This window comes from Novibacillus thermophilus, assembly GCF_002005165.1.
Taxonomy (GTDB): domain Bacteria; phylum Bacillota; class Bacilli; order Thermoactinomycetales; family Novibacillaceae; genus Novibacillus; species Novibacillus thermophilus.
Genome location: NZ_CP019699.1, coordinates 2,247,086 through 2,358,996 on the forward strand (window position 1 = coordinate 2,247,086; position 111,911 = coordinate 2,358,996).

Annotated in this window: 119 protein-coding genes, 6 pseudogenes and 1 other annotated feature (2 of these 126 running past the window's edge); of the genes and pseudogenes, 97 read left to right on the forward strand and 28 right to left on the reverse strand. The window is 53.6% G+C overall.

Annotation, left to right across the window (positions count from 1 at the left end):
• Window positions 1-1,344, forward strand: the 3' portion of a protein-coding gene (gene ptsP / locus B0W44_RS10980) for a phosphoenolpyruvate--protein phosphotransferase (RefSeq protein ID WP_077720069.1). Its footprint begins 378 nt before the window's first position; 1,344 of the gene's 1,722 nt are visible here — the last part of the coding sequence; its start codon lies beyond the left edge, outside the window; the stop codon is at window positions 1,342-1,344.
• Window positions 1,345-1,502: 158 nt separating this feature from the next.
• Window positions 1,503-1,700: a cold shock domain-containing protein gene (locus B0W44_RS10985; protein WP_077720070.1), complete on the forward strand. Its 198-nt coding sequence runs from the start codon at window positions 1,503-1,505 to the stop codon at window positions 1,698-1,700.
• Between the two features lie 178 nt (window positions 1,701-1,878).
• Here the strand turns inward: B0W44_RS10985 and B0W44_RS10990 are convergent, their stop codons facing one another.
• Window positions 1,879-2,301 carry a PGRP and LysM peptidoglycan-binding domain-containing protein gene (locus tag B0W44_RS10990; protein WP_077720071.1) on the reverse strand — a complete coding sequence of 141 codons (423 nt, stop codon included), beginning with the start codon at window positions 2,299-2,301 and terminating at the stop codon, window positions 1,879-1,881.
• 156 nt (window positions 2,302-2,457) lie between these two features.
• Between B0W44_RS10990 and B0W44_RS10995 the strand changes: the two genes are divergently transcribed.
• The 8 genes from B0W44_RS10995 (at window position 2,458) to B0W44_RS11030 (ending at window position 14,598) form a co-directional block, all read left to right on the forward strand.
• Complete coding sequence (locus tag B0W44_RS10995; protein WP_077720072.1) at window positions 2,458-4,026, forward strand: rhomboid family intramembrane serine protease; 1,569 nt, start codon at window positions 2,458-2,460, stop codon at window positions 4,024-4,026.
• 117 nt (window positions 4,027-4,143) lie between these two features.
• On the forward strand, window positions 4,144-5,055 hold the full coding sequence (glsA, locus tag B0W44_RS11000) for a glutaminase A (protein WP_077720073.1): 912 nt from the start codon (window positions 4,144-4,146) through the stop codon (window positions 5,053-5,055).
• Window positions 5,056-5,144: 89 nt separating this feature from the next.
• Window positions 5,145-5,444, forward strand: a complete 300-nt coding sequence (locus B0W44_RS11005) for an Fpa/YlaN family protein (protein ID WP_077720074.1) — start codon at window positions 5,145-5,147, stop codon at window positions 5,442-5,444.
• Window positions 5,445-5,647: 203 nt separating this feature from the next.
• Entirely contained in the window at window positions 5,648-6,274 is a 627-nt protein-coding gene (locus B0W44_RS11010) for a fumarylacetoacetate hydrolase family protein (RefSeq protein ID WP_077720075.1), read from the forward strand.
• A 155-nt stretch (window positions 6,275-6,429) separates the two neighbouring features.
• Complete coding sequence (locus tag B0W44_RS11015; protein WP_228441026.1) at window positions 6,430-7,950, forward strand: TIGR02677 family protein; 1,521 nt, start codon at window positions 6,430-6,432, stop codon at window positions 7,948-7,950.
• Window positions 7,950-9,131 carry a TIGR02678 family protein gene (locus B0W44_RS11020; RefSeq protein ID WP_077720076.1) on the forward strand — a complete coding sequence of 394 codons (1,182 nt, stop codon included), beginning with the start codon at window positions 7,950-7,952 and terminating at the stop codon, window positions 9,129-9,131. The genes B0W44_RS11015 and B0W44_RS11020 overlap by 1 nt, the downstream gene beginning before the upstream one ends.
• Window positions 9,115-13,275 (forward strand): TIGR02680 family protein, encoded by a 4,161-nt coding sequence (locus B0W44_RS11025; protein ID WP_077720077.1) that lies wholly within the window; start codon window positions 9,115-9,117, stop codon window positions 13,273-13,275. Before B0W44_RS11020 ends, B0W44_RS11025 begins: the two co-directional genes overlap by 17 nt.
• 21 nt (window positions 13,276-13,296) lie before the next feature.
• Window positions 13,297-14,598 carry a TIGR02679 family protein gene (locus B0W44_RS11030; RefSeq protein ID WP_077720078.1) on the forward strand — a complete coding sequence of 434 codons (1,302 nt, stop codon included), beginning with the start codon at window positions 13,297-13,299 and terminating at the stop codon, window positions 14,596-14,598.
• Window positions 14,599-14,600: 2 nt separating this feature from the next.
• On the opposite strand, the gene B0W44_RS11035 is transcribed toward B0W44_RS11030, so the two are convergent.
• Window positions 14,601-14,912 carry a hypothetical protein gene (locus tag B0W44_RS11035; RefSeq protein ID WP_077720079.1) on the reverse strand — a complete coding sequence of 104 codons (312 nt, stop codon included), beginning with the start codon at window positions 14,910-14,912 and terminating at the stop codon, window positions 14,601-14,603.
• Between the two features lie 182 nt (window positions 14,913-15,094).
• On the reverse strand, window positions 15,095-15,373 hold the full coding sequence (locus tag B0W44_RS11040; protein WP_077720080.1) for a hypothetical protein: 279 nt from the start codon (window positions 15,371-15,373) through the stop codon (window positions 15,095-15,097).
• 198 nt (window positions 15,374-15,571) lie between these two features.
• Here B0W44_RS11040 and B0W44_RS18920 point away from each other — a divergent pair, with 198 nt between their 5' ends.
• Both B0W44_RS18920 and B0W44_RS11045 read left to right on the forward strand, forming a co-directional pair.
• Window positions 15,572-15,706: a hypothetical protein gene (locus B0W44_RS18920; protein ID WP_257788047.1), complete on the forward strand. Its 135-nt coding sequence runs from the start codon at window positions 15,572-15,574 to the stop codon at window positions 15,704-15,706.
• Between the two features lie 28 nt (window positions 15,707-15,734).
• Complete coding sequence (locus B0W44_RS11045) at window positions 15,735-17,831, forward strand: thioredoxin domain-containing protein (RefSeq protein WP_077721359.1); 2,097 nt, start codon at window positions 15,735-15,737, stop codon at window positions 17,829-17,831.
• 28 nt (window positions 17,832-17,859) lie between these two features.
• Here B0W44_RS11045 and B0W44_RS17790 read toward each other — a convergent pair whose 3' ends face one another.
• Window positions 17,860-18,081 (reverse strand): hypothetical protein, encoded by a 222-nt coding sequence (locus B0W44_RS17790; protein ID WP_149026988.1) that lies wholly within the window; start codon window positions 18,079-18,081, stop codon window positions 17,860-17,862.
• Between the two features lie 106 nt (window positions 18,082-18,187).
• Between B0W44_RS17790 and B0W44_RS18595 the strand changes: the two genes are divergently transcribed.
• On the forward strand, window positions 18,188-18,442 hold the full coding sequence (locus B0W44_RS18595; protein ID WP_228441032.1) for a glutaredoxin family protein: 255 nt from the start codon (window positions 18,188-18,190) through the stop codon (window positions 18,440-18,442).
• A 110-nt stretch (window positions 18,443-18,552) separates the two neighbouring features.
• Window positions 18,553-19,194, forward strand: coding sequence for a competence protein ComK (locus B0W44_RS11055; protein ID WP_077720082.1), 642 nt, complete (start codon window positions 18,553-18,555; stop codon window positions 19,192-19,194).
• A 239-nt stretch (window positions 19,195-19,433) separates the two neighbouring features.
• Here the strand turns inward: B0W44_RS11055 and B0W44_RS11060 are convergent, their stop codons facing one another.
• Entirely contained in the window at window positions 19,434-20,282 is an 849-nt protein-coding gene (locus B0W44_RS11060; RefSeq protein WP_077720083.1) for a hypothetical protein, read from the reverse strand.
• Between the two features lie 194 nt (window positions 20,283-20,476).
• Here B0W44_RS11060 and B0W44_RS11065 point away from each other — a divergent pair, with 194 nt between their 5' ends.
• Entirely contained in the window at window positions 20,477-22,411 is a 1,935-nt protein-coding gene (locus tag B0W44_RS11065) for an electron transport protein (protein WP_077720084.1), read from the forward strand.
• 39 nt (window positions 22,412-22,450) lie between these two features.
• Window positions 22,451-22,624, forward strand: a complete 174-nt coding sequence (locus B0W44_RS18170) for a hypothetical protein (protein ID WP_169835343.1) — start codon at window positions 22,451-22,453, stop codon at window positions 22,622-22,624.
• A 125-nt stretch (window positions 22,625-22,749) separates the two neighbouring features.
• On the opposite strand, the gene B0W44_RS11070 is transcribed toward B0W44_RS18170, so the two are convergent.
• From B0W44_RS11070 to B0W44_RS11080, 3 genes are read right to left on the reverse strand one after another with little or no spacing between them, the layout of a single operon-like run.
• Complete coding sequence (locus tag B0W44_RS11070) at window positions 22,750-23,091, reverse strand: protein YmzB (RefSeq protein ID WP_149026989.1); 342 nt, start codon at window positions 23,089-23,091, stop codon at window positions 22,750-22,752.
• A 25-nt stretch (window positions 23,092-23,116) separates the two neighbouring features.
• Window positions 23,117-24,562 (reverse strand): FMN-binding glutamate synthase family protein, encoded by a 1,446-nt coding sequence (locus B0W44_RS11075; RefSeq protein WP_077720086.1) that lies wholly within the window; start codon window positions 24,560-24,562, stop codon window positions 23,117-23,119.
• Window positions 24,563-24,569: 7 nt separating this feature from the next.
• The gene (locus B0W44_RS11080) at window positions 24,570-24,830 is read right to left on the reverse strand and encodes a hypothetical protein (protein ID WP_077720087.1); all 261 of its coding nucleotides are present in this window, start codon (window positions 24,828-24,830) and stop codon (window positions 24,570-24,572) included.
• Window positions 24,831-25,259: 429 nt separating this feature from the next.
• On the opposite strand from B0W44_RS11080, the gene B0W44_RS11090 reads away from it, so the two are divergent.
• Window positions 25,260-25,820, forward strand: coding sequence for a spore coat protein (locus tag B0W44_RS11090; RefSeq protein WP_077720089.1), 561 nt, complete (start codon window positions 25,260-25,262; stop codon window positions 25,818-25,820).
• 40 nt (window positions 25,821-25,860) lie between these two features.
• Here B0W44_RS11090 and B0W44_RS19225 read toward each other — a convergent pair.
• Window positions 25,861-26,375: pseudogene (locus tag B0W44_RS19225) on the reverse strand (YndM family protein).
• On the opposite strand from B0W44_RS19225, the gene B0W44_RS11100 reads away from it, so the two are divergent.
• Window positions 26,374-27,465 carry a class II aldolase/adducin family protein gene (locus B0W44_RS11100; protein ID WP_077720090.1) on the forward strand — a complete coding sequence of 364 codons (1,092 nt, stop codon included), beginning with the start codon at window positions 26,374-26,376 and terminating at the stop codon, window positions 27,463-27,465. The pseudogene B0W44_RS19225 and the gene B0W44_RS11100 overlap by 2 nt on opposite strands.
• Before the next feature lie 14 nt (window positions 27,466-27,479).
• Window positions 27,480-28,310 (forward strand): SDR family NAD(P)-dependent oxidoreductase, encoded by an 831-nt coding sequence (locus B0W44_RS11105; RefSeq protein WP_077720091.1) that lies wholly within the window; start codon window positions 27,480-27,482, stop codon window positions 28,308-28,310.
• A gap of 206 nt (window positions 28,311-28,516) precedes the next feature.
• Here the strand turns inward: B0W44_RS11105 and B0W44_RS11110 are convergent, their stop codons facing one another.
• Window positions 28,517-29,407 carry an alpha/beta hydrolase gene (locus tag B0W44_RS11110; protein WP_077720092.1) on the reverse strand — a complete coding sequence of 297 codons (891 nt, stop codon included), beginning with the start codon at window positions 29,405-29,407 and terminating at the stop codon, window positions 28,517-28,519.
• Between the two features lie 161 nt (window positions 29,408-29,568).
• On the opposite strand from B0W44_RS11110, the gene B0W44_RS11115 reads away from it, so the two are divergent.
• The 7 genes from B0W44_RS11115 to B0W44_RS11145 all read left to right on the forward strand — a co-directional run bounded on the left by B0W44_RS11115 (window position 29,569) and on the right by B0W44_RS11145 (window position 38,920).
• The gene (locus B0W44_RS11115; protein WP_077720093.1) at window positions 29,569-30,456 is read left to right on the forward strand and encodes a diacylglycerol/lipid kinase family protein; all 888 of its coding nucleotides are present in this window, start codon (window positions 29,569-29,571) and stop codon (window positions 30,454-30,456) included.
• A 145-nt stretch (window positions 30,457-30,601) separates the two neighbouring features.
• Window positions 30,602-32,191 carry a malate synthase A gene (aceB, locus tag B0W44_RS11120; RefSeq protein ID WP_077721360.1) on the forward strand — a complete coding sequence of 530 codons (1,590 nt, stop codon included), beginning with the start codon at window positions 30,602-30,604 and terminating at the stop codon, window positions 32,189-32,191.
• An 18-nt stretch (window positions 32,192-32,209) separates the two neighbouring features.
• Complete coding sequence (locus B0W44_RS11125) at window positions 32,210-32,980, forward strand: IclR family transcriptional regulator (protein WP_149026990.1); 771 nt, start codon at window positions 32,210-32,212, stop codon at window positions 32,978-32,980.
• Between the two features lie 40 nt (window positions 32,981-33,020).
• Window positions 33,021-34,316 carry an FAD-binding oxidoreductase gene (locus B0W44_RS11130; RefSeq protein WP_077720095.1) on the forward strand — a complete coding sequence of 432 codons (1,296 nt, stop codon included), beginning with the start codon at window positions 33,021-33,023 and terminating at the stop codon, window positions 34,314-34,316.
• A 31-nt stretch (window positions 34,317-34,347) separates the two neighbouring features.
• On the forward strand, window positions 34,348-35,640 hold the full coding sequence (locus B0W44_RS11135; protein WP_077720096.1) for a (Fe-S)-binding protein: 1,293 nt from the start codon (window positions 34,348-34,350) through the stop codon (window positions 35,638-35,640).
• 85 nt (window positions 35,641-35,725) lie between these two features.
• Window positions 35,726-37,138 carry an FAD-binding oxidoreductase gene (locus B0W44_RS11140; RefSeq protein WP_077720097.1) on the forward strand — a complete coding sequence of 471 codons (1,413 nt, stop codon included), beginning with the start codon at window positions 35,726-35,728 and terminating at the stop codon, window positions 37,136-37,138.
• Window positions 37,139-37,165: 27 nt separating this feature from the next.
• The gene (locus tag B0W44_RS11145) at window positions 37,166-38,920 is read left to right on the forward strand and encodes an L-lactate permease (protein ID WP_077720098.1); all 1,755 of its coding nucleotides are present in this window, start codon (window positions 37,166-37,168) and stop codon (window positions 38,918-38,920) included.
• Between the two features lie 107 nt (window positions 38,921-39,027).
• On the opposite strand, the pseudogene B0W44_RS11150 reads toward B0W44_RS11145, so the two are convergent.
• Window positions 39,028-39,348, reverse strand: a pseudogene (locus tag B0W44_RS11150) (DUF2935 domain-containing protein); the annotation flags it as partial.
• Window positions 39,349-39,429: 81 nt separating this feature from the next.
• On the opposite strand from B0W44_RS11150, the gene B0W44_RS11155 reads away from it, so the two are divergent.
• The 5 genes from B0W44_RS11155 (at window position 39,430) to B0W44_RS11175 (ending at window position 43,750) form a co-directional block, all read left to right on the forward strand.
• Complete coding sequence (locus B0W44_RS11155; protein ID WP_077720099.1) at window positions 39,430-40,194, forward strand: gluconate 2-dehydrogenase subunit 3 family protein; 765 nt, start codon at window positions 39,430-39,432, stop codon at window positions 40,192-40,194.
• Between the two features lie 20 nt (window positions 40,195-40,214).
• The gene (locus B0W44_RS11160; RefSeq protein WP_077720100.1) at window positions 40,215-41,927 is read left to right on the forward strand and encodes a GMC family oxidoreductase; all 1,713 of its coding nucleotides are present in this window, start codon (window positions 40,215-40,217) and stop codon (window positions 41,925-41,927) included.
• A complete protein-coding gene (gene tatA / locus B0W44_RS11165) occupies window positions 41,927-42,109 on the forward strand; it encodes a twin-arginine translocase TatA/TatE family subunit (RefSeq protein WP_077720101.1) in 183 nt (60 codons plus the stop codon). Before B0W44_RS11160 ends, tatA begins: the two co-directional genes overlap by 1 nt.
• 156 nt (window positions 42,110-42,265) lie before the next feature.
• Window positions 42,266-42,859 (forward strand): twin-arginine translocase subunit TatC, encoded by a 594-nt coding sequence (gene tatC, locus B0W44_RS11170; RefSeq protein ID WP_149026991.1) that lies wholly within the window; start codon window positions 42,266-42,268, stop codon window positions 42,857-42,859.
• Window positions 42,860-42,886: 27 nt separating this feature from the next.
• On the forward strand, window positions 42,887-43,750 hold the full coding sequence (locus tag B0W44_RS11175; protein ID WP_077720102.1) for an MBL fold metallo-hydrolase: 864 nt from the start codon (window positions 42,887-42,889) through the stop codon (window positions 43,748-43,750).
• A 139-nt stretch (window positions 43,751-43,889) separates the two neighbouring features.
• Here the strand turns inward: B0W44_RS11175 and B0W44_RS11180 are convergent.
• Both B0W44_RS11180 and B0W44_RS17795 read right to left on the reverse strand, forming a co-directional pair.
• A pseudogene (locus B0W44_RS11180) lies at window positions 43,890-44,330 on the reverse strand (Dps family protein); the annotation flags it as partial.
• 329 nt (window positions 44,331-44,659) lie between these two features.
• Entirely contained in the window at window positions 44,660-44,779 is a 120-nt protein-coding gene (locus B0W44_RS17795; RefSeq protein WP_149026992.1) for a sporulation protein YjcZ, read from the reverse strand.
• 372 nt (window positions 44,780-45,151) lie between these two features.
• On the opposite strand from B0W44_RS17795, the gene B0W44_RS11185 reads away from it, so the two are divergent.
• From B0W44_RS11185 to ltrA, 7 genes and pseudogenes are all read left to right on the forward strand, one after another.
• Window positions 45,152-45,718 carry a sigma-70 family RNA polymerase sigma factor gene (locus tag B0W44_RS11185; protein ID WP_077720104.1) on the forward strand — a complete coding sequence of 189 codons (567 nt, stop codon included), beginning with the start codon at window positions 45,152-45,154 and terminating at the stop codon, window positions 45,716-45,718.
• Window positions 45,719-45,828: 110 nt separating this feature from the next.
• Complete coding sequence (locus B0W44_RS11190; protein ID WP_077720105.1) at window positions 45,829-46,059, forward strand: DUF1659 domain-containing protein; 231 nt, start codon at window positions 45,829-45,831, stop codon at window positions 46,057-46,059.
• 37 nt (window positions 46,060-46,096) lie between these two features.
• Window positions 46,097-46,324, forward strand: coding sequence for a DUF2922 domain-containing protein (locus B0W44_RS11195; RefSeq protein WP_077720106.1), 228 nt, complete (start codon window positions 46,097-46,099; stop codon window positions 46,322-46,324).
• A 144-nt stretch (window positions 46,325-46,468) separates the two neighbouring features.
• Entirely contained in the window at window positions 46,469-46,615 is a 147-nt protein-coding gene (locus tag B0W44_RS11200; RefSeq protein WP_077720107.1) for a YvrJ family protein, read from the forward strand.
• Window positions 46,616-46,703: 88 nt separating this feature from the next.
• Entirely contained in the window at window positions 46,704-47,489 is a 786-nt protein-coding gene (locus B0W44_RS11205) for an SDR family oxidoreductase (protein WP_077720108.1), read from the forward strand.
• Between the two features lie 31 nt (window positions 47,490-47,520).
• Complete coding sequence (locus tag B0W44_RS11210; protein WP_077720109.1) at window positions 47,521-47,907, forward strand: Asp23/Gls24 family envelope stress response protein; 387 nt, start codon at window positions 47,521-47,523, stop codon at window positions 47,905-47,907.
• A 464-nt stretch (window positions 47,908-48,371) separates the two neighbouring features.
• Window positions 48,372-49,782, forward strand: a pseudogene (gene ltrA / locus B0W44_RS11215) (group II intron reverse transcriptase/maturase).
• Window positions 49,783-49,842: 60 nt separating this feature from the next.
• On the opposite strand, the gene B0W44_RS11220 reads toward ltrA, so the two are convergent.
• Complete coding sequence (locus B0W44_RS11220) at window positions 49,843-50,217, reverse strand: YugN family protein (protein WP_169835539.1); 375 nt, start codon at window positions 50,215-50,217, stop codon at window positions 49,843-49,845.
• 178 nt (window positions 50,218-50,395) lie between these two features.
• Here B0W44_RS11220 and B0W44_RS11225 point away from each other — a divergent pair, with 178 nt between their 5' ends.
• The 9 genes from B0W44_RS11225 to B0W44_RS11265 all read left to right on the forward strand — a co-directional run bounded on the left by B0W44_RS11225 (window position 50,396) and on the right by B0W44_RS11265 (window position 58,332).
• Window positions 50,396-50,833 carry a CBS domain-containing protein gene (locus B0W44_RS11225; RefSeq protein WP_077720111.1) on the forward strand — a complete coding sequence of 146 codons (438 nt, stop codon included), beginning with the start codon at window positions 50,396-50,398 and terminating at the stop codon, window positions 50,831-50,833.
• Between the two features lie 146 nt (window positions 50,834-50,979).
• Window positions 50,980-51,618 carry a TVP38/TMEM64 family protein gene (locus tag B0W44_RS11230; RefSeq protein ID WP_077720112.1) on the forward strand — a complete coding sequence of 213 codons (639 nt, stop codon included), beginning with the start codon at window positions 50,980-50,982 and terminating at the stop codon, window positions 51,616-51,618.
• Window positions 51,619-51,864: 246 nt separating this feature from the next.
• A complete protein-coding gene (locus B0W44_RS11235) occupies window positions 51,865-52,332 on the forward strand; it encodes a PTS sugar transporter subunit IIA (protein WP_169835540.1) in 468 nt (155 codons plus the stop codon).
• Window positions 52,329-52,604 carry a PTS sugar transporter subunit IIB gene (locus tag B0W44_RS11240; RefSeq protein WP_077720114.1) on the forward strand — a complete coding sequence of 92 codons (276 nt, stop codon included), beginning with the start codon at window positions 52,329-52,331 and terminating at the stop codon, window positions 52,602-52,604. The genes B0W44_RS11235 and B0W44_RS11240 overlap by 4 nt, the downstream gene beginning before the upstream one ends.
• A gap of 26 nt (window positions 52,605-52,630) precedes the next feature.
• Window positions 52,631-53,899 (forward strand): PTS ascorbate transporter subunit IIC, encoded by a 1,269-nt coding sequence (locus B0W44_RS11245; protein WP_077720115.1) that lies wholly within the window; start codon window positions 52,631-52,633, stop codon window positions 53,897-53,899.
• 140 nt (window positions 53,900-54,039) lie between these two features.
• Entirely contained in the window at window positions 54,040-55,638 is a 1,599-nt protein-coding gene (locus B0W44_RS11250; RefSeq protein ID WP_077720116.1) for a spore germination protein, read from the forward strand.
• Entirely contained in the window at window positions 55,635-56,825 is a 1,191-nt protein-coding gene (locus B0W44_RS11255; RefSeq protein WP_077720117.1) for a GerAB/ArcD/ProY family transporter, read from the forward strand. The genes B0W44_RS11250 and B0W44_RS11255 overlap by 4 nt, the downstream gene beginning before the upstream one ends.
• Window positions 56,800-57,927, forward strand: coding sequence for a Ger(x)C family spore germination protein (locus B0W44_RS11260; protein ID WP_077720118.1), 1,128 nt, complete (start codon window positions 56,800-56,802; stop codon window positions 57,925-57,927). The genes B0W44_RS11255 and B0W44_RS11260 overlap by 26 nt, the downstream gene beginning before the upstream one ends.
• A 162-nt stretch (window positions 57,928-58,089) precedes the next feature.
• Entirely contained in the window at window positions 58,090-58,332 is a 243-nt protein-coding gene (locus B0W44_RS11265) for a hypothetical protein (RefSeq protein WP_077720119.1), read from the forward strand.
• 8 nt (window positions 58,333-58,340) lie between these two features.
• On the opposite strand, the gene B0W44_RS11270 is transcribed toward B0W44_RS11265, so the two are convergent.
• Genes B0W44_RS11270 through B0W44_RS18175 form a run of 3 tightly spaced genes read right to left on the reverse strand, consistent with a single transcriptional unit; the run spans window position 58,341 to window position 59,341 of the window.
• The gene (locus B0W44_RS11270; protein ID WP_237087408.1) at window positions 58,341-58,784 is read right to left on the reverse strand and encodes a YetF domain-containing protein; all 444 of its coding nucleotides are present in this window, start codon (window positions 58,782-58,784) and stop codon (window positions 58,341-58,343) included.
• Between the two features lie 2 nt (window positions 58,785-58,786).
• Entirely contained in the window at window positions 58,787-59,155 is a 369-nt protein-coding gene (locus tag B0W44_RS11275) for a DUF421 domain-containing protein (protein WP_077720121.1), read from the reverse strand.
• A gap of 45 nt (window positions 59,156-59,200) precedes the next feature.
• Window positions 59,201-59,341: a hypothetical protein gene (locus B0W44_RS18175; RefSeq protein WP_169835541.1), complete on the reverse strand. Its 141-nt coding sequence runs from the start codon at window positions 59,339-59,341 to the stop codon at window positions 59,201-59,203.
• Window positions 59,342-59,451: 110 nt separating this feature from the next.
• Between B0W44_RS18175 and spoVAC the strand changes: the two are divergent.
• The 4 genes and pseudogenes from spoVAC (at window position 59,452) to B0W44_RS11295 (ending at window position 62,800) form a co-directional block, all read left to right on the forward strand.
• Window positions 59,452-59,923 (forward strand): annotated as a pseudogene (gene spoVAC, locus B0W44_RS11280) (stage V sporulation protein AC).
• 66 nt (window positions 59,924-59,989) lie between these two features.
• Window positions 59,990-61,000: a stage V sporulation protein AD gene (spoVAD, locus tag B0W44_RS11285; protein ID WP_077720122.1), complete on the forward strand. Its 1,011-nt coding sequence runs from the start codon at window positions 59,990-59,992 to the stop codon at window positions 60,998-61,000.
• Window positions 61,001-61,091: 91 nt separating this feature from the next.
• Window positions 61,092-61,301 (forward strand) — a binding site (T-box leader).
• A 51-nt stretch (window positions 61,302-61,352) separates the two neighbouring features.
• Window positions 61,353-62,378, forward strand: a complete 1,026-nt coding sequence (gene aroF / locus B0W44_RS11290) for a 3-deoxy-7-phosphoheptulonate synthase (RefSeq protein WP_077720123.1) — start codon at window positions 61,353-61,355, stop codon at window positions 62,376-62,378.
• A gap of 92 nt (window positions 62,379-62,470) precedes the next feature.
• A complete protein-coding gene (locus tag B0W44_RS11295) occupies window positions 62,471-62,800 on the forward strand; it encodes a DUF2642 domain-containing protein (RefSeq protein ID WP_077720124.1) in 330 nt (109 codons plus the stop codon).
• A 79-nt stretch (window positions 62,801-62,879) separates the two neighbouring features.
• Here the strand turns inward: B0W44_RS11295 and B0W44_RS11300 are convergent, their stop codons facing one another.
• Window positions 62,880-64,193 carry a hemolysin family protein gene (locus B0W44_RS11300; protein ID WP_077721362.1) on the reverse strand — a complete coding sequence of 438 codons (1,314 nt, stop codon included), beginning with the start codon at window positions 64,191-64,193 and terminating at the stop codon, window positions 62,880-62,882.
• Between the two features lie 166 nt (window positions 64,194-64,359).
• Window positions 64,360-65,724: a magnesium transporter gene (gene mgtE, locus B0W44_RS11305; RefSeq protein ID WP_077720125.1), complete on the reverse strand. Its 1,365-nt coding sequence runs from the start codon at window positions 65,722-65,724 to the stop codon at window positions 64,360-64,362.
• Between the two features lie 333 nt (window positions 65,725-66,057).
• Between mgtE and B0W44_RS17800 the strand changes: the two genes are divergently transcribed.
• Both B0W44_RS17800 and B0W44_RS18180 read left to right on the forward strand, forming a co-directional pair.
• Entirely contained in the window at window positions 66,058-66,378 is a 321-nt protein-coding gene (locus tag B0W44_RS17800) for a hypothetical protein (protein WP_149026993.1), read from the forward strand.
• An 88-nt stretch (window positions 66,379-66,466) separates the two neighbouring features.
• Window positions 66,467-66,619, forward strand: a complete 153-nt coding sequence (locus tag B0W44_RS18180; protein ID WP_169835542.1) for a hypothetical protein — start codon at window positions 66,467-66,469, stop codon at window positions 66,617-66,619.
• 6 nt (window positions 66,620-66,625) lie between these two features.
• On the opposite strand, the gene B0W44_RS11315 is transcribed toward B0W44_RS18180, so the two are convergent.
• Window positions 66,626-66,985, reverse strand: coding sequence for a protease complex subunit PrcB family protein (locus tag B0W44_RS11315; protein WP_077720127.1), 360 nt, complete (start codon window positions 66,983-66,985; stop codon window positions 66,626-66,628).
• 207 nt (window positions 66,986-67,192) lie between these two features.
• On the opposite strand from B0W44_RS11315, the gene B0W44_RS11320 reads away from it, so the two are divergent.
• The 8 genes from B0W44_RS11320 (at window position 67,193) to B0W44_RS17805 (ending at window position 74,638) form a co-directional block, all read left to right on the forward strand.
• Entirely contained in the window at window positions 67,193-68,878 is a 1,686-nt protein-coding gene (locus tag B0W44_RS11320) for a DNA repair helicase XPB (RefSeq protein WP_077720128.1), read from the forward strand.
• Window positions 68,860-70,737, forward strand: a complete 1,878-nt coding sequence (locus B0W44_RS11325) for a helicase-associated domain-containing protein (RefSeq protein ID WP_077720129.1) — start codon at window positions 68,860-68,862, stop codon at window positions 70,735-70,737. The genes B0W44_RS11320 and B0W44_RS11325 overlap by 19 nt, the downstream gene beginning before the upstream one ends.
• An 81-nt stretch (window positions 70,738-70,818) precedes the next feature.
• Entirely contained in the window at window positions 70,819-71,235 is a 417-nt protein-coding gene (locus B0W44_RS11330; protein WP_228441036.1) for a YlbF/YmcA family competence regulator, read from the forward strand.
• Window positions 71,236-71,342: 107 nt separating this feature from the next.
• On the forward strand, window positions 71,343-72,032 hold the full coding sequence (locus tag B0W44_RS11335; protein WP_149026994.1) for a hypothetical protein: 690 nt from the start codon (window positions 71,343-71,345) through the stop codon (window positions 72,030-72,032).
• A gap of 80 nt (window positions 72,033-72,112) precedes the next feature.
• The gene (locus B0W44_RS11340) at window positions 72,113-72,373 is read left to right on the forward strand and encodes a YlbG family protein (protein WP_077720131.1); all 261 of its coding nucleotides are present in this window, start codon (window positions 72,113-72,115) and stop codon (window positions 72,371-72,373) included.
• Window positions 72,374-72,473: 100 nt separating this feature from the next.
• Window positions 72,474-73,712 (forward strand): MFS transporter, encoded by a 1,239-nt coding sequence (locus tag B0W44_RS11345; protein WP_077720132.1) that lies wholly within the window; start codon window positions 72,474-72,476, stop codon window positions 73,710-73,712.
• Between the two features lie 110 nt (window positions 73,713-73,822).
• Window positions 73,823-73,930 (forward strand): sporulation protein YjcZ, encoded by a 108-nt coding sequence (locus B0W44_RS18360; protein WP_194295042.1) that lies wholly within the window; start codon window positions 73,823-73,825, stop codon window positions 73,928-73,930.
• A gap of 168 nt (window positions 73,931-74,098) precedes the next feature.
• Window positions 74,099-74,638 carry a hypothetical protein gene (locus B0W44_RS17805; RefSeq protein ID WP_149026995.1) on the forward strand — a complete coding sequence of 180 codons (540 nt, stop codon included), beginning with the start codon at window positions 74,099-74,101 and terminating at the stop codon, window positions 74,636-74,638.
• An 81-nt stretch (window positions 74,639-74,719) separates the two neighbouring features.
• On the opposite strand, the gene B0W44_RS18185 is transcribed toward B0W44_RS17805, so the two are convergent.
• Window positions 74,720-74,893, reverse strand: a complete 174-nt coding sequence (locus B0W44_RS18185; RefSeq protein ID WP_169835543.1) for a hypothetical protein — start codon at window positions 74,891-74,893, stop codon at window positions 74,720-74,722.
• A gap of 259 nt (window positions 74,894-75,152) precedes the next feature.
• Here B0W44_RS18185 and nagB point away from each other — a divergent pair, with 259 nt between their 5' ends.
• The 9 genes from nagB (at window position 75,153) to B0W44_RS11385 (ending at window position 79,594) form a co-directional block, all read left to right on the forward strand.
• Window positions 75,153-75,878, forward strand: coding sequence for a glucosamine-6-phosphate deaminase (gene nagB, locus B0W44_RS11350; protein ID WP_077720133.1), 726 nt, complete (start codon window positions 75,153-75,155; stop codon window positions 75,876-75,878).
• A 40-nt stretch (window positions 75,879-75,918) separates the two neighbouring features.
• Window positions 75,919-76,341, forward strand: coding sequence for a YkvA family protein (locus B0W44_RS11355; RefSeq protein WP_077720134.1), 423 nt, complete (start codon window positions 75,919-75,921; stop codon window positions 76,339-76,341).
• Between the two features lie 31 nt (window positions 76,342-76,372).
• On the forward strand, window positions 76,373-77,197 hold the full coding sequence (minD, locus tag B0W44_RS11360) for a septum site-determining protein MinD (protein WP_228441039.1): 825 nt from the start codon (window positions 76,373-76,375) through the stop codon (window positions 77,195-77,197).
• Window positions 77,198-77,230: 33 nt separating this feature from the next.
• A complete protein-coding gene (locus B0W44_RS11365) occupies window positions 77,231-77,524 on the forward strand; it encodes a cell division topological specificity factor MinE (protein ID WP_077720135.1) in 294 nt (97 codons plus the stop codon).
• Between the two features lie 110 nt (window positions 77,525-77,634).
• Window positions 77,635-78,030, forward strand: coding sequence for a hypothetical protein (locus tag B0W44_RS11370; protein ID WP_149026996.1), 396 nt, complete (start codon window positions 77,635-77,637; stop codon window positions 78,028-78,030).
• 129 nt (window positions 78,031-78,159) lie between these two features.
• The gene (locus B0W44_RS18190) at window positions 78,160-78,327 is read left to right on the forward strand and encodes a hypothetical protein (RefSeq protein ID WP_169835544.1); all 168 of its coding nucleotides are present in this window, start codon (window positions 78,160-78,162) and stop codon (window positions 78,325-78,327) included.
• Window positions 78,328-78,460: 133 nt separating this feature from the next.
• Entirely contained in the window at window positions 78,461-78,700 is a 240-nt protein-coding gene (locus B0W44_RS11375) for a spore coat associated protein CotJA (RefSeq protein WP_077720137.1), read from the forward strand.
• The gene (locus B0W44_RS11380; RefSeq protein ID WP_077721365.1) at window positions 78,693-78,944 is read left to right on the forward strand and encodes a spore coat protein CotJB; all 252 of its coding nucleotides are present in this window, start codon (window positions 78,693-78,695) and stop codon (window positions 78,942-78,944) included. Before B0W44_RS11375 ends, B0W44_RS11380 begins: the two co-directional genes overlap by 8 nt.
• An 80-nt stretch (window positions 78,945-79,024) precedes the next feature.
• On the forward strand, window positions 79,025-79,594 hold the full coding sequence (locus B0W44_RS11385) for a manganese catalase family protein (RefSeq protein WP_077720138.1): 570 nt from the start codon (window positions 79,025-79,027) through the stop codon (window positions 79,592-79,594).
• A gap of 58 nt (window positions 79,595-79,652) precedes the next feature.
• On the opposite strand, the gene B0W44_RS11390 is transcribed toward B0W44_RS11385, so the two are convergent.
• Both B0W44_RS11390 and B0W44_RS11395 read right to left on the reverse strand, forming a co-directional pair.
• Window positions 79,653-80,372: an anti-sigma factor gene (locus tag B0W44_RS11390; RefSeq protein WP_077720139.1), complete on the reverse strand. Its 720-nt coding sequence runs from the start codon at window positions 80,370-80,372 to the stop codon at window positions 79,653-79,655.
• A complete protein-coding gene (locus B0W44_RS11395; RefSeq protein WP_169835545.1) occupies window positions 80,369-80,959 on the reverse strand; it encodes a sigma-70 family RNA polymerase sigma factor in 591 nt (196 codons plus the stop codon). The genes B0W44_RS11390 and B0W44_RS11395 overlap by 4 nt, the downstream gene beginning before the upstream one ends.
• Before the next feature lie 162 nt (window positions 80,960-81,121).
• Here B0W44_RS11395 and B0W44_RS11400 point away from each other — a divergent pair, with 162 nt between their 5' ends.
• The 7 genes from B0W44_RS11400 to B0W44_RS11430 all read left to right on the forward strand — a co-directional run bounded on the left by B0W44_RS11400 (window position 81,122) and on the right by B0W44_RS11430 (window position 86,299).
• Window positions 81,122-82,249, forward strand: coding sequence for a COG1470 family protein (locus B0W44_RS11400; RefSeq protein WP_228441042.1), 1,128 nt, complete (start codon window positions 81,122-81,124; stop codon window positions 82,247-82,249).
• A gap of 3 nt (window positions 82,250-82,252) precedes the next feature.
• Window positions 82,253-83,233: an ABC transporter ATP-binding protein gene (locus B0W44_RS11405; RefSeq protein ID WP_077720141.1), complete on the forward strand. Its 981-nt coding sequence runs from the start codon at window positions 82,253-82,255 to the stop codon at window positions 83,231-83,233.
• The gene (locus B0W44_RS11410) at window positions 83,196-84,263 is read left to right on the forward strand and encodes an ABC transporter permease (protein ID WP_418304046.1); all 1,068 of its coding nucleotides are present in this window, start codon (window positions 83,196-83,198) and stop codon (window positions 84,261-84,263) included. Before B0W44_RS11405 ends, B0W44_RS11410 begins: the two co-directional genes overlap by 38 nt.
• Before the next feature lie 57 nt (window positions 84,264-84,320).
• On the forward strand, window positions 84,321-84,722 hold the full coding sequence (locus B0W44_RS11415; RefSeq protein ID WP_169835546.1) for a hypothetical protein: 402 nt from the start codon (window positions 84,321-84,323) through the stop codon (window positions 84,720-84,722).
• A 111-nt stretch (window positions 84,723-84,833) separates the two neighbouring features.
• Window positions 84,834-85,052, forward strand: a complete 219-nt coding sequence (locus tag B0W44_RS11420) for an alpha/beta-type small acid-soluble spore protein (protein WP_077720144.1) — start codon at window positions 84,834-84,836, stop codon at window positions 85,050-85,052.
• Window positions 85,053-85,167: 115 nt separating this feature from the next.
• Entirely contained in the window at window positions 85,168-85,686 is a 519-nt protein-coding gene (locus B0W44_RS11425; protein WP_077720145.1) for a hypothetical protein, read from the forward strand.
• Window positions 85,687-85,957: 271 nt separating this feature from the next.
• Window positions 85,958-86,299 carry a hypothetical protein gene (locus tag B0W44_RS11430; protein WP_077720146.1) on the forward strand — a complete coding sequence of 114 codons (342 nt, stop codon included), beginning with the start codon at window positions 85,958-85,960 and terminating at the stop codon, window positions 86,297-86,299.
• A 58-nt stretch (window positions 86,300-86,357) separates the two neighbouring features.
• Here B0W44_RS11430 and B0W44_RS11435 read toward each other — a convergent pair whose 3' ends face one another.
• Window positions 86,358-86,540, reverse strand: coding sequence for a hypothetical protein (locus B0W44_RS11435; RefSeq protein WP_077720147.1), 183 nt, complete (start codon window positions 86,538-86,540; stop codon window positions 86,358-86,360).
• A gap of 235 nt (window positions 86,541-86,775) precedes the next feature.
• On the opposite strand from B0W44_RS11435, the gene B0W44_RS11440 reads away from it, so the two are divergent.
• Window positions 86,776-87,921 carry a S8 family peptidase gene (locus B0W44_RS11440; protein WP_077720148.1) on the forward strand — a complete coding sequence of 382 codons (1,146 nt, stop codon included), beginning with the start codon at window positions 86,776-86,778 and terminating at the stop codon, window positions 87,919-87,921.
• Between the two features lie 94 nt (window positions 87,922-88,015).
• Window positions 88,016-90,049: a peptidoglycan D,D-transpeptidase FtsI family protein gene (locus B0W44_RS11445; RefSeq protein WP_077720149.1), complete on the forward strand. Its 2,034-nt coding sequence runs from the start codon at window positions 88,016-88,018 to the stop codon at window positions 90,047-90,049.
• A 54-nt stretch (window positions 90,050-90,103) separates the two neighbouring features.
• On the opposite strand, the gene B0W44_RS11450 is transcribed toward B0W44_RS11445, so the two are convergent.
• Window positions 90,104-90,277 (reverse strand): gamma-type small acid-soluble spore protein, encoded by a 174-nt coding sequence (locus B0W44_RS11450; RefSeq protein ID WP_077720150.1) that lies wholly within the window; start codon window positions 90,275-90,277, stop codon window positions 90,104-90,106.
• Window positions 90,278-90,359: 82 nt separating this feature from the next.
• Here B0W44_RS11450 and asd point away from each other — a divergent pair, with 82 nt between their 5' ends.
• Genes asd through B0W44_RS11465 form a run of 3 tightly spaced genes read left to right on the forward strand, consistent with a single transcriptional unit; the run spans window position 90,360 to window position 93,121 of the window.
• Window positions 90,360-91,217, forward strand: a complete 858-nt coding sequence (asd, locus tag B0W44_RS11455; RefSeq protein ID WP_077720151.1) for an archaetidylserine decarboxylase — start codon at window positions 90,360-90,362, stop codon at window positions 91,215-91,217.
• Window positions 91,218-91,820: a rhomboid family intramembrane serine protease gene (locus B0W44_RS11460; protein WP_077720152.1), complete on the forward strand. Its 603-nt coding sequence runs from the start codon at window positions 91,218-91,220 to the stop codon at window positions 91,818-91,820.
• A gap of 59 nt (window positions 91,821-91,879) precedes the next feature.
• Window positions 91,880-93,121 (forward strand): MFS transporter, encoded by a 1,242-nt coding sequence (locus tag B0W44_RS11465; protein WP_077720153.1) that lies wholly within the window; start codon window positions 91,880-91,882, stop codon window positions 93,119-93,121.
• 20 nt (window positions 93,122-93,141) lie between these two features.
• Here the strand turns inward: B0W44_RS11465 and B0W44_RS11470 are convergent, their stop codons facing one another.
• Complete coding sequence (locus tag B0W44_RS11470) at window positions 93,142-93,480, reverse strand: DUF4870 domain-containing protein (RefSeq protein WP_077720154.1); 339 nt, start codon at window positions 93,478-93,480, stop codon at window positions 93,142-93,144.
• Window positions 93,481-93,661: 181 nt separating this feature from the next.
• Here B0W44_RS11470 and greA point away from each other — a divergent pair, with 181 nt between their 5' ends.
• From greA to odhB, 3 genes are all read left to right on the forward strand, one after another.
• Window positions 93,662-94,138, forward strand: coding sequence for a transcription elongation factor GreA (gene greA / locus B0W44_RS11475; RefSeq protein ID WP_077720155.1), 477 nt, complete (start codon window positions 93,662-93,664; stop codon window positions 94,136-94,138).
• 106 nt (window positions 94,139-94,244) lie between these two features.
• Window positions 94,245-97,124, forward strand: coding sequence for a 2-oxoglutarate dehydrogenase E1 component (locus B0W44_RS11480; RefSeq protein WP_077720156.1), 2,880 nt, complete (start codon window positions 94,245-94,247; stop codon window positions 97,122-97,124).
• Window positions 97,125-97,206: 82 nt separating this feature from the next.
• Entirely contained in the window at window positions 97,207-98,463 is a 1,257-nt protein-coding gene (odhB, locus tag B0W44_RS11485; RefSeq protein WP_077720157.1) for a 2-oxoglutarate dehydrogenase complex dihydrolipoyllysine-residue succinyltransferase, read from the forward strand.
• Window positions 98,464-98,575: 112 nt separating this feature from the next.
• Here odhB and B0W44_RS11490 read toward each other — a convergent pair whose 3' ends face one another.
• Complete coding sequence (locus tag B0W44_RS11490) at window positions 98,576-99,019, reverse strand: hypothetical protein (protein ID WP_077720158.1); 444 nt, start codon at window positions 99,017-99,019, stop codon at window positions 98,576-98,578.
• Between the two features lie 115 nt (window positions 99,020-99,134).
• Between B0W44_RS11490 and B0W44_RS11495 the strand changes: the two genes are divergently transcribed.
• Complete coding sequence (locus tag B0W44_RS11495; RefSeq protein WP_335582608.1) at window positions 99,135-99,797, forward strand: carbon-nitrogen family hydrolase; 663 nt, start codon at window positions 99,135-99,137, stop codon at window positions 99,795-99,797.
• A complete protein-coding gene (locus B0W44_RS19080; protein ID WP_335582609.1) occupies window positions 99,782-99,931 on the forward strand; it encodes a hypothetical protein in 150 nt (49 codons plus the stop codon). The genes B0W44_RS11495 and B0W44_RS19080 overlap by 16 nt, the downstream gene beginning before the upstream one ends.
• On the opposite strand, the gene B0W44_RS11500 is transcribed toward B0W44_RS19080, so the two are convergent.
• Window positions 99,928-101,244, reverse strand: coding sequence for a S8 family peptidase (locus tag B0W44_RS11500; RefSeq protein ID WP_077720159.1), 1,317 nt, complete (start codon window positions 101,242-101,244; stop codon window positions 99,928-99,930). The genes B0W44_RS19080 and B0W44_RS11500 overlap by 4 nt on opposite strands.
• A gap of 235 nt (window positions 101,245-101,479) precedes the next feature.
• Here B0W44_RS11500 and B0W44_RS11505 point away from each other — a divergent pair, with 235 nt between their 5' ends.
• The 10 genes and pseudogenes from B0W44_RS11505 to B0W44_RS11545 form a co-directional block, all read left to right on the forward strand.
• Window positions 101,480-102,124, forward strand: coding sequence for a GntR family transcriptional regulator (locus tag B0W44_RS11505; RefSeq protein WP_169835547.1), 645 nt, complete (start codon window positions 101,480-101,482; stop codon window positions 102,122-102,124).
• A 12-nt stretch (window positions 102,125-102,136) separates the two neighbouring features.
• Window positions 102,137-102,976 (forward strand): dimethylarginine dimethylaminohydrolase family protein, encoded by an 840-nt coding sequence (locus B0W44_RS11510; RefSeq protein WP_169835548.1) that lies wholly within the window; start codon window positions 102,137-102,139, stop codon window positions 102,974-102,976.
• Window positions 102,977-103,008: 32 nt separating this feature from the next.
• Window positions 103,009-104,346 (forward strand): YjiH family protein, encoded by a 1,338-nt coding sequence (locus tag B0W44_RS11515; RefSeq protein WP_077720162.1) that lies wholly within the window; start codon window positions 103,009-103,011, stop codon window positions 104,344-104,346.
• A 100-nt stretch (window positions 104,347-104,446) separates the two neighbouring features.
• Window positions 104,447-106,165, forward strand: coding sequence for a M20/M25/M40 family metallo-hydrolase (locus B0W44_RS11520; protein ID WP_077720163.1), 1,719 nt, complete (start codon window positions 104,447-104,449; stop codon window positions 106,163-106,165).
• A gap of 20 nt (window positions 106,166-106,185) precedes the next feature.
• On the forward strand, window positions 106,186-107,145 hold the full coding sequence (locus B0W44_RS11525) for an NAD(P)-dependent oxidoreductase (protein WP_077720164.1): 960 nt from the start codon (window positions 106,186-106,188) through the stop codon (window positions 107,143-107,145).
• Window positions 107,146-107,168: 23 nt separating this feature from the next.
• Entirely contained in the window at window positions 107,169-108,452 is a 1,284-nt protein-coding gene (locus B0W44_RS11530; protein ID WP_077720165.1) for an aspartate aminotransferase family protein, read from the forward strand.
• Between the two features lie 278 nt (window positions 108,453-108,730).
• Window positions 108,731-110,136: pseudogene (locus tag B0W44_RS11535) on the forward strand (FAD-binding oxidoreductase).
• Window positions 110,133-110,366: a 4Fe-4S dicluster domain-containing protein gene (locus tag B0W44_RS19085; protein ID WP_335582610.1), complete on the forward strand. Its 234-nt coding sequence runs from the start codon at window positions 110,133-110,135 to the stop codon at window positions 110,364-110,366. The pseudogene B0W44_RS11535 and the gene B0W44_RS19085 overlap by 4 nt, the downstream one beginning before the upstream one ends.
• On the forward strand, window positions 110,290-111,441 hold the full coding sequence (locus B0W44_RS11540; RefSeq protein WP_335582611.1) for a (Fe-S)-binding protein: 1,152 nt from the start codon (window positions 110,290-110,292) through the stop codon (window positions 111,439-111,441). The genes B0W44_RS19085 and B0W44_RS11540 overlap by 77 nt, the downstream gene beginning before the upstream one ends.
• A 183-nt stretch (window positions 111,442-111,624) precedes the next feature.
• Window positions 111,625-111,911 carry the 5' portion of a metal-sulfur cluster assembly factor gene (locus tag B0W44_RS11545; RefSeq protein ID WP_077721367.1) on the forward strand. It continues 13 nt past the right edge of the window, so only the first 287 of its 300 coding nucleotides appear in the window; it begins with the start codon at window positions 111,625-111,627; its stop codon lies beyond the right edge, outside the window.

Consider the following 111,911-nt stretch of genomic DNA (forward strand, 5'->3'; position numbering starts at 1 on the left):
GATATTCGAGATGTCGGTTCTCGCTTGGTACACATTCTGTTGGGAGTGGAGCCGCGGTCGCTGGCGGAGATGGACGATCCGTCCGTCGTCGTCGCCCACGATTTGACTCCCTCCGACACTGCGCAAATGGATAAAAGCAAGGTGCTCGGCTTTACGACGAACATTGGCGGTCGCACGTCCCATTCGGCAATCATGGCCCGAACGCTGGAAATTCCGGCGGTAGTCGGATTAAAGACGCTTGTTTCCGAAATACAGCAAGGAGAAACGGTCATTGTCGACGGTATCGAGGGAAAGGTCATTGTCAATCCGACCGAAGCGGAGTTAGACGACTACCGAAAGCGGCAGGAGCGGTACGAGGCGGAAAAAAAAGCGCTGAAACGCCTCGTGTCAGAGCCGAGTGTGACGGCCGATCACGCGCGAGTTGAACTGGCAGCGAATATCGGTTCCCCCCACGATGCGCAACTGGCGAAAGAGAACGGCGCCGAAGGGATCGGTCTGTTTCGCACGGAGTTCCTCTACATGGACCGAACGGATCTTCCCACCGAGGAAGAGCAGTTCGAGGCGTACAAACACGTGGCGGAGACATTCGGCGAACACCCTGTCGTCATCCGCACGTTGGACATCGGGGGAGACAAGGAGCTGCCGTATTTAGATTTACCCGATGAACTCAACCCGTTCCTCGGGTATCGCGCCATCCGGATGTGCCTGGACCGTCCAGAATTGTTTAAAACGCAGCTCAGGGCCGTACTGCGGGCGAGTGCGTTCGGCAACATCAAAATGATGTATCCAATGGTCGCCACGCTGGAGGAACTGCGGGCTGCGAACCGCCTGTTGGACGAAACGCGGGCGGAACTGCGGGAGAAGGGGGCGGACTTTAACGAAAATATGGAAGTCGGCATCATGATTGAAGTTCCCGCTGCAGCCGTGATGGCCGACGCCTTGGCCGAGGAGGCCGACTTCTTCAGCATCGGCACGAACGATCTCATCCAGTATACGATGGCCGCTGACCGCATGAACGAACGCGTCAGTCACTTGTACCAGCCGTTCCATCCGGCCCTTCTGCGCTTAATTAAACACGTGATCGACGCCGCCCACGCCAAGGGCAAATGGGCGGGCATGTGCGGCGAAATGGCGGGGGACCCTCTCGCCATTCCCCTCTTGCTCGGCCTCGGTTTGGACGAGTTCAGCATGAGCGCCATTTCGATTTTGCCGGCGCGCAAGCAGTTGAAACAGTTAAAACAGTCAGAGATGAAGCGCCTCGCTGAAAGAGCCCTTGAGCTGGGAACAGCCGAAGACGTTCGCGCGTACGTGGAAAACGAACTCAAAACTTTACAGCACAGTTGACTCCCGCCTGGCCGTTTGGTATAGTGAAGAAGCAAAAATTTTATGGCACGATCGTTTAAAAAGCACGTGAATGACGAATGCATGATCTTGTGGCTCCTGTGTCACATGGCTGATTCGTGTTCCGCTTTTTAATCAAGATGCCAGAGGAGGCGCAAGACATGAAAGGGACAGTCAAATGGTTTAACTCGGAGAAAGGCTACGGCTTTATCCAGAAAGAAGACGGCGGTGACGTTTTCGTCCACTACTCTGCCATCGAAGGCGAAGGTTTCAAGACGTTAGAAGAAAACGAAGAAGTGTCTTTCGATGTGGTTGAAGGAAACCGCGGACCGCAAGCGGCAAACGTCGTCCGTTTGTAAAAATGCCAGAGGCCAGATGCCGACACCCTCATGCGACGCATAGAGGGTGTTTTTAATTGGCCTGACGATTGAGCTGTCCTGATAAATGAAGTAAACAGGCGTCCTGTTCCTTCGAATGGCATTGGGAGATGGACCGTACTGCTGCGGCACTAGTATTGTTGTAAAAGCTGCCTTCTTTTTAATCCTGTTCCCTTCCTGGGGCATCGGGACTTAAGAGACGCGTCCACACTTGGGCGTCGACAATGCCGTTGACAGGCAAATCGGTTGCGCGTTGAAAACGGCGCACGGCACGCTCCGTCCTCGCACCGAAAATGCCGTCCAAATCCCCGCGGTAATAGCCTAACAGCTGGAGCCGCAATTGGAGGAGAACGACAGCAGCGTCGACGGACCCGCGGCGCAGGATGGGGATCGGCAACGGTCCGATCGGCCGGCGGGGAACACCGGGTTGCGGTTCTGCGACTGGTATGCGCAAGACTTGCCCTGGCAGTAGAAAGTTGAGATTGGTGAGGTTGTTGGCGTTCGCAATATCTTGAATGGAGACCCCGAACCTTTGAGCAATTGTGTACAGGGTGTCTCCGGGTTGCACGATGTACGTTCTCATATCGACAGACCCTCCGTATATACGTTAGTTGAACGGTTACCATTCAATATATGGCTAGGTATTTGTCCGTGTGCAGAAATGGCGACAAAAGGTGGTGTGGGGTTGATGCATTTGCTATGATTAGGAGGACAAAGGTCGCGATGAGGAGATTGGTTCATGCAGCCGTCATTACATACATCGACATGGTTGTTGGCTCGCAAGTTAGTGCGTGACTACCAGTTTTCGGTCTTTCACATCGAAACACCGGAGCAGCGTGAAAATGGAGGTCAAGCGCTGAAGACCGCGATCCACTTAATATTGGAGCGCCGTAAGCGCGTCTTGTACATGCGCTTAGTGCCGCTGGACATTTACTGGGCACAGGTTGTGGAACGCGACGTGCAGGAAAGTCAGCGGCGACTTCGCCAACTGACGAGACGTCTCGGGCCTCAACTGGACGTCATTAACGTGTACGTTCTGCCGGAAAGTCCGTCAGACGACATGGTAGAGCGTGCGGCCCTTGCCAGCGCGACGCCGCGTCACCACGGGTTTTCCCTCCACCCTCTGTTTTTGAGTGTGGCGCAGGAAGCGTGGTATGGATGGTTGGACGTGTTAGAGAAGTGGGACATGACACCTTCTGATTTGGCCCAGATTGCCCAAGAGTCGTCTGATTCTCTGGATGCAGAAGAGATCCGCAAGGACATTCAGGAACTGGAACGAAAGCGGGAAAAAGAGGTGCTGTCCGTCTTTCGCTATGGCAGGCCGATCTTGACGTACGCTTTTTTAATCGTCAGTACGATTGTCTATGGCGTCGTTTTGATGGACGGTGGCGTACAAAATCTGGATACTCTCCTTCGCTACGGTGCCAAAAGCAACGGATTGATCATCGAAGGGGAATGGTGGCGACTGATCACCCCGATATTTCTGCATTTGGGCAGTTGGCACTTCTTATTCAACATGATTGCTCTCTATTTTCTGGGAACAGCCGTGGAAAGGATCTTTGGCAGCAAGCGGTTTTTCCTCATCTTCATGCTGGCCGGCATCAGTGGAACTGTCGCCAGCTTCGCTTTTACAGACAATTTGTCTGCCGGCGCTTCCGGGGCCATTTTTGGATGTTTCGGAGCTCTGCTCGTGTTCGGCCAGCACTATCCGAAGTTGTTTTTCCGGACGATGGGGCGGGACATCCTGTTTTTCCTCGGTTTAAACCTGACCCTCGGATTCGTCATTCCGAACATTGACAACTACGGTCATATCGGCGGGTTAGTCGGCGGTTACTTTGCCGCAGCCTTGGTGAGTTTACCGCTGAAACGAATCCAGTGGGTGTGGCGGGCGGCAGCCGGAACGGTTCTGGCTGCACTGCTACTCTTCACGGCGTCTTACGGGTACGCAGAAGGGAGAGAGGGGACGGACTACCTCACTTGGAAGGGACAGCAGTACATCCAGGAAGACAACGTGACAGAAGCGCTCCCGATTTACGAGAAACTCGTGAAGATGGAGCCGGAAAACGCGTTCCACCACTTTTACCTCGGGTATGTGTACAGCAAAACAGGGCGGCTCAAGGACGCCGAATCTTCGTGGAAAACGGCGTTGGAGTTGGAACCCAACATGCCGGAAGCCCATTACAACCTGGCAGTTTTATACGCGGGAAGCGGTGAGACGGAACGGGCGAAGTCACATCTTTTGCAGGCGAGGGAATTAGATCCCGACAATGAAGAGGTCAAGGTCCTGTTAGAAGAGCTGCAAGGGTAGACGAACGCGTGGTCACGGATCAAAAGAAGTATTACGCTGCAGATTCTGGCCGTACGGTGCAACCTCACGCATGGTGATGACCCGACAAGGTCATGCTATTGAGTGAGGTGGGAAGGCATGCAGAAGACGTTACAACGGTACATTGAAAAAAACCGCGCCATTGCCGTACAAGGGGAGGTGGCTGACTACATACCCGAATTGCGAAAAGCATCAGTGAACACGCTCGGTGCTACCGTCGCGACAGCTGACGGTGACGTGGTGTCGGCAGGCGACTGCAGTACGCAGATGACGATGCAGAGCGTATCTAAAGTGATGACGCTCATACTGGCGTTAATGGATCTGGGGGAAGAGGCAGTCTTTAGCCGCGTCGGCATGGAGCCGACTGGCGATCCGTTCAATTCCATCTACAAGTTGGAGGTGCGCCGGGAGGCAAAGCCCCTCAATCCGATGATTAATGCAGGCGCCATTGCCGTCAGTTCCATGATTGTCGGAAAGAGTGTGGAAGACCGGTTGGAACGGATTATGGATCTCGTACGGGTGATGTCCGGAAATCCCGACATCTCGTACAGCCGAGAAGTGTACGAATCGGAAGCGGCGTACGGAGATCGCAATCGAGCGCTCGCCTACTTTCTAAAAGAACATGGCATGATAGAAGATGTGGAGGAAGTGCTGGATTTGTACTTTCGCCAGTGCGCCATTGTCGTGACGTGCGAAGATCTGGCGAAAATAGGCCTCTGTCTCGCTCAATTCGGGAGAAATGCAGAAGGGAGACAAGTTGTCCCCCCGGACATTGCCCGCCTGGTGAAGACGTTTATGGTGACTTGTGGCATGTACGATGAGTCGGGGGAGTTTGCCATTCGTGTCGGCATTCCGGCTAAAAGTGGTGTGTCCGGAGCGATCATGGCTTCCGTTCCAAACCGCATGGGCATCGGTGTGGTCGGACCTGCCCTGAACAAGCGGGGCAACAGCGTAGCCGGTGTGAAACTGCTGGAAGACATTGCGCGGGAATGGGAATTGAGTATTTTTTAATGTGGATTTTTTTGCAATACGCCTTTGTTCGTGGTACACTTGGGTTAACGAGTTGAACAGATAGGGCGTGTTGACGAGCGATCTGTGGGATGGGGGATTGTTCATTGGAAACAGCCGTTAAGACAGACGACCGATATCGGTTGGCGTTAAAACTTCTTCAAGAAGATGCCGACAAAATCCACCGACTGATCGCGGTACAGCTCGACAATTTGACCATTCCGTCGTGTCCGCTCTACGAAGAAGTGCTGGACACCCAGATGTTTGGGCTATCGCGTGAGATAGACTTCGCGGTACGGGCCGGTCTCATTACACGTGAAGACGGGCGCGAGATTTTAAGTGACTTGGAGCGGAAGCTGGCCTATCTCTACACGTTGACGGAATCGAAGTAGTCCATAGGGTACCAGTATCGGTTGAACATAAGGAAGACCATCCCGGCGACACGCAAAGGCTCCTTATCACAAGGGAGTCTCTTTTTAATGTGAGCGTTCATGCCGGGGACCGTGGAATGCCGATTAGATGCATATCGATCAACGTGCTCTAGTTCAGTCAAACGAGCTTAATCAAAGTTATCAACGAAAGAAAGAGGAAAAGCATGCAACCGATTCGCAACATTTACTGTGTCGGGAGAAATTACCGACTGCACGCGGAGGAACTGGGGAATGACGTTCCTGACACTCCGGTCATTTTTTCCAAACCGACCCATGCACTCGTCAAAGCCGACGGAAGGGAAATCACGCTGCCGGGAGATTGGGGGGACGTACACTTTGAAGTGGAATTCGTCGTTCACATCGGCCGCGCTTTTGAAACGGGAATGGCGGTCGACGATGTAGTGGACGGCATGGCCCTCGGTGTAGATTTCACACTGCGGGATGTGCAGAGGGAGTTGAAAAAGAAAGGACAGCCGTGGCTCCTGGCGAAAGGGTTTCCCCGTTCCGCTCTCATAACGGACTTCCGGCCTTTCCCCGGCACCGCTCAATGTCTGAAGACCGAATTTGTCTTGCTCAAGAACGGAAAAACCGTGCAGACTGGGCGTATAGGTGAGATGTTGTTCGACTTGCAGACGATCGTCGAATTTATCGCCGCACACGTCGGCTTGGGCGGGGGAGATGTCATCTATACGGGGACACCGGCAGGCGTGGGGCCTGTGTCAGACGGAGACCGCCTAACGTTGCGTTGGGGTGGAGAGACATGGGGCGACTGTGTTGTGAAGCTCATTTAAGATGACGGTTTCATTTTAGGGAATATTTAGAAAATACGTGAGCGTTTTATAAAACATTTTCTACGCCTGACATTATAGGAAAGTACAAATCAATTCTGATTTGTGATATCCGATAAAATAGTATGCCTGTTTGTGCTACTATAGGGTTGAGGTGAATGGACATGCGGTTGGAGTCGTCCCTGTTTAAGAGGGTGCAGGAAACGGCATACTTGAACGCCGAACGCACGTGGAGTTACCGGACAATTTTGCGCTATTTTTACATACAGCACGAGCGGATGCAGGAATTTTTGTTTCCGGAAGAAATTTACGCTTATTTAAAGCGCCTGCCGGAATTTTACGATTACACAGAGGAACAGCTGCACCAAGATTTGGCACAACTCGTCAACTGGAAAAATCTCGTGGCACGTCAGGAATTGAGCAACGCCAGGAGTATCGAGGAATTTAAGAAAAAACGTTTCCGCTATCAGTGTACCCCGTATACGGTCGAGATTGAGCGGATGCTTGAGAAGTTGGAGCGGATCGGAGACAGTTTCGGCGGTTCGTTGGAACGTACGCAGTTTGACCGGCTGTATCAGTCATTGCAAGAAGTGGAAGAACTCGTGCGCACTGAAGGAGGTATCCGGGAAAAAGACGAGGAGTGCGCGCAACTGTGGGACGACGTATTCAATTACTTTCGTTCTATCGTGCAAAACACGTCCGACTACATCGCCTACATTAACAGCGAGCAAGTGGAAGAACGCATGAAAACGGAAGCGTTTCTGGCCTACAAAGATCAGTTTACGGCCTATTTGCGCGACTTTATCATATCGCTGCAGCAGACGGCGCTGAAAATACAGGCGTTGCTCGAATCAGTGACAGTCTCCCAGCTTCACCCGTTCATCGTCAAAGTAGTCCGCCACCGCCTCTTTGTCCCCCGCTTTGAAGATATGTCCATAACAGAAGATGAGCTGATAACCGATCACATTGAAAAATGGGAAAGCTTGAAAAGATGGTTTCTCGGCAGCAGTCATCACGACAGTGAATTCCACCTGTTGCAGCTGAGGACGAATGAAACGATCCGGCGGGTGACACGGGTCGTACAGCGGCTGGGCGAGCGGTCGCACAACTTTCGCAGCCGCAAAAAGGACTATGTACACTTGGCCCGGTGGTTTTCAGAGCTGGAAGATGTGCGAGAAGCGCATGCGCTGTCGTCCGTCGTTTTCGGTGTATTCCACACTCGCCATCTGTTCAGCGACCACATTCCGTCGGAAGATCTGTACACCGACGTGTGGGAAGAACAGCCGGTAGACGTGCTCATTCGGCCGAGAATCCGCCATTACGCTGAAAAGACCCGTCCCGGTGCCGTGAAAGAGAACCGGGAGAAAAAAGAAGCGGCGCGTAAGGCCTATCTCGAAGAACGTGAACGGGAACGCGGCATCTTGGAACAGTATATCGACGGTGACGTCATCCGGCTCAAAATGCTGCCGGTCGTGGAGGTGCATGTCCGCAAACGTTTGTTGGGGTGGATCGGGAAATCTATGGCGAAAAAAGATGGAATTATTCAAACTGAGTTGGGACATAAAATCCAGGTGACGCTCCATCTCGATCAGCCGTCCATCCGGTTGCGGGCAAAAGACGGCGTGTTAGTCATGCCTGATGCGACGATCCGCTTTCTTGAAGAACGGGAGGTCGGTTAATGGAGCGCGATCTTTTTGACGAGAAAGCCCGGGAAGCGCTGAGCTTGCTGTTTGAACGTTTCTGGGTGTTGCGGGATCACGATCCGGAAGGATACCAGCTCATTCGGGAGCGGGAAAAAGTACTCACCCGCTACATCGAAGACAAATTCGGATTTCGTCTCATCGTGCACCGCTATTTTATAAAAATGGAGAAGACGCCTGTCGAACCGAAACCGTGGATGGGCATCAGCTCCTTTCAAAAACCGATGGATTACGCCATCCTTTGCTGTGCCCTCGCCTTTTTGGAAGAAAAAGCAGTAGATGAACAATTTTTGCTCTCAACGATTTGTGAAGACATTCAGGGCATGTATCCAGGAGAACTTGGAATCGACTGGACGAACTACGAGCATCGCAAGTCGCTAGTGCGCGTGATTCGCTTTCTGACGGACTATCACTTGCTGGAGACCATCGACGGGGAGACGGACCGATTTGCCCTGGACGAAGAACAGGAAGTTTTGTACGAAGTGACCGTCTATTCCCGCTACTTCATGCGTTCTTATCCGAAGGATTTGTTTCAATACGAAAGCGTGGAGGACATTTTGCAGGCCGAGTGGGATCAACAGCGGGATGGTGAGAGGCGCAAGCGGGTGTACCGGCAATTGATGTTCTCTCCAGTCGTTTACCGTAAAGGGAACGATGACCCGGACTTTTACTACATTCGCAACATGCAGCGGAGGCTGCGGGATGACCTCGAATCCCACACCCCGTTTCGCTTAGAGATCTTCAAAAACGCGGCGATGCTCACCATACCGGAGAATAAAAGTGTGTTTACACTGTTTCCCGGCCAGAGGGCGATTCACGACCTCGTGTTGCAGCTGGCGAAAGTGCTGCGCGAAAAGAGAAAGACACACCCGCCGAACGAAATGGGAGAGATTCACCTCACTCCCGGAGAATTTCACGACCGGGTGAGAGAGTTGAAAACCCGGTTTTCCCACGGCTGGAGCAAACAGTACCGCGAAGCGACGGAGGAGGCAATCGCCGACGAACTCATCGCCGTCATGGCCGAATGGGAAATGCTTCACACTGAAGGGGATACGGGCATGATTGTGATCCGGCCGTTAGCAGGACGCGTGACAGGCGATTACCCGTCCGACTATTACGATAAATGGCAGGAGGCCAAGCAGGATGACACACGTGAATAAGTGGATGCTAAACCGGGCAGGACTCCTCAACTTTTGGTATTACGACGAAGAAATTTTCCAATTCTCAAACGGCAAACTGCTGTTGCGCGGCAACAACGGTTCCGGGAAGTCGGTGACGATGCAAAGTTTTATTCCCGTGTTGCTAGACGGAAAAAAATCGCCGGACCGGCTCGATCCGTTCGGGTCCAAGGCAAGGAGAATGGAAGATTACTTGCTCGGAGAAAAAGATGTCGTCGACCGCGATGAACGCACCGGCTACCTTTTTATCGAATACAAGCGTACGAAGACGGATCAGTACGTGACGACGGGTATCGGTCTTCAGGCTAAACGGCACAAGAACATGGATTTTTGGGGGTTTGTCATATTCGACAACCGTCGCATCGGATACGACTTCAACCTTTACAAAACAGAACGCCACGGCGGGGAAACGCGCAAAGTCCCCCTTTCCCGCGTCGAACTGGTCAACCGGATTGCAGACGGCGGTGTTGTCGTTCGGACGCAAAGCGAGTACATGCAGCTCGTCAATAAACACATTTTCGGCTTCGCGTCACAGGAACATTACGAAGACCTGATCAAACTGTTGATTCAATTGCGCAGTCCAAAGCTCTCCAAAGATTTTAAACCGACCGTCATTTACGAAATTCTCGAAGCGGCTTTGCCGCCCCTTTCGGATGACGACTTGCGCCCCTTGTCGGACACAATTGAACATATGGATCAAACGAAACAGCAACTGGAACAGTTGGAACGCGAAGACCGGGCGCTCAAAAAACTGACGGACGCTTATCATACGTACAACCAATACATGTTGGCAGAAAAAGCGTCGGAAGCAGTCCACGCACGACACAAATGGGAACAAGCAGAAGGGCGCTACGAACAGTTGAAAGCAAAGCACGCTGAACTCTCGCAAACCATTGAACGGCTGAAAGGGGGCATTCAGGGGCTGGAGCAAGACAGGGAAGTGGCGGAACAAGAACAAACACGGCTGTACAATCACGACGTGTGGAATCTCGAAGGGGAAAGGGAAAACCTGGAAAGCCAATGGCGTACTCTACAACGGGACGTGGAAAAAAAAGAGAGGCAGCTGGACGAGCAAAGGCGCCGCGAGCTTAAATACCGCGACGAACAAGAGAGAAAAGAAAGCGAGCAGGACGAAATCGAACGCAGCATCGAGGAGAAACTGGAAGACCTGGCCGTCCATGCCGCAGACGCCGGGTTCGACCGACATGAAATGAACGTGGCGGACTACGCCCGCCGCGAGGAGGGGAGGGTATTTGACTTCTCGATTTGGAAGCAGGAGGCCAACCGTCATTACGATACACTCCGACACGTGTTAGACTTGCTGCAAGACTATGAAAGTGTAAAAGATCGCTACCGGGAATTAAGTAAAGATTACGCCGACGTGATGAAGGAGATTGACCAGCTGCGCCATGAAGAACAAGAGTGGCGGAACGTTTTTGAAGAGGAGCGGGGCACACTGGAGGATGCGATTCACCGTTGGGCCAAGACTCACGCTTTTTTGCCTTTATCCGACGAAGCGATGCAACAGGCGTTGCGGGCGCTTTACGGTTTGTACGAGTCCCACGCCTACGAAGACGTCCGTCGCCCCTTGTTTGACGAGGCCCAGTCGTACCGCGAAAGGCTGCACACGGACATCGCGCAGAAAAAGCACGAACGGAACGAGCTGGAGCGGCAAATCAAAGAGTGGGAAGAAACGTTACACGTCTGGCGTTCAATGAAAGATCCTGAGCCGGACGTCCATGAGGCGACGCGGCAATCCCGGGAAAAGCTGAAAGCGGCCGGGGTGGCGTTCCTGCCCTTTTACGCGGCGGTCGAGTTTCAGGAACACGTGAACGATGCTCAGAGAGAGCGCATTGAATCGGCTTTGAAACAAATGGGACTGCTTGACGCGTTAATCGCCGAGAATGAACTAAAGGTTATACACGACAAAGTCCTTCAGCCCGCACCGAATGTGATGGCCCATTCTCTGGCAGACTATTTGCAGCCCGACGTTGACGATGCGTCCCCGATCTCAGCCGAACGAGTCGATCAAGTGCTGCGCAGTGTACTCATAGCGGATGAAGCCGTTACTGACGGCATTTCCCTTGACGAAAACGGGGAGTATTCGCACGGGCTTATTAAAGGTCATGCACCGCCGGAGCAAAAGGTGCGTTTCATCGGGCGCACGGCGCGGGAGCGCTACCGCCGTGATAAAATACGTGAAGCCGAAGAAGCGATCGCTTCCTTACAAACAGAAAAAGCCGGTGTCGAGGGTGCGATTGACGCGTTGGAAGCGACTGTCGCAAACGTGAGGAAAGCGCTGGACTGTTTTCCCGAGGATTCCGATTTACACACGAGCTTTGAACACATACGCCAAACACAGTTGGCCGTTGAACAGAAAACGCGCCAGCGGGAGCAGATGGACGAGCGGTTAAAAGCGGTGGACCGGGAGTACAAGACGTTAAAGCGGGCGGTTGAGAAAGAGACGGCTGACATCCCCTTTCCACTCACGAGAGAAGCGTTTCACGATGCGCTGGCGGCCATGCGGCAATACGAAAAAATCCTCAGCGAGTTAGGCAACGAAGAGTTGCGGCGAGCAAACGTTGTGCAACATATCGAACATCTCAAGGAACTCATTGAACAGCAGGCGGAAGAAGTCGACGGGTTGAAGGGAGAGCTGAACGAACTCACTGACCGGAAACAGCGAACCGGCATGCACCTCGACAGTGTGCGCAAGCAGATCGAGCAGATGGGGGCGGACGACATCCGCAGGCAAATTAGCGAGGTTCAACAGCGCCTGGAAAGTATTAAATCAGAGTTGGAGTCGAAACGGCGCGAACTTCCGGAAGCGGAGGTCGCTTTGGAACAGACCGACAACAACTTGGCCACTTTGGACAGAGAACGGGACTTTTGGAAAAAATTGAGCTGTTCATGGCTAGACGCTTACAAGAAAGAAGTCTCGACGGGTTTCGTGGACGTTAAACCGGCTGAAGATGCGTGGGACCAGGCGGCAGCCGTGAAAAAGACGTTGGCTCCGTTTTACGCGCAACATGAACGGGCGAAAGTGAGCGAATGGCTGACGAAGGCTTTTTACAGCGAACAGCCGAGCTTGATGGAATACCGCTTATCCGAGTATGAAGAGCGGGTGAAACAGCCGGAGTGGATGGACAGAGACGACTGGAAAGACGAACACAAACATATGCTTGAACGGTGGAAGCAGTTGACTTCCCGCAATTACATTGAGTTAGACTACCAAGGGCAGCGGGTCAGTCCGTATTTTGTCAAACGGGCTGTTGAGGACGAAATGACCCGCAACAAGGAGTATTTAAAAGAACAGGATCGCGAGCTGTACGAAGAAATCATTTTGAACTCTGTCGGCAACATGTTGCGCAGCCGCATTCAGCGTGCCGAACGATGGGTGAAAGAGATGAACAGTTTAATGCTCAAGCGCGACAATTCCTCCGGGTTGACGTTTTCGATACAGTGGAAACCGCGGACGGCGGAGGCGGAGGAAGAATTGGACACGAAGGATTTAGTCGAGCTGTTGCGCATGAATCCCCGGCTGTTAAAAGACTCGGACTTGGACAGCGTTACCCGCCATTTCCGCTCCAAGATCGACCGGGCCAAGGCGTTGGCCGATGAAAGCAGGGTCGGCCATACATTGCACCAGGTGCTTAAAGATGTGCTCGATTACCGCAAGTGGTTTTCGTTCATTTTGCATTACAAGCGGGAGAATGAACCGAAGCGAGAGCTGACGAACAACGCGTTTTACAAGTTCAGCGGAGGGGAAAAGGCGATGGCGATGTACATTCCCCTTTTTGCCGCTGCTTACTCGCGTTACAGAGAAGCCGATGACGCGGCGCCTTACATTATTTCGTTGGATGAAGCGTTTGCCGGCGTAGACGAGAATAACATTCGGGATATGTTCAAAGTACTGGAGGAGCTCGACTTTAACTACATCATGAATTCCCAAGCGCTTTGGGGCGACTATGACACTGTGAGCGAACTCTCTATTTGCGAGCTCGTGCGGCCGAAAAATGCGGATTACGTTACCGTCATTCACTACTATTGGGACGGACGTGAGAGACAGTACGTGCCGCAGACCGAAATGGATGCGGCAAAAAGAGAAATAGCGGCAACACAGTAGGTGGACAGGCAGGTGTCTTGGATGACAGAGCTGTCTTCCGTTGAGGAAGCTGTTCGTTTTTTTCGTGAAGAACCAGGATTCGATCGGTTGTTTCGTCTGTTTAAAAAGAAATGCGAATCTCTTGGGCGTGTCGGCGGTTCCGTTAAACTGTCGCAGTTCACTGAAGCGGAATTGCGGTCCATCGCCAATTTTTACGGCACCTCTTACGACACGTTCGTCGAAAAGGACATGGTGCGTTTAAAAGGGTTTGAACAGCAGCTGCAAAAGACACGTTTCGAAGGTGTGGCATTGCACGAGCTGTTGGAGACGTATTTCGGCGAACGGCTCATGTCAAATAAAATGAAACGGGAACAAGAGCGAGCAGAGGTTCGCGCCTTTTTCGCCAAATGCGCTGACATGTATCCCGCCATTGTCGAGTGGATCGTTCATGTGTTACAAAAGCCTGCCGATGCACGATTTATTTACAATCTCGAACGGGAGAACCGCGACCGGTTGCAAAAGATGATCGCGTGTGTTGCCAAGGCCATGTCCCAATTGCCTGGGAAAGGAGAGGCCGAGCGGCTGCCGCTTTTTGCCCAACGCGTGACTGGTAACCCCCATGCATTTGATGTACAAGGGGAACAAGGAAGACTGTTCCTTCACGCCCTCGCCGTTCACCGGGCGCGGAAGGAAGGCGAAGCAGTGCGCATGCCGAACGGAAGTGAGGAAATGAACGATTTGTTACAGTACGCAGGGCTTTTGCGGGATGATTTGCACAACTTTGTCACGTGTGCGGGTCTGTTGGCAGAAACGGCCAGAGGGGTTCATCCGGTGTGGCGCGAAGCGGCATTGTCTTACACCGTTTGGCACGTTCCGGTGCGGGAACTAGTCAAAACCGTGAGCATTTACCCGTACAGGGGACGTCATGTGTGGATCGTGGAAAATTCCGGAGTGTATTCAGCCATACTCGATGCGTGTCCGGAAGCGCCGATTGTATGTACGCACGGGCAGTTTAAATTAGCGACTTGGTTACTGCTGGACCGGATAACGCGACATAATGTTGTACTTTATTATTCCGGTGATTACGATCCGGAAGGACTTAGAATGGCGCAAAACCTGAAAGACCGCTATCGGGAACACATTCAATTTTGGCGCATGGATGTGGAGAATTACAGAAGCACCAAGCCGCAAAAAAAGGTTGGCCAGGATCGTTTAAAAAAATTAGAGCGGATTACCCACCCGGAACTGTTACCCGTTGCCAGCGAGATGAAGCGGTTGCAAGCAGCCGGGTATCAAGAAGCTTTAACCGATAGCTTTATTCACGATATAAGGTGTTCACTCTAATTTCAGAAGACAATCCCCTGCCTTTCCATTTCCCGCTTAGTCTCCGGTGTGCCCAATTCGTATATCAGTTTGTAAATGGCGTACATGTTGGCGTCGTAGTCGTCGTTTTCTTTGTCCAGTTGGTGGTACGGCACAATCGGAATGTGGGAAAGGACAAACGTCCCCCAGTCGGCTTTATCTTTGTGGTTAAACATGTCTTGCAGTCTTTTAATGTCGTCCTCGCTCGCTTCGATTTCAAATTCGTAGGGAGAATCGGTTTTGTCGTTCAGAATGTCACCTGAGGCAACCGAAACGTAATACGTTTGCTTTTCCATCGTACAGAACCTCCGCATGTTCAATCACTCATAGGTTTTCCCAAAGCATACAGATTATGAGTCCAAGCAATTTAAGCACCATTCTGCATGACATATTACATAGCATACGGATAATGTGTGTCAGGCGAACGAATGGCCGATAAAAAGAGGAAAGTCTCAACGTCGACTTTCCTCTTTGAACACTACTGGAATTTGTTCTGTTGATTTTGGGCCTGCTGCAATTGTTGCTGGGCTTGTTGCAACTGCTGTTCGGCCTGTTGAATCTGTTGTTGTTGCTGCGTATTGGCTTGCGCCCCTTGCTGTGCTTGTTGCAGTTGCTGTTGCGCCTGTTGCAACTGCTGTTGGGCTTGTTGCAACTGTTGAGGGTTCGCACTTTGCTGTGCTTGTTGCACGGCCTGTTGGGCTTGTTGAGCCGCTTGAACTGCCTGCTGCAACTGCTGTTGATTCTGTTGTTGTGCCATAGAAGAAAACCTCCTTGAGTAGTCGCTTGTGGTGAGAGACGTGTCCTCTCTCCCTTTATACTTTGTAAACTTCGTTGGTTTATACATGTGACATCATATTTTTACTTTAAGGCTAAACTACTGGCGACAAGACGCTACTTTCTGCTGAAGGGATCGGCAGCTAGGTTATTCTGATGGTCACACGTTGCATGGCGTAAGATGGAAGGAGAGGACATCGAACTTGTCGAGCGGGATGTCATGCCCGTCCCGCTCAACAATCTCCTTTTAAAAGCTAGCGAAAGGTGTTGTCCCCCTGCCGGACGAAACCGGGACGGGTGGAAATATCGTGACTGATCATGTAAAAACGTCCTCTTGGGACAGCATGGGGTGCTTAACCTTACAAAGGAGTGATCGAGTGCGAGAACCGAATCGTTTAATCCATGAAAAATCTCCCTACCTTCTGCAACACGCCGACAACCCTGTCGATTGGTATCCGTGGGGTGAAGAAGCGTTCGAGAGAGCCGAAAACGAGGACAAGCTCATCTTCCTCTCCATCGGTTATTCCACTTGCCACTGGTGCCACGTCATGGAACGGGAGTCGTTTGAGGACGACGAAGTAGCGGAACGGCTGAACCGCGATTACATTGCGGTCAAAGTAGACCGGGAAGAGCGACCGGACATTGACCACGTGTATATGACGGTTTGCCAGTTGATGACAGGGCAGGGCGGCTGGCCGCTCACCGTCATCTTGACACCGGACCAAAAGCCGATTTTCGCCGGTACGTACTTTCCCAAAGAGAGCAAGTGGGGTCGGGCGGGCCTCTTGGACATTTTAGAACAGATCGCGGAGAAATGGCGTCAAGAGCGGGACAGCGTCCAACGGACCGGGAATCAAATAGCGAATGCGGTCGTTCCGCACTTTGACGTGCAGGCGTACGGCGACCTCGATCCAGAAGTGCTGCACGAGGCGTACCGGCAATACGACGCGCAGTTTGACGAAACGTACGGCGGGTTCGGACCGGAACCGAAGTTCCCCTCGCCGCACAACGTGATCTTTTTGCTTCGGTACTATAAGCAGACGGGCGAGAAACGAGCCCTCGACATGGCGGAAAAGACCCTCGACGGCATGTACCGCGGTGGGATGTACGACCATATCGGGTTCGGGTTCTCCCGCTATGCGACAGACGAGAAATGGCTCGTACCCCACTTTGAAAAAATGCTGTACGACAACGCCATGCTGGCGTACACATACTTGGAAGCGTACCAAGTGACACACAAACACCTGTACAGAGAAGTAGCGGAACAAATTTTCACGTACGTGCTTCGGGATATGACAGACTCAAAAGGCGGTTTTTTCTCAGCGGAAGACGCCGATTCTGAAGGGGTTGAGGGGAAATTTTACGTGTGGACGCCGGATGAGGTGAAGCAAGTGCTCGGCCCCGATACAGGAGAGCTCGTGTGTGACTACTACGGCATCACAGAAGGAGGAAATTTCGAAGGGAAGAGCATTCCGAATCTCATCGGGCGGTCGTTGGAGGCCTTTGCGACTTCCGCCGGAATGTCAGCAGAAATGTGGCAAAACCGGTTGCACGACGCCCGGGAGAAACTGTTCCGACACCGCGAGCAGCGCATCCATCCGCACAAGGACGACAAAATCCTCACCTCGTGGAACGGCCTGATGATTGCCGCGCTGGCGAAAGGGGCAAAAGTGTTACAGAACACGGCTTACAGGGAGGCCGCAGAAAAGGCGGCTCGCTTCTTGCTCACACGGCTGCGTCAGGACGACGGCCGACTGCTTGCCCGGTACCGGGACGGGGAAGCGGCTCACCCCGCTTACCTCGACGACTACGCTTTCCTCGTCTGGGGCTTGCACGAACTGTACGAAGCGACGTGGAACGTGACGTATCTGCGGGAAGCCGTTCGCTTGAATGAAGAGATGCTGCGCTTGTTCTGGGATGACGCACAAGGCGGCTGCTTTTTCACCGCTCGAGACAGTGAAGCGCTGCTGGCACGGCCGAAAGAGATACACGACGGCGCCATACCGTCGGGCAACTCTGTCGCCGCGTACAACCTAGTACGCCTGGCCCACTTGACCGGCAGTGCCACGCTGCAAAAAAAAGCGGAACAACAGGTGCAGGCGTTTGCCGAGGAGGTCCGACGCGTCCCCACTGCGACTGCCTTTTTCTTAACGGCTGTGCAGCTTGCTGCGGGGCCGATGCGAATGGTCGTCATTGCCGGAGAGCGGGGGTCCCCTGCCGCAGAAGACATGCTCACTGCAGCGCAACAGGCGTACGTACCGGGCGACCTGCTCGTGTTCCATCCCCCCGGTGAGGCTGGCAGAGCCATTGAAGCGATCGCGCCGAGTGTAAAAGGACAACGCATGCGACAAGGCCAGGCGACCGCTTACGTGTGTGAAAACTACGCCTGCCAGGAGCCGGTCACAGACGTCGGCTGGTTCAAACGACAACTGCAAATGTAAACATCGCCTTGTGACCGGCCGTTCACAATTAACGCCGCGATGGAGGGCGGGCTCGAAATGTCACGCGAATGGCCGGCCCTATGCGTCCAGTCTCGTCTTGATCAGGCACGCTTTCGCGCTGCGATTTTTCTTTTTGCGGCGGATACTGATACGTGAACCAATACCATTCACCCGGTTCCAGAATGCCGTAACTGTATGGGATGATGTCGTACAGATCCCGGTGGACTTCCGTTTCCCTCACTAGTCTCACGGTCACCATCACCTCGCAAACGTTTCTCTACAGCTTATGGGAGGCTGTTATTGTCCTATTCCCTTTTTGGTATAATGGGAATAAAATAAGGGAAGAAGGTGAATCATTGCACAAAGTCATCGTCTACTCCAGGCCGCACTGCATTGAGTGCAACGTCTTGAAAAAATTTTTGAAGGATTACCAGATAGAGTACGAAAACCGCAATTGCAGCACCAATCCCGAGTACCTCGAGGAAGTAAAGAAAATGGGTTTTCTCGGCGTCCCTGTGACTGTCGTGGACGGGGAAGCGGTACAAGGGCTACAACCGGAAAAAATTTTAGAACTGCTCAACATGTCGCCAAAAGAAAACCACCTGACGTAAGCCAACACTTGCCGAACTCAAGGCAAGCTATTTTTTTCTTGATAATAGAACATATGTTCGTATATAATTGAAATACGTCGCTACCAAAAAAAGGTACGGAGGGGTCAGCTATGCATCACGCAGTCGAACGCTTTCTTATGGACGGAAGTGCTTGTATTCCACGCAACTGTACAGATGTCGGGGATCAATTAATGCTCTTGTTGACTTCCGGAAAAAGAGAATGCATCAAAATGACGGTGCGGACGTTTTTGAAACAGTCAGTTGCCTATTTCGGTAATGACCTCGCCGCTTTGCGCAAAATTTACGGACAAGTGATCGGAAAGCGGTACCAAGTACCGCTGCCGCTGACAGAACAGCTGACACTTGTGCCGTTCAAGGTGCGGAAGCCCATTGGACGGCAAGGGGCACACGGTTGGTTTGTCGCCGAACACATCCGGGGCTTAAAGCGGAGGTCAAAGGTCAGCACAACGATTGATGTGGATGGAGGTCACGACATTCTCTGTCTGCAGTCATTGGAAAGCTGCGAACAACAACTGCGCCACGTCATGCTCGTCAAAAATCACTATATGGCATTACATCGTCATTCTGTCATCGTACGGGAAGCGGGGCCGAGCTTCTCTTATCCGTTTACCCGCCTCTTTCGGAAAGAAGGTGAGAACGGGTCAAGCATGAAGGGGTGGGCAGGCGTTAGCGACGATCCTTCCGAAATCTGTCGCCATGGACTAACGCATCGACCGCTAAAAATCAGATGAGGAAACTGGTTGAGATATTGATGTACGGTAGTAGAGCTGTCCACACGGCCGTCCCTTCTCGACTACAAGTTATTCCAACAGGCCAGTATGGGAATTTTTTTATATTTGTGTGAGACTGCTAAAAGATGCAGTCTGCCGATAACGAAGAAATGAAAGGACGGGCTGCCGTCAAGAGCGGTCAGCTTTTGAGACAGCCCGTTCAAACAATTGTGATGGGTAAATTCCTTGTTTTTTTCGGCTTAACTCACTGTGCTCGGCTGCTGCTGGGTCCGTTGCTTTAAGTTCTGGTAGATGTTGCTTTGTGGTTGTTGAATGGATTGTTGCTGTTGCGGCTGGAAGCCGACTTGGCTCACCTGATGCGGTTGCTGCTGGGTCCGTTGCTTTAAGTTCTGGTAGATGCTCCCTTGCGGTTGTTGAATGGATTGTTGCTGTTGCGGCTGGAAGCCGACTTGGCTCACCTGATGCGATTGCTGCTGGGTCCGTTGCTTTAAGTTCTGGTAGATGTTGCTTTGCGGTTGTTGAAAGGATTGCTGCTGTTGCGGCTGGAAGCCGACTTGGCTCACCTGATGCGATTGCTGCTGGGTCCGTTGCTTTAAGTTCTGGTAGATGTTGCTTTGCGGTTGTTGAAAGGATTGCTGCTGTTGCGGCTGGAAGCCGACTTGGCTCACCTGATGCGGTTGCTGCTGGGTCTGCTGCTTTAAGCTCTGGTAGATGTTCCCTTGCGGTTGCCCTGAAGCGGAGCTGTAGGGCGGGTTAGCAGCCAAGCTTTGTTGTGGTTGATACACCGGTTGGGTTTGTGAGATCTGTTGCTGCCTCTGTTGAAACTGCCCTTGGGATTGAATTTGATCCATTTCTTGGGAAATCTCCTGGATCAACTGATTCACCTGACGCAGCTTTTGCACCGCGTTCCCTTCCCGCTGAGCAAACGTCCCCATCTGCGCCGCACTGATGGCTTGCGGCTGCTGTTGACCCTGTCGGGCAAACTGCTGATTCTGGCTTTCCACTTGCTGCAACTGTCCAGCGATTTGCGAAGCCTGGTTCAGGTTTTGCCGAATGTGACCCATACTCGCATTGAGTGCTTGATTCATTCTATATGAACCTCCTTTGTATCGAAATGGGCGGGTACACCTTTAATGTAAGGTAATCCCGTTCCCATTATGTACCCGCTGTGTCCCAACGTGTCGGCCAATTTAAGGAAAAGGCGTTAAAGTCTGTGATGTTGAGCATATTTCATGTTCCGTATGAAAAAGCTAGTTAAAAAGCGACATCGGGAGTTCACCAAATGTCAATCAAACGGATCTCTGTATGGACCCTTTCCTTAAGTGGAATTGTCATCGTCGGCATCGCTTTGTACACGTTGATCCAGGAGCCGGAGTTCGGCTATACGCCTTCCCTCGATCAAGTGCTGAATGTTGACAGAAGGCCTGTAGAACGAACGTCCGGAAACGGCATCTCTCCCGTATCACACGAGGAACAGGAGATCGAGGTCACGCCCCGCCTGTTAGAAATGGGGCGAAAGGCGTTTTACGAAGAGACGTTTGGCAATGAAGTGTTTTTCACAGATATCATGGGACAAATGGACGGCCCGATCAATTTTGTCAGCATCGGAAAAGCAGTGGGGAAATTGCGGGGGAAAGGCACGTCCAACTTGCAGATCGAATTGTCGGACGACGTCACGGTTGGCGGCCAAACGTTCAAAAGAGGAACGCTCATCGACACAGGGATCGATGTGCCAAAAGGGTCTTACCGTCCACTCGGCATCGTGACGAAAGTGACGCGGGAAGGTTTGAAAGCAGGCATGACGTGTGCCGCTTGCCACGCCACCGTCGACAACAGGACGGGAAAGGTCATCGAAGGGGCACCGAACAGCGATTTGAACGCCGGCCTGTTGATGGCGTTCGCGACTAATTCGGCCGCCTACTTTCGCCATACGGACGTCAACCCGGAAGAGATAGCCCAGTTAAAAAAACACTTGGACCGGCTGGACGGCAGTGAGGCGAAGGAAAAGGTTTTGCCAGATGTGAAGCAGTTTGAGGACGCGGTCGACCGGACATTAATGTCGTGGCCGGCGGGAAACTTCGATTCGACCATCGACTTAGAGGCCAACCCGGCACAAATTCCGGATTCCTTTACATTCGGCGATTTTCCATACGGGTGGAGCGGGTTTGCTTCTGCCGGGCCGTTTCACGGCTTGAGTACATTTAACAACAATGTGCACGCCACCAACTCCGATACGCTGACGACGGCGGATCAGAGTGAGGCGCTGTTCGGGATTGACACGGACGTTTACTACGGGACGGTCTTGCAAAACGCGGCAAACAAACGGTACCGCTATACCGGCGGAAACCAGCGCCCGTCCGACTTCTTCAAAGCCATCGATCCTACCCCGGGGGTGCCGGGGGTCGTACAGGCAGTCCCCGCTCCCACATTTCCGAAAGGGTCTGTCGTCAGTCCCGACGCTCTCATCGTCAGCGACCCCGGCGATCAAATCAATGAGAAGAACAACGCCGAAGCCGCCTGGCAAAACAGTTTAAAACCGCCCCGGACCTGGAAAGATGCAGAACGCGTGCGACAGGGGCGAGATGTGTTCGCCCGGGCTGGGTGTATTCGCTGTCACGCCGGGGAAACGTTGACGAACAACACAGTCATCTCAGCTGTCGAGATCGGGACGCAGCCGTCTCGGGCCAAAGCGTTGCAAAAGTTGCCGAAAACGTTCGCCGACCCGAAAATGTGGGACAAAAACGCGCGAGCCCCGGTTGACAGCAAAGCCGAAGTACTGCGCGTCCCGACGGATCACATCCCCTCGGCCGAACGCCGTCTGGCGTACGCCCAGGACGGCGTAGGGGGTTACAAAGTCCCGAGTCTCGTCGGCCTTCACGTGACGGCTCCTTACTTACACGACGGGGGAGTGGCGGCAGGTCCGCAAGCTGTCGAGTGGACAGAGGACGAAGGGTACATCCCCCGAATAAGGGAAGAGCTCGGATTGACCGGGACGGTACTTAAAGGCAGGTCGCCCGATGTCGAAAACAGTCTGGCCGCACTCGTGGACCGGGGGATCAGGCGTGAGGTCGTGCGGAACAACCGGGCATCGGACCGCCTGGCGACCTCTAACGTCACCGGAGCAGGACACGCGTACTGGGTGGACAGTGAAGCCGGGTTTACGCCCGAGGAACAAAAGGCACTGGTGGAGTACTTGATGTCTCTGGACGGATCGTAAGCAGCTTAATGAATCACTTCAGAAGAAAGGGGGTCGGCAGTGACAGAGAGAAAAAAAGAGGAAGACAAGGAGATCATTGAAGATTCGGTCGACGAAGGTCGAAAAAAGGCGATGATGGACATCGACCGGATGGTGAATGAAGGGATGGCAGGAGGCCGCGTTCACCGCGACCAAATCGAGGAAGCGTCGGACATGCCTCGGGAAGAGAAGTGAGCAGTAGCGACCGTCCACGGTAACAATTTCGTGAAGGGTCTGAGAGATGAGGGGGTTTCACGAGACCCGCCAATCGCCCGCCTTTCCGCCAAGGCGGGTGATTGGCGGTCGCGCCTCTCTGCCCTTCAGATTGAGGTGCAGGGCGTCACAGTGTATTCAGCACGTTCCGTTTCTATCAAGACCGTGTTCTGATTGTGCTGGATGTGGCAGTTATCTGTCAGCGGAATGTCGTATCTGGCGAAGGGAAGAGGCTGTCGCTCCCCTCTTGCTGTCTGGACTGTTCCTTCTCCGCGCAGCTGCAACGTACGGGAAGCGACATAGCCGTCAATCGTCTCTCCTCGCTCTACATACGTGACGTGCTCAAGGGACATGACCGTCTGATCGATGTCACCGTCTTCCTGCTTCGTTAGCACGACGTCGCGGCCGACCCACTGATCCAGCACCTGTTTCAATTCCCGTTCGTGCATGGTGCCGCCCCCTTTCATGTCATCCTTAATGTAGCGGTTGCTGCCCATCATTACGTGTTTCCACTGCCGGTGTGACGTCGGCGTGCGGAGCCGGCGTGAACGTTCCTCCGAGTTCTCTAAAGTAGTCATTCTGCTCCTCGGAGGAGACGTAACCGAGCTCCACACCGGTGGCTCTGGCGAGAAACGGGTCGACGGCACATAAGTCGGACGGCGAGACGTCGGACAGGCTCGTTTTTCCGAGAGAATAACAGGCCAGCTCCATTTCCCGGACGGAGGCGTTAAGGAAATTGAACAAATTGTTGACACTCCGCTCTACATCCAGTTTTTCTGTCAGTTTTGCGTTGTAGACGACGAGGCTGGTGGGCGGTTCGAACGGAACCGCTTTCGTCATTTGATCCCCGACCAACGCCATCACCGCGATCGTCCCGATGTAGACGGCGTCTGCCCCGAGGGCCATCGCCTTCAAAAAGTGACCGGGTGTCACCAGTCCCCCGGTGGCGATGAGACTGACATCACCCGTGGCGCCTTTTTCGGCAAGGAATTTCGCCGCTCTGGTGACGGCAAACAGGGTCGGCAACCCCATATCGTCTTCCAAGATAGGCGCTGCGGCATGGGTTCCGCCTTCCGCCCCGTCGACCGTGATAAAGTCGACACCCGCCTCCAGGGCGACCTCAAGTTCTTTCTCCAGGTGGTGGGTGGCGGCAATTTTCAGCCCGACGGGGACGCCGGTTTCTTCCTGTAATTTGCGTACGAGCGCGATGAATTGCTCCTTCGTATCCACACCGGGGAGTCGGGAGTGGATAAGGGCGTCTTCTCCTTCAGGAATGTCGAACACCTCGCGGTACTCTGCCCCGATATTTTTGGCGGCGGTCCTCTGGGGAGAGGAGCCTTGGGCCCCCTGACCCAGCTGAACTTCGATGGCGTCTAAACGGGAGTACTTGTCCCGGGAGTTGAGCCACCCCCCGCGGTTGTACTGTCCGATGAGCAAATCGGCTGCTTCTCGTTCTTCCTCCATCAACCCCGCCTCCCCTGTATTTGTGGCCGTCCCGATTTTGGACGCGGCCTTCGCCAGGGCGATTTTCGTACTTTTACTTAAGGCGCCGCCGTACGACATAGCGGCTATCATGATCGGAATGGCCAGCTCCAGCGGTTTTTTGGCCCGTTTTCCGATGGTCACAGCAGTGGAAATTCCCACGTCTTCCGGTGTGGGAAAACGGTGTAGATGAACGGGGTTAAAGAATAACTTCTCCCACGGAGACCCGTGGATGTGGCTTCCGAGGGGTCGGGCGGGCGGGGTGCCCTGATCTGCCCGCATGACGGCCTCCATTAGATAGATCGGGCTCACCTTCTTGGTGATGGGCATCATTTCAAACAAGTTTTCCGTGTACTGATCCCGTGCGATGCGTTCGATCGCTTTGTCTACTGTTTCATTGACGATACTGCGCGTGAAATTGCTGAGAAATTTAAACATCGCGTGTTCACCTGGCTTCAGGGCGGCCGTTTTGCATGTCGTCTATTTTTTGTGTGAGAGCGAGACACATTTGTTTCACTTCCCCTAACTGCCTGGCGGCACTCTGTTCTTCGGTGGCGATGCGGTTTAATTTTTCATCTCCCACGTCCATTAAGCGTTTGTGGTGTTCGCTTTCCAATGTGGACAGTGTACCGGCGATAGTCTGAATTCGGTTTAATTCTGACTTAATGTAGTCTAGCGTCTTTTGATGCTGTTCCTGTTGTTCCATTCTCTGAAGCCCCTTTCGCCATTTTGTTCATATTATGGGATGCCGGGGCGGCAACTATGTATCCTTTTCCGAGAAACGCGACCAGTGCATCAAGGTCGTCCTGAAAACCGTAACAAAACAAAAATGGTCACCATCGGCGTGTGGCGTTCATACGATAAAAAGCCACTCCCTTTCAATTTTTGGTGCACGAGGAAGCCGTACAGCTTCCTTTTTTTTGTAAGTTTAAAGGAACACGCCAAACCGGCGACGAATGGTGACATCCAGAAGTTAATCGATTGTGTTTGCCGAGGGAAGAACCACTGCTCCATGAAATAGAAAGAAAACCTCCGCCTTCTTGAACGACACTCCTTAACGGGCGAGTAAATATGCCGTACAGGGGGATAATAGTCCTGGGTTCACACCCGAAATTTAAATCAGGAGGAATTCATCATGGCTGCCAACTACGGTGCACACGAAGTGATGGAACTGCACGAAGTGTTGACCGATACGATCGACGGGATTAACCAGTTCCAGCTTTACCGACCTCATATCACCGATTCGGAGTTGCGCTCTATTCTGGATCATCAAATCCAGTTTATGTCCCAAGATTACAATCAGATGGTACAGGCCATTAACCAGAAAGGTATGGGTCAAGCAACCCCGTACCGGGCACCGAAAACCCAACCTGTATACGGATTGAACAATCCCCAGCCCCAGTCCCCGAACACGGACATGAACGAAATGGATGACCGGGATGTCGCCAGCGGCATGTTAGGCTGTCATAAAGCGTCTGCCACCATGCGCATGCACGCCGCGTTAGAGTGTGCGGACCCCCAATTGCGGCGCATGATGCAACAGGGTGCGATAAATTGTTCCGAACAGGCGTATGAAGTGTGGCAGTATATGAACGACAAAGGTTATTACCAAGTCCCGACGATGAAACAGATGACGACTGACACGGTGATTCAGTCGTACAACAGTACGGCGACGGGTCAACAACAACTGTCGTAAAAAAAGGGCCTTGCGGCCCTTTTTTAGCGCCTGGCTAGGATTAGGCTCTTTGTGGGTCTCGCAACACCTGTTGATTCATGTAACGGTGGAAGAACCACTCACCGACCGCTATGACGAGTGAAGATAAGAACGCGGCTCCCACCACCGGCACGTACGGATCGAAAAAGTAAGCTCCGATTAACCAGATGGTTAAAAATGACAGGGCAAAATCCGAAATTGTTGCTGCCATATTGCCGCAAAAGGCAACACGAACAGGTCTCCCAGCGCGTAGGCGACAGCTGTCAAGACCAGGCTCGTCCCCACAATATGGGCGAACGACACCCCGTAAAACAACCCTAACACGACGAGAAGCACTGCCGCAATCATGACGAATTTGATCATGATACTCGTGACGTACTTCACGGCCTTCAGTCCTTTCCATTTTCGGTTCATCCTTACGTCCCTATTGTGAGCCCAGGGGTGAAAAATATGCGAAGGCAGCCCGCAGGTCATAAATACTACCCACAATGGAAAAACTGAGGGATAGGTGTGACAACAGCGGGAAGGTGATGACATGAACTCGTTTACGTTCGTCGGAAATACGTTGAAAACGGAGACATTGCACCGCTTTGCCAGCGGAATCAAACGGGTGATGGAAGCGAGCGGTTACCGTTACGTGCCGGAGCGGGAGCGGGATGTACAGCTCGTCGTCAACTTTGTCGATCCAGAGCATCCCAGGCACTACAGGAGGCAAGGGAAAGGCACGTTCGTCGTTGCTGTCACGGAGAACGACGTAGCGACAGACAACATCTTACATACAGCTTACCCGATCTTGATCCGTTCTCTCGGGAATATGATGATTTACTTGGACCGGTCGGCCCAACCGTTCCCGGATGCGTATTTTATCACCCTGGAACAGGGGTGTTATCCTGTTTTATACCGACAGGACGAGGCGGAGTTTTTCCGGCGTGTGTTCGAACGGCTCGAACCGCTTGCCTCTTCCCGACTCGTCATAGACAACACGTTTTATCCCGATCTTCCACAATCATTGTGGGAAGGGGATGACGTGACGAAAAGTATCCACGAGGCCGGTAAGAAACTGGAAGAAATGAACTTGTTGCCTGCTCCCTTCCCCATCGAGGAACTGCTCCCGGCGCGGGACTTGCGTCACATTAAGCGGCTGTACGGAATTGGCGGTCTCAGTTACGGCAACTTGAGTGCCCGAAGAGAGGGCAGTCAGTTTTGGATGAGCGCCAGCGGCGTGGATAAGGGGAACTTGCGGGAGATCGGACGGGATATTCTGCTCATCAAAGGATTTGACGAAAAAAAGCCGGCCATTGAAATCAGTGTGCCCGAACCGGTTGAGCCGCGGCGGGCTTCCGTTGACGCCATCGAACACTGGATGATTTATACGGAACACCCGGAAGTGGGGGCCATTGTCCACATTCACGCCTGGATGGACGGCGTACCCTCAACGGAGATCAACTATCCGTGCGGGACGGTGCAATTGGCGGAAGCGGTAGCAGAGCAAATTAGGCAGGCCGATGATCCAGCGCGGGCAGTCGTCGGATTGAAGAACCACGGTTTGACAATCACCGGAAGGAATCTCGATGACATTTTCGAACGGATTGAGGGGCGTGTCTTACCCCGAGTTCCTATGGAGTAGGAGGCGGTTCTGAAGTGGGACAGCGCATCATTTTGTTAACCGGTGCTTCGAGCGGTATCGGAGAGGCAGTGGCCCGCCTGCTCGTTCAGCAAGGGGACTTTCCGTTACTCGTTTCCAGGCGGAAAGACCGGCTCATCGCCTTACAACGGGAACTTGGCGGTGCGGACGCATTCCCTTGTGACGTGACGTCTGACGCACAAGTGCACCAACTGATGAAAAACGTGATCGCGCGGTACGGACGCGTCGACGTTTTAATTAACAATGCCGGGTATGGCCGTTTCGGCGGAGCTCTGGACATCTCGATGGCCGATTTTACCGGGATGGCGGAGACGAACTACCTGGGGGCTGTCCGTCTGACGCAAGCCGTGCTGCCGTACATGCTGCAGCGGGAAAAAGGAACCATTATTAACGTCGCATCCGTCGCCGGGTTGACAGGCATTCCCAATTTATCGGCCTACAGCGCTTCTAAATTCGCCTTGATCGGCTTTTCCGAAGCACTGAAAATGGAGTATGCGCCGCCCATCGAAGTCGGCGTGCTGTGCCCGGGGCCTGTACAGTCCCCTTTTTTTCGAGGAGTCGATGCGAGCCGTCTCTTCCCTCCACTCATCGTCGGACACATGCTGGACGTCGAGACGACAGCCCGTCACGTACTTCAGCTCATCGACCGGCCGACACTTTCCATCGTCCCTTCCGGGATGCGATGGGCGATGCGTTTGCGCCGTTTGGCTCCTGGGATTTACTTCCGGATCATGAAACGGTTGTACGACTCGTTCGAGGAAAAACAGCACGCCTACACGGACATGAAGTGCAACGGACGTGCAGGAACGAGGAGACATAACGGCTGAATGAGACGCTTCGAGAAGTGGGCCATCCATGACAGTCGGAAGTAAATTTGCAACAGACGATTGCCAGTGCAAATAAGTTACCGGTTGAACGCTCGCTGGCACGAGGTTCAACAAGTAGAGCCGTCGTACAAGCCATTGTAAAACATGTGGACAAGACCCCTGAAACCGAATCTGGGGTCTTTGATTTGAAAATGAACAAACTTACTTCAGAGACTTGGTGAGGCGCCGCGGTGCACACTTTTGTTTAACCAATGGATGACGGCATCAACGGCTGCAAGCTGCTCAGAGTGAAACAACACGTGTTGCGCACCGCGAATCAAAACCCAATGTTTTTCTTGAACGGCGAGGTTGTCGAAAAATGCCCGGACGACGTCTAGGGAGATGAGCGGATCTTCGTCGCCGTGCAAGCACAACACCGGTATCACAATGTCGGCGGCGTGCTGGACCGCTTTTTGTGCATGTTTGAGCAGTTCTTCCACCCAGCGAATCGAGTACACAGGGCACATTAACGGGTCTTTCAGCACGGGATCGACCTTTTCGGGGAAGAGGTGTTTGAAATAGGGGATCTCCTGTATTTTATTGGTCAAACGCCTGTGGTTCACACTGAGCGAAGGTGCCACATAACTAGCAAAGCGAACCATGCGCACGGCCAATGACGGAATTTTCAGGTTAAAGCCCAACGCCGGGGCGGACAAAATAATCCCATTGACTTGTTTTGACTTGTGTTGAACGTACCGCGTCACAATTAGCCCGCCGAGACTGTGGCCGGCGAGAAAAATTGGCATTCGTCCCAAGTGACGTTTGAAAAAATCGATCAGTTGTTCCAGATCACGTAAGTATTCATCAAAACAGGACACGTGGCCGCGCCTCCCGCCGGATTTTCCAAATCCGCGCAGGTCGTACACAGTACACGCGTGGCCCTCTCGGGAAAGGTGTTCCCCTATGTGCACGTATTTTTCAATGTGTTCGCCTGCCCCGTGGACGAAGATGACAATCGTGCGGGGTTCCCTCGGAAGCCACGAGCGATACCTGAGGTGAATCCCGTCTTTCGTGTAGAACAAGTCTTCGTAAACTGTTACGTCATTCCGCACTGTCACTCACCGCACCCATGTCGCCGGGATGAATTTACGTTTTCATTATGACCGTTTCATCGGGATTCATACTGCAGATTGAAATTGAATGATTTGCTAAAGACTGCCATATTTTGTACCATGTGTTCAAATGACTCAAAGCACGACGTTCAATCGAAGGGGACGACATGATCACATTTATCGTGAACCCTTTATCTGCGGGCGGACGAGGTCAGAAGGTCTGGTCCAAACTGGAACCGATATTAAACGAAAAGGGAATTCAGTACGCCGTGCATTTTACGGAGTACCCGGCGCACGCGCGCGAGCTGGTCAAAACAGTATTTCAAGCTGGGGAGGTCCAAGCTGTCGTCGCCGTTGGCGGTGACGGAACGGTCCACGAAGTGGCCCAAGACTTAGTGGGGACAGAGGTACCGTTAGGATTCATTCCGTGCGGTTCGGGTAACGACTTCGCCCGTGCCTTGAGAATTCCCGTCGACTGTGTGAAGGCGTTAGAACGAATTTTGACCCATCGCCCGCATAAAATAGATATGGCGAAAATAAACGGGCACTACTTTGTCAACGGTGCCGGGGTCGGTTTTGACGCGGCTGTCGCCAAGTTGTCGAATGCGTCCAAAATGAAGTGTTGGCTTAACTACGTGAAATTGGGACGGTTTGCCTATGCGGCTAACGCGTTGCGGATGCTCTCCTCTTTTCGTCCGACCGACGTCGTTTTGACGATCGATGGTGAACGCGTGCCCTTTTCCCACGTTTGGCTCGTCGCCGTGTGCAATGTGCCGTATTACGCGGGGGGAATGAAAATCTGTCCCCAAGCCGCGTGGGATGACGGCCGCTTGGATGTGTGCATCGTGCACAACATGAGACGCGTCACGCTGTTGAGCAATTTAACCAAAGTGTTTAGCGGGAGCCACGTTTCAGTACCGGGAGTCACGATGTTTCGGGCGCGGACGGTCAGTGTTGAGCCGGCTGAGAGGTTGTACGTTCACACGGACGGCGAATGTTATTTAACGACTCCTGTCACAATGACAATTCACTCCAACGCTCTCAATGTTTTGTAATGCGATTCCCCCTAAACTGTTGGGAATAGTGTTTGAATTTCAGTAAAATTGTGATACAATTTTTACTAGAGAAAAAAGAAACAATGTTTCTTAATGAGAAACGATTGGGAGAGTGAGTGTTTTGAATCAGAATCGGTTGGGTGTCATGGATGGCGTTCGCGTCACGGGTCGGATCACGCCTGAATTTGCCGACATTCTGTCTCCCGGAGCACTCGTCTTTATTCAAAAGTTGGCCAACCAATTTGAGGGTCGACGTCGAGAACTGCTGGCAAAGAGACAGGAGCGGCAAAAAGAAATTGATGCAGGGAAGTTGCCGGACTTTCTGCCGGATACAGAGCACATCCGCAACGGCGACTGGACGATTGCGCCTGTGCCGGACGATTTAAAGGACCGTCGGGTGGAAATCACCGGCCCCGTCGATCGGAAGATGATGATTAACGCCCTGAACTCCGGGGCCAAAGTCTTTATGGCCGATTTTGAAGACGCCAACGCCCCGACGTGGACGAACAACATTCAAGGTCAGATCAATTTGCGCGATGCAGTGTACGGCACCATCACTTACGAGAACCCGGAAACGGGAAAACTTTATCAACTGAATGACGAGACCGCGACACTTGTCGTGCGTCCCCGGGGATGGCACCTCGTGGAAAAACACGTACTCGTCGACGGGGAGCCGGTGTCGGCCAGCCTGTTTGATTTCGGCCTGTACATGTACCACAATGCAGAAAAACTGATCGCAAAAGGAACGGGTCCGTACTTTTATTTGCCCAAGCTAGAGAGTCACCTCGAAGCGAGACTCTGGAACGACGTGTTTGTGTTCGCCCAGGACGAATTGGGAATACCGCAGGGGACGATTAAAGCGACGGTCTTGATCGAGACGATTCTCGCCGCTTTTGAAATGGATGAGATTCTGTACGAACTGCGCGAGCACTCTGCCGGATTAAACTGCGGTCGCTGGGACTACATTTTCAGCTACATTAAGCGGTTTCGCAACCAGCCCCACGTCATTTTGCCGGACCGATCGCAAGTGACGATGACCGTTCCCTTCATGCGCGCTTACACCCTCTTGTGCGTCAAGACGTGCCACAGGCGCAAAGCGCCGGCCATCGGAGGAATGGCAGCGCAAATTCCGGTAAAAAACGATCCCCAGGCGAATGAAGAGGCGTTTAAAAAAGTGGCGGCTGACAAACGCCGCGAAGTGTTGGACGGATTTGACGGGTCGTGGGTCGCCCACCCTGGCCTCGTTCCCGTGTGCAAAGAGCAGTTCGACGAACACATGCCCCAGCCAAACCAGATAGACCGAGCGAGGGACGACGTCCGCGTGACGGCGGAAGACTTGCTGGAAGTGCCGGAGGGGACGATCACGCTTGAAGGTTTAAGGACGAATGTCAACGTCGGCGTACAGTACATTGCGTCCTGGTTGCGGGGAAACGGCGCCGCCCCTATCCACAACTTAATGGAGGACGCGGCGACGGCCGAAATTTCGCGGGCACAAGTGTGGCAGTGGATTCGGCACCCGAAGGGTGTTTTAGAAGACGGACGGAAGGTGACGTTTGCGCTGTTTGAGGAGATTTTGCAAGAAGAGTTAGAGAAAATGAAGGGAGAAGTCGGAGAAGATCTGTTCGAAGACGGAAAATTTCAGGAGGCGAGCGAGCTGTTTGCCGACTTGACGCAACGGGATGATTTTGTCGAATTTCTTACGCTCCCGGCTTACGACCTGTTGGAGGAGAACTAGATCGAAGAGGTGGGGGATTTGGTAGACGACTCAATCATCCAATCCGTCGACCGCGCGCTGCACATCCTCGACATGGTGAGCAGGAAGAGAGAAGGGTGCGGCGTTACTGAACTGTCCATCGCCCTTCCCTTGAACAAAACGTCTGTTTTCCGCATGTTGTCCACATTAAAGCGGCACGGCCTCGTAGAGCAGGACCCGGAGACAGAGCGGTACAAAATCGGGTACAAAGTATTGGAGTTGAGCGGGAGGCTCCTGGACTCCATCGATTTGCGGGCGGAGGCGAGGCCTTATTTGAGAGAACTGGAAAACTTGACGAACGAAGTGATTCACTTAGTCATTTACAACCGCGGAGAAGTGGTTTACATCGAAAAACTGGAAGGAAACGAAACGCTGCGCATGCACTCAAAAGTAGGGAACAGGGCGCCTATGCACTGCACTGGGGTGGGCAAAGTAATCCTCGCCCACCTCCCGCGGGAAGAAGCCCAGGACGTCATCGATCAGTGCGAGTTAACGCGGCACACGGGGAATACGATAACGGATAAAGACGCCCTTTGCGACCATTTGCGACGCGTGAGACAACAGGGCTACGCCCTCGATCTGGAAGAAAACGAAGCGGGCATTAACTGCATTGCCGCCCCTATTTTCGATCATGCGGGCCGGGTTGTCTCGGCTTTGAGCGTGTCGGGTCCGGCCATCCGCATGACAGAGGAGAGGATCGAAACACTGAAGGGCAAAGTGATGGAGACGAGTCGCAAAATTTCCCGTCGACTGGGATATACGGCACCGTGAGAACGGTTGGTCTCTGCGGTGTAAAGGGAGGTGTGGCACGATGGAAAAAACGTCTGCGGCCGGTTTGGACGCACTCGCTAGCGAACTGGAGAAAGTGACCGAAACCGCCGTGTGCGAAAGAGATGAAGTGTTTGGCAACACCGGCCGTTTGGTAGCTTATCCGCAAAATGAGCGAGAAGTGAGTGGGGCGCTGTCGTTGGCTGCACACACCGGCATCACAGTCATTCCCGAAGGAGGCGGAACGAAAAGGGGGTACGGTGGGACGCTGGAGGCGGCTGACGTCTTACTTTCCATGAAAAAAATCCGGGGCATCGTCGAACACGAGGCAGGCGATCTCATCCTGACCGTGAAAGCGGGAACGCCCCTCGCAGACATTCAACACGCCCTCGCCAAAAAGGGCCAGTTCCTCCCCTTAGACGCACCTGACAGCGAGAAAGGGACCATTGGAGGCATTTTGGCTGCCAATATGAGCGGGCCGAAGCGGTTGCGCTACGGGTCGGGGAGAGACCTCGTCGTCGGCATGCGCGTCGTCCACGCCGGCGGACAGGTGATGCGCGCCGGAGCGAAAGTGGTCAAGAACGTGGCCGGATACGACATGAACAAACTGTACGTCGGGTCGATGGGAACACTCGGCATTGTGACAGAAGTGACCCTCAAATGCCGGCCGCTGCCGGAACGCGAAAGCGTTGTGCTGCTGGAAAGCGAAGCGGGTGTAGACCCGTTAGCAGTTTTTTCTCGCCATTTGCTGGACACGCCGATGGAGCCGGTCGCAGTCGAGATCGTCAACCCTGCCTTGAGTGACAGGATGGGAGGGCGGCGGGCGTTCAGTTTGGCGTTGAGTTTTGAGGACGTCCCTAAGTCTGTCGAACGACAGGAGCAGTGGGTTCGGCGAAATGCCCAGCTTTTAACCGTGTCGGACACCTTGAGAAACGAGGAGGCAGCTGCGTGGTGGAAGCGCTTCCTGCAAACAGACAGACAGTGTGTGACGTTGAAGGTGGGCAGCTTGCTGACGGATGTCCCTGTTGTCTTGCATCATGCCGAACGCCTCTCTGAACAACTCGGCATCACATTGCTCTCCCACGGAAGTGTGGGAGTAGGCTTAAGTAAACTTCACGTACAGGCAGAAAAAGAAGCCGTCTGCACGTTCATACGCGGAATGCGGCAATTCATGTCAGGCCGAGAGGGGTACGTCACCGTTGAACACGCACCGCTCTCCGTTCGCCGCCAAGTGGGTGTATGGGGAGAGAATTCGCCAAATAGCCGGCTTTTTGCAGGTATTAAACGGGCGTTTGACCCCGAAGGCATTTTAAATCCAGGAAGGTTTGTCGTCGGGTAAGTGATATGGCCGTTCATAGAGGAGGGGTAGCATGTCAGGCCATTACGTGTGGGAAGATCCGCCCAATTCCGAGAAATTTTCCGCTTGCGTGCATTGCGGCATGTGTTTGGAAGCGTGTCCCACGTACCAGGAGACCGGTCTTGAGCAACATTCTCCCCGGGGAAGAGTTCACATGATCGCCGCCGTGGCGGAAGGCAAAATCGGCCTGAACGAAGCGTTTGCAGATCCCGTCTTTCAGTGCCTCGATTGCCGTGCCTGCGAGACGGCGTGTCCGTCAAACGTGCAGGTCGGGTCGTTGATCGAAGCCGCCCGGGGACAGGTGCGGCAAGCGATGCCGCTGAAAGGGTGGAAGGGGTGGCTCAACCGCCTGTTCCTGCGCGGCATCTTCCCGTATCCGCCGCGCCTTCGGGCATTAGGGGCGATGGTGAAGTGGTATCAGCGGATCGGCGTGCAGAAACTCGTGCGACGGGCCGGACTGCTGAACTTGTTGCCGGAGCACTTGCGCGGGATGGAAAGGGTCCTGCCGAAAGTGGACGATCCGGTTATGAAAAAGATGCCGGAAGTCGTTCAAGCGAAGGGACCCGTTCGGAAAAAAGTCGCCCTCTTGACTGGATGTGTCATGGACGTCGTGTACAGTGACGTAAACGCTGCAACTGTGCGGGTGTTGACAGAAAACGGCTATGAAGTCCATTTGCCGCGGGGGCAGCGGTGCTGTGGTGCACTGCACGTGCATGCTGGAGACCGGGAGCAGGCGAAGAAACTGGCGAAGCAAAACATTGATGCGTTTCTCGAGACCGGTGTTGACCACATTGTGGTGAACGCGGCTGGATGCGGCGCGGCCATGCAGGAATACGGAGAACTGCTCGAAAACGATCCCGAGTACCGGGAGAAAGCGGCTCAGTTTGCGGAAAATGTCGTCGACGTGTCCAAATTTTTGTACGACAACGGGTACCGCAAGCCGAGGGCACCGTTGAACACCCGTTTGACGTATCACGATCCGTGCCACTTGGCCCACGCCCAAAACGTGAGGTGTGAACCGCGGGAGCTGTTGAAAAGTGTGGACGGCGTGGAGCTCGTCGAGCTGTGTGACGCCGATCGCTGCTGTGGGAGTGCCGGCATTTACAACTTGACGCACCCGGAGATGGCGGGCCAATTGCTCGACCGCAAAATGGACGATGTGCCCGACGGAGTGGAAACGGTCGTCACGGGGAATCCGGGCTGCATGTTGCAACTGTCACTCGGAGTGCACAAACACCGTCGCGCGGAAAAAGTGCTCCACACGGTGGAAGTGCTGGACATGGCCTATCGACAGGAAGCCCATTAAACACCGTGTGAGGTCCTAGTACGTAACGGACAGACTCCCGTCCTTGCCCAGTCAACAACCCGCATCGAAAACGAGGAGGTGCAGAATGGAAGACGAACTCATCACCCAGTTGGCAGCGATTGTCGGGCCAGAGGCTGTGTTGTCCAAATACGAAGATTTAGTGACGTACGAGTGTGACGGATACGTCATCCAGCGAGGTGTGCCCCGCGCCGTCGTCTTCCCGTCGACGACTGAGGAAGTGTCCGCTGTCGTCAAATGTCTCTCCGCCCAAAACGTTCCCTTTATTCCGCGGGGAGCCGGTACGGGATTGAGCGGAGGAGCGATTCCGTTGGGAGGGGAGGTGATCATCAGTCTCGTCCGCATGCGGAAACTGCTCGAAGTGGATTTCGAAAACAGGAGAGCCGTCGTGCAGCCGGGCTTTGTCAACTTGAAACTGAGCAATGCCGTCGCCCACAGGGGTTATTACTACGCGCCCGATCCTTCCAGCCAACGGACGTGCACCATCGGGGGGAACGTCGCCGAAAATGCCGGCGGCGCCCACTGTTTGAAGTACGGTGTCACGACGAATCACGTGTTAGGACTGGAACTCGTCCTGCCCGACGGAGAGGTGGTCGACATCGGCGGCGTCCCCGATGTGCCGGGATACGACCTCGTCGGCATCTTGACCGGGTCAGAAGGCACGATGGGGATTGTGACCAAGATGACCGTGCGCCTTTTGAAAAAACCGGAGCAGGTGCAAACGGTGCTCGCCCAGTTCGACCGGGTGGAAGATGCCAGCCGCGCCGTTTCCGACATCATTGCCGCAGGCATTATCCCCGCCGCCCTGGAAATGATGGACGAGATCGCCATCGAAGGGGTGGAGGCGGGAAACTATCCCGTCGGCTATCCGAAAGGGCTAGGCGCCGTTTTACTGATTGAGGTGGACGGGATTGCGGCAGGGATCGAAGATCAAATTCGACAGATCATAGACGTGTGCAAAAGGCGGAACGTGCGGGAAGTGAAAGCGGCGTCTGACGAAGCGGAGCGCACCCGCTGGTGGAACAACCGCAAACAGGCCTTCGGGGCGATGGGGACCCTTTCGCCAGATTACCTCGTACAGGACGGTGTCATTCCGCGGAGCAGATTGCCTGAAGTGCTGGAACGGATTACAGCCATCAGCCGCAAATACGGCTTGCGCATCGCCAATGTGTTTCACGCCGGAGACGGCAACCTGCACCCCCTCATTCTGTTTGATTCTCGCGTTCCAGGAGAAACGGAGAAAGCCGTTCAGGCCGGTTCAGACGTGTTGCAAGTGTGTGCCGATGTCGGCGGGTCGATCACGGGTGAACACGGGGTCGGGATCGAAAAGCGCGAGGAGATGACGTACATTTTCTCGCGTGAAGAGATCGACCTTCAGTTAAAAGTGCGCGACGTGTTTAACCCGCACAACTTGTGCAACCCGGACAAGATTTTTCCGTCACCGAGTCGGTGTGTCGAAGTGAGGCGCGCTTCGGGTTGATTTAAAAGGTTAAAGGGGGAGAGTGGGATGAACATTGGCCTGTTGTCTACGCTGGCACTACTGCCAGTCTTGGTCGTCGCGCTGTTTTTAGTCGTCTTAAAGTGGCCTGCCAGCCGGGCGATGCCCCTTGCGTACTTGTCGGTCGTCGTTCTCGGACTGTGGGTGTGGAAACTGCCCGTTGCCCAAATTGGCGCCGCCACGGTGCGGGGGTTAGTGACGACACTGGAGCTGTTGTACATTATTTTCGGTGCGATTTTGATGCTGAACACGCTGCAGGAAAGCGGTGCGTTAAAGTCGATCCGCCAGGGCTTCACCGACATTACGCCCGACAGGAGAATTCAAGCGATTATCGTCGCTTGGCTATTCGGTTCGTTTATTGAAGGGGCGGCCGGGTTCGGCACCCCGGCCGCCGTAGCGGCCCCGCTTTTAGTCGGTTTGGGATTTCCGGCCATGGCTGCCGTCATGGTCGCCCTCATTATCCAGAGCACGCCGGTATCGTTCGGTGCCATCGGCACGCCGATGCTCGTCGGCGTCGGGACTGGACTGGAAACGCTGCAGGAATATACGGGCGACTGGGCGGGGTTCATTGCGGGGATCGGAGGAAAAACGGCGATCATCCACGCTATGTGCGGGATAGTCGTGCCGCTGTTTATGTCGTCGTTTCTCACCCGGTTTTTCGGTCGCAACCAGTCGTTTCGCGAAGGGCTGCGCGCGTGGAAGTTTGCCTTGTTTGCCGCAGTGGCCATGATTGTGCCGTACCTTATTGTCGCCAACACCCTCGGGCCTGAGTTTCCGGCGATGTTCGGCGGTCTGATCGGTCTCTTGATCGTCATACCTGCAGCAAGAAAAGGATTTCTCGTGCCGAAAGAGACGTGGGATTTTGACTGGCGCGAACAGTGGGACCCTGAATGGGTTGGCGCGGTGAAAATCGAGGAGGTCGCGCACCGTTCCGGAGGCATGAGTTTAACGAAGGCTTGGACGCCGTATGTGCTCATCGGTCTGTTTCTCGTCATCACTCGAATGGAAGCGCTTCCTGTAGGCGCCTGGCTGAAAGCGTTGACGATTGAATTTCCCAGTCTGTTTGGCACGGAGATTACAGTGTCGACTCAGCCGCTGTTTTTACCCGGGACGATATTCCTCGTCGTGACGGCATTGACGTATGTGATACACCAGATGGACGCCCCTTCATACGGCAGGGCGTGGAGAAACTCGTTTAAAGCGGCACTGTCTGCGTCTGTCGCATTGATCTGGACGGTTCCAATGGTCCAAGTGTTTATCAATTCGAGTGGCGGAGGAGCGGGTTATGAGAGCATGGCCGTGGTCCTGGCCGAAGGAGTCGCAGCTGTGACAGGCACGCTTTGGCCGCTCTTCGCCTCGTTTGTCGGGGCCTTCGGCGCCTTTATCGCCGGGAGCAACACTGTGAGCAACATGATGTTCTCCTTATTCCAGTACGGCGTCGGCGAACGGATCGGGGTCTTTGATCCGACGTGGGTGGTGGCCTTGCAAGCCGTCGGCGGAGCGGCCGGCAACATGATCGCTGTGCACAACGTCGTCGCTGCATCGGCAACTGTCGGCCTCGTGGGAAAAGAAGGACTGCTCATCCGCAAGACGATCTGGCCGATGGCGTATTACGCCCTGTTTGCCGGTTGTATCGGGTACACGATTTTGTTCGGGTTTGGCATCGGCGCGATTTTGGCGACAGCGATGGTGATCGGCATTGTGTACGCTGTCGCCACAAGCCGCCGCGGGGTGACGTTGGAAGACCAGAACGCGACGATGTGACCCCAAATCTCTGTCCGACCTCTCTTCTTTTAGGGAGGTCTTTTTATGCGGCGAGAATTGCGCAAGGTGCGTATTTGGTATGTCTTAACGTGGCGTTGCCCCTGGTGCTACTCTACCCTCGGTTGTGTCGGGTCGCACTCCGGCATCTTCACGTCGGACACTTGAGCGAGTTTCATCAAGTAGTAGCATTCCTCCCGGAACATGTGATCCGGCATGAGCGGGGATAACGTCCCCAGCACTTCGTCCTCCAGTTCCAGCTCTTCTATTTCACTTAAAAACGATTGAAACAGCGCCATCTCCAGTTCCACTTCCCGATTAAACCGGTTCAGGGCGGGAAACGTAAAGAGGTGTGTCCGCAAATACCCGGCCAGTTCAGGCGCTTTTAAGAAGTACTCCTCAAAGCGTTTCGTAAAGGTGCGGCTCTCCTGTATCAACAAAATGTGCATGAAAGGCAAACAAAGGGGGATACTATCAGCCAGAAAGCATCGTTTCGAAAAGGAGACTTTTCCATGAGTGAGAATGAGCAGGAAAAACAACAGAAAACGATGACACGGCGGGAGTTTCTCCGCAAAAGCGGCTATGTGGCCGGCGGGGCGGTCGGGGGAGGCATTTTGGGAGGACTGATCACCTCACAAGTGGCGAACCGTCCCGGTACGAAGCGGCCAGAACAGGCGCAGCAACAAGGTGAAGACTTCAACAGAGCGTTGATGTTCTTCTCCAAACAAGAAGACTTTCAAATCCTGTCGGATGCGGCGGAACGCATTTTCCCCGAAGACGATTTAGGACCGGGCGCCAAGAAGCTGGGCGTGCCCTATTTTATCGACCATCAGCTGGCCGGGGCCTGGGGTCACAATGCTCGGGAGTACATGCAGGGTCCGTTTTACGATGGAACCGAGACACAAGGTTATCAGTCCCACTTGGATCGGCGCGAAATCTTCGGGCAAGGCATCAGCAAAATTCAAGCGTACAGCAAGGAAACGTATGACAAACCGTTTACAGAGCTTTCGGCGGAAGAACAGGATGAAGTGTTGACCGCCTTTGAAGAAGGAAAAGTAGAGATGCAAGGCATTACGTCAAAGGAGTTTTTTGATCTGTTGCGCTCCTCCGTCATTGAGGGGGCGTATGCAGATCCTCTGTACGGAGGGAATGCCAACATGGACGGCTGGCGGATGAAAAAGTTCCCCGGGAACCAAATGAGCTACACCGACCGGATCGAATCGGAGTTTGAGGAGATCGAGCCGCGCAGCTTGCGTGCCCACATGCAACAAGAATAGGAAAAAGGAGGATGTTTACAGTGGCGAAAGAATTGGAGAAAGTGGACGTCGTCACCGTCGGGGTCGGATGGACCGGTGGCATCGTGGCGGCCGAGTGTGCCAAAGAAGGACTGAAAGTCGTCGGGTTGGAACGGGGCCGGGAACGGGGCGTCGATGATTACTTTATGATCCACGATGAGTTGCGTTACGCCATCCGCTACGACCTCATGCAGGATCTGTCCAAGGAGACGATCACGTTCCGCAACGAGCCGAAGCAGCGAGCCCTGCCGATGAGGAGGTTAGGTTCGTTCTTGCCGGGGGAAGGTCTCGGTGGCGCCGGCGTCCACTGGAACGGGATGACATTTCGCTTTTTGCCGTACGACTTTGAAATCTACAGCCAAACGGTGGACAAGTACGGCAAGGACAAAATTAAGAAGGATTACACAGTCCAGGATTGGGGCATTACGTACGACGAGTTGGAACCGTATTTCGACAAATTTGAAAAGACGTGTGGCATCTCCGGGGAGGAATGGAAGTACAGCGGAAAGCGGAGCAATCCGTACCCTACGCCGCCCATGAAAAATACGCCTTATTTAAATCGGTTTGCCGAAGCGGCGAAAGAACTTGGGTACGAACCGTTTATGGCCCCGTCGGCCAACCTCTCCGAAACATACGAAAACCCGGACGGCATGACGATAAACGCCTGTCAGTACTGCGGGTTTTGTGAACGCTTCGGGTGTGAGTACGGGGCAAAGTCAGACCCGACCATTACCGTCATTCCGACGGCCCAAAAAACCGGCAATTTCGAACTGAGACCCCACAGCAACGTGACAGACATTTTACACGACGGTGAAAAGGCGACCGGCGTGAAATACGTCGACGTGCTGAGCGGAGAAGAGTACATTCAACCGGCAGAAGTCGTCGTGTTGACCAGTTATACGATGAACAACACCCGCTTGCTGCTCCATTCTAAACTGGGACGCCCGTACGATCCCGACTCCGGCACAGGGGTCATCGGCAAAAACTACTGTTATCAGATTATGGTGGGCGTGACGGGGTTTTACGAAGACGAACAGTTTAACACGTTTATGGGCGCAGGGGCTCTGGCACAAGCGATCGATGATTTGAACGGGGACAACTTCGATCATTCCGATCTCGACTTCATCCACGGGGGTGTCCTGACGTGCGGCCAGTCGGGACGACGTCCCATCGCCTACAATCCCACACCTCCGGGAACGCCAGGGTGGGGGGCCGAGTTCAAAAAGAACTCCATTAAATATTATACACAGACGATCAGTATCGGTTTTCAAGGGGCGTCAATCCCTTACCGCTACAACTATTTGGACCTTGATCCCACCTACAAGGACGCTTACGGATCGCCCCTGCTGCGCATGACGTACAACTTTACCGACCAAGATCGCCAATTGTTCAAATATTTGTCTGAAAAGGGCGGCGAGATTATGGAAGCGATGGGGGCGGATACGGTGGCTCGGCAAGAAGAGTTGGGAGACTACGACATCCGGCCGTACCAGTCTACCCACAATACCGGCGGGGCCATCATGGGCGATGATCCAGACACGTCGGCGGTGAACAATTACTTGCAGATGTGGGATGCGGACAACGTATTCGTCGTTGGCGCGTCGGCGTTTGCCCACAACGGCGGCTACAATCCCACCGGGACTGTCGGCGCCCTCGCATACCGGGCGGCGGAAGGCATCGTCAAGTACAGCAAGAACGGGGGTCAGCTCGTCTAATGTTTCTGCAAAACATCGGGGTTCCAGGGTTAATTGTGATCTTGCTCATTACCCTCATTATCGTCGGCCCAAAAAAACTGCCCGAAATCGGGTCAGCCGTGGGGAAGACGCTGTCCGAATTTAAGAAGTCGACGCGAGAGATTATGAGCGCGGAAGATTCGTCTCCCGAAAGCAAGGAGTAGCGAGGGAATGGACGAGGAACGCACGCTCGTAGCGCACCTGGAAGATTTGAGGGGCGTCGTTTTGGCTTCGATATCGGTGTTCGGCTTCTGTTTCGTCGCCTTTCTTCTCAGCATTCAGCACACGATCCCTTTGATTACCCAGGGCGGCAGTTGGTCATGCTCAGCCCGCTGGACGTCGTCCGCTTTTACGCCAGCGTCGCGGGAGGATTGAGTCTCGGTGTGTCTGCTCCTTTCATCGGGTACCGACTCTGGCGCTTCGTCCGTCCAGCTTTGACAGCTCAAGAAAGCCGGGCCGCCCTGACTTACATTCCGGCCATGTTTTTGAGCTTTGCCCTCGGCATCGCCTTCGGATTTTTTGTCGTCTTTCCGTTTGCTTTCCGCTTTCTCACCGCTCTCGGGGCGTCCCACTTTACGGTGATGGTCACGACGCAGGAATATTTGTCTTTTTTGCTCATGACGACCCTGCCGATGGGATTTCTGTTTGAAGTGCCGTTCGTGCTCATGTTTTTAACGGCGACGGGGATGGTGACACCGGACAAGCTCAAGGCAGTTCGCAAGTACGCCTACTTGCTGTTCGCTGTCGTCTCGGCCATTGTCACCCCGCCGGAATTTGTTTCCCAACTCCTCGTGCTGTTCCCGCTGTTTGCCCTGTACGAACTGGGGCTGGTGCTGACGCGCTGGGTGTACCGCAAACAGCAGCGGGGGGAAGGGGACATGTTGGAGGGGGAGGCAGTGCCTGAGGGGGATTAGGGGATGAACAGATAAAGGAGGATCTGCATGGATCGGCAGATGGAAGACAGCATGGACAACACCTTCATCCCCGCCACGTCGGTGACGAGCGGGCAAGGTCAAGCGGTCAGGTCGGACCTGTACAGCCTCACCGTCCAAATTGTAAACGTCTGTTTCGTCGGCGATCCGGGTCGCACCTACCCCAAATGGGTACTGGTCGACACCGGTATGCCGCAATCGGCCAAAGCCATTGCAGCTGCAGCAGAAGAACGTTTCGGCCCAGACAGTCAACCTGAAGCGATCGTGCTGACGCACGGTCACTTTGATCACGTCGGCGCCGTCGTGGATTTGGTCGAACGGTGGGATGTACCCGTTTACGCCCACGAACGGGAAATGCCGTACCTGACAGGCCAAACCCCATACCCGGCACCTGACCCGTCGGTGGAAGGCGGGCTGGTGGCCAAAATGTCTCCGATCTTTCCGGTGGAGCCCGTTGATCTGGGTGATTGCGTTCATCCCCTTCCGCCTTTCGGTGCAGTACCAGGTATGCCCGGATGGCGTTGGATTCACACCCCTGGCCATACCCCAGGTCACGTGTCCTTCTTCCGCGATCGGGACCGAGCGCTCATCGCCGGCGACGCTTTTGTCACAGTGAAGCAAGATGAGCTTTACAAAGTGGTGAGCCAAGAGCAAGAGATTAACGGACCCCCAAGGTATTTGACGACCGACTGGCAGGCTGCCAAAGATTCTGTTGAGAAGCTAGAAGAACTCAAGCCGTCTGTCATCGTCACCGGTCACGGAAAGCCGATGGACGGAGACGCTCTGTCAAGCGGCTTACAAAAACTTGTACAACACTTTGACGAGATCGCCGTACCCGACTACGGCCGGTACGTGGACGGCACACAACATTGACGGATTGAAAAGAACCCGGCTCGATTGGATGCCGGGCTCTTTAAGGGGTATCTCTTTACTGTTGGGAACCGATGTTAGGTTTCCGCCCACCGTAATAGACGGGGCGCGGCGCGGGATTCGTACGGGATTGACCCTGTCCTTCTTCAAGGTAAGAGCGGAAAAACCAGGCTTGTTTCTCCATGTCCTTCACGATCCCGAGGAACATGTCAGCCGTTCCTTCATCGTCCTGCTGTTCTGCTTGTTTCATGGCATCTTTCGTCTCAGAAATGACGGTTTCCAAATCTTGCAGGAGAGATTGTACCATCTCCTGTGCCGTCTGTTCATTTCCGGCTTCCTTCACACTGGCGTTTTCCAGAAATGCTTGCATAGTGCTCAGCGGTTTTCCTTTTAAGGCTAAAGCCCGTTCTGCCAAATCGTCTATATAGTCCGCCGCTTTGTCGTACAAGTCCTCAAATTTTTCGTGAAGGACAAAGAAGCCCGTCCCTTTCACGTACCAATGAAAGTGATGCAGTTTGACGTACAGGACACTCCAGTTGGCTAATTGTTTGTTCAACAGTGAAACGACTTGTGAATTTGCCATGGTCGCATGCCACCACCTTTAGCTGCATTTTAGAGTTTGTTTTAAACTGCATTTTAGTTATGCGCCTGAAAATGTATCTTATACATCGGCATTCGACCTTTAGAAACGGTCATCGGAATGCGCTTACGGCTGGATGCACCTATGTACGTACAACGTCTGTTAGAAACGGACGTCCCCTGCACAAAACCCTCGGGAGATGCCGAGGGTTCAAGAGACTGAAAAACCGGTATGTGTCCCTTTGTCTCAAAGCTGTCTTCGACCGTCGTATTGGAGACCTTGTACAGACGCGGTGGGAGCGGACGGGAGCGAGTCCCTCCCTCCTACTTTCCTTAATAATAAGGGAATCCGTTCCAGATGAACCAGAAGAAAATAATGATCAACAAAATTAACAGCAACAGCGCGCGGTAGTTGTAAAATCCGTATCCGCCGTATCCTTTTCCACCTGACATGTGAAGTCCTCCTTTTGTGTTGTTCAGTGCATCATATGTCCAGCGACCACCGTGTGATTGGACGGTTGCCTTTAGACAATGCCTAATTCGGGCAACTTGTCTGTCTTTCGTTCGATTTTAAAGGCGAATACCCTTGATCGCGCCTCGTTGAATACTGCAAAAAATAAGCATCAATATCCGTTTTTCTCTCATTTTTGCCCTATTTTACCTTGTAAAAAATCAATCGACCTGTGCCACATTCGCGAGGCAACCGCGTCCGTTGAAGTTGGATCTTACGTGTGTGGCGGCGTGTTTTTGTTGTTACGGTAGTTTCAGCGCAGCGCGAGTACAACATGGAGTGAACCGGTTCCTCCCCTTTGGAGGAGCACGAAGGTGCAGGAAGGGAAAACGGTCGAACAGTGTCTCAAGGCGAAAAGCGGCGATCGGAAGGCGATGGAATGTTTAGTACGGCAATACCGACCTTTGATGGTCAGTCTCGCCAACAAATGGAGGGGGTACGGGTTTGACGATGCCCTGCAGGAAGCGCATGTGGCCGCTCTAGAGGCCGTCATGCAATATAGCCCGGACGTTGGGTGTCCCTTTGGTACGTTCTTAAAACAGCGCATGAGATCCCATTTGCGCACGTGGGGACGACGGCAAGTTCGCTGGGTCGACAGACACGTTGCCGCTTCCGCCAGCCATCACGGCGATGACGCAACACTGCTCCCCGTTGAAGAGTGGGCCGATGTGCAGACCGACTTCAGCCGACTGCCGGTGGAGTGGGCAGAATGGCTCGACGCGCTGTCGCCCCGGGAACAACTCGTGCTGAAGAAACAAGTCATCGAAGGGTACACGTTACAGGAAATTGCCGAAGAAGAATCGGTCTCCCGCCACACCGTTCACACGTGGAAAAAGCGGGCGATGAAGAAACTGCGAAGCCGTGTGGCCGAAGAGGAGTGATAAACGTTTTCCGGTTGTCCCCTGTTCGGTCCGTTGAGCGGCAGTGTATACAGTGAACCGCAAGACGCGGTGATCTCACTATTCCAGCGGAGAAAGGGGTGAGAAGAGCGATGGCGATCGTGCAAATGCCCGATGCTTCCCGCCTCGTGTTGACGTTAGACGATGGTGTCGACAACGAAGGCAACCCTCAGACGAAGACGAAGTCTTTCAACAACGTGAAGCCGGAAGCCAGTGATGAAGCGCTGTACCGTGTGGCGACGAGTTTAGCACAGCTCCAAACATTGCCGCTCGTCTCTGTCGACCGCCACGATCGAGCGGAACTAGTAGAGGACGGGCAGTAAAACACATGATGGATTCTCTGGGAGGAGGTGACATCCGGTGGACGAAAAAAATCTGGAGCTCATTTTTAAAAATGAGCAGGGGAGAACGGTGCGCATTACACTGCCATCTCCTGTCGAGCCGGTGGACAGTGCGGCAGTGGATGAGGCGATGGATCTCATTTTGGCCGAAAACATCTTTCTCTCGTCTGGCGGAGACTGGGTCGAGAAAGTGGGAGCGCGCGTCGTCTCTCGAACGGTTGAAGAGATTCCGATCAACGTGGAATGACAAGCGACTGAGGCGGGGGTCGAACACGAAAAGGCCCCCGCTTTTTAACACATTTGTGTGAAGTCTCTTAAGTAGGGGAAACGGTAGCGGCAGAGGCGTAAGTCTTACCATGTTTTCACACTAAAGGGAGGGGAGGAGAGGGTGATGGAGTACATCGCCGGATTCGTTTCTCAAGTGGGCTTTCCCATTGCAGTGAGCATATATTTACTCGTCCGCATCGAAGGAAAACTGGAATGGCTGACGGAAGCGATCCTCGATTTGTCCCGGTCCATCTCCAACATGAAGCATTAGAAAGTCTTATCGTGGACATAAATGGAAATGAGCTGTTATTTGTACTATCATTAGAAGTAACATCGTAAGGATGAAGGAGAGAAGTCGCATGGACTTACGTTTGGCGGGAAAAGTGGCGCTCGTAACCGCGGCGAGCCGCGGTCTGGGAAAGGCGATTGCGGCGGAACTCAGCCGGGAAGGGGCTGACGTTGTCATGTGCAGCCGGAACAAAGACAACATCGAGCGGGCGGCTCACGACATAGCCGAGGAGACAGGCGGACGGGTGATTCCGGTGACAGGGGATGTCAGCCGTCTGGATGACATTCAGTCGGTCGTCAGTCGCGTTCAGCAGGCGTACGGCAAACTCGATGTGTTGGTGTGCAATGCAGGCGGACCGCCTGGCGGTCCATTCGAATCGTTTGATGATGCGGCATGGCAATCTGCTTTTGAGACGAATTTACTCAGTGTTGTGCGTTTAGTCCGTGAGTGTCTTCCATTGATGAAAGACAATGGGGGCCGAATTCTCGCTGTCGCTTCATCGTCGGTGAAAGTCCCCATACCGGGGTTGATCCTGTCTAACGTAATGCGGTCCGGGGTGGCCGGCCTCATGAAAACACTGGCCAACGAACTGGCTCCGTACGACATTTTGGTCAATACGGTCTGCCCGGGGCGCATTGCGACAGATCGTGTGGCGGAACTGGATGCGGCAAAGGCGGAACAAAACGGGATGAGCCTAGAGAGCGTCAAACGAGAAATGGAAGGGCAAATCCCATTGAAGCGTTATGGAAAGCCAGAAGAGTTCGCCAAGGTGGTCGCTTTTCTCGCGTCCGAAGCGAACAGTTATATGACCGGTTCGACGCTCATGATCGACGGCGGCATGGTTCAGGCCCTTTAACATTAGAACAAAGAAACGGAGGCATACGACATTGGCAAATGAACAGGATGGTCAAGTACGCATAGCAGATGACGTCGTGGCCGTCATTGCTGGCATAGCGGCGACGGAGACGGATGGCATCGCCGGCATGTCCGGTGGAGTGACGGAAGGTTTTACGAGACGTGTCACCGGAAAGAATGTCACCCGGGGGGTTAGCGTCGAAGTCGGCGAGCTGGAGGCGGCCATCGACTTGCGCGTCATCGTGCAGTACGGGGCGAAAATTCACGAAGTGTCCCGCCAGCTGCAGCACAACGTGAAACAGGCCGTAGAATCGATGACAGGATTAAACGTTATTGAGGTGAATGTGAAAGTGGAAGGTGTCGTTTTGGCCGAAGAGGGAAAACATGCACCTGAAGAAGGCGAACAGCGGGTCAAATGACGGAAAAGCGGAGCAAAAAGCGCTTGAATATCCGAGGGGATTCAAGCGCCTTTTTCTGTACGCCCAGCATGGGCGTCATCTATAGGGTGAAAGTCCCGAACGGGGGCTGGCGAGCGCCTACCGTAGTCAAAGGCAAGGGTGTCCGTCGCGAGGCGGAATCTGAAGGAAGCCGGAGACAAACGCACGGGTCAAGGTACACGAACTGGATTTGAGGCAGGATTAGTTGGATGAGTTGCCAGAACACAACGAAATCCAAAGCCGCCAAGGGCTCATCCTGTAAACTCCAGTGATCGCGGGCGGAAAGATGACGCTCTTATCTGGGGAGGCCTGCGGAACACGCGAAGTAACATCGTAACCGCAGTCGAGAGGCTGCGCTGAATCCGCAGGAGTCAGCAGAGGCCATAGTACGCAAGTACGGGGCGCCGGAAAGCGGAAGGGCCGAACCGAAAGGAGAGAGGAAACCGATGCGTTCGAGAGAAGAGCGCAGACAGCAGAATATCCCGCAAGGGAGCTGCCAACAGAGAGCAGCGGTGAAGCCGCGAGGGTATGTTGGAGCGCCGAGCTCTTCTCCGGCACAAGTCGCCCCTTCCTCTCGCGAAGACCATAACGACTTGCTGGACAGGATGCTTGAGAGAGAAAATCTCTTGCTCGCATAACAAGCGAGTGGTCCGAAACGGAGGAGCGCCCGGAGTGGACGGAGTAACGGTAGCTGAACTGCAGGCTTACCTGAACACACACTGGGCACAGGTGAAAGCAGAGCTCCTAGCGGGAACCTACAAACCCGCGCCAGTCAAACGGGTGGAAATCCCCAAACCTGGAGGCGGCGTGAGGCTTCTAGGGATCCCGACCGCGATGGACCGGCTCCTCCAGCAAGCCCTGCTGCAAGTGATGCATCCGATCTTCGATGCTCACTTCTCATGGGACAGCTACGGCTTCCGACCAGGGAAGCGAGCCCATGATGCGGTCCTTCAAGCCCAGCGCTATATCCAGAGTGGATACAGATGGGTTGTGGACTTGGACTTAGAGAAGTGCTTTGACCGAGTAAACCACGACATGCTCATGGGGAGGGTAGCAAGAAGGGAGAAGAACAAGCGAGACCTGAAACTCATCCGGGCGTACCTCAACGCCGGAGTCATGGTCAACGGAGTATGCCAACGGACAGAGGAAGGGACGCCGCAAGGCGGACCGCTGAGTCCGCTTCTGGCCAACATCTTGTTGGACGACCTGGACAAAGAACGAAAGAAACGCGGGTTGCAATTCGCACGTTATGCGGACGATTGTAACATCTTTGTCGCTAGCAAGCGCGCAGGGGAACGCGTCATGGAATCGGTGATTCGCTTTGTAGAGGGAAAGCTGAAACTGAAAGTGAAGCGAGACAAAAGTGCGGTAGACCGCCCCTGGAACCGGAAATTCCTAGGGTTCAGTTTTCTGCCGGACAAACAAGCAACGATTCGGTTAGCCCCGAAGACCATCTCCCGATTCAAAGATAGAATACGTGAGATGACGAGTCGTTCACGGGCGATCTCCATGGAAGAGCGAATTAAACGGCTCAACCGCTACATCATCGGTTGGGTCAGGTACTTTCGACTGGCATCGATGAAGACGCACTGTGAAAGATTCGACCAATGGATTCGGCGCAGACTGAGGATGTGCCTATGGAAACAATGGAAACGGGTCAGAACCCGTCTTCGTGAACTTAGGGCCCTTGGCGTACCAGAATGGGCCTGCTTCATGATGGCCAATTCCCGCCGAGGACCATGGGAAATGTCCCGGAACACAAACAATGCCCTTCCGACTTCCTACTGGGAAGCGAAAGGGCTGAAGAGTATGCTTTTTCGTTATATGGAACTTCGTCAACCTTTTGGAACCGCCTAGTGCGGACCCGCATGCTAGGTGGTGTGAGAGGACGGGGGCTAGCCGCCCCCTCCTACTCGATTAATGCTGGTTGTGCGTTTCCAGTTCAGGCAAGGCCGAGAGCTTTTCTTTCACTTCTGACAAAAGTTGTTCCGCCTTTTTTAACAGGTCCTGCGGCACTTCTGCGTCGAAGTTCATCCCGTGGGGGTAGTAGTGTTTGAATGTCACGGGTGTCTTCAGTACGATCTCGCAACCTGGGTGCTCGACCGTGCCAGCCACGACTTTACAGGGGATGCGCAAGTAATAGTCGGGGGCGTGTCCGTTGTCCACCAGTTTGTAGTCGTAAGACACTTTATGGTAATCCCAGGCCGGATAAAAGCCTATTTTTTTCATAATCGGGTCGATTTTTTCGAATAAGTGATGGATGCCTTCCACTCCGCTGTCTTCAAAGATCACGGACCATTCCTCCTTCGTATCATTCGCGCTTCTTCTATTTTCCACTATATCATATTACGTATTCCTCCTGGACGCAATGAATTGTCGATCTTGTGGCAACACGCATAAGTTTTGTCAGAGTGGACACGTTAATCGATAGAGTTTAAGCACATTCGCAAAAGGAGGACGTTGACTGTCTATGCGAGAAGAAACTTTGCGAGACATTATGACGACAAACGTGACGTACAGCAACCCGCAAGATCCCGTGATGCAAGCTGCCCAAAAGATGAAACAGCTGAATGTCGGCTCCATTCCCGTCTGTGACGCAAACCAAAACGTCATCGGCATGATTACGGACCGGGACATTTGCTTGCGCTGTGTGGCGGACAACTTGCCGAACTCCACACCAGTTCAACAGGTGATGTCGCAAAACGTCGTAACGGCTTCTCCAGACATGACTGTGGACAAAGCCGCCCACCTCATGTCGGAACGGCAAATTCGCCGTTTGCCCGTCGTGGAGAACGGAAAAATGGTCGGGATTGTCGCCATCGGCGACCTGGCCACCCGTCACCCGTCCGCTGAAGAAGCCGGTCACGCGCTCAGTGACATTTCCTCCCCCAGTCAGCCGTTACAGTAACACCGCACACTTCACTCCTCTTTAACCGCCTGTCTCGTGTCAGGCGGTTGATTCGTGTAAAAACGTGTGTATTTTATCGTTTGACTGTGTTAATCTTGAAAAAAACAGTCGTCATTTTGTAGAGGTTATGCGGGAGACGCGGAATAATGGAATGGAACACAATTTGGGCGGTAGTTGAAGACTTTTTTTCTGCGGAACACTTGTTGTATCTGCTGGAGGAATACCGTGATCTCGGGCCTTTGCCGGGGATCCTCTTGCCTATGATCGAAGCCCTGATGCCTTTCCTGCCTTTGGTCGTCATTATAGCCGGAAACGCAGCTGCGTACGGGTTTTGGTTCGGTTTTCTGTTTTCGTGGATTGGGGCGGTTTTCGGATCGCTCATCGTCTTTCTCATTTTCAGGCGACTGGCTCGGCAACGGGTCATGGGGTTTATATCCCGGCACCCGAAAGTGTTGTCGATGCTTGACTGGTTTGAGCGGCACGGCTTTGGGATGATTTTTCTCCTCCTGTGCTTTCCGTTTACTCCGTCTTCCTTAATTAACGTCGTCGCCGGTCTGTCGAAAATCAACGTGCTGACGTTTTCCCTCGCCGTCATTCTCGGGAAGATGGTCATGATTTCAGTGGTGGCGTTTGTCGGACACGACATCGTGTCCCTCGTGAGACAGCCAGAGCAATTGGTCGTCCTGTTAGTAGCTATGGCTATACTGTGGATGATCGGCAAGTACATCGAAATGCGTTTGACAAAGAGAAGAGTGTCGCCGGACACAAGACAAGAAAACAGCTGAGATACATATGGAGATTTGTCCAATCCGCCAGTTAGGCGGATTTTTTACGTTTGAGTCTGTATAGACGCCGTGTTGGAGCTTCATACTACTGTTGAGGTGATGCATTGGCACTGTCGGAACGAATGGAACCGTTGGGAAGGTGGGAACTCATGGGACTGGACCCGGAACACATATACTGTAATGACTGTATGGCGATGGAGAACTATTTTAAATAGGCCGATTGGACAGGAGAAAGGGGTCTTCGCCATGCTGGATCAGTTGTTGAGCGAAGAAAACATCCGCGTACAAGAAGAGTGTCAAGACTGGCAAGCGGTTGTAGACAGGGGAGCCGGTATTTTACTTGCGCAAGGGTGTATCGAAGCGGGGTACGTTTCCCGCATTAAAGACTACTTAGAGGAGCACGGGCCGTACATGGTGATCGCGCCGGGCGTCGTCTTACTTCACGCCCGTCCGGAAGACGGAGCGAACGGCGTGTGCATGAGCCTGATGACGTTAGCTTCTCCCATTGCGTTCGGGCACGCACAAAACGATCCGGTCGACATCGTGATTACGTTTGCTACCCCGGACGACGAGCAGCACGTACAGGCCCTTTCGCAAATGACGGAACTGCTTTCCGACGAAACGAGCCTTAGAAAACTGAGAGAGGCGAAGGAGGCTGAGGAAGTGCTCAATGTTGTTCGGCCTTTCGTACAAAAGGGAGGTGAGAGGCGATGAAAAAAATTCTCGTCGTCTGCAGTAACGGTCTGGGCAGCAGTCTCATGCTCAAATCCGCTATCCAGCGGGCATGTGACGAACAGGGCATCGAGGCGGAAGTCGAGCACTGTGACTTGGGGTCTGCCCACTCCATGGCACACGGTCGCGATTTAATTGTGACGTCAGAAGCTCTGGCGGACGAGCTGGAAGGATTGGAGGTCCCCGTTGTCACGATTGTGAACTTTACCAGTCAGGAAGAAATCAAAGAGAAGGTGTTGAGCAAGTTGCAATGACACGCCATGTTTAGGAGGAGGCCATCATGCAGGGGTTTCTCGGGTTTATCGTCAACGAAGTGCTGAGCCAACCAGCGGTCATTGCCGGTCTGATGGCGCTCATCGGCTTGGTGGCGCTCAGAAAACCGGCTCGCACCGTTTTGACCGGCACTTTGAAAACGATTATCGGGTTTTTAATTCTCGGGGTCGGTGCCGATGTCATTACGAGTACACTCAATCCGTTGGGGACAGTGCTGCAGGAAGGGTTCGGGATAAACGGAGTGATCCCGAACAACGAAGCCATTGTCGCGCTTGCCGTGGACGATTTCGGGCGCCAGACGGCGATCATCATGAGTCTCGGCTTCGTGTTTAACTTGGTCTTCGCGCGGTTGACACCTTTAAAGTACGTGTTTTTAACCGGCCATCACACGTTTTTCATGGCCTGTTTAATCTCTGCCGTCTTGACGACTGCCGGTATGGGCGGAGGCCTACTCATCCTCGTCGGTTCTGTCATTCTCGGCTTTCTCATGGTGGCGATCCCGGCATTGGGACAGCCGTTTATGCGCCGCATTACCGGTGACGACAATATCGCCATCGGTCACTTCGGGACTGTCGGGTACGTTGCGTCTGCATTAGTCGGTAAGTGGTTCGGAAACCCGGAGAAGAGCACGGAAGAAGTGAAAGTGCCGAAAGGGTTCGGTTTTCTGAGAGATACGACTGTGTCCACCGCTTTGACGATGGTCGTCATTTATGTGTTCGTCGTCTTGTCGGCTGGACCGGATGCGTCAGCAGGTGTGGCCGGCGGACAGAATTACATCGCCTTTGCCGTGTTGCAAGGGTTGATGTTCGCCGTCGGTCTGTACGTCATCCTGGCCGGTGTGCGGATGATGCTCGCCGAGATCGTTCCCGCTTTTCAGGGGATCGCGGAAAAAATTGTGCCGGATGCCAAACCGGCTTTGGACTGTCCGGTGACGTTCAATTTCGCCCCGACAGCGGTGATCATCGGGTTCTTGTCCAGTTTTCTCGGCGGATTGATTGGGTTGGGCATTCTCGCCGCAGTGGGCGCGACGGTGATTATTCCAGGTCTCGTTCCGCACTTTTTCACCGGGGCCACCGCCGGAGTGTTCGGGAATGCCACCGGCGGGAGGCGCGGCGCATTCCTCGGTGCGCTGGCAAACGGCTTGCTCATCAGCTTTTTGCCTGCGTTGCTGTTACCCGTACTGGGCGACCTCGGGTTCCAGAACACGACGTTCGGGGATGCCGACTTCGCAGTGGTTGGCATTGTCATCGGCTTTTTCGCCAGTTTGTTTCAGTAAGTGACGTGTGAGATTGACCCGCCGCACTGGCGGGTTTTTTGCGTTTTTCCGCGCAGGCGCTAAGTCCCCGGCAGACAGCTGCATAATTTCTTCCGGATAATACACAATAAAGGCAGCTTAGAAAATGGTGGGTCGTTTCTATGAGGAAGGCGTTCATACGTCCCAAAAAAGTAAAGGAAATGCGGAAACAAGAACAACTGCATAAACAGTCGGAACGGAAATTGAAAGAGCGGACGGAGAACGTCAAAGTTTATCCAAACCTGCAAGACAATGTCACCTTTGTGGGCACAACACTGGGTGACAGCGGCGATCTCATCACCCGCAAGTTTAAAATCCCGTACAACCCAACGCGCGAAGCGGCGATCATGTACTTCGACGGTATGGCGGACTCTGCCATCGTTGACGAATTCATCCTCCACTCCCTCACGGTGGAACCGGAAAAGGTTGACGAAAAGTACAAAATCGTTCAATGGCTGGAAGACCGCTTGTTGCACATCGGGGAGACGAAACGCAGTCGCAATATGGAGGACATGTTGGCTGCCCTTTTGTACGGTGACACGATCCTCTATGTCGACGGCTGCGAGGAAGGATTTATATTGGGGACGAAAGGCTGGAAACACCGCGGCGTCGAAGAGCCGAACATTGAAGCGGTCGTGCGGGGTTCGCGGGAAGGTTTGACCGAAAACATACGCGTGAACTCGGCCCTCATTCGCCGGCGCCTGAAAGATCCCGATTTGCGCCTCATCAGCTATACGCTGGGAAAGCGTACGAAAACGAGTGTGGCCGTCCTGTACATCGAAGGCATTATGGATGAAAAAACGCTGGATGAAATCAAAAAGCGCATTGAAGGCATCAGTATCGACGGGGTGTTGGAAAGCGGGTATATCGAAGAATTTATTGAAGACAACACGTGGTCTCCTTTCCCGCAAGTTCAGGGAACTGAACGGCCAGACGCGTGTGTGGCGCACCTGTTAGAAGGGAAAGCCGTCATTCTCGTGGACGGCACCCCTTTTTCACTCATTGTGCCGGCTGTCTTCTCCCAGTTTTACTGCAGCCCTGAAGACTACTATTCCCGTTTTCTCATTTCCTCCCTCGTTCGGGGCATACGCTTCATTTCATTTTTTATCGCGTTACTGTTGCCGGCGTTCTACATTGCGTTTGTTTCATTTCACACTGAGATGATCCCGTCTAAACTGTCCATCGCCATTGCCGCGGGGCGTTCGACGGTGCCGTTTCCGTCGGTGATCGAAGCGCTCCTCATGGAGATCAGTGTGGAGATTTTGCGGGAAGCGAGCATCCGCCTCCCGGGTCCGATCGGTCCGACCATTGGGATTGTCGGTGCCCTTGTCATCGGAGAATCGGCTGTAGCCGCAGGCATTGTCAGTCCCCTGATGGTCATAGTCGTCGCCCTGACGACGATCGGGTCGTATGCCAATCCAAGTTATACGGCGGCGATTGCGATTCGCATTTTGCGCTTTCCGCTCATGATCGCCGCAGCTACAGTAGGACTGTACGGCGTGATGCTCGGATTGATCCTGATAGTGTTGCACCTGGTGAAATTGAAGTCATTTGGCGTGCCGTACTTGTCGCCCATAACCCCGTTTAAATTGCGCGATGCGAAAGATTCTTTGCTTCGCATGCCGTGGAAGTGGATGAACGAGCGCCCGCAAACGTTCAGCCCGGGAGATAACAAGCGGGAAGGCCAAATCAAGCCCCAGAAGTCGGGGGGACCGTCATGAGCAAAGCGAATGCGTCCACATCCGATCGGCAGCAGCAAACGACCCAGACGGCAGCCAGTGAACAAGTTTTTACTTTTTGGCAAGCGGCGGCCATTGTACCGAGCACGCTACTCGGCGCCGGGGTGTTGACACTCCCCCGGGAACTCGCTCTGGCGACAGACAGCAACAGTTTTTTGCCCATGCTGGTGAGCGGGGCGTTTTTCCTGTTTGTGGTGTGGATGATCACCAAACTCGGACAGCGGTTTTCAGGGTTGACGATCGTCGGTTATACGCAAAAATTGCTCACGTTTGCCGGCAACCAGCGGATCGGCCGCGTGTTGGCATTTCCGGTCCTGGCCGTTGTCGGCATCTGGTGGCTGTTGTCCGTCGCCGCCGCTCTCAGGATTTTCGGAGAGGCCCAGCGGTCCGTCGTGTTCCCGGACACCCCCTTGTGGTTCATAGTGGGAACGATGCTGTTTGTCAGCGCCCTCGTGGCGGCCAACCGGGCGGAAGTGATCGCCCGGCTCAATGAATTTTTACTTCCGATTATCGTCATTCCCCTCGTCCTGATCGTCATCTTAGCCCTCGACAATGCGGAGTGGACCAATTTGTTACCGCTTGTGAATATGAGTTGGGGTGAATTTTGGCGCGGAGTCCTGCAAAGTTTCTTTGCCTATCAGGGCGTTTCGGTTATCGCCGTCTTTATGGCGTCCTACCAGCAGCCGGAAAAAGCGGTACGGTCCCATTTTACCGGGATCGGGATTATGATCGTCGTTTACATCATGGTCACGATGACGACCATGGCCGCTTTTCCGCACAAGGAATTGGAACGGCTCATGTGGCCGACGTTGGAACTCGTCAAGTTGACCCAAATTCCCGGACTGATTTTCGAACGGCTGGAGTCGGGATTTTTGGCCATCTGGGTTGTAGCCGTCTTTACAACGTTAGCCAATCTGTTAACGGCAGCAGTCCACTTATTCAGTGAGTACTCCGGTATCAAACAGGAACAGCGCGTCTGGATCATGTTGCCCCTTGCCTTGCTGGTCTTTGTCGTGGCCTTGTGGCCACAAGACGTCTATCAGACGTTTGAGTTTGCAAAGAAAGTGCAAATGGCTGGATTTGTGATGGCGATCGCGATTCCCCCGCCGCTGTTAATACTCGCTTGGTTGAGGAGGATGGGCCGTGACCGTGAGAAGGAGAGTCGTTAAAGGGCTGCTGGTCGTGTGCTGCATCTTGATTTTGAGCGGATGCTGGGACCGCCGGGAGATAGAGGAGCGCACGTCTGTCGTGGCCCTTGCAGTGGACAAACACGAGCAAGGGATTCAAGTGACCATTCAAGTGCCGATTCCCATCAAAATCGTCGGTTCAGGTGGCGGCGGCGGTGGCGATGGCGGACAGGGGGCCGTGCAGCTGTTCACATCCAGCGGGCAAGATTTAACCGACGCGTTTAAAAATGTGCAAAAGCAGCTCAACAATGAGCTGGATCTCGGGCAAATGCAATTGGTCGTGATCAGTGAGGCGTTGGCCCGAGACGGCCTGGAAGACATCACCGACGCTCTGCAACGGATGCACCAAGTGCGCCGCCGTCTTTGGCCGGTCGTCGTGGAAGGGAAGGCGGAAAAGGCATTGGTCGTAGGACCCCAGTTAGAGCAGATTCCTGCCTTTTACTTAATCGATATGCTCCAAAACGATGTGAAACAGAAGCGCTTGTTTGACTTCAACCTGGGAGCTTTCCTCTCCAATCTGATGGACGAAGCGGAGAATCCAATACTCAACCTGTATCGCGTGACCGATCAGACGATTGACTGGAACGGATTAGCGTTGTTCCGGGGTGATCGCATGGTAGGGCAATTGGGTGAAGCCGAGAGCTGGACACTCGTCCAAATTCGAGACGGAAGGCCAGGTTTCCGAGAGAGCTTTCCTTGCCCTGACGGGGAAAAGGAGGAGTTGACGTTTGAACCGAGGCATGCCAAGCGGACGGTCGCATTTAGTGAACAACCGTTTAAATTACGCGTTCACATTCACATGGAAGGCGTCATCGTCGAAGAGACGTGTGGCACCGATTTGTCGAAGGAGAAAAACAGAGAAGCGGTGGAACGCGAATTAAAACAAGTGTTCGAACGGCGGGCGGACCGTACGATCCGCAACATCCAACAATCTAACACGGACGTGACAAAACTCGGCACGCACATCCGGGCGTATCACCCGGCTGTCTGGCATCACATCGACTGGCAGGAAAAGTTCCCGACGACGGACGTTGACGTGACGTACACTGTCCGTATCACCGGGACCGGTGCGAAATTTCGATGACAAGTAATTTAACCGAATCGAATTGAGGGAAATGACACGTTGACTCATGTGAAAGGGTTTCGCGAACAAAATTTAGGTGTTTAGTCTCCTTTTTTTTCCTTTAGTCAATGTGTTATAATTTGTCGAAAGAGTGACAGGCCCAATGGGGAAGGAGTGGAGGAGATGGTTGAGCCGTCAGAAGCTGAATTGTTGCAAGAGTACAGCGATTACTTGATAGATGAAAAAATTACGCTGAGGAAAGTGTCCTACTCGGACGGCGTACGCTACCAAGTGAAGTGGACGCGAAAAGTCGATCAAGCTTATCAAGTGGATTTTACGGAGTTTCAAACGGTAGACGATGCACGCAAGACGTTTTTGGATTACATACGAACATATGTTTTGAAGGACAATCGACTTGAAACGTAACAAACCCATCATTTGAACGGTCGCAAATAGTCGTCGGCAAATTCCGGCTCCTGTAAGGACCGGTCTTTTTTTAAACTTTGTTTGATTTGATTGCGTAAATTGTTCGCTTGCGGTTGGTGGGCACCTTGAGTTGGGTCGTTGTTCCAGTCGATGTGGATGTTGCCGTTTGCATCTAGCAGCGCGAGACTGACATTTGCGAGCAAATCTCTCGTAACGCCGCTTGCCGTCAGTTTCATCCACAACCACTCACGGTCAATTTTCAAGAGACGCAGGACGTTATCCTGGATCTCCCCGTCTTGGACGAGGATCGCCGGAATTCCCGCATACGGAGGGGTCAAATTCAGGTCGGATGGCCGCACTGCCCGATGACCAGGTTTTGGGATCACGCTGATCTGCCCCATTTCTTCGAGGAAAGCGAACTCGATGTCTTTCGGGTTGACATACCCTTTCACCCTCAACTCGCTGAGTAATTGGGGATCGTCATACGCGCTTTTTTCAAATTTTTTTCATTCATGTTGCCGTGGCGGATCAGTTCTAACGTGTCACCGACCACATACTTGCGGGTGGCGTTGTTATAGGAGAGAAAGTCCAGCATTAAGTGTGCCCCGACGAGAACTGTGGCAAGGAACAGACTGGGGAGCAGGCCTTCGTTGGAAATCGGTTCAGTCAAGGCGTTTCCCAAAAGGACGACAATGGCCAAATCGAACGTCGACAGTTCGGAAACAGCGCGCCGGCCCATGATGCGCAAAGACAACCAAAACGTCACAAAAATGACTAATGGCGTAATCATGTGTTCGTACAGTTCTGTGATCATCTTCAACATGGTTTAACCGCCTTCCTTATGTCACCACTCGCCGTTTTCTTGTTCCTAAGAGAACCGTACATTGGGCAGATCTTCACTTCTCTTCCTCGCCAACGCTAGGTACACCTTTTTAACAGGTTTTTCCGTCTCCAGGGCGAATTGCTCCAATTGTACGCCGCCATTTTCGTTTCGGTTAACGTTTCCCATTATGTGGCTAGACGATCATGCGGAGAAAATGCCTCCCTGTTTGACTGTATTTATAAAATCTGGAAAGACCGTTTAAAATATACATGTCGAGCAGCGTGAGGAGGAGGAAGATGACGCAGAAGGCGGAAGCCCAACAAGCTTCAGAGCAAGTGCAGCGCCAGTATTACCATAACGTTGTGAATCACTATACGCCGAAGATTCCCCTTGTCCGAAACTGTGTCCGGGCTTTTCTCGTGGGGGCACGGTATGTGTCATCGGACAGTGGGTACAGAGTTTCTTCGTCCACTACTTCAGTTTCAGTCCGGACGAAGCAGGGGAACCGACGGTGGCCACGTTGATCGCGTTCGCCTCCTGGCTGACCGGTTTAGGCGTGTACGATACACTGGCGCAGTGGGCAGGTGCCGGGGCAACGGTTCCGGTTACCGGGTTTGCCAATGCCATCGCGTCAGCGGCCATGGAACACAGGAAAGAGGGATGGGTGCTCGGTGTGGGGGACATTTGTTTAAAGTGGCGGGACCGGTCATCGTGATCGGAGTTGTGGCGGCGTTCTTGATCGGATTGGTCCGGGTGATTGTCACCTGACATTTTCACCAGGTGTCGGTGCCGTAAAGTGGCACGAGCGTCTATTCTGAACAGGAGAGGGTAGCTGTGTCGTTAAAGAAAATCGGGCAGCAGACGTGGGCGCTAGGGTCGGAAGTGCGCGTTCTCTCCAGCGCGGCTGTCGTCGGACCGAAAGAGGGGAAGGGGCTGTTAAAAGACGATTACGATGTCGTCTACCCTGACTTGTACGCCGGACAGGATACGTGGGAGCGCGCTGAGCGGAAGATGATGGAGGACGCCGTCGATTTCGCGATCCACAAAAGTGGCGTCGACCGACGGGATATCGAGTTATACATCGCAGGAGATTTACTTAATCAAAATATTACCGCTTCCTTTTCCGCCCGCACTAACCAATTGCCGTTTATAGGTGTGTTCGGGGCGTGTTCCACGTCGATGCAGAGTGTGACTCTGGCGGCTGCCCTCATTGACGGCGGGTTTATCGATCGAGCCCTTGTAGCCGTGAGCAGTCACAACGCCACAGCTGAAAAACAGTTTCGCTATCCGACGGAATACGGGAGTCAAAGGCCGGCGACGTCCGGTTGGACGACGACCGGTGCCGGTGCCGCCGTATTGGGCGAAGGAAAGATCGGGCCTCGCGTCACTTACTGTACCGTTGGCAAAGTCGTGGATTGGGGGATTCAAAATCCGGATGATTTGGGGAGCGCCATGGCGCCGGCCGCTGTGGATACGATCGTGACGCACTTTTCGGACACGGGGAGGACTCCAGACGATTACGACCTCGTCGTTACGGGCGACTTGCGCGTGTCGGGTTTCAATATTGCGAAAGGTCTGCTGCGACAAAAAAAGATCGCGGTAGACGAACGCTTTCAAGATTGTGGATTGATGATCTACAGCCCGGAGCAGAAAGATTACGGCGGTGGAAGCGGATGTGCCAGCAGTGCCGTCGTCACGTTCGGGCACTTGTTTCGCCAGATGGCGCGGGGCAAGTACCGCCGCATCCTGGTAGTGGCGACGGGAGCTTTGTACAACGCGGTCACGTGGCGGCAAGGGGAGTCGATCCCGTGTATTGCCCATGCTGTTTCGTTCGAAATGGGGTAAGCCTTAAATTAAAGATCCTCGGCCGTGAGAAATTGGTGGTTGACACGTCTCAAGAATCGTAGTATAGTAACGTTCAACATCACATATATGCTTAAACGCGTTGAAGGACTAAAGTAGAGCAGAATTCCCCCAATGGAGAGAGCCGGTGGCTGGTGCGAACCGGTTTGGGCTTCTGTTCGAATTACACTCTGGAGCAGTGGGTTGTCCACCGGCTGGCCCCGCCGTTAAAGGGGAGAGTGGATTCGGCCTGTCAGCCGGATCAACAAGGGTGGTACCGCGGGTTCAACTCCTCGTCCCTTCGTCGGATGAGGAGTTTTTTAGTTTCCAGCTTAAAGAAAGGAGTAGACGTTCGATGGTGATCGTGTTAGAACCGGATGCGCGGGAAGAAGACATTCAAAACATCGTCCGGGTAGTTGAGGAGAAGGGCATCAAAGTCCATCTGTCCAGAGGCGTGGACAAAACGTTAATCGGGCTTATCGGAGATAAGCGCTTGATGGCCGAGTTGCCCCTTGAGTCGTACCCGGGCGTGGCGAGAGTCGTCTCCATCAGCGAACCTTACAAACTGGCAAGCCGCCATTTTCACCCTGAAAGTACGAAAATCCGTGTAGGCGATGTCATGATCGGCGGCGATACGCCCGTGATGATGGCCGGGCCGTGCTCTGTTGAAAGCCGGGAGCAGCTTCTCACCACAGCTCACGCCGTGAAGAAAGCAGGTGGTCACCTTTTGCGTGGCGGTGCGTTTAAACCCCGTTCGTCGCCGTACTCCTTTCAGGGCTTAGGCGAAGAAGGGCTGAAACTGTTAGCCGAAGCGCGGGAAGAGACGGGGTTGCCGGTCGTGTCCGAAGTGATGGACCCGGAAAATCTTCCTCTCGTGGCCGAGTACGTCGACATTTTGCAGATCGGGGCCCGCAACATGCAAAACTTTCACTTGTTGAAACAGGTGGGCTGCCTCGACAAACCTGTGTTGTTAAAGCGGGGGTTGTCGGCGACGATAGAGGAGTGGCTCATGTCAGCAGAGTACATTTTAAACGAGGGGAATCCGAATGTCATTCTGTGCGAGCGAGGCATCCGCACGTTTGAGACGTACACGCGCAACACTCTCGATCTGAGCGCCGTACCGGTCGTGAAACATCTCAGCCACTTGCCTGTCATCGTCGATCCGAGTCACGGCGTTGGAAAGCGGCGCTACGTCGCGCCTTTGGCAAAAGCGGGAATCGTCGTGGGTGCAGACGGATTGATCGTCGAAGTACACCCCCGCCCGGAAAAAGCCTTATCCGACGGGCAACAGTCGCTCTCACTTCCGGAATTCTCGGATCTGATGCTTGGGCTCCGCCGCTTACAGCGCGCCCTGTCCCGGGAAGATACGATTTCGGTTTAAGGCGCGGTCTTCGGGTACTGCTGCCCAGGCAGACGGCACGGCTCTTGCATACGGTATAAGTGTTGAGACTACTTTGGAACGGAGGGATTCCGATGGGGGAAAAGCCAAGCATGCCGAAGGAGTCGAGCCGTCATGAATCGAAAAAGCCGTTTAAAATGCCGCCTATGCCCCACATGCCGATGAAAGACATGTATAAGCACATAATGCCGACGATGCCGCACCGGCATGTCAAGGAACCGTACATGTACCAGCATTTGTTGGAATTAAAGGGGAGACGGGTGGAAGTGGCGACCCAGTGCAAAACGGTTAAAGGCAAACTGAAAGCCGTATTTCCGGACCACGTCTTAGTGGAAATGGACCGCCGTGAGTACCACATCCGCCTCAAAACGATCTGCTTCGTTTCCCCGCTCTTGGACCCGTAGACGGTTGCAGCGAATGGCACCAGACGTGACATCGTCCGGTGCCATTGTTTGTCTCGCCAGTTTGAAACGTGACGAGACCCTATCTTCTGGTCTTGTCAACTTTTTCTCTCACGCTCAGGCGAGTGATGCTGTGCTGGTCCGTCTCTGTGACCCGGAAGACAAAATTGCCGTAGTTCACCTCGTCGCCGACAGATGGCACTTGTTCCAGCTGGGAAAAAATCCACCCTCCGATTGTTTTGTTGTCCGGGTCGTCGATGTCGAGGTGGAAGTAGTCATTCACTTCCTCGATGAGCAAGCGGGCGTCGATAGACGTTTCCTCTCCCTCTTTCTGATAAAACGGGCGTTCGTCGTCAAATTCATCTTGAATTTCACCGACAATTTCTTCAATAATGTCTTCTGTCGTCACCAGGCCGGCTGTCCCTCCGTACTCATCGACGACGATGGCCATCTCTGAACGGTTTTTCTGTAACGTCTGTAAGATGTCTTTCACTTCCAGCGTTTCCGGGACGAGGACGGCCGGGCGGGCTAAAGAGGCCAAATCTGGCTCACTTTTTTCCTCGATGAGGGCGTGAAAGACTTCTTTCGTGAGCACGATGCCGATGATGTCGTCTTTGTCTTCCCCGCACAGGGGGTACCGGGAGTGCATGTGGTCGATCATCGTGCGGTAGTTGTCTTCAAACGAATCTGTCGTGTACAAGCAGAGCATGTCAATGCGCGGCACCATGATTTCGCTGGCGATGCGGTCAGCGAATTCAAACACGTTGTCAAACAAAGTTAACTCTGTTTTGTCGATCATGCCGCTCTTGTGGCTTTGGGCGACGAGCATGCGGATCTCTTCTTCCGTGTGTCCTTGTTGCGTCTCGTTGACCGGTTCGATTCCCACCCACATCAACAAGCGGTTGGCGGTGCCGTTTAACACGTAAATGAGAGGGTAAAACAGTTTGTAAAACAGGGCGAGGGGACGTGCGGTCCAGAGAGTCGTTTTTTCTGCCCGTCGGATTGCCAGCGACTTCGGCGCCAGTTCCCCGAGCACAATGTGGAGAAAGGTAATAATGGAAAAGGCGATCACGAACGAGACGGTATGGAGTAACACAGGCGGTAACAGGTCGGCAAATAGCGGCTCCAACAGACGGGCGATGGCCGGCTCTCCGATCCAGCCCAGACCGAGGGAGGCGAGCGTAATCCCCAACTGGGTAGCCGAAAGGTAACCGTCGAGGTGTTGAATTACCTTTTCTGCCGTTCTAGCGCGCTTGTTTCCTTCTGACGTCAGTTGGGCGATGCGCGTCCCCCGAACTTTTACGATGGCGAATTCAGTTGCGACGAAAAAACCGTTTAAAAAGACGAGAAACACGACCATAAACAAATTAAAGGCGATCGTAAACGGATTGTCCATAATATTCAACTGTTCCCCCTCCAAGGAGCAGGTAATGCCTGTCGTCTTATCTTTTCCCATTACCGTCCGGGAGACACATAGAGCCGAGTTCATTTCACCAAAAGCTTTTTTAGACACACTCCTTGGGGTGGGGCACAGCCGGGTGAAGTTTCCAGTTCCTGTCATGTCAAGCGAGCAGCTGATTTAAGAAGAAAGACGCAATCGTAAAGTATATCGTGATCGAAAAAATGTCGTTCAATGTCGTAATCAGTGGACCAGAAGCGGCAGTGGGATCGACTTTTAACACGTGCAGCACCAGAGGGATGACGGAGCCTGCCATCGTGCCGACGATGAGCGTCATCCAGAGAGAGGCGCCGACGACGATCCCGAGGACGAGATCACCTCTCCATAAGAGAGCCATGAAAGCGATGAGAACGCTGCACGTCGTGCCGATGATGATGGAGACGAGAAATTCCTGCCGCAACATGCCCCACATCGTTTCCCGGGAAATTTTGCCGCTCGTCAGACCTTGAATGACCATGGCTAACGACTGGGTTCCGGTATTGCCCGTCATCCCGGCAATCATCGGCATAAAGTACGTCAGTGCCGTCACTTGTTCGATCGTACGTTCAAAGTTTTGTAAAATGGTGGCCGTGAACATCCCGATGAATAGAAGCATGACTAACCAGGGCAAGCGCCGGCGGGTAACCGACCAAAGGCTGGTCATGCCCGAGCGGTCCTCTGCCCCGACGGCCGCCAAGCGACTGATGTCTTCATGGGCTTCTTCGTAGATGACGTCGACGATGTCGTCGACTGTGACAATTCCCAGTAAACGTCGTTCCCGGTCGACGACGGGCAGGGCCAAGAAATCGTACCGCTCTAAAACGCGGGCCACTTCTTCCTGGTCAGTGTCGACAGTTACGGAAATGACCCGTTCAAACATGATGTCTTCCACACGTGTGTCTGGCTTTGCAATTAAAAGTTCCCTTAACGAGACGACGCCGACTAACCGGGAGTTCTCATCGATGACGAACACGTAGTAAATCGTTTCGGCCGTTGGCGCTTCTTTCCGCAAGTGATCAATCACCTGCTGCACCGTAAAGGTGTTGTACACGGCGACGAACTCTTGCGTCATTAAACCCCCGGCGGTATCTTCGGAGTAGTGGAGCAGGGCTTTGGCTTTGTTCGCTTCGCCTGCTTCCATCGCGGTGAGATACGCCTTGACCTTTTCCTCTTCCAGTTCCCCCAGCAAATCAGCAACGTCGTCTGACTTCATGACGTTAAACACACCGGTAATACGGTCTGGGGTTAGAGTGTCCAGTACGAGTGCTTGCTCGTGGTGTTCGAGATCTTTCAAAAGTTCGGCTATCTCTTCGTTTTTTAACTGAGACAAGAAGGGGCCTCGCCTGTCTTCAGGCAGTTGAAAAAATATCTGTCCCAAGTCAAAGGGCTGCAACTCGTCGAGTAAAGCCCGTATCTCATGACGCTCGCTCTCGCTTAAGATCGTATTGACGATGTCGGTTAATTCGCATATCCGTTGTTCTGAGGACATGTGGATCTCCTCCTTCTTCGCGAAGAACGGCTTTCCCCTTTTTGAAGCATAAACATCATAACATATCGCACAGCGTAAAAAAATGAACGAATTGAGATGAGCGTGTGTTTAGTCAAGCTGTGGCCACATAAAGTTAATAAGGAGTACTTCAGGAGGAGGGGAAAGATCGTTGTCACAACAGCATCCGTATGGAGGACAGGGAACTCACGGGCCCTGGGGAGCCGGTATAAATCAATCACAGGGGATACCGTATTCTGGAGCACCGCCAGGTGTGGAATTTCCGATGTACTTCGGCTATCCTGGGGCTGGTTGTAGGTTCGGTGGCTACGGGGGATGGGAGGTGGCTATCCCGAACCGCCTTACGGCTGTCCAGGAGGGTATCCGGGTTATGTCGGATGGGGATCTCCCTACGGCTACTATCCGGGTTTAGGAAACCCGTACATGTGGCCTTACGGCTACAATCCGTACGATCATTACGGGCAACACCACCATGGCGGACATCATCATGGCCATCATCACGGTGGAACCCATCACGGATATCACCGCGACGGCCACTATCAGTACGGTAATCCGAACCCCCACCGCGAATCTCCCGGGGAGTCCTCTGATTCCAGTTGGTACAGAGCGAAAGCAGAGGAGGACGAGAGCAGTTAAAAAGTTCCACCGCCGTCCACTCATATTTCACAGGGGATAAAGCACACTATGCCTACGCTCTACCGAGTTAAAAAAGGAGGCAAACGACATGGTTTTTTTGAGAATACCGGACGTCGGAAACCCGCTCGGAGAACCGGAAATCGATTCACCGGGACGGGAACGGGAAATCGTGTCACCGCCCACTACCGATGTCCCGAACCCAAAAGAACCACCTGAGAAAGAACCGGAGCGCAGGCGTTAAAGTGTTTTACCGAGACTTCGCGCGTCGAACGTGTAGTTCGACATCTTCGTTTGTGTACGTTCCTTTAACGGATATGACAGTCATTGGATAAGAAATGACCTGGATGACCATCGACCCTGTTGCGGGGGTCTTTTCTTCTGCGTAGACGTGCAAGGTGTCTCCTTGCTGTTCTACTTTCGACACGTTCACACTGTAGCCGCCGGTGGGCCTCTTGCCGAGAGAGACAATAATATAGGTGCGTTCGTCGACGATGACGACAGTCTCTCTGTCGGACGCACCGCCTTTCGCTTTTTCCGATTCTTCTTTTACCTTCGGCGGAAGATTTTCAATTTCTTCAACCGTATATTGAAGCGGTTCGGCTTTCATTCCTTTTCAGTCTCCTTTCCATTTTAAACGAGCACGCCCCTGTTCTCGCACACTATTTTACTAAACCCATCGTTGCGGTTCATCTTGTAGAAGCGCCATCCGTCGATGCGTCACGCGATTTTCTTCTGTTATTTTATGATAAAAATGCGACATGTGAACCAAGATATAAGATGACAGCTGCTTGACAAAACTCGGGGGTGACGGGAGTTGCACTTTCGCCCGGATAATCCGCTCATCGTGCAGTCCGATCATACAATTTTGTTAGAAGCAGGGCACCCTAAGTTTCCGGAAGTGCGTGACGGACTGGCCGCCTTTGCCGAACTGGAAAAGAGCCCAGAGTATGTTCACACGTACCGCATCACGCCGCTCTCTGTTTGGAATGCGGCTGCAGCCGGTATGTCGGCAGAGACCATCATCCACTGTTTAGAGGAGTGGAGCAAGTTCGAGATCCCTCCGTCCCTCGTGCGGGAGATCCACGTTCACGCGAAGCGTTACGGCTTAATTCGCTTGGAGACGCGACGGGATACCCTCGTGTTAACCAGCGGTGATGTGGCATTGTTGCATCAGGTGATCAGCGCCCCACAAGTTCAGCCACTCGTAGAGCAACCGCTGGAGGACGGTGCTGTTCCCGTCAAGCACAAAGCCCGGGGGAAAGTGAAACAAGAGTTGCTCAAAGCTGGTTATCCGGTAGAAGACGTGGCCGGCTACTCAGATGGAGAGCGTCTGCAGGTGAGACTCAAGGAAACGGAGACGTTTCGCCTCAGACCATATCAGCGGGAAGCCGTGGAGGCTTTTTATCGCCAAGGGGCCGCTACGGGGGGAAGCGGGGTGCTGGTGCTGCCGTGCGGAGCGGGAAAAACGGTCGTCGGCCTCGGAGTGATGGAGCGGGTCGGAAGCGCTACCCTTATTTTAGCCCCAAATACGACGTCCGTTCGGCAGTGGATTCGTGAAATACGTGAAAAGACAGACGTCCCGAGTGAGATGGTCGGCGAGTATACGGGCCTGGAAAAAGAAGTGAAACCGATAACGGTCGCGACGTATCAAATGTTGACAAACCGCCAACACAGTGACGATTCATTTCCCCACATGCAGTTGTTTTCCAAGCGCGATTGGGGGCTCATCATTTACGACGAAGTCCATTTGTTGCCTGCGCCTGTATTTCGGGCCACTGCTCTGTTGCAGGCTAAACGCCGCCTCGGCTTGACCGCCACACTCGTGCGTGAAGACGGAAGAGAGCAGGACGTTTTTTCCCTCGTCGGGCCCAAGAAAATGGATGTGCCGTGGAAGAGCCTGGAAAGGGAGGGGTGGATTGCCCGAGCCGACTGCTGGGAAATCCGAACCTCCCTTCCCTATGAGCGGCGCAAGGCCTACACCCGAGCCCCCTCCCGGGAAAAGTACCGCATCGCGAGCGAAAATCCGCGCAAGATCGGCGTCCTCAAGCGCATTTTAGAACGCCACCCGCACAGCCAAGTCATCGTGATCGGACAGTATTTGGATCAGTTGCGGGAAGTGGCAGCCGAGCTAGGCGCGCCACTCATCACCGGTCAAGTCGCTCAATCAGAACGGGACCAGCTGTATCGGCAGTTTCAGCGGGGGATGTTCTCCGTGATCGTCGTTTCGAAAGTGGCGAACTTTGCCGTCGATCTGCCCGATGCCAACGTTGCGGTGCAGTTATCCGGTACGTTCGGGTCGCGGCAAGAAGAGGCGCAGCGGTTGGGACGCATTTTGCGTCCGAAGCGGGGGGACAACCGCGCCTATTTCTACACGGTTGTCAGCCGGGATTCGAAAGACGAAGCGTATGCTCTTAAACGGCAGCGGTTTTTAGTCGAACAGGGGTACCGTTATACAGTAGTGGATGCAGAGGAGTTAGATGAGTGGGTGGTGTCGTCATGATCAAGGTGAAAGATTGTTGGGATCAACTGTCTTCACGCGTTCAGCAAAAGATCGTGAGCCATCACCCGCACGTGTCAGGAGACAGCAGCAGGAAAGAACTGACCGATCCGCTGTACTGGGAGTCGTACTTAAAGGAATTAAACCGTGACGAAAAGGCCGTTGTGCACTGGATGGCTTTGGAGCGGGGAGAGGTCGGTCTCTCGTTCCGAGATTTGCGGGGAAACGACCTTCCTCTGCGCCCCGTACCGTTTCGTGTGGCGTTAACCCGCCTCCGGCAACGCGGTGTCGTTTACGCTGTACGCCAAAAGTGGGGGGAAACGTTTTACATTATACCGGGCGACATTCGGGAGGCTTGGCTTAAATCCGTCCTGACGGACGCGACAGCACCCGCCGAGAACGTGGAAGTGACGGCTCTCGCGCCTCCCGGCAGCGTACACGATCTGTTCCACCTGATGGTCATGATCGACCGGGACGGTCTTCCGTTAACGGAGAAGGGCGACGTCCGTCGCCGCGCTGCACAGAAGATGGACGTCGAGTTGGAAACAGAAGGGGAAGCTTTTGCTGATGCCCGTTGGATTAACAGAAACGAGCCCACTGGATTCCACATCGTTTTTCAAATAGCAGAGTGGTGCGGGTTGCTGACAGCTGAAACGGGGAGGTGGGCTCTGAAACGGCAGGCGCTGGACACGTGGTTGACCATGTCCTACAAAGGGGCGGCGGCATATGTGTACCAGCAAGTGAAACGGGCGCTGTTGCAGGAAAACCCCCGACTGGCGGCCGTGCTGTGGTGGATGGAGCAACAGTCGGAATGGGTGTCCGTCCGAGATATGGCCTTGATGTGGTTACAGAAGACAGAAAAGCCAGAGCGGAATTGGAAAGCGTTGGCCGACGCGTGGATGAAAACGTGCTTGCGCCCTTTTCACAGTTTGGGGTGGATTGACTGGGGAGAGTGTCTCTCCGGAACGGCGTGGAGGTGGTCTGTCTTTTCTCCGTTTGTTGAGGGGAAGGACGCAGTAGAGCAGCGCTGGTTTGTACAACCGAATTTTGAGTGGTTGATCCCGTTTAATTTTCCCCTTGACTTGCGGTGGAAGGCAGCCCAGTTCGCCGACTTAGTGCAGACGGACCGTCTGTGCACGTATGTGTTAAGTGGCGACTCCGTGAAACGGGGGCTGGCAAAAGGGTGGACGGCGGAAGACATCGTCCAATTTTTAAAACGGTACAGTGCCGTGCCCCTGCCACAAAATGTGGTAGCCAGCATCCGGCAGTGGGAAAAAAACTTGATCGGGCCCGTGCGGTTGGAACGGGTGTTGTTGATGAGCTGTGAAGACGAGCACATTGCCCGTCAATTGAGCACCGATCCGAGCATCGGACCATCGTTTAGGCGCCGTCTCGGTGGGAGGCATTTTGTGGTAGACGAGCAATCGGCTGGGCGCTTAGTGCGGCAGTTAGAAGCTGCAGGATACCCTCCGTTCACGATTGAAAGGAGCGGCGCCGCAGAAGACGCCAGTTCTCAGCCGGTCGCAGGAGATAAAAAGCATCGGCTTCAAGTGGAAAACCGCTATCCGGAACTGACAGAAGCAGTACCGGGCTTAGAACGCCTTCCTAAGCTGTGGACGAGCACGATGCGCCTGTATCATCCGTCAACGCTGATAAAGCTCGTGGAACGGGCGGTGGAGATGCAGTTAGAGCTGGAGTGGCGCCGTCCCCGTTCAGACCGATGCGACATTTTACGACCAATTCGCGTTTTTAACACCGACGGAGTATGGAAGGTGGAGGGGCTAGATCAGAAAGAAGAAGCGAAGGAGATAGAGTTGCAACACATCGGCGAAGTGCGCATACGCGTTCCTGAGTTAACGTAGCCTTGAGAAGGGAGTTATGCTTCGTTTCCTTCTGTGACGACAGAGTACCGCTGTGTTACAATAAGGACGGAGGGATGCGACGTGGCTTCCTTAGACATGCTGGAAATTTTGCAAGACGTTTACGATATATCCGATTCTATCAACAATTCGGAACTCGTCGCCCGCTACTTGGAAAAAAAGCGCCTCATGGCAGAGGATGAGTCGGCGCAACGCCTCATTCGCCAGTTCCAACAAAAAAAAGAACGGTTTGAAGAGGCGAAGCGTTTCGGGCATTTTCACCCCGATTATCATCAAGCGAAGAAAGAAGCGCACACGTTCAGGCGCGAAATGGAAAAGCACCCGGTCATCGGGGCGTATCTCAAGGCTGAGCACGAATTGGACGAATTGTTGTTTCACGTGATCAAAACAATTGCCCACGCCGTGTCGCCGACGATCAAAATTCCGTCCAATGATCCGCGGCTTGAGCGGTCTACGATTCAAAAGAAAAGCTGTGGTTAGAGGAAATCACTGTAAGTCCGTTGTCCGTTAGATTGGGCAGCGTTTTTTTGTGAAACCGCTGCGCAGGTCTTTTCGTCTAATCATGATAGAAGGAGATGGAGAGTCATTTGAAGCGCAGCGTTGCCCTCATTTTGTGTACAGCGTGTATAGTAGCGTGCTGCAGTTGGCCCTTGGGAGAAACTGTGCAATCTGTCGGGTTTACCGTCCTGGAATCGCCAGGGTACGACAAGACTCCGACAGTTCCCGAGGTGAGTATCGTGAATGTCGGCGATGAGACCGTGGACATCCTCATCACCGGTGAAGCGTTGAACAACGGCGCATCTCCCTTTGTGGTTCGCAACATTAAAGCAAACCGCAGTGAACTCCAGATCGTCCTCGATTGGGATACAAGTGGCGATGCGTTTCCCCGGCCCGTGCACCAGCTAATCCGCCTGGAAAAAGGCGACTGGTGGTCTGCTGATGAACAGCCGGCTATTCGGCTCCTCAATGGGAACAGGGGCTTGCTCCAGGCCGTGTCAACGCCACAGCAAGTACGGGATGCTGTCGCCGACCATTTGCCTGGACTGAAAGGCCAACACACGTATCTGAAGTTTTCGTTTGCAGAGGTGGCGAGTTCGGATCCGAAGGGTCTTTGGGATGTCACTGTCGTCGGCTCTTTACGAGAAGCTGACGGAAACGATATGGACGTTGTGGCCAAGATAACGCTCCTCGATCGCGATTTGACCGTATCCTCAGGGAAAGTCACGTACTATTCACCGAGTAACGGCACGATTGTAAAAACGGAGGAACTGCCGTAGCCCGTTGCCCAGACAGCTTATTTCGTGGTATCATGAAATTGGCACATGTCAGTCGATGCGATAGAAGGAGTTCATACACGATGCAAATAGCAGAGCGCACTGGCTTAGCTGTTTGGGTGAATGATTTGCGGAAAGCCCGTTCCCTCGGACGTTTTGGGAACATACACTACATGTCAAAACGGTTAAAGTACGTCTGCATGTACGTCGACGCGCGTAAAGAAAAGCAGTTGATCGAACGCATACAGAGTATGCCGTTCGTCATACGCGTGGAAAAGTCCTTGCGCAAGGAACTACCGACGGAATTCAAAGGAATCCGGGAAGGAAAGAAAACCCCTTCTTGAGCTGACGCCCGTGGCAGCCTGCAAATGAGCAGGCTGTTTCATTATGACAAAATATTTCGTTACACGAAATATTTATGAGATGTTAAGGGAGATGCGATGTATGGAGAGATGGAAGCGAAATTTGTGGGTTTTGGCTGTCGCTCAGTTTTTGGTCATGGGTGCGATGACGATGATCGTGCCGTTTTTGCCGCTTTACTTAAATGAACTGGGCATGACAGACCCTGAAGACGTCCAGTTGTGGGCCGGATTTATTTTTGGCATCAACTTTTTGTCGGCGTTTGTGGTGTCACCCGTTTGGGGGATGTTAGCTGACAAATACGGGCGCAAGATCATGGTAATCCGCTCCGGCATCGGCATGTCCATTGCGATCACGTTGATGGGATTGGCCTCCAGCCCGCTCCACCTGCTGATTTTGCGTTTTGTCAACGGGTTGGTTTCAGGTTTCATTCCGGCTGGAATTTCTCTGACGGCAGCGAACACGCCGAGGGAGAGAGTAGGGTACGCCCTCGGCTTGCTCCAGGCCGGTGCCGTGGCTGGTTCGGTGATGGGCCCCCTTTTCGGTGGCCTCATGGCGGAGTGGTTTGGCTTTCGCACCATTTTTACGATGACTGGCATTTTGGTGTTTGTAGCTACAATGGTCGTGTTGTTGATGGTGAGAGAATTGCACAAGCCAGATCCGGCGAACGTGAAAGTGAGCGGCTTCTTCCGTGAAGGTTCGGCTATTTTGCGGAACAGGACCTTGCTGCCGCTTTTCAGTGTGGCGTTTTTGATCCAATTTGCCATGATGAGCCCCAATCCGCAAATGCCGCTCTTCGTGCAGCAGTTGGGAGCACCAGGGGGTTACGTCGTCTTCTTTGCCGGCTTGGTGACGGCCGTCACCGGACTCGCCAACATTGTGGCTTCGCCGCAGCTCGGAAAGCTGGGGGACCGATTCGGTTCCCAGTACGTGTTGCTCTTGGCTTTGCTCGGGGCGGCTGTTTTCTTTATTCCCCACGCGTTTGTGACGAATGTCTGGCAACTGTTACTGTGCCGCTTTTTGCTCGGTTTGTTTGTCGGCGGCCTGCTTCCATCGCTCAATTCTCTCGTGCGCCACAATGTTCCCACCGGAAAAGAGAGCACGGCTTACGGATACAGCAACAGCGCCGTATGTCTGGGCAACATGCTCGGGCCCTTTGTCGGCGGACTGGTGAGCGGCTGGATTGGGATCAGGGGGTTGTTCCTCATCACATCCCTTCTGTTGTTGCTGAACAGTGTGTGGTTTAGAGTGTCGTTCGGCGCTTCTTTCAAGGGGGAACGGAGAAACCGGAGCAAGCAAAAACAGACGTTGACCCATGTATAACGGAGCGTTTTTAAAAGTTAGGCGGAACGTTCGGGATAGGTGCGTATACGAGATAAACGTAGTCTCCATATAGTGTAGTAACTTTGACAGGGAAAGGAGGATGTTGCGGCATGGCATCTGGATACGGTGGCGGATACGGTTACGGATTTTACAACTATCGCGGTTTGCTCCTGTTGATTCTGTTGATTATCATCTTCTTCTGGTTTATCTGGAACTAGCCTCTCTTGTCAAAGTACCCGGCAGCTTGGCCGGGTTTTTCTTTTGCTCGGATCACAGGGGTATGAGTGTATAAACGGTCTCCCCGGTATAGGTGACTATACGGTCCACCGACAGGTCGCATACAATGTGTTGATCCAAATTTCACTAGTCGCGGAGGGGTGGATATATTGTTAAAATCACTGTTCTTGCAACGCATGAGGAGGGCTCCGTACCCGGGAATCGCGAGATTTGGCCCGGGGCCTGTGGGGCCGCCGGGGTTCAGGTTAAGTCAGGGAATGAGGCCTGGCAAGAGGCGGGGACCGTTTGGACCCGCTCTAGGCAGACGTCCAGGCCGAGGACCGTTTCCTGGGGGAGAGTTTCAACCGGGAGGGCCTGGATTCGCAGGAGGCCGTCCACCAGGTGCAGATGGGCCGCCTCCTGGGATTGAACAAGGTCCAGGGGGAGCTGGTCCAGGGTTCGGACCGGAACCGGGACTTCCCTTTAGCGGGCACGGTCCCGGAGGACCAGGGTTAGAAGCCGGGCCCGGATTTCCCGGCGGGCCAGGAGGCTTTGGCCTCGGAGGATTGCCGCCTGGGGGAGGCGGATTGGGTCCTGGCGGTCCGGGATTCGGTCCCGGATTCGCGGGACCGGAAGGTCTAGGTGTTCACGGACCAGAAGAGCCGATCGGTGTACCGGATTTTGATCCCGACCGCGGTTTGCGCCTTTGAACGAAAATGGAACATCACGTAAAAGGAACGCCCGTTGTGTTTTTGGAACGGGCGCTCCTTTTTTCGCGAACTTACATCACGTCAAAAGCGAACACCGCCGATAAACCAGAATAGGACGATGACCAACAAGATCAGTAAAAGAAGTTTTCTAGGGCTGGAGAAAAAGTCGCTGGACGGATACCCCCCTGTCGGGTACGGATAAGGACACGGAAAATCGGTGCCCATTGCGTATATCGCATGATCGTATGGAAACACGTCACATTCCCCCTTTTCACCGCGTTGAATGTATTGAGAACCGCGTGCAGCTCGGAACCGGCGAACGTCATGAAACAGCGTCTCCGGGACATGATGTCGCGTCTACCCGTAGTCTGAGCGGACAGAATGTATTTTCAGTATACAGAGTATGTCTTAAAACCGTCACCTGTCATGAACAATTGCAAAGTATTCTAAAACGGGCGCAGAACCGAATGCTGTGATAATATAGGGACGTAGTGTTGTGAAAGGAGAACGAGAGATGGAACTGAAGAAATATGCTGACTACGATCAGATGAGCGAGGCTGTGGCAAAGGAAATTGCGGCGCACGTCCGCCGTCACCCGCGCACCGTTCTCGGGTTGGCTACAGGGAGCACACCGATCGGACTGTACCGCGAACTCATCCGACACCACAGGGAAGAACAGCTGGATTTTTCAGAAGTGATCACGTTTAACTTGGACGAGTATTACGGGATTCAATCGGATCACCCGCAAAGTTATCACCGGTTTATGCAGGACCACTTTTTTGCACACGTGAATATTCCGGAACAACACATTCACATTCCGGAGAGCCAACCGGAGGACGTACAGTCGTACTGTCGCCGTTACGATGAGATGATTGAAGAGGCAGGCGGTATCGACATTCAAATACTGGGGATCGGCTCTAACGGCCATATCGGCTTCAACGAACCGGCAGAAGAACTTCAACTGCATACGCACCAAGTGCAGCTGGCGCCTTCTACGATTGAGGCAAACTCCCGGTTCTTTTCCAGTCGAGATGAAGTGCCGCGATCGGCGATTACGATGGGGATGCGTTCGATTCTGAAAGCCCGGCGCATCTTTTTGTTGGCCAGCGGAGAAGGAAAAGCGCCGATTGTGAAAAAGTTGATGAAACCTGCCATTTCGACACGCCTTCCCGCTAGTTTGCTCTGGTTGCACGACAATGTCCAAATCTGTGTAGACGGCGCAGCGGCTCAATTATTATAATAAGGTGAACACCACCTCGAACAGGAGGGGGCACAGCTAGATGGCACACCACCACTCCACTGAGCACTTCGTCCCGGCTGTGCTGCGTCTGTTGCAGCATTTACAGCGGGATGCCTCTACGCCTAAAGGGGAACGGACGATTTTACAACAGTTCAACAAAAAAATTGAGCGTGTAGGCGGGAAACACGAATTTATCGAAAAGCTGCGCCTCATGTACGATTACTTTATCGACCCCCACACGAGCAGGAAACAGAAGGTGTGGATCGGCGCGGCGCTGTTGTACTTCATCATGCCCATGGACGTCATCGTCGACGTCGTACCCGGCTTGGGGTGGTTGGACGACGGAGTTGCGGCGCTGTTTGTGTGGAACTTGATGAGACATGAGATGAACCGTTATGAGCGTCGCCGGAAGAAAGAACACGAGGGCGTCGATTGTCGGCAACGGACCATTAACAGCGGATAGTGGCGTTATGAATCATAGAAGGAAATCTTTTATGGAGAAAGGAGACCGGGAAAACATGAGTCATGAGTCGGTGGCGATTACGGTTACGAGCGGCAAAGGCGGCGTCGGCAAATCGACAACGGTCGCGTCTGTCGGCATGGGTTTGGCCCGTTTAGGAAAAAAAGTGTGTTTGATGGACACGGATATCGGACTGAGAAAATTGGATTTAATGTTAGGTGTGGAGAATCGCATCGTATACGATCTCGTGGATGTCATCGAGGGAACGTGTAAGCTAAGACAGGCCCTCGTCCGGCACAAACAGTATACGGAATTGGCTTTACTCCCTGCGGCTCAAACGCGCTACAAGGAAGAAGTGACGCCGGAGCAGGTGAAACGTGTCGTCGACGAGCTCCGCGCAGATTTTGATTACATACTGATCGATTCGCCGGCTGGAATCGAAGGGGGATTCCGCAACGCCATTGCACCGGCAGACCGGGCCATACTCGTCGTCAATCCGGAAATTCCGTCAGTGCGCGATTCCGACCGAGTCATCGGGTTGTTGGAAGCGGCGGAATTGAGTGAACTGAACCTCATCATTAACCGAGTTCAGCCGCGAATGGTGGAAGAAGGCGACATGTTGAGTGTGGAACGGGTCCAAAACCATTTAGCCATTCGTCTACTCGGTGTGGTTCCAGAAGACAAGCGCATTATCCGCTCTTCCAATACGGGAGAACCGGTTATCGCCGATGAGAAATCTCTTGCAGGACAAGCCTTCTTCAATATTGCGCGCCGCATGACGGGTGAAGAGGTGCCGTTTCTCGATTTGGAAGAGCGCGGCTTAATTTCAAAATTGAAGCGAATCTTCAGCACGGCTTAGCCGCGATGCTGAAATGTTTGGGGAGGGGAGCGCGTGAATTTTATCAAGCGTATACTCGGACAGAAAGAACGCTCTGCCGACAAGGCAGATGACCGCTTGTCGCTCGTGTTAAACTACCAGAGGCTGCAGATTGACGAGAACCGATTGGAAGAATTCGAACGACGGCTCATTGAATTGTGTGAGGAATTCGGTTACGACGTGATCGGGCAAGTCGAAGTGCGACCGCAACACGTCTCCCGCAAGACTGTCCTCAATGCAAACATACCCGTGAAGATGCGCGGTGATTCAGACGTTGAAGCAGAAGTGAGGCGGGCTCGCGGCCTGTAATGTTTTTCAAAAACGCGTATAAAAAGGGCGTCAATGGGGAAAAATGGATGCCAATCCTATCATCTCTTTCTACTCATGACCGTATGGATTAAGAGATTCGGGGTGGGCCCATGTCCAACCTATACACGCCAGATTGCTCGGCAGAAGCAGCCGTGTCGAAAGATTCCATTCTTCTCCAGATGACGTCTCTCTATCGGCAGACAAATCGGTGCCTCCCGATTGTGTGGAGTCGTCTCGTGTTGCCGATCCTGAAAGCCCGCATGAAAGACAAAACGGTTCAGCGCGTCACCTGTTCCGAACAGGAGTTGGACGACGAACTGAAAACGGTGATCCATGATCCCGTCGCACGCCTTGCGGCCATGCGCCTGTTACAGCGTTACGATTACATCCGTGTGAGCCCTGGAGGACGCTGGACAGCTGGAACGCGGCTTTGGCAAGAAGTGGATGCTCGCCGCATGATGGAGGCGCTCGCAGGTCAACAGGCGACAGATGGCCGTGCACATTAAGGGTGTGCTGTTTTTTTCTACCTGTTTTCGAGTGGCGGAAGGATTTTTGGCGATGATCGCGAATAGAATAATAGGGGTAAATGAAGGAGTGCGCCAGAATGTAAGTGATTTCACGCGGGAGGTATGGGAATGGAGACGAAAGCCGATATTGAGCGCTTGATCAGACACAAGCGGGAGCAGCTGAATTTAGCTATCGAGCGGCACGAGTTTTTGGAACAGTATGAACTGAAGCAAGAGATTGAGGACTTGTTAAAAAAGTGCGAGAAATCGAGTGAAGCTTTTGCCGCGAATCTTTAGCGGGTGAACGAAGGCGGTGTTCCCAAACGGGGCACCGCTTTTTACGTTTCTGCCCATTTTTAGGATAACTGTGCCTTCACCCAGGGCGGGTGCATAAAATGGCGTTGACAAATGCACGAGGAGGGCAAATGTCATGTTCACGAACTATAAATATTGGTACCCGTATATTAGCCCGTTTGACCCTTGTCCGCCTAGACGTGTCAAAAGGTATGTCACGCCGCCCAACCTGTACCTCGGCTTTCAACCGCCGAACATGCCCCAGTTTAAACCGCGTGAAGCGCTGTTCAAGGGAACACTGTGGCCAGCCCTGTTCAGTCCTTATGCCAGCGCTTATCGAGACAGGAGGGAGTTCTGTGGCACACGCGATGCCTAAAGCGTACTACCGACTGTTGGAGGAGTTGCAGGCTGTTGACTTTGTGTTGGTGGAATTGAATCTCTATCTAGATACTCATCCGCAAGACCTGAATGCATTGAAACAGTACAACCGCTTTGCGCAGGAGCGCAAAAAGATTGCGGGCGAATTTGAGTCGCGGTTTGGCCCTTTGCAACATTTCGGTCACAGTTACTCAAGGTTTCCGTGGAAGTGGGTGGAGCCGCCGTGGCCGTGGCAAGTGTGACTCACCTGAGGTGACCAAACGAGAAATACCGATTGACCGTTCACGCTTTCACAAAAAAGACGAAGAGGAGGAAACCGAACGTGTGGATTTATGAAAAAAAATTACAGTATCCGGTGCGAGTGAGCACGTGTAACCCCCAACTGGCAAAATGGCTCATCGAGCAATACGGTGGGGCCGACGGTGAACTGTCAGCAGCCTTGCGGTACTTAAACCAGCGGTATTCGGTTCCCGACAAAGTGGTCGGCATTTTAACCGACATCGGCACAGAGGAATTCGCCCACCTGGAAATGATTGCGACGATGATTTACAAACTGACCAAAGACGCCACCCCGGAGCAAATGAAAGAAGCGGGGTTAGGTGGCCGCTACACGGATCACGACCTGGCGATGTTTTACGAAAATACGGATCGGACCCCGTGGACGGCGGCGTACATCCAGGCCAAAGGCGATCCTATCGCCGATTTGTACGAAGACATTGCGGCAGAGGAAAAAGCGCGTGCCACCTACCAGTGGATTATCGACTTGTCCGACGATCCCGATTTGAATGACGGTCTCAAGTTTTTGCGGGAACGGGAAGTCGTCCACTCCCAGCGTTTCCGGGAAGCAGTGGAGATTTTGAAAGAGGAGCGCGACCGCAAAAAATTCTTTTAAATGGGTGCCGTCGGATGTCATGTTGGGTCATCGCTTCACACCGGAAAAGAAGGGAGCCTTACCTTTTTAGGTCCACAATGAACGTTTCGGCTCCTGTCGGGACCGGGCTCCCTCCTTTCGGTTCGAGACTCGTGCGCAAGGACTGGATGCGTTGAATACCGTCACCGTGCAAGTACAAGACGGCCTTCCCGTTTTGCAGCTCCAGCACTTTGCCGTGCAAGCGGTCATCTGTATCGACGAACCACAACTGGTAGTCTTTGTGCACCATCGGGACAAGCCCTTCGACGCGGATGAGCATTTCTTTCGTCGAATCGTTCACCCACACGTCTCCCCGGACATCTGCCGCCAAAAGAGGAATGACGTCGTACTGCACCGTGTGCGGGTCGTAAATGAATGTCGCCTGTTCAAGAGGGCCGTCTTGAATGGATGGAACGTCCTGTCCGGTCGACTGGAAGGGGAGGAGGACAAGGGCGACAACAGCTAATGCGGCCAGACTGAAGCCGATGACCCACTGCTTGTTCCCCAGCCGTTTCAAGGTTGACACGTTTTGGGCGTTGTCGCGCTGGGCAACGTTGCGCATGAGGTGCCGCTTCAGTTTACCGGCCTCCGCTTCAGTGTCAGGTTGCCTGTGCAGTAGAACGTGCCACTCCCTGTACCGCCGCGAACACGACGGGCAGTGGGACAGGTGCTCATGCAGTTTCTCTGCCTCTGCTTTGGGCAAGTTGTGCAAGATCGCATCGACGAGCTGTTCGTCTGCTGCATGTCTAATGGGAGTCATTTCGGCTCACCTCGCTCAGGATGAACCCAACCGAGGAGAGTTAACCGCTTTTTTAAATTGTGCAAACCGTAACGGATCCGGGATTTAATCGTTCCCAAGGGCAGTTGAATGCGCTCAGACAGTTCGCGGTGCGTGCGTTCCTTAAAATACGCGTCGTACAACACGTTCCGTTGAGGTTCGGGTATGTCTTGCATGGCATTGTGGATCGCTTCCCGTTCGGCTCTTTCTAGGACGAGCACTTCTGCTGAGGGCGATATGATCTGCTCTCCGGCAACGCGTTCCCAATTGTCGACGCAAACGGCTTTTCTCTTTCTCAGCCGGTCGAGGCACCGGCTGCGCGTCTTAACGGCGAGCCACGCTTCCACACTGCCGCGCTCAGGATTGTAGCGCTCAGGATGTAAAAACACCTCGAGAAATACGTCGTGGCAAATGTCTTCCGCTTCTTGACGGTCTTGGACGGTATTGAACGCAATGCGAAAGACAAAACTGATGTATTGGTCGTAAAACGAAGAAAATGCCTGTTGTGAGCCGCGCTGAATCTGCCGAAACAGATCATTGCCGCGTTCTCTGTTCGTGTCGTATCCCACCTCGTACCACCTCTGCCCGCTAAGTAAGTTATTAACAAAAAAATCAAAAAATATCAAGGCGATAAATCCAAACAGCCTCCTTGCTTCGTACTTTTAGTGAAAACACGAAGGAGGTTGTATGTCTTGATGTGGAAACGGCGAGCAGTTATTACATCACTTTGTATGACACTTGTAATCGGTTTGGTCGTCGCAGCTGTTCCGACTGCACACGCCGCTGTAGGTTTTTCGCTGTACACGCCTTTTTCGGGTATTTCGGCGACGCCAGGTGAGACGATCGACTACGCCGTGGAGGTCCTGAACGACACGGACGCCATTCGGACTGTCGAGTTTAAGATGCAGAAACTTCCGGACGGATGGACGTCCCACTTGACGTCAGGCGGGCGGGATGTGCAACAGCTCTCGATTAAACCGGGAGATGCACAAGAAATAAGTTTAGAAGTTCAAGTCCCGCTGGAAGTGGAGAAAGATGTCTACACTTTTGAACTTATCGCCCAAGGTAGCGGCGTCAACAGTACGTTGCCGTTGACCGTCACCGTCACCGAGGAAGGCACGTCTGCGACAGAGTTGAGCGTGGAACAACCGAACCTGCAAGGAGATGCCGCATCAACGTTCGACTACAAAGTGACATTGCGCAACCGGACGGCCGATGAACAAAATTATGCCTTGACGGCGGATACCCCGAGGGGCTGGAGTGTGACCTTCAAGGCGGACGGCAACGATGTGACATCCGTCACGGTCGAGCCGAACAGCACGAAGGACGTTGACGTTTCGGTGAGTCCGCCAGAGAACGTAAAAGCTGGGGAGTACGCGATCCCGATTAAAGCGGCGACGAGCGCCACGTCAGCCGATGCCGAGCTGGAAGCCGTCATTACCGGGACTCATGAATTAGATCTCAGCACGCCTTCTGAACGCTTGAATACGGATGTGACCGCAGGCGGAAGTCGCACGATGGAGTTGGTCGTCACCAACGCCGGCACGGCTCCTGTATCGGACATCGAGTTGAGTGCTGAAGCCCCGACAAACTGGGAGATCAGTTTTAATCATGAGAAAATTAACGCGCTGGAACCCGGACAGTCCCAGACAGTGAAGGCCACGATTGCGGCAGCCGATGAAGCCATTGCCGGGGACTACGTCGTGACGATGAAAGCTGAATCGCCGGACGCGTCAGCGGACGCAGACATCCGGGTGTCGGTGAAGACATCGTGGCTGTGGGGAATTGTCGGCATCCTCATCATTGCGGGAGTACTTGGTGGCGTTTACTATTTGATCCGTACGTATGGGAGGCGGTAAGCCTTGGCCGACACTATCATTGAGCTCACCGAATTAACGAAAGTGTACGACCGCTATACGGCCGTCGATCACTTGACACTGACCATTCGACGCGGTGAAATCTTCGGTTTACTCGGTCCAAACGGTGCCGGAAAATCGACCACGATTCTGATGATGTTGGGATTGACGGAGCCCACTTCTGGCACGGTCCGAGTCTGCGGTCTCAACTCGACGCGGCAACCCCTTGACGTGAAAAAACGCGTAGGGTACTTGCCGGACGATGTGGGTTTTTATGAAGATTTGACCGGGTTTGAAAACCTCGTGTACACAGCTTCCCTAAACGGTCTGTCCCGTCAGGAGGGAGAGGTCCGCGCCTCGGCGTTGCTGAAACTCGTCGGACTGGAGGACGCGGCGGACAAAAAAGCCGGCAAATATTCACGGGGGATGCGCCAACGCCTCGGCTTGGCCGACGTTCTCGTCAAACACCCAGAGCTGATCATTCTCGATGAGCCGACCCTCGGGATCGACCCGGAGGGAGTGCGTGACTTTTTAAATTTAATCAAACGGCTGAATGAAGAAGAAGAGCTGACTGTTCTCGTATCCTCGCACCACTTGCACCAGGTGCAAGAAATTTGCGACCGGGTCGGGCTCTTCGTCGAAGGGAAACTGTTGGCAGAAGGAGATGTGCACAGTCTGGCGATGAAACTGTTTTCAAAAGAGTCGATCGTCATCCGTGTACAAGCATCTCCCCTTGAAAGCGAACTCGTGCGTGCGATCGAACAACTGCCGCAAGTGGAACGCGTAGAAGAAGGGGATGACGGGCAGTTGGACATTTACGGGACGGAGGACGTGACGTCAGAGATCGCCCGCCTCATCGTCGATTCGGGTGCGAGCCTCCACCATATCAGCAAAAAAGATTACAGTCTCGATGAGATTTACCACCGCTACTTTGCAGGAGGTGACCGTCGTGGCGAAAGTCGGGATCCTGAAACGATTGAACCGTGACAAGCTGCAGCGGGTGTGGCAGCCGTTCAGAAAGTGGCAAGCCGAACGATGGTCCCGCCGCACAAAAAAAGAACAGCACCCTTTTTGGGCCATCGTGCACAAGGAAGCAGCTGATTACATTCACAGCTGGCGGATCAACATTTTGTTTGCCATCATCGGCTTGACGTGCCTCGGTTCCCTGTACACGGCGGTGTCGGCCATCCGCGATGCGGCGGAAGACACGGAGGCCAGCGACGTACTGCAAACTAGCGGATTGTTTTTGAAGTTGTTTACGGTCTCCGACGGAACGTTGCCTACGTTTATTTCGTTTGTCGCGTTTTTGGGTCCCCTTTTAGGGATTGCCCTCGGGTTTGATGCCATCAATTCCGAACGGAATAAAGGGACCTTAGTCCGTATGTTGGCCCAGCCCATTCCGCGGGACTACGTTCTGAACGCCAAATTCGTCGCGGCCCTCTCGGTCATATCTGTCCTGTTTTTCATGCTCGGGTTTCTCGTCATGGGGCTCGGCATTCTCATTACCGGGATCCCACCTACGCTGGAAGAATTTTGGCGCATCTTGTTTTTCTTAATCTCGAGTATTGTGTACGTTGCGTTTTGGCTTAACCTCGGCATTTTGTTCTCTGTCCGCTTTAAACAGGCGGCCACGTCAGCGCTGGCGAGCATTGCCGTGTGGTTGTTTTTCAGTGTGTTTTATTCGATGATTGTCCAGTTGCTCGTACGCGCCACTGCCCCGTCGTCTGTTCAAAATGTCGAAGAGCTCCTCGGTTATCAATCGTTCATTCAGAATGTGATGCGCCTTTCGCCAAACCACCTGTTTACGGAGGCGACGACGACCCTGCTTTCGCCGTCGGTGCGGACTCTCGGTCCGCTCACGATGGAGCAAGTCGCGGGGGCGATCCCCAGTCCCCTTCCTCTCGGTCAAAGTTTGCTCCTCATCTGGCCGCAGCTGACAGGGCTCATCGCTTTGACAGCAGCCTGTTTCGGCCTGTCGTACGTTTGGTTTATGCGACAAGAAATTCGGTCGAGGTAACGCGAGGACCACTCATAATATGTCCGCATTCGGTACACGCTAACCGTAGGACAACGGATGGAAAAGCGTTCGGTCAACCGGGCGCTTATTCGTTTGAAGCGGAGGAGGTTAACTGTGGCAGACGTGACACTGATGGGCTTTTTCGACCGGGAGAGCGCGGCCAAAGCAGCTGAGAAAAACTTGAGGGAGCAACAGTTCGAAGACGTTCAGTTGAGTGAAGTGTCGCCGTATCCGGGGGACAACGCATCGGATTTGGACAATCCGATCAGCGAACCGATGGATTCTTTGGCGACAGAAGTGTTGGAAGCGGAAACGGGAGGCCCCGACGAACAAGTACTCCTTGCCTCTTCTCCAGATGCGAGCGGCATGGAAGACGGGGAACATCACCACAGCGCTGAAAATTGGCTGGTGACGGTCGTGTCCCCCGCGAACGGCACGAAGAGGCGAAGCGGATCTTAGAGCAACACGGCGCACGGCTGTAACCGGGTGGTCGTTGCCAAAATGTAGTACGCATGAACATTCGACGATCCTCACACGATATTAACACCTATTTAAAGGAGGTGAGACATCATGGCTCAACAACAACAAGGTCGTGAGCGTAACACCAACCAACTGTTGGTCCCGACGGCTGAACAAGCGTTGGACCAAATGAAATACGAAATCGCTCAAGAATTTGGCGTTCAATTGGGAGCTGATACGACCTCCCGCGCCAACGGTTCTGTAGGTGGAGAAATTACAAAACGCTTGGTTGCTTTAGCAGAGCAACAACTGGGCGGCGGAATCCAATAACCAACTGAATAAACATGGTGTATGTTAAGGCAGTGGCCAAGAGCCACTGCCTTTTTACATCTGACTGTGATATAATGCTGAATCGTAAACTGCTTTGCGGGAAAGGGTTGGACCGATGAGTTACCGGATACGACAAGGGTACGTCCGTCACGACAAAAGTGAAGGGCGGATTGTGACTCTGGAGGCCTTCGCCCACAAGTTGAACGAGTATATCCGTTTGTATCAGCCTGTCCTGTTTGGGACGATCACTTTAGAGCCAGACGCCATTTATCAATACGGCACGCTGGAGAGGGTACAGGCTGATACGCCGCAAGGCCGTTGGATGTTTGTCGCCCGCCACGCCGAAACAGCAGAGGAAATGACGATTGACGTTCCGTACAGCGGGATTGTGCGGACATACGACGTGGAGTACACGGTAAAAGATGAACAACAGGGAGACGTGGCGTATCCCGTTTTTTATATGACCGCCACAGATCCAAAAGAGGGGCAGACGTTGACGTACTACATCGGGTCTCGTCCCCTCGTCTCGCGACCGTTAGACTGCATCGCCGAGTTCTTTGTGCGGTCTCACGAAGTGGGGAAAGAGATGAAACAGCCCGAACAGCGCGCGTGCAGCTGGAAACCGCCAGAGTAAGCTCCTCTGACGGGTCGCTTTTCGGGATTTTTCGCCCGTCTTTTAATCGTCTGGGCCGTCACGCGGTCTGGAAACCACTCTCTCACTGGAGCATCCTCGTGTGGTCCCCGCTTATTTTCATCCGTGCCCCATGGTTAGATCCAACCGGTGAACCCGAGCGTTCACCGGTTGTTTTTTTATGTATGCGCCTAATTCCCGTACGATAGGTGACACGTCTAACACCCTTTTGACTATAGGTTCGTAACATAGTTAGAGAAAAGGAGGTAGTGACGTGAGCGGAAAACCGTCGAAGAAAGACTTTGCCAACTTAATCAATTCCGTGTTGGGGCAGGACGTCATGACAGAACAGAAGCTGGACCGCATATTGCATGAAGCCAAAAGGGCACACGACACAAGAGGTTCAGATGGTTTGTTCGATTATTTGCGCCGTCTGACGAACGCTCCGGTTGACAACGACCAGATTCGCGGCATCGCCGATGTGGTCAAACATTCGGGAGGACCGGAACGGGCGCTGGAATCGTTAAAAAAGCAAAAGCTTATCAATGAACGTCAAGCGAAACAGATTAACAGCACCTTGCACAAGAAAAGGACGAAGCGCCGACGGGGCCGGTAAAGACACGTATGAAAAGATGGGCTGCCGTTTAGAAGCCCGTCTTTTCTGAATCACCTGGCTACGGAGCGTGATCTCTCGGAACGTCCTCGAGTTCTTCTTGCTTATCCTGTGTCTCTATGGCGGAGATGGCCGATATGAGATCGTTCAACGTATGTTTATCCCGCACTGCCTGTGATATGTTGTAGAACGCGTTCATCCATTTTTCCACTTGTGAGACGGCTGAAGAAATTTCGCGAAACAAGATGTGGACCTCTTCGATTCGGTCAGAAAGGCTGATTGTATCCCTTTCGCGCCTTTTCGTGGAGCGAACGGGTGCGACCCGGCGACGCTGGTGCGGCAAAGGGCGTGTGCGGTAGGCACGGGGGACCTGCCATAACCCCGCCTTGTGTGCATAAGGACACCTCCCGATAGTCGTAGACTGGTCGGTCTCAATATATTCAACCCTGCATTAAAAGGTGAAGAGGAGTGAATAGGGCATGTACGCTTTTGGACATTGGCCGATGCGCGATCGTTACGATAGATTCAATCGAATGAATCGAAGGGAAATGCGTGCCAGGCGCATTTTTTATTTTAAAGATGATGATTTTCGGAGTGACTGGCAAAGGTTGAACCCCCGACAATTCGGACTGCGCTCGTTCCGTTATTTAAAACACATCGGTGCCATTGTCGGAGAATTTCCGGAAGACATGTGGGCGGAATACTTTGAAACCAATTTTCGGGGGATGTTGTACTCAGAGCCCGACATCCAAATAAAAATTGGCGAACCGCACATCGGCCAAGTCCTGCAAGCGTCCAACGGAGTTCCGTGGGGGGTAGAGCGCATTGATGCACACCGGGCGTGGCCGATCACCATGGGAAAAGGGGTGAAAGTGGCCGTTATCGATACGGGGATCGCCTACGATCATCCGGGTTTAGCACGAAATTACCGCGGCGGAGTGAACATTCTGTCTCCCCTCTTTTCTCCTTACGACTACAACGGGCACGGCACACACGTCGCCGGGACGGTGGCAGCACGAAAAAACTCGACAGGCGTTGTCGGTGTGGCGCCGCGGGCGCACTTGTACGCCGTGAAAGCTTTCAACCGCAAAGGGAGTGCCAATCTCTCCGATTTGTTGACGGCGATTAACTGGTGTATCGACAACCGGATGGACGTCATCAACATGAGTTTCGGCATGGACAAAATGAGTGAAAGTTTGAGGCGCGCCATCCAAAAAGCGCGGAGCAGCGGCATTGTGATGGTGGCGGCAGCGGGAAACCAAGGCAGCCATCGAAAACTGGATTTTCCGGCCCGCTATCCGGAAACGATTGCCGTGACGGCGACGGACAAAAACAACCAGTTGGCTTCTTTTAGCAATACGGGACAAGAGGTGCGCCTCGCTGCCCCGGGTGACAAAATTACCTCGTGTTGGAATAACGGAGCCACGCGGGAATTGAGCGGAACGTCCATGGCTGTCCCACACGTCACAGGAACGGTGGCGCTCATGATGTCCCTCAACCCTCAGTTGACACCGGACGATATCGACGCGATTATGACCCGGACGTGTACGCCGATTCAGCGCGTGTCATCTGGTCGACTAGGTTTGGTGAACGCGTTTAACTCGGTACAGATGTTGTCAGGCTAGACACGAATGAGTGTCAGAAAGGGCGGCTTTATGTTATGATGTAAGGCGAGGCATGGTCTCGAATCACGTTGTCTGAAGGAAAGGCCTGGCGCATATGGTAGAGGAACACAAAAAGCAGGAATTAAAGCGCAAAAAAGTGATGTACACCCGTCTACACGTGTTGTGGCTCGCCATCTTTTTGCTGTTTGCCGTCCTGATCTTGAGACTGAGCGTCGTGCAGTTGGTCGACGGAGAAGAGTACTTAAAAAAAGCTGAAGAAAACAACATTAAAAAAATACCGACTGTCGCACCGCGAGGAATAATTTACGACCGCAAAGGGAAAGAACTGGTGACGAACGAACCGATTTTTACGGCGATGTACATCGAGACGAACCATTCCGATGACGTGAAAATAGAAATGGCAAAAAATCTGGCGGAGCTCCTGGACATGGAGGCGGCCGACGTGTTGGAAGCGATGGACGTCGGGGTGAACCTGGATGGCCAAAAAGTGGAACCGAAGCAGCCTCGGTACACGCTAAAGAAAATTAAAGCCGGATTGACGGAAGAACAAGTGGCGAAAATTCGCGAGAGGCCCGAAAAGTTCCCAGGCGTGAACGTCGTGTACGAGCCGAAGCGCTTATACCGCGACGACACGTTCGCCGTGCAGACCATCGGGTACGTCCGCTCTTTTTCCGGTTCGCAACAGCTGGATAAGTACAAGGAAATAGAAGAGAAGAATCCCGATGAGTACCTGGACTGGGAACAAGTCGGCAATGACGGCATCGAGTACGCCTATCAGGACGAATTGCGCGGCAAACACGGATCTAAACTGGTGCGAGTGGATGCCCAAGGGCGCATTGTGGAAGAGCTGGAAAACGAAAATCCGGAGATCGGACATTCCCTTTACTTAAACCTTGATGAAACAATTCAGTTGGAAGGGGAGAAGTTTGTCGAGAGCCACTTGCGCAAGCTGCGTTCGTGGGAAATGGGGCGCTATCGGGCGCCGCATGCCAAGAACGCGTACGCCGTGATGATGGAAGTCGACACGGGTAAAGTGCGGGCGATGATCAGCTATCCGGACTACGACCCAAACGTCTGGCAAGGTAAAATATCGGAAAAATTTTTAGAGGAAGAAATCAAATACGTCGGTAAAAACGGGACGATCACGTCCGTGCCGCCGGATGTGCGCGGGTCTAGCAATCCAGATGTGGAGATCAACCGTCATCCGTGGTCCATCCTGCCCATGGGGTCAACTTACAAGCCGCTCAACATATTGATGATGTTAAACGAAGGGATCATTGGCCCTTACACAGGTTTCAACGACCGGGGCGCTTACCATTACGCCCGTTCGACGAACCCGGTCAGGAACGACAATTCCCACGCTTACGGCTATTTAAACCCGAGGACCGCTTTGATGAAGTCGTCGAACGTGTACATGGCCTGGACGGGGCACCAGTTCTACCGGAGAACTGGCGGTGAAGACGGAGATGCCTTGGACATTCTGTCGAAGTACAATCAGCAGTTTGGGCTGTTTACGTCCACCGGCGTCGATTTGCCAGGGGAAAGTAAAGGAAATGAAGATTACATTGATATGGTTGAAAATGGAAGCAACAGTGTGCTCGGGGCGACAGTTTTGGCTTCCTTCGGGCAAGCGCAGCGTCCGACCGCGCTGCAGCTGGCGCAGTTTGCGGCGACCATTGCCAACGACGGGGTGCGCATGCAGCCCCAACTCGTTGATAAAATTGTCGACAGTGAAGGAAACGTCGTCCAGGAGATTGAACCGAAGGTGATGAGTAAAGCGGACGACATCAAACAAGAGTATTTTGACGTCGTGCAGGATGGGATGGAATTGGTGACGTCAAGCGGGGGGACGGCGAGATCGCTGTTCCGCAATTTGCCGCACAAAGTAGCCGCCAAAACGGGAACATCTGAGCAAGACATTCCGATCTACGACGGCGATCGATTCGTAAGGTTAAAAAGAGTGGAAAACTCCGTGATGGTTGCCTACTATCCCGCTGACGACCCGAAAGTGGCGGTCGCCGCCGTCGTGCCAGAAGGCGGCTACGGTTCCCGCGGCGCCGGACCGATCGTCGAAAAACTGTTGGAACTTTACCAACGTGAGTTTATGGATAAAAAGGAAAGTGTATGAAAGCAAAGTTGACGGGTTCGCCCGAAGGCGAACCCGTATCTTAAACAGAGGTTGTTACTGTTGGTTTTGCTGCTTCTTCTGTTGTGATTTTTGGTTTTGTTGGCGAATTTCTTGGGCATCCGTTTCAGCAGCAAATTCATTTTCATTGCCGCCTTGGGCTGCTTGCTGGTTCTTCTGACGAACTTGTTGGGCGTTCGTCTTAGCAGCACCTTTCGGTTGGTAAGCCATAGTATCACCTCCGTTGTCGGTTATTGTGTCCAAGTCGGGATGATTCAATCCGCATTTTTTCTTTTTTGTGTGGTGTCATAGTATGAACGATCGCCTTTGGCTGTGGGTCGTAAAGGGCCTGCCAAAGCGCGCGCTGTCGCGCCTCTTTGGCAAAGTGGCCTGCCAAGGCTGGACCCGTCACTTTATTCCCCTCTACATCAAACGGTACAAAATTGATACGAGCGAATTGAGCAAAGACATTGCGGAATACGCGCACCTGACGGATTTTTTCGCGCGGCAGCTCAAGGCTCAATCGCGGCAGGTCGCTCCGGGGGAGGACCGTGTTACAAGCCCTGTGGACGGTACGGTTACGGGATTCGGAAAGATCGACGGTCACCGGCTCATTCAGGCCAAGGGACGCGACTATACGCTGGAGGAGCTGTTTCGAGGAGCTGAAGAAAAGGCAGCAGCCTTTCTAGACGGTCAATTTTTGACCTTGTACTTAAGTCCCGCCGACTACCACAGGGTTCACGCCCCTGTTTCCGGTCGTGTGACGGAGATGGTTTACCAGCCCGGTACACTGTTTCCAGTCAATGGGCGCGGGATACGGTTAGTCGAGCGGCTATTTGTGAACAACGAACGGGTGACGACGTTTTTGTCGACCCATTTCGGCGAGGTGGCGATCGTCAAAGTGGGCGCCATGAATGTCGGCAGTGTAAAAGTCGCCTACGACGAGAACGTTCAAACCAACCGTAAGCGAAAGAAAGGGAAAAAGCGTACATACGAGCCGCCTGTCGCCGTTCGGAAAGGAGAGGAAATCGGCTGGTTTGAGTTCGGTTCGACGGTCATCCTACTGTTTCCACGCCATACGGTCACGTTTTTGCCCGATTTAAAGCCTGGGTCTTCTGTACGCATGGGGGAGACGATCGGACGGGTTTTAAACTGCGAAGGGGGAATTTGATTGTTCCGGCAACCTGCCTCAACCTTTCAGTCGTATCGCCGACAGTTTCCTGTGGTTACGGGTATTTTAGCTGTTCAACTGATTGTCTTTGTCGTCATGACGGCGAGCGGCGGCACGACGAATCCCGAAGTGCTCGTCCGCTTCGGCGCCAAAGTGAATGACCTGATCGATCAGGGGCAGTGGTGGCGGCTGGTGACACCCATTTTGATCCATATCGGTCTGATCCACCTCCTGTTCAACAGTTTCGCTTTATACATTTTCGGTCCGACAGCGGAATGGCTGTTCGGGCGGTTTCGTTTCTTCCTGTTTTATGGACTGGCCGGTTTCGGGGGCAACGTCGCCAGTTATTGGTTTAACCCGTATTCCGTTAGCGCAGGGGCATCCGGTGCCATTTACGGTTTATTCGGCATGTATGTGTACTTGTACTGGCGTGCCAAGCGATTGGTCGATCCGGATGTGGGGAAAGGCATTGTGGCGCTCGTCGTGATCAACCTTCTTTTGAGCTTCAGCCACGGGATCGATCTGGCCGCCCACCTCGGCGGGCTCATAACCGGTTTTATTCTGACACCTGTCTTCATGAGGCACGCAAGGCAACGTCTGTAAAAATAGCTTCCACCCATATCCCCTCTCGATGTTGGTTACCCTATGGAGGAAACCGGCACATGGGTGGGGATTTTTTGCAACTTCTTGGAAGAACCGATCTGCTTGACCGACAAGCGAAACTGTTACTCGTCATCAGTACGTTGTTCGCCATGTCAACGGCACTGTCCAATACGTTTGTAAACGTGTATCTGTGGCGGATCAAAAGCGATTACGCGGTCATCGGCTACTTTAACCTGTTCCACTACCTAGCCATGGCAGCCGCATTTGTGCTGGGCGGAAAGCTGGCAAAAAATGTGGACCGGGTTGTGGCGATTCGCCTCGGCGTCCTCATACATGCTCTGTTTTACTTGACAGTGCTGTGGCTGGGAAAGTCGTCAGCTCAGTACATCGCGGGATTGGGTATTTTTTTGGGGATCGGCGCCGGGTTTTTCTGGCTGGCCTTCAACGTGCTGTACTTTGAAATTACGAACAGGGATAACCGGGACATATTTAACGGCGTCGACGGACTGCTTACGTCAGGAGCCGGTATTGTAGCCCCTGTCTTCTCTGGATGGCTGATTACGCGGTTAAACGACTTGGTGGGATACCGGATTATTTTTGCCGTGTCGTTCGCCATTTTCGCCATCGCCGTCGGCGTGAGTCTCTTTTTAAAGAGGCGGGACGCCCGCGGCCAGTACAGATTGGATCGCATTTTTCGATTGAGCGCGCGGCGCGGGGGGCATTGGTTTTGGGTCAGTCTGGCAATGGTGGCCCAAGGGGTGCGGGAAGGAGTCTTCGTCTTTTTGATCGGGTTACTCATTTTTGTGATGACGGACAACGAACTCATTTTGGGAAGTTTTGCGACGGTGTCGTCCTTCGTCTCCCTTGTCGCTTTTTTTGTCGTGGGGAGGGCGTTGAAGAAGCGGTGGCGCAATACCTTCATGGTCGTCGGTGCCGGGTTGCTCGGTGTGGTCGTATTGCCGTTTGTGTTTAAAGCTGGCACTCTCCAGTTGTTCATTCTCGGCGTCGGAGCCGCCCTGTTTTATCCGATGTACTATGTTCCGTTGACGTCGAAAGTGTTTGACGTCATCGGAGAGTCGCAAAAAACGGCCAAACTGCGCGTCGAGTACGTCGTCACGCGCGAGCTGGCCCTCAATGTCGGCAGAGTGGCCAGTATCGCTTTATTTCTCATCGTCGTCAGCCGCACGACGGAAGTCGATCACCTCAAGTGGATCTTGTTTGCCGTCGGCTTTGCGCAAGTATTCGCTGCGCTGTTCATGCGTCGCGTCCACGTCGTTCCCGTGGAGGACCGGTCGGCCTGAGCGGTTGTCCTGTTTTACTGCTAGATTTTTTGGGCGAGATGGGTTGTCACAGGGTAGTAGTACGGTTCACCTCTCAAGCTCTTCACGACAGCGACGACGGTACAGATGACATACACCACAAAAAAGAAAGGCAGCAATAGCCAGCCGATGACGATGATGACTAACAATGTTGAAATAAACTCAGCGACCATAAAACCGAGGTGGAACAAGAGTGCCTCCTTGGCGTGGTGTCGCACGAAAGAGGAGTCTCTTTTTAACAAGTAGATGACGAGGGGGAGCAGAACAGGGAAAAAAGCAGCACTAGCGTGACTCAACACAGCTAGCAGTTTCTCTTCCCCGGTGTACGTGTCAGAATCCATGACGGCCCTCCACTTGTAAATGACGTCTTGATTTGAACCCAGTATACCGTAAATACCGCCTTAACAAAAGGTGGGATTTCGCATCTTTGACATCTTATAGCGGTGTGCTACAATAGGGCGAGATAAGTCAGAAGAGTCACATTGAACGCCTGTCGTTCCATCACATTAAGGAGAGGTTGTTATGGCAGATAAAAAAGAGGTCCTGCTCACTGAAGAAGGTCTAGCCAAAATTCAAGAGGAGTTAGATCAACTGAAAACCGTGAGGAGACAAGAGGTAGCGGTCAGGCTGAAAGAAGCGATTGCGCAAGGGGATTTAAGTGAGAACTCGGAGTACGACTCAGCAAAGGAAGAACAGGCCTTCATAGAAAATAGAATTGCAACCTTGGAGATGATGGTGCGCAATGCCAAAATCATCAACCAGGATGAACAGGATAAAGACGTCGTCAGTGTCGGGACAAAAGTCAAAATACAGGAAATGCCGGAGGGCGATGTTGAAGTCTACACGATCGTCGGAAGTGCTGAATCCGATCCGCTAGAAGGAAAAATATCGAACGAGTCCCCTATCGGTGCGGAGTTAATCGGCAAAAGGAAAGGGGACACGGTCTCCGTGCCAACTCCGGACGGCACGTTGCAGTTTAAAATCCTGGAGATCAATTGAATGCCGGTTACGGAGTTAACCGGTTTTCCTATGTTGTCGAGGCTGTTACTATAAACGGTGTTGGTTAAGCATACTACGATTATACACTGATGGAGGTTGTACGTGCATGGCGACTGAAGGCACCAAGGGAAAACAGTCCCCATGGGAGACGGTTTACGGTCCGAACCTTGGCTATTTCAATGCACTGTACGAAATGTACCGACAAAATCCCGGCTCTATCGATGACGACGTGAAACGGTTGTTTGAACAGTGGGGAGCTCCACCCGTGGCGTTGAACGGGAAGTCGGGAACGCCCGTCGATACTGTGGGGATGGCAGATGACGTGAAAGTGGTCGCCGCAGAACAGTTGGCGCGAAACATTCGCACCTACGGCCACTTAGCGGCCAAAACGAGTCCGTTGAAGTACAATGAACGGACGGATACGCGATTGATCGATCCATCGGCTTACAATCTGAGCGAGGCCGACTTAATCGCAATTCCGGCCCAAGTTGTCTGGCCCGAAGCTCCGGAGAACGTAGAAACTGCTTTGGATGCCATCAATTTCTTGAGGAAGGTGTACACGGAGACGATCTCCTTTGAGTTCAGTCACGTCCACGACGTCGAGGAACAGCAGTGGCTGTACCGCATGGTGGAATCAAGGGCGATTTACCGCCGATTATCAAAGGAAGAGCGCATCGCCCTTTTGCGTAGACTGACGGAAGTGGAGTGTTTTGAGAAGTTTTTACACCGTACGTTTGTCGGACAGAAGCGGTTTTCCATCGAAGGCATCGACATGCTCGTCCCGATCATTGACGAAATTGTCCGAGAAGGGATGTTGAACGGCGCTCGGGACATCATGATCGGAATGGCTCACCGCGGCCGATTGAACGTGCTGGCCCACGTCCTCGGCAAGTCGTATGAAAAGATTTTCTCAGAGTTCCACCTCTCGCCGAATAAGGAACTCGTCCCGTCGGAAGGTTCGATGGGAATCAACTACGGCTGGACCGGTGATGTGAAGTACCACTTAGGCGCCAACCGGTCACTGGAAGAAGATGAAGTCCGAGCCCGGTTGACGTTGGCCAACAACCCGAGCCACCTGGAATTTGTAAACCCAGTGGTGGAAGGCTTCGCCCGGGCGGCGCAAGAGGACCGCAGTCATGCCGGCGCACCCCAACAGGACGTCTCTCGGGCACTGGCCATTTTGGTTCACGGCGATGCGGCATTTCCCGGTGAGGGCATTGTGGCCGAGACGTTGAACATGAGCCGGTTGAAGGGCTATCAGACGGGCGGGACGATTCACATTATCGCCAACAACGGCATCGGGTTTACGACAGAGAGCTCAGATGCCAGATCGACGACGTACGCCAGTGATTTGGCAAAGGGGTTTGAGATCCCCGTCGTCCACGTCAACGCAGACGATCCGGAAGCGTGTCTTGCAGCCGTGTACTTGGCGTCAGAATACCGGCGCCGGTTTCATAAAGACTTTCTCATCGACTTGCGCGGGTACCGGCGTTTCGGCCACAACGAAATGGACGATCCGGAAGTGACACAGCCCCAGCTGTACGCCGAAGTCCGCCGCCATCCGACTGTGCGCGCCCTTTATGCCGAAAAGCTGCAGGCAGAAGGGTTAGTGGGCGAAGGGCACGTGCGAGAAATGGAGCAAACCGTCCAACAAAAGCTGCGCTCGGCCTATGAAAAACTGAAGAACCACCTGGACGAAATCGAAGAATTAAGAGGAATTCCCGAAAAAGTGTCCACGCGCTTACCGAAGGTGAAAACGGCGGTTCCCCTGGACAAACTGCGTGACATGAACACCGCCCTGCTAAAGCGACCGAAGGGGTTTAACACGTACCCGAAGTTGGAACGGATCTTAAAGCGCCGTGCCACGGCACTGGACGACAACGGCAAAGTCGACTGGGCTTTAGCGGAAACGTTGGCGTTTGCCACAATCTTGGCTGACGGGCAAGCGATTCGGTTGACAGGACAGGATTCAGAACGGGGAACGTTTGCTCACCGGCACCTCGTGCTGCACGATATCGAAACGGGGGAGACGTATTCGCCTCTGCAGGCACTTCCCCATGCCCGTGCGTCTTTTGCCATTCACAACAGTCCCCTTTCGGAAGCGTCTGTCCTCGGTTTTGAATACGGCTATAACGTGTTTGCTCCCGAAACGTTCGTCATATGGGAAGCCCAGTACGGCGATTTTGCCAATGCGGCACAAGTGATCATTGACCAATTCGTCGCGGCCGGCAGGGCCAAATGGGCTCAGCGGTCCAGTCTCGTCATGCTGCTGCCCCACGGGTACGAAGGACAAGGGCCTGAGCATTCGAGCGCCCGCATGGAACGTTTCCTGCAACTGTCAGGTGAAAACAACTGGACCATCGCCAACTTAACGAGTGCGGCCCAGTACTTTCACATTTTGCGGCGACAGGCCAAAATTGCAGGGAGAGACGAGGCGCGTCCCTTGATCATCATGACCCCGAAGAGTTTGATCCGCAACCCTTACACGGCTTCCAAAGGGAATGAACTGAGCGAAGGACGCTTTCAGTTTCTGTTGGAACAACCGGGATTGGGACGAAAGCCAGATCGCGTCGAACGCTTAATTTTCTGCACTGGAAAAGTGGGCGTCGATTTGGCCGCGGCCATCGAGACAGGCCAATTCGACGGCGATGCGCTGGATTGGCTGCACATTGTGCGGGTGGAGCAGCTGTACCCGTTCCCCGAAGAAGAGCTGAAGGACGTGATCAGCCGTTACGGCCGCGTGAAAGAAATGGTCTGGGTGCAGGAAGAGCCCCAAAATATGGGGGCATGGACGTACATGGAGCCGAGATTGAGAGCTTTAACGGACGGTCGGGTCCCTGTCCGCTTCATCGGGCGGCCTGAGCGCTCCAGTCCGGCTGAAGGCCTTCCAGACGTCCACAACATTGAGCAAGATCGCATTATTCGAGAAGCGTTTGAACGGCATGAGGCCGGAGCTCGTCTAGCTGACGGTCGTAAGTCTCGCTAGGCTCCGGCGCAGCGAATGGCAATGCAGCAAAGAGGCGTATTCGACGCAGGAAAAATGACAACGAAGGTAGGAGGTCACGCGGGTGATTGAAGTTAAAGTACCGGAACTGGCCGAATCGATTACGGAAGGAACGGTTGCCAACTGGTTAAAAAAGGTGGGCGACGTCGTCAGGGAAGGGGAGGCTGTCGCGGAACTTGAAACGGATAAGGTGAACATCGAAGTAAACGCCGAAGGAGAAGGTGTTTTACACGAAATTTTAAAGCAGGTGGGAGATACGGTACAAGTAGGCGAAGTGATTGCGCTGCTGAATGAAGAAGCGGCTGAAGGGGGGAGTCCGGGAAGTGAAGAACCTTCTCCCCGCAGCGAAGAACAAGCCCGTCAACAGCCGCAAGAACAGGAGGCGGAGCAACCGCCGAAAGAACAAACGGAGAGAAAAGGCGACGCCCCTGTCATTGCTTCCCCCGCTGCGAGAAAATGGGCAAGGGAGCGGGGCATCGACTTGAGGCGAGTCCAAGGGCAAAATCCTGCCGGTCGCATTACGGCGGACGACGTGAGATCATTTGTGGAAGCACCGCCCACTGCCCCTTCACATGGCGAGCCGGACCGCATCCCGGCGTCGCAGCCTGCGGAAGATCCTGCAAAACCGGTTGAGCGCAGACGCATGTCCAGGCGGCGGCAGACGATTGCTAACCGACTAGTAGAAGTCCAGCAGACGGCGGCCATGCTCACGACCTTTAACGAAGTGGATATGACGGCGATTATGGACATCCGGCGGCGGCGCAAAGAGTCGTTCCGTGAAGCATACGACGTCAACCTCGGTTTTATGTCCTTCTTTACGAAAGCAGTCGTCGGCGCGTTAAAGGCCTTCCCGCTGTTAAACGCTGAAATTGACGGTCAGGATATGCTCATCAAGAAGTACTACGACATCGGGATCGCTGTCGCTACTGACGAAGGGCTGGTCGTCCCAGTCGTCCGGGATGCCGACCGCCTCAGCTTCGCCCAGATCGAGAAGGAAATTGCTTCGCTGGCGGAAAAAGCGAGGACGAACAAACTGACGCTCAAAGAACTTCAAGGCGGGACGTTTACGATTACGAACGGCGGCGTGTTCGGCTCGCTGTTGTCAACGCCGATCCTCAACGGCCCGCAAGTCGGGATTTTGGGCATGCATGCGATTCAGAAGCGTCCTGTCGCCGTAGGGGATACCGTCGAAATTCGCCCGATGATGTATATCGCCCTCTCGTACGATCACCGTATCGTGGACGGAAAGGAAGCCGTCAGCTTTCTCGTAAAAGTGAAAAACATGTTGGAAGATCCGGAGACATTGCTGTTAGAAGGGTAGCCAATGTTTCTTTAGCCGCCAAGTTTTACAGGCGGCTTTTTTTTGAAACCGAAAATGTCGAGGCTCAGACATTGGGAGGAAGATTGAAGTTTAAAAAGTTGTGTGACGTTCGTTACCGGTAGTCTCGAGTCAGCATCGACAGCGGATGGGACGTGTCGTAGACTATCCACTGTCCTTGCGCGTTTAGTAGCAACATGTCGGGCTGATCCCACTGGTTGTCGGGAAGGGTGACGATCATTTGCTTAACGGGGAAAGGCACGGCGTCGTGATCGAGGATGATGTCTCGTTCAAACTTAAACAGCAGGTACGATTCCGGCAGCTGCCTGTACGAAGAGGCGCGCATCGACGTGATAGATTGCAATACTTTTGAAATCTCGTACTCTGTCCACTTGGATGTTCTTAACGGTTCTTCACGCTGATGCTCGACTTTATAAACCTCTACCGGTCCGACAACAATTTCGGCCTTCAGCCATTTTTCCGGTTGGAAGCCGAATACGGCGGCTAGGACGGCCACAATGAACAACAGATGAATGCGTAAATCCCACTTGTGTCGCACGCTCAAGTCCCCCTTTCTCACCTTGCAAGTTCATGAGCGGTTCTCTTTCAGTCTTCCCTTTTACGCACTAAAATATGCTAACATAGGGTCATACGGTTGAGCGGGAGTGATGTAAATGAAGCTGTGTCTCATTCAGTTGGATCTCGCCTACGGTGATCCACCAGAGAACATGAATCGCATCGCCGAAAAGGTCGCCCGTGCAGCGAGAGACAAACCCGATGTCGTCGTTTTGCCAGAAATGTGGAACACGGCCTACAATTTCCGCGAGCTGGATCGCCAAGCTGATCCCGAAGGGCAGAACACTCGAAAGCTGTTGCGAGAGTTGGCTTTGACATATCATATTCACCTGGTCGGGGGTTCGGTAGCGGAAAAACGCGACCGTGGCATTTACAATTGTACGTATGTATACAACCGTCAGGGTAAAGAGACGGCTGTTTACCGCAAAGTCCACTTGTTTCGCCTGCTAGAAGAGGATAAGTTCTTGACCCCAGGGGATGCACTCACGATGTACGACGTGGAAGAGGCGCGCGTCGGTGCGGCCATCTGCTACGACTTGCGCTTTCCGGAAATGTTCCGCCACTACGCACTTAAAGGGGCGAACATGGTCATCATTCCGGCACAGTGGCCGAATCCGCGATTGTCCCACTGGCGTCAACTGCTCATCGCACGGGCCATAGAAAATCAATTGTACGTCGTTGGCTGCAACCGTGTGGGATCAGGGGGAGATCACACGTTTTTCGGGCACTCGATGGTTGTCAGTCCGTGGGGGACGTGTTGATAGAAGGAAAAGAGGAAGAGTCGATCCTGACAGTCGAAGTCGATTTAGACGAAGTCGAACGTGTGCGGGAGAACATTCCCGTCTTTCAGGATCGACGCGCCGATTTGTACGGGTACCTGCAATATCGGCTCTAACGGTTTGCAAGGGCGTCGAGAGCGGCTGTGGCGTTGACGAGGCCGTGACCTTCTGCGTTCGGTTCATCCCCGAGGGATGTCGCTGTCTCCGTTAATGCTGTTTTGACGTCGTCCGGTGTGAGGTCGGCGTCTTTTTGTATGAGCTGAGCGGCAATTCCAGCCACAATAGGTGTCGCCATAGACGTTCCGGAGAGACTCACATAGTCGTCATTGACGACACTTTCGATGTTCGTTTTGTCCAAGTAGCTGCCATTTGCGCGCAGAGACACGACATGCGTGCCGGGCGCGACGACATCCGGTTTGGGAACTCCTTCCGGAGTAGGTCCTCTGCTGGAAAAACTCGCCACCTCATCGTCATCAGAACGGATCGTGTCATGGTCGTCAGAGGCGCCGACGGTGATGATCTCGGGGACAACGCCCGGACTGGTGATCGTGCCGCCGTTTGGCCCCGAATTTCCCGCAGCGGCTACGACGACGAGCCCACTCGTCCAAGCTTGTCGGACAGCGCGGGCCAGCGGATCGTCCTTCACGCGTCCGGAGGCAGGGGAACCGACTGACAAGGAAAGGATGCGAATGTTGTAAGTGTCCCGGTTCTCGATACACCAGTCGACGCCGGCGATGAGATCCGACAACTGTCCGGAACCTTGCTTATCCAACACTTTAACCCCGATAATGTCCGCTTCATAGGCCGGTCCCCGGTACTTGCCGTCTGAAGCCGTCCCGTTTCCAGCGGCATCCCCGGCGCAGTGGGTGCCGTGTCCGTTGTCGTCGTATGGCTCGGTTTCATGGCCGATGAAGTCTTTAAACGCGACAATCCGGTTACGGGGCTCTGTCAAGTCAGGGTGGGGGGCGACACCGGTGTCAATGACAGCGATCCCGACGCCTTGACCTGTGATGGATGCGTTCCACAGCCGGTGGCTGTTGACGGAAGGAGTGGCTTTATCGAGGAGCGCCGTCACCTTTCGGTCCAAATACACTTTGCGGACCCCATCCTGTCTCAGCAAGTGGTTCATTTTGCGCAAAGTGAGGCGCGTGGCACAACCGGGGTAATGGGAAAATTGACGTTTCACCTTAATGTTGTGTGAACGCCATCGAGACACAATCGCTTCGGATTGAGCGCTGAAAGTCGATTCAAATTCGACGATGACAGGCATGCGCATTACGTAGTAGAGCAACTTTGCGATGACACGATGTAAGAAACACGGAACATATTGGGTCCAACGCATTTTATCTATCAAGTGTTGTTGAACACTCACATCTACTTGTTGCCGGTTTTCTCGTATCCAGCGCAGCGGCTCCAAGTTGAGTATCATCTTATGACCTCCATCTATCGAAACTACTATATCGTATGAACCACATTTCGATAGAGGAAGGGTGGGTGACTACGGGGAGTCAAAAAATCTTCCGTCGCACAGACAGCAAATAGCTTTAAAGAAGAAAAAGGCGTCCGCACTTTAAAAAATGTTGAAAAAAAGAGCGTCATCGTGTAATATACAAATACAAATACTGTATACAGAATACATAAAGATGTGGTCAAGGAGGGCAAACGTGCTTCCCAAAATAAAGCAAAACCGCACACTGGCGGATCAAGCCTACACATTGATTAAGAAGAGCATTGTGAACAACGAGTTGAAGCCGGGGGACTGGCTCGCAGAAGAAGAGATAGCCACTCAAATGGGAATCAGCCGCACACCGATCCGATCGGCTTTGACACAGCTGTCGTACGAGGGTCTCGTCGAGATGAGCCCCGGAAAACGCGCCCGCGTCAGCACGATTTCAGATAAAGACATTCGCGACTTTCTCGTCATACGCGAAGTGTTGGAAGCGCTGGCAGCAGAACTGGCCACGACCGAAATGACAGAGACAGACTTTGAGGACTTAGAAGACATCGTCGCCCGACAGAAGAAAAGTATCGAGTCCGAAGATTTTACTCAGTTTGTCGAACTGGACCGACAGTTTCACAGTCGCATTGCGTCGGTGACGAACAATAAGAAACTCAGCGAATTTGTGGAAAACTTGAATACGCAGTTACAGCGCTTTCTCATTTTAACGGGCACGCTGCAAAAGGCAGCGCGCGAGGCGGTGGAAGAGCACGAAAACATTGTGGAAGCGTTGCGTACGAAAAAGGCGGACAAGGCGAAGGATGCGATGGCGCATCACGTTCGGCAGGTGTCTGAACGCATGACGACTTGAGGAGGGATCACATTGGCGAGAGCCTTCACAGAATACGGACGATTAAAAAAAGTGTTAGTTTGCCGTCCCGAATTTCTCAACATTGAAACACCTATCAACGTCATTGCAGAAAAACATCAGCACACCCTGGATGTGGAACAGGCGTGCAAAGAGCATGACGAGTTCGTCGCGGCTTTTCGCGCACACGACGTCGACGTGTTGTTAGCGGAAACCCACCCTCGCTTTCCGTACGAGGTGAACACCCGGGATTTGGGTGTCGCGACACAAAAGGGGATCGTGTTTGGCCGCTTTTACAGTCCGATGCGGTGGGGAGAGCACCGCCTCGCTGAGAGGACTTTATCGAATCATCGCATCCCAGTATTCCACAAAATGACGCTTGGCAACTTTGAAGGCGGCGACTTTATGTACATCGACGACAGTGCGGCTGCCGTCGGAACGGGCATCCGTACCGATTCCCTCGGATTACAGGCCCTTAGTTTGGCCCTTTCCGATCTAGATCTCGAGTTGATTTCGGTGGACTTTGACGAGGAGTACTTGCACTTAGACATGATTTGCAATGTCATCGGCGAGAAAGTCGCTATTGTCTGTTTGGAAGCGTTGCCAGATGCGTTCGTTCAAGTCCTCCGGGACAAAAAGTTTGAACTGATTTCCGTATCCAGGGAAGACGTCTTTCTCCATGCGTGTAATCTGCTGAATATAGGCGACGACACCGTATTGTCACACCGACAAGCCCAAAAAGTGAACGAACAGCTGAAAAGTTTAGGATTTCACGTCGTGGAACTCCATCTAAACGAGATTTTAAAGAGCGGGGGTGGGCCGAGATGCATGAGTTTTCCTGTTGAAAGGCTCTAAAACGCACGCTTGATTAAAGGAGGTCAAGGTTGATGCATTCAACAGTCAATCGCAAAGACTTTTTGCGCTTTTTGATTCCGTCAGCGTTCGGGGTATTCGTTTTTATGTTTCCGATCCGAGATGACGGAACGTTTAACATCCCACTGGGCCTCGTCACGGACTTTTTCTTAACGATATTGGAAAGTACGTTGCCCGTCATCGTCGTTTTGACGATGGTATTGTCTACGGCTCTCACATTCGTGACAAAACTGTTTAAACCGTCCTTCATCATGTCCAAAGAGAGCTGGCGGGACATGTTTGACGTGTCGCCGCTGTGGCTCACCACCCGGTTGTTAGGCACGATATTCGCCATCATGACGCTGTATGAATTCGGTTGGGATGTCATTAAGTCAGATGTGACCGGTCAGACGATGCTCGGTCTCATGTCCAGTTTAATCGTGTGGTTTTTTGTCGGTTCGTATTTATTGCCGTATCTTACGAATTTCGGTGCAATGGAATTTGTCGGAACGTTACTGCGCAATGTCGTCCGACCCCTCTTTACGCTCCCCGGTCGATCGGCTATCGATCTTCTCGCTTCGTGGGTCGGGAACGTCAACGTCGGTGTCGTGGTGACGCGGGAACAGTACATGCGCGGATTTTATACCGGCAGGGAAGCGGCAACCATTGCCACGTGTTTTTCCGCAGTCTCATTGCCCTTCTGCCTCGTCATTGCCGGGATGTTGGAACTGGATTACATGTTTCCTGTATTTTATGGTACGGTATGTTTGGCTGGGGTGATCAGTGCCATTATCGTCCCGCGCATTCCGCCGCTGTCGCGCATCCCGGACACGTACTACACGGACACACAGTACAGTGAAAAGATTCCTCAAGGTGAGTCCAAGGTGAAATGGGGCGTTCTGAAAGCAGTGGAGCGGGCGAAGGCAGCAGGTACGCTGAGGGACCAACTGAAAGAGGGCACGAACATTTTCACCGGTATCGCCCTCGTGCTCATCCCACAGGCGATGGGGATCGGGACGCTCGCCCTCATCATAGCCGAGTTTACTCCCGTGTTTCAGTATATCTCAGCGCCGATGGTCCCACTTTTAGAACTGTTCCGCATTCCGGAAGCGCAGGCAGCAGCTCCGGCCACGTTAGTCGGCTTCATCGACATGTTTATCCCAGCTGTACTCGGTTCGGGTATAGAATCGGAGCTGACCCGTTTTGTCGTCGGGACCCTGTCTTTAGTGCAGATTATTTACATGACGGAAATGGGGACGCTTCTCCTCATCTCCAAAATACCGCTGAACTTGTGGAGATTGGCCCTCATCTTTATCGAGCGCACCATTATTTCGTTACCGGTAATCGTCCTCATCGCACATCTTTTGTTCTAACAGGGTTATACGACAAGGCGTTGAACATGTCGTCTTACTTTGCTCATGACCTTCAACGCCTTGCGATACGTCTTGGAGAGAATGGGGAAGGAGACTGTGAATGTACGAAGTCATCAAGGAGAGACCCGTTCCCGAACAGGTTGAGATTTTGACGGAAAAGTTGGTCAAAGTTCTCAGCGTGAACTCAACGTCGGGAGAGGCCGAGATCGCGGATCACGTGTACCGCATACTCGCGACGTTCCCGTATTTTCAGCAGCATCCGGAACAGCTCTGGTGTCAAGCGCTCCCCGATGATCCGTTGGGGAGAAAAAATGTTTTTGCCGTCATTAAGGGTAAGCCGGGAGCGAAAAAGACGGTCATCCTTCACGGTCACACCGACACCGTCGGCATTGAGGATTTTGGGGAGCTCAAAGGTCTCGCGGCTGAGCCAGAGAAGCTGCGCGATTACTTTGCTCATTGGGAGTTGGATGAACGGGTGCGACAGGATGCCCGTTCAGGAGACTGGATGTTCGGACGCGGAGCCCTCGATATGAAGAGTGGCGTGGCGGTCCACCTCGTCAATGTGTTGCGCCTTTCTGAACAGGCGGACAAGCTGGACGGCAACGTTGTGTTTATGGCGAACCCCGTGGAGGAAAATGAACATACGGGCGTGATCGCAGCAGTTTCGGAACTGGCGCGGTTGCGTGAGGAAAACGGGTGGACGTATGAAGTGGCCATTAACACCGACTATACGACAGAACAGTACCCCGGTGATGATACGCGCTACATTTATACGGGGACCGTCGGAAAACTGCTCCCCTGTTTTTACGTGCACGGGCGCACGACGCACGTCGGGGACACGTTGCTGGCCGTAGACCCAACCTTGATCGCTTCCGAAATCAACCGGAGGCTCAACAACCGGTTAGAACTGGCGGAAGACATTGCAGGCGACGTATCGCTGCCGCCGTCGTGCTTAAAACAGACCGATTTGAAAGATTTTTACAACGTCCAAATTCCGATTGCCAGTTTCATGTACTTCAACTATTTCGTTTACGAGAAAACGCCGGCTGATGTGCTCAACACACTGAAACGAGTGGCTGAAGAAGCGTGCAATGATGTCGAACAGGACCTAGAAAAGCAGTACAAACACTTTTGTGCGCGACATAACATGCCGCACCTCTCGCCGTCTTACAGAGTGAACGTGTTGACGTTTGAAGAACTTGTCGACAGGGTGAAAGCCCTGGGGACTGACGTAGACGCCGTCGTCCGAGACGTTGTGGCGGACAACCGCGGGATGGAACTGCGAGAACTCAGTTTGAAGATTGTGCAAAAGGTGTTTGAAAAAGGTGACGTGCACGATCCGGCGGTCGTCATCTTTTTCGCGCCGCCGTACTGCCCGCACCATTACGTCAAAGGCGAGACGGAGCGCGAGAAGGCGCTACTCACCGTTTTGCAGCGTCAATTGGACGAGGTGTCGCGAGCGACAGGAGAGACGTTTGAGGTCAAGCGGTTTTTCCCGTTCTTAAGTGACAGCAGTTATCTCTCTTTACACGAGACGGATCGTGAACTTGCCCGTATGACCGACAACTTTCCCGGTTGGGGCCACATCTACCAGGTGCCGGTTCAACAGATTCGGAAGTTGAACATTCCGGCGATCAACATGGGTGTGTACGGCAAAGACGGCCATCAAATGACTGAGCGCGTGTACAAACCGTATTCTTTTCGCGTGCTGCCAGATCTCATTTACAATACGGTGCGACACATGTTGTGTCGTGGAACGAAGGGCGGCGAATGTGAACAGGTGCAGGTGTCGGAGCTGGAAACAAACGTAGAACGTTAAAAAATTGTTGAAGGAAAAAGGTGAGACCATTGATTTTGTGCACGACGGACGCATTGCAACCTTTTTCTGAAGAAATCGGAGAAAAGACGCGCCAACCTGTAGCTGTTCGTCGCATCGAACGATTGCCGGAAGAGAAGCGAGACCGAGTTCGCATTGTCATCACCTTCGGCAATTACGACGACTCTGTTAGCAGTGAGGAACTGCGTTCACTGCCCCGTTTGGAGTGGATTCAAGTCATCAGTTCCGGCATTGAACAACTGCCTCTTGAGTACTTGTCAAAACGCGGCATTTTGGTGACGACGGCCAGGGGGATTCACCGCATCCCGATGAGCGAGTACGTGTTCAGTGCGCTTTTGTATTTTGCCAAAAAGATTCCGGCTTACGCGCGTTTGAAACGCGACAAAACGTGGGGACGCTTCGAGACGATGGAGGAGCTGTACGGGAAGACGATTGGGATTTTGGGGACCGGTCAAATCGGCGGGGAAATTGCGTACAAAGCGAAGACTTTTGGGATGACGACACTCGGCGTCAACCGTTCGGGGAGGTTGGTCGAGCACTTTGACCGCATTTACCCTCTGTCCGAATGGGAACACATCTTACCACTGTGTGACTACGTGTGCGGCGTCCTCCCGTCTGCGCCGGAGACCAAACAGTTGATTAACCGTCGGACGATCGAGCAGATGAAAGACGGAGTCATATTTATCAATGTCGGCCGCGGCGATCTCGTCGTCGAGAAGGATCTCGTCGAAGCGCTGCAGAGGGGGAAAATCGCCGGTGCCGCCCTCGACGTTTTTGCGCAAGAACCCCTCGACCGCCGTCACCCGCTGTGGGAGCTCGACAACGTGATCATCACACCCCACGCGTCAGCCAAAACGCCGATGTACGTGCCGCGGAGTTTGGACATATTTTACCGGAACTACGACCTTTTTCGACAGGGGCGGACTCACGACATGATCAACCTTGTCAAACATCCGCAGTAAACAGCTAGAAGGAGTGGAGAAACATGACAGCATCTCCCAAAAGTTTGTATGAACGGGCACAAGCCGTACTGCCTCCCGCGGCAGGGCGGGCCACTGACCTCGGTGTCGTCAGAGGGGAAGGGGCCTACCTCGTGACAGAAGACGGACGGCGCTACTTGGATTTCGCCAGTGGCGTGGCGGTGACGAACGTCGGCCACAACCATCCCAAAGTCGTGGCAGCCGCGAAAGTGCAAATGGAATCCCTTATTCACGGCGGCCACAATGTCGTCTATTACCCGTCGTATGTGGAACTGGCGGAAACATTAAATGAGCTGACAGGCGGCGGGAACAAAGTGTACTTCAGCAACAGCGGAGCTGAAGCGAACGAAGGGGCCGTGAAACTGGCAAAAAAGGTGACGAAACGCCCGGCGGTCATCGCTTTCAAGCGCGCCTTTCACGGGCGGACGCTGGCTGCCGCCAGTCTGACGGCGTCCGGCTCACTGTACCGCAAGGATTACGAAGGGTTGCTCCCGAGTGTGTACCATGCAGAGTATCCGTACCCGTTCCGCTCCGGCCTGTCGGAAGACGCAGAGACCGAACGGTGCATCCGACAGCTGGAGGAGTTGTTCCAGCTGCAAGTCGACCCTGAGACGGTGGCGGCGATGATCGTGGAACCGGTCCAGGGAGAAGGCGGCTATATCGTGCCTCCGGCATCGTTTATACAAAAAATACGGGAGATTTGTGACAAGTACGGCATCATGCTCATCTTCGACGAAATACAGACGGCTTTCGGCCGGACGGGCAAGATGTTTGCCTACGAACACTTCGGTGTCAAGCCGGACATTCTCACGCTGGCGAAGGGCATTGCCTCCGGTTTTCCGTTGAGCGCCATTGTCGCGCCGCAAGCGATTATGGATCAGTGGCCGGCCGGCACACACGGTGGCACGTACGGCGGCAATCCGGTGGCGTGTGCGGCTTCTCTGGCGACAATTGAACTGCTTAAGGACGGCCTCCTTGACCAAGCGGCCCAAATGGGAGAGTACTTCCGTGAACAATTGCGTAAAGTGCAACAGGACTTAAACATTCAGGGGGAGGTGCGCGGTCTCGGCCTCATGATCGGATTTGAAATCGTAGGTGACGATGGAAGGCCGGCCCCCGCCATCGTCGGTGAACTGCGTGCGAAGTGCATGGAAGACGGTCTCTTGCTGCTCACGTGCGGTACAGATAAGAACGTGATCCGCTTCATGCCGCCGACGATTGTCACAAAAGAGCACATAGACGAGGCCGTTGCGATCATCGGGAAACACTTGAGGACGCTCGTTTCGTAACTGCTAACAACGTGAGCGTGTCACAACAAGGCGTTGACCGCGTTGGCGGCCCAAAACTTACCCATTTTGCAGCATAGACGTTCCCTATCGCAATATGGTATCCGTAGAGAGAGAATATCAAGTGGCGTGTCATCGGATGCGCAGTGGACTGTTTCAGTTGATCTACCCGTACTTGGTTTGTTGTTTTCACGGTTTACCACCGCGTTTAAACCACAAGCTGAACGGCGCGTGGACGGCGCAGATTGGAAGAGACCTGGCGTAAAAGTGGGGGATGCGAGATGCAACCGGAAGTCATAGAGGAGATAGAGGGCATCATCGGGGATAAAAAGCGCGTGCTCACCGCGGAGCACGATCTGTACAGCTATGCCTACGATGCCTCATTCGGCACACACTTGCCGGACGTCGTCGTCCAGCCCCGGACGGCTGACGAAATCGCCGCCCTGATGAAACTGGCCAACCGGGAGAAAATCCCCGTGACGCCGCGGGGGCACGCGACGTCACTGAGCGGCGGCCCGTTGCCGGTAAAGGGCGGCATCGTTCTCGACCAGACGCGGATGACCGACAAACTGGACATCCACCGCGAAGACCTCGTGGCCGTCGTCTCAGCGGGTGTCCGGACCGCCGACATCCACAAGGCAGCAGAGGCCGTCGGCCTCATGTATCCGCCCGATCCGAGCAGCTCCAACGTCTCCACCATCGGCGGCAACCTGGCCGAAAACTCCGGCGGTCCCCGGGGTTGAAGTACGGCGTGACGAAAGATTACGTCCTCGGGCTGGAAATCGTCACCCCGGAAGGCCGCATCATACGCACGGGAGGCCGCACCATCAAAAACGTGACCGGGTACGACTTGACCAAACTGATCGTCGGCTCCGAAGGCACCCTGGCGATCATTACCGAAGCGACGTTGCGTCTCATCCCGAAACCGCCTGCGACCGAGACACTGATGGCCGTCTTTGACGACCTCGTCCAGTCGGGGAGGGCCATCTCCCGAATCCTTTCTTCCGGCATTTTGCCCGCCAAAATGGAAATCATGGATCACGCCTGCATCGCCGCCGTGGAAAACTACAAGCCGTGCGGCTTGCCGCTGGACGCTGCCGCCATTTTACTCATCGACGTGGACGGCCACCCGAACGCAGTGAAAGACGAAATAAACCAGGCGGCCGACATGTGCCGCCAGGTGGGCGCCCGGGACGTCACCGTGGCACAAACGGCCCACGAGCGGAAGGCGCTGTGGTTTGCCCGCCAGCAAGTCTCCCCGGCCATCGCCCAAATCAAGCCGACCAAAATATCCGAAGACGCCACCGTTCCGCGGAGCAAAATCCCCGATTTGTTCGCGCGCCTGGAGGAGATTCGCGAAAAGTACCGCCTCCACCTCGTCGTCTTCGGCCATGCGGGAGACGGCAACGTGCACCCGAACATCGTCGCCGACGCCCGGGACAAAGACGAAATGAAACGGGTCGAACAAGCGGTGAGCGACATATTTGCCGCTGCCGTCGAACTGGGCGGCACCCTCTCCGGAGAACACGGAATCGGGACGATGAAAGCCCCGTTTATGGAAATGGAGCTGGGAGCCGACGGCCTCGAACTCATGAAGCGCATCAAACGGGCGTGGGACCCCCACAACATTTTAAACCCGGGCAAAATCTTCCCCGAACCGGGGCAAAGGCTGGTGTTGTCCGAATGAGAACCCAGCGTGAAACGGAAACGCGGCGCGACAGTCTCGCCTACGACCTGACATTCGACTGCGTCCAGTGCGGCTACTGCCTGCCGGTGTGCCCGACGTACGAAAGCATGGAAAAAGAGACCCATTCCCCCGGGACGGATCAACCTGGTGAAAATGGCGGCAGAAGGAAACATCGATCTCGCCCAGCTGGCAGAGCCCATCGACTTGTGCCTCGGCTGCCGCAACTGTGAAGAGATCTGTCCGACGCATGTGGAGTACGGAGCCATTTGGGAATCGGCGAAAACCGTAATCGAACAGGAACGGCACCGTCCGGTCCCCGTGAAGGCATTCCGGGCGTTCTTGTTCCAAACAGTCTTTCCGAGACGGGCGATGTTGCGCCTGATGGGGGACACCGTATGGCTGTACCAAAGAAGCGGCCTGAGACGGATCGTTCACAAATGGGGGATACTCAAGCGATTGCCGAACCACATGCGAGCGTTCGAAGCGATATTGCCGCCCGTCGAGTCGCCGAAGCGGCGCCGGGAGCGCACGCGTCAACGCACGGCAGCTCATGGACAGGCAAAAGGGACCGTGGCGTTTTTCACAGGGTGTATCATGGATGAAATGTTCCACCGCACTAACCGCCGCACAGAACAGTTACTCGCCCGAGCGGGATACGACGTCGTCGTCCCCCTGGAGCAGACGTGCTGCGGCGCCCTCCACTCCCACGCCGGAGAACGGAACGCGGCGAAGGAGCTGGCCAAACGGAACATCGCCGCCTTTGAGGCGACCGGCGCCGACTACATCGTAGACAATGCCGGCGGCTGCGGGGCGATGCTCAGCGAATACGGCAAGCTTCTGGCCGATGATCCCGAGTGGCGGGAAAGGGCGAAAGATTTTGCCCGCCGCGTGCGCGACGTCAGCCAATTGTTGGTTGGACACGAATGGACATGGCGCAAACCGATTGACGAAGTCGTCACATACCAGCGTTCCTGCCACATGACGAACGTGCAAAACGTGACCGAAGAACCGATCGCCCTACTGAAAAGCATCCCCGGCGTCACCTACCGGGAGATGGCGCATCCGGAGCAGTGCTGCGGTTCAGCGGGCATCTACAACGTGATCCACTTCGACGAAGCGACGGCTATTTTAGACACGAAAATGGCCCGCACGAAAGAGACGGGAGCGACGACCATCGTCACCACGAACCCCGGCTGCCTGTTGCAAATGACACTCGGGGTGGAACGGGAAGGTATGGGGGATCAAGTGCGGGTCGTCCACCTCGTCGATCTGATGGCGGAGGCGTTGGGGTTGGAAGAAACTTGACAGCCCACCGCGCTTCTTACTTCATTTTTCAAAGAGCGTATCGGCGAAGAGCGGCATGGCGAGGGGTGCGTTCCACGCGGGTGCGGCGAGACGCGTCCTCCATTTGATCTGGAGATAAAAGTATGTTAGTTTAAAAGCACAGGTGAAAGGGGTGAGACGATGGATCAAGAGAAGCGGGAACTGATGGAAGAAGAAATAAGGGAACGCATGCGCGAGTCGTGCATCGATCCCGAGTTGGGCATTAACATTGTCGACTTAGGGCTTGTGTACGACATTGACATATCGGACGAAGGGGACGTCACGGTGACGATGACACTGACGGCCATGGGCTGTCCGCTGGCAGGAGTCATCAACCAGATGGTCACCTCGACGGTCAGTGAAGTGGAAGGCGTGAAAGACGTCCATGTCAACATCGTGTGGGATCCACCGTGGAGCAAAGAAAGGATGTCTCGCGCCGCGCGGATGCAGTT

What these genes read in the sequence shown, in the direction of transcription:
- B0W44_RS10985 (WP_077720070.1), top strand. Translation starts at nt 1,503, where the DNA reads ATGAAAGGGACAGTCAAATGGTTTAACTCGGAGAAAGGCTACGGCTTT.
- B0W44_RS10990 (WP_077720071.1), bottom strand. Translation starts at nt 2,301, where the DNA reads ATGAGAACGTACATCGTGCAACCCGGAGACACCCTGTACACAATTGCT.
- B0W44_RS10995 (WP_077720072.1), top strand. Translation starts at nt 2,458, where the DNA reads ATGCAGCCGTCATTACATACATCGACATGGTTGTTGGCTCGCAAGTTA.
- glsA (WP_077720073.1), top strand. Translation starts at nt 4,144, where the DNA reads ATGCAGAAGACGTTACAACGGTACATTGAAAAAAACCGCGCCATTGCC.
- B0W44_RS11005 (WP_077720074.1), top strand. Translation starts at nt 5,145, where the DNA reads ATGGGGGATTGTTCATTGGAAACAGCCGTTAAGACAGACGACCGATAT.
- B0W44_RS11010 (WP_077720075.1), top strand. Translation starts at nt 5,648, where the DNA reads ATGCAACCGATTCGCAACATTTACTGTGTCGGGAGAAATTACCGACTG.
- B0W44_RS11015 (WP_228441026.1), top strand. Translation starts at nt 6,430, where the DNA reads ATGGACATGCGGTTGGAGTCGTCCCTGTTTAAGAGGGTGCAGGAAACG.
- B0W44_RS11020 (WP_077720076.1), top strand. Translation starts at nt 7,950, where the DNA reads ATGGAGCGCGATCTTTTTGACGAGAAAGCCCGGGAAGCGCTGAGCTTG.
- B0W44_RS11025 (WP_077720077.1), top strand. Translation starts at nt 9,115, where the DNA reads ATGACACACGTGAATAAGTGGATGCTAAACCGGGCAGGACTCCTCAAC.
- B0W44_RS11030 (WP_077720078.1), top strand. Translation starts at nt 13,297, where the DNA reads ATGACAGAGCTGTCTTCCGTTGAGGAAGCTGTTCGTTTTTTTCGTGAA.
- B0W44_RS11035 (WP_077720079.1), bottom strand. Translation starts at nt 14,912, where the DNA reads ATGGAAAAGCAAACGTATTACGTTTCGGTTGCCTCAGGTGACATTCTG.
- B0W44_RS11040 (WP_077720080.1), bottom strand. Translation starts at nt 15,373, where the DNA reads ATGGCACAACAACAGAATCAACAGCAGTTGCAGCAGGCAGTTCAAGCG.
- B0W44_RS18920 (WP_257788047.1), top strand. Translation starts at nt 15,572, where the DNA reads ATGGAAGGAGAGGACATCGAACTTGTCGAGCGGGATGTCATGCCCGTC.
- B0W44_RS11045 (WP_077721359.1), top strand. Translation starts at nt 15,735, where the DNA reads ATGGGGTGCTTAACCTTACAAAGGAGTGATCGAGTGCGAGAACCGAAT.
- B0W44_RS11055 (WP_077720082.1), top strand. Translation starts at nt 18,553, where the DNA reads ATGCATCACGCAGTCGAACGCTTTCTTATGGACGGAAGTGCTTGTATT.
- B0W44_RS11060 (WP_077720083.1), bottom strand. Translation starts at nt 20,282, where the DNA reads ATGAATCAAGCACTCAATGCGAGTATGGGTCACATTCGGCAAAACCTG.
- B0W44_RS11065 (WP_077720084.1), top strand. Translation starts at nt 20,477, where the DNA reads ATGTCAATCAAACGGATCTCTGTATGGACCCTTTCCTTAAGTGGAATT.
- B0W44_RS11070 (WP_149026989.1), bottom strand. Translation starts at nt 23,091, where the DNA reads ATGCACGAACGGGAATTGAAACAGGTGCTGGATCAGTGGGTCGGCCGC.
- B0W44_RS11075 (WP_077720086.1), bottom strand. Translation starts at nt 24,562, where the DNA reads ATGTTTAAATTTCTCAGCAATTTCACGCGCAGTATCGTCAATGAAACA.
- B0W44_RS11080 (WP_077720087.1), bottom strand. Translation starts at nt 24,830, where the DNA reads ATGGAACAACAGGAACAGCATCAAAAGACGCTAGACTACATTAAGTCA.
- B0W44_RS11090 (WP_077720089.1), top strand. Translation starts at nt 25,260, where the DNA reads ATGGCTGCCAACTACGGTGCACACGAAGTGATGGAACTGCACGAAGTG.
- B0W44_RS11100 (WP_077720090.1), top strand. Translation starts at nt 26,374, where the DNA reads ATGAACTCGTTTACGTTCGTCGGAAATACGTTGAAAACGGAGACATTG.
- B0W44_RS11115 (WP_077720093.1), top strand. Translation starts at nt 29,569, where the DNA reads ATGATCACATTTATCGTGAACCCTTTATCTGCGGGCGGACGAGGTCAG.
- aceB (WP_077721360.1), top strand. Translation starts at nt 30,602, where the DNA reads ATGGATGGCGTTCGCGTCACGGGTCGGATCACGCCTGAATTTGCCGAC.
- B0W44_RS11130 (WP_077720095.1), top strand. Translation starts at nt 33,021, where the DNA reads ATGGAAAAAACGTCTGCGGCCGGTTTGGACGCACTCGCTAGCGAACTG.
- B0W44_RS11135 (WP_077720096.1), top strand. Translation starts at nt 34,348, where the DNA reads ATGTCAGGCCATTACGTGTGGGAAGATCCGCCCAATTCCGAGAAATTT.
- B0W44_RS11140 (WP_077720097.1), top strand. Translation starts at nt 35,726, where the DNA reads ATGGAAGACGAACTCATCACCCAGTTGGCAGCGATTGTCGGGCCAGAG.
- B0W44_RS11145 (WP_077720098.1), top strand. Translation starts at nt 37,166, where the DNA reads ATGAACATTGGCCTGTTGTCTACGCTGGCACTACTGCCAGTCTTGGTC.
- B0W44_RS11155 (WP_077720099.1), top strand. Translation starts at nt 39,430, where the DNA reads ATGAGTGAGAATGAGCAGGAAAAACAACAGAAAACGATGACACGGCGG.
- tatA (WP_077720101.1), top strand. Translation starts at nt 41,927, where the DNA reads ATGTTTCTGCAAAACATCGGGGTTCCAGGGTTAATTGTGATCTTGCTC.
- tatC (WP_149026991.1), top strand. Translation starts at nt 42,266, where the DNA reads ATGCTCAGCCCGCTGGACGTCGTCCGCTTTTACGCCAGCGTCGCGGGA.
- B0W44_RS11175 (WP_077720102.1), top strand. Translation starts at nt 42,887, where the DNA reads ATGGATCGGCAGATGGAAGACAGCATGGACAACACCTTCATCCCCGCC.
- B0W44_RS17795 (WP_149026992.1), bottom strand. Translation starts at nt 44,779, where the DNA reads ATGTCAGGTGGAAAAGGATACGGCGGATACGGATTTTACAACTACCGC.
- B0W44_RS11190 (WP_077720105.1), top strand. Translation starts at nt 45,829, where the DNA reads ATGGCGATCGTGCAAATGCCCGATGCTTCCCGCCTCGTGTTGACGTTA.
- B0W44_RS11200 (WP_077720107.1), top strand. Translation starts at nt 46,469, where the DNA reads ATGGAGTACATCGCCGGATTCGTTTCTCAAGTGGGCTTTCCCATTGCA.
- B0W44_RS11205 (WP_077720108.1), top strand. Translation starts at nt 46,704, where the DNA reads ATGGACTTACGTTTGGCGGGAAAAGTGGCGCTCGTAACCGCGGCGAGC.
- B0W44_RS11225 (WP_077720111.1), top strand. Translation starts at nt 50,396, where the DNA reads ATGCGAGAAGAAACTTTGCGAGACATTATGACGACAAACGTGACGTAC.
- B0W44_RS11230 (WP_077720112.1), top strand. Translation starts at nt 50,980, where the DNA reads ATGGAATGGAACACAATTTGGGCGGTAGTTGAAGACTTTTTTTCTGCG.
- B0W44_RS11235 (WP_169835540.1), top strand. Translation starts at nt 51,865, where the DNA reads ATGCTGGATCAGTTGTTGAGCGAAGAAAACATCCGCGTACAAGAAGAG.
- B0W44_RS11240 (WP_077720114.1), top strand. Translation starts at nt 52,329, where the DNA reads ATGAAAAAAATTCTCGTCGTCTGCAGTAACGGTCTGGGCAGCAGTCTC.
- B0W44_RS11245 (WP_077720115.1), top strand. Translation starts at nt 52,631, where the DNA reads ATGCAGGGGTTTCTCGGGTTTATCGTCAACGAAGTGCTGAGCCAACCA.
- B0W44_RS11250 (WP_077720116.1), top strand. Translation starts at nt 54,040, where the DNA reads ATGAGGAAGGCGTTCATACGTCCCAAAAAAGTAAAGGAAATGCGGAAA.
- B0W44_RS11255 (WP_077720117.1), top strand. Translation starts at nt 55,635, where the DNA reads ATGAGCAAAGCGAATGCGTCCACATCCGATCGGCAGCAGCAAACGACC.
- B0W44_RS11265 (WP_077720119.1), top strand. Translation starts at nt 58,090, where the DNA reads ATGGTTGAGCCGTCAGAAGCTGAATTGTTGCAAGAGTACAGCGATTAC.
- B0W44_RS11275 (WP_077720121.1), bottom strand. Translation starts at nt 59,155, where the DNA reads ATGTTGAAGATGATCACAGAACTGTACGAACACATGATTACGCCATTA.
- B0W44_RS18175 (WP_169835541.1), bottom strand. Translation starts at nt 59,341, where the DNA reads ATGGGAAACGTTAACCGAAACGAAAATGGCGGCGTACAATTGGAGCAA.
- aroF (WP_077720123.1), top strand. Translation starts at nt 61,353, where the DNA reads ATGGTGATCGTGTTAGAACCGGATGCGCGGGAAGAAGACATTCAAAAC.
- B0W44_RS11295 (WP_077720124.1), top strand. Translation starts at nt 62,471, where the DNA reads ATGGGGGAAAAGCCAAGCATGCCGAAGGAGTCGAGCCGTCATGAATCG.
- B0W44_RS11300 (WP_077721362.1), bottom strand. Translation starts at nt 64,193, where the DNA reads ATGGACAATCCGTTTACGATCGCCTTTAATTTGTTTATGGTCGTGTTT.
- mgtE (WP_077720125.1), bottom strand. Translation starts at nt 65,724, where the DNA reads ATGTCCTCAGAACAACGGATATGCGAATTAACCGACATCGTCAATACG.
- B0W44_RS17800 (WP_149026993.1), top strand. Translation starts at nt 66,058, where the DNA reads ATGGGAGGTGGCTATCCCGAACCGCCTTACGGCTGTCCAGGAGGGTAT.
- B0W44_RS18180 (WP_169835542.1), top strand. Translation starts at nt 66,467, where the DNA reads ATGGTTTTTTTGAGAATACCGGACGTCGGAAACCCGCTCGGAGAACCG.
- B0W44_RS11315 (WP_077720127.1), bottom strand. Translation starts at nt 66,985, where the DNA reads ATGAAAGCCGAACCGCTTCAATATACGGTTGAAGAAATTGAAAATCTT.
- B0W44_RS11340 (WP_077720131.1), top strand. Translation starts at nt 72,113, where the DNA reads ATGCAAATAGCAGAGCGCACTGGCTTAGCTGTTTGGGTGAATGATTTG.
- B0W44_RS11345 (WP_077720132.1), top strand. Translation starts at nt 72,474, where the DNA reads ATGGAGAGATGGAAGCGAAATTTGTGGGTTTTGGCTGTCGCTCAGTTT.
- B0W44_RS18360 (WP_194295042.1), top strand. Translation starts at nt 73,823, where the DNA reads ATGGCATCTGGATACGGTGGCGGATACGGTTACGGATTTTACAACTAT.
- nagB (WP_077720133.1), top strand. Translation starts at nt 75,153, where the DNA reads ATGGAACTGAAGAAATATGCTGACTACGATCAGATGAGCGAGGCTGTG.
- B0W44_RS11355 (WP_077720134.1), top strand. Translation starts at nt 75,919, where the DNA reads ATGGCACACCACCACTCCACTGAGCACTTCGTCCCGGCTGTGCTGCGT.
- minD (WP_228441039.1), top strand. Translation starts at nt 76,373, where the DNA reads ATGGAGAAAGGAGACCGGGAAAACATGAGTCATGAGTCGGTGGCGATT.
- B0W44_RS11370 (WP_149026996.1), top strand. Translation starts at nt 77,635, where the DNA reads ATGTCCAACCTATACACGCCAGATTGCTCGGCAGAAGCAGCCGTGTCG.
- B0W44_RS18190 (WP_169835544.1), top strand. Translation starts at nt 78,160, where the DNA reads ATGGAGACGAAAGCCGATATTGAGCGCTTGATCAGACACAAGCGGGAG.
- B0W44_RS11375 (WP_077720137.1), top strand. Translation starts at nt 78,461, where the DNA reads ATGTTCACGAACTATAAATATTGGTACCCGTATATTAGCCCGTTTGAC.
- B0W44_RS11380 (WP_077721365.1), top strand. Translation starts at nt 78,693, where the DNA reads ATGCCTAAAGCGTACTACCGACTGTTGGAGGAGTTGCAGGCTGTTGAC.
- B0W44_RS11390 (WP_077720139.1), bottom strand. Translation starts at nt 80,372, where the DNA reads ATGACTCCCATTAGACATGCAGCAGACGAACAGCTCGTCGATGCGATC.
- B0W44_RS11400 (WP_228441042.1), top strand. Translation starts at nt 81,122, where the DNA reads ATGACACTTGTAATCGGTTTGGTCGTCGCAGCTGTTCCGACTGCACAC.
- B0W44_RS11415 (WP_169835546.1), top strand. Translation starts at nt 84,321, where the DNA reads ATGGAAAAGCGTTCGGTCAACCGGGCGCTTATTCGTTTGAAGCGGAGG.
- B0W44_RS11420 (WP_077720144.1), top strand. Translation starts at nt 84,834, where the DNA reads ATGGCTCAACAACAACAAGGTCGTGAGCGTAACACCAACCAACTGTTG.
- B0W44_RS11425 (WP_077720145.1), top strand. Translation starts at nt 85,168, where the DNA reads ATGAGTTACCGGATACGACAAGGGTACGTCCGTCACGACAAAAGTGAA.
- B0W44_RS11440 (WP_077720148.1), top strand. Translation starts at nt 86,776, where the DNA reads ATGTACGCTTTTGGACATTGGCCGATGCGCGATCGTTACGATAGATTC.
- B0W44_RS11445 (WP_077720149.1), top strand. Translation starts at nt 88,016, where the DNA reads ATGGTAGAGGAACACAAAAAGCAGGAATTAAAGCGCAAAAAAGTGATG.
- B0W44_RS11450 (WP_077720150.1), bottom strand. Translation starts at nt 90,277, where the DNA reads ATGGCTTACCAACCGAAAGGTGCTGCTAAGACGAACGCCCAACAAGTT.
- asd (WP_077720151.1), top strand. Translation starts at nt 90,360, where the DNA reads ATGAACGATCGCCTTTGGCTGTGGGTCGTAAAGGGCCTGCCAAAGCGC.
- B0W44_RS11465 (WP_077720153.1), top strand. Translation starts at nt 91,880, where the DNA reads ATGGGTGGGGATTTTTTGCAACTTCTTGGAAGAACCGATCTGCTTGAC.
- B0W44_RS11470 (WP_077720154.1), bottom strand. Translation starts at nt 93,480, where the DNA reads ATGGATTCTGACACGTACACCGGGGAAGAGAAACTGCTAGCTGTGTTG.
- greA (WP_077720155.1), top strand. Translation starts at nt 93,662, where the DNA reads ATGGCAGATAAAAAAGAGGTCCTGCTCACTGAAGAAGGTCTAGCCAAA.
- B0W44_RS11480 (WP_077720156.1), top strand. Translation starts at nt 94,245, where the DNA reads ATGGCGACTGAAGGCACCAAGGGAAAACAGTCCCCATGGGAGACGGTT.
- B0W44_RS11495 (WP_335582608.1), top strand. Translation starts at nt 99,135, where the DNA reads ATGAAGCTGTGTCTCATTCAGTTGGATCTCGCCTACGGTGATCCACCA.
- B0W44_RS11500 (WP_077720159.1), bottom strand. Translation starts at nt 101,244, where the DNA reads ATGATACTCAACTTGGAGCCGCTGCGCTGGATACGAGAAAACCGGCAA.
- B0W44_RS11515 (WP_077720162.1), top strand. Translation starts at nt 103,009, where the DNA reads ATGCATTCAACAGTCAATCGCAAAGACTTTTTGCGCTTTTTGATTCCG.
- B0W44_RS11520 (WP_077720163.1), top strand. Translation starts at nt 104,447, where the DNA reads ATGTACGAAGTCATCAAGGAGAGACCCGTTCCCGAACAGGTTGAGATT.
- B0W44_RS11530 (WP_077720165.1), top strand. Translation starts at nt 107,169, where the DNA reads ATGACAGCATCTCCCAAAAGTTTGTATGAACGGGCACAAGCCGTACTG.
- B0W44_RS19085 (WP_335582610.1), top strand. Translation starts at nt 110,133, where the DNA reads ATGAGAACCCAGCGTGAAACGGAAACGCGGCGCGACAGTCTCGCCTAC.
- B0W44_RS11540 (WP_335582611.1), top strand. Translation starts at nt 110,290, where the DNA reads ATGGCGGCAGAAGGAAACATCGATCTCGCCCAGCTGGCAGAGCCCATC.